Genomic DNA, 115,343 nt, shown 5'->3' with positions numbered 1-115,343 from the left:
TTTCTAGCTAGTAATTTAGAAAAAATTCTTTTCATGCTCAAAAATTTGTAAATGTAGTAGAAAGGCTTGAAAACATTTGATTTACACCGATACTAAAGTCATGATTTCTAAATGAAAATGAGCACAATCATTTTTACTATAGATAAACTATGAAAGGGTGGTTCGATTGAATCGAAAATTGACAGCAGGTGTCTTAACAAGTCTATTATTAGCACCTACAGCTATAGCAAATGCACAAGAAAATGATGCCCAATCTCGCGTTACAACACAATCAGAGCAGGTTGCCTATACGAATGAGGTAGCAGCTGCAACGACAAGAGAACAGCTTATTGCTCAATTTGGTAAGTTGTCGGAGAACTCTACGGGAGATGAGATGTCGTTAGCAAAAGGGGATATAATAGTTGTACAAAAATCAGCTGATTTTTTTCCGGAAGAGAAGGCTATTATACAAGCGAAGTATGATTATGTAGTAGAACAACGTAAGCTATTAACGAGGCTTAAAGAAATTGGTACTAGAATTGGAGAAATATCATATTTAAGTAAAACATTCTTTGAAGATGTTAAAAGTGCAAAAGATGACTATGATCTATTTTTAGGGAATGAAGAAGAACCAAAAGCGCCGTCTTATTTATACGTACAACTTCAATTTAAAAATTCCCTTGAGGAAGCACTTATTAATGCAAATAGTGTAGCTTCTACCATGAGGAGTACAGTTTTACAATATGATTATGAAAAGTCTGACCGTAATGCTTACTTTAAAGGCAAAGGAGCAGATATCGACAAACTGAATAAATTGATTAGTGACTCAAAAGCAGCGAAATCTGCTACAGATCAATTAGACGATTTAGATTTACAAAATCCTACTGCAATAAATAACTTTACAACTACCTATAATTCACTAACAGCAGATCAAAAGAAAGTAGTTGAGGCCTATAATCCGAAAAATGAAGCATTAACACCTTTTAAAAAATATAAAGATGCTTTAACAGGCCTATCAGCAGCGGATAAAGTTTCTTCAAGTATTGCTCAGCTAATAACGAAACAACCTACTGATTTCTCATCAGCAACAAGTTTTATTAGTGCTGTAGCTGCTATTGAAAAATCCTATAATAGCCTAGATGCAACCCAGAAAAATTTAGTGTCAAACTATGATGAATTTAAACCATTTATACAAGCGGCAGATGTTTCCAAGCGAATCTCATCCCTACGAATTTCAAGTGATAAGGCTTATCGTGCTTCTGTCACTACATTGAAAGCATTGTATGATAATTTAGATAAAATAAAAGGGTATGTAAAAAACGGAGTAGACTTAGAAACTGCGGATGCAAATATTAAATCTGCAGAAAAGATTGAGGAACTGATCAATGCTATAAAAGATGCAGAAAATAAAGTTTCTGCTATTAAATCTGCACGTGAAGCCTATAATACGCCTCTGGGAACAGATATTAACCCAGCAAATGTTAAAAAAATCGTCAATAATTTAGCAGAGTTAACAACGTGGGAGAAAAAGTTAAGTGCAACATTAAAGGTAGATAAGTTAATTGATAGCTTAGATCCAGCCGCCAAAACATTTGAAAGTAAAACTTTATCTGCATGGACTGCCTTTAATAAGTTGAGTGTTAATGATCAAATTCTGGTGCAGGGAGCGACAAAGCTAACGCTGTTTCAAAAATACGCAGAAGCATCGAAAACAATTAGTACATTAAAGCCTACAGCTGACTATGGCACACAGCTTAGCAAGTTGAAAGAGACAGTGGAGAAATTAGATACGACATTGCAAGGATATGAAACAGCTCTTACTAATTTGAAAACACAGCTGCAAAACAAAGTAGAGGCTTTGGTTAAAGAGGAAGAAGCGGTACAGGCCGTTATAAAGGAAATTGGTCTGCTAGATAAAAATATAGCGGTTGAAAAAATATTGGCTGCACGAGCAAATTATGATGCGTTATCAGCAACTGCTAAAAAGCGCGTGACAAATATTAAAGTGTTAACAGATTTAGAGAAATCCTATAAATCGGTTGTTAATGTCATCTCTCAATTTGAAAAATTGGATCCTTCCTCTAAAAGCTATATTTCTAAAGCAAAATCAGCTTATACGGCTTACTCCAAACTAGATAATGCTAATCAGGAGTTTGTTTTAAATTATAAGGGCTTGAGTAAAAAAGTACCTGTTATAGATGTTATTGTTCAAATTGATGCTTTAAATACTTCAAAAAAGACCTATAAAGATGATGTGCAAAAGGCAACGGGTGCTTATAACGCATTAAATAATATAGAGCCAAAACTTCAAGACGAGGTCATCAATTATGTACACCTAACAAACGCACAAGGCTATATCAATACGGCCAAAGCATTTGATGACCGTATTATAGCATTAGCAAATGAAGGCCCTGACACATTTGTCAAAAAGGTAGCCGAACTTACATTAGAATATAAAGCAATGGATAAGAACGCGCAGAAGCTAGTGGAGCAAGCCAAAATGTTAAGCTCCTACGAAAAGGATAACAAGGCAGTAATCAAGGTGATTCAAATGATTGATGCCTTAAACCCAACAAATAAGGATTATACAAAAAAGGTTCTTGATGCACGTAAAGCCTATAATGCACTTGATCAAGTTTCCCAAAAGCGAGTGACAAACTATGCTAATCTCACTGCTGTAGAGGATGTTGCTTCCTTGATTGGTCTCATTGCGTCGTTAAAGCCAACAAGTAAAACTTTCTATCAAGATATGAAAACAGCGCGTGAGCTTTATGATTCCTTGCCAGCAGAGAAGCAGCAAGCGATCATAAACTATGATGCACTGGTAGCAGCAGAGAATGAACAGGGATTAGCACAGAGTGTAGTCGAGCTAATTAAATTAACAGAAGTGCAAGATGCTGACTATTTAACGAAGCTGATGAATGCGCGTGTAGCATACGATAAGCTGTCATCGGACCAAAAGAAATTAGTGACGAATATTAAAGATTTAACAACACGTGAAAAAGCAGTGAAACCAATTTTAAGTGTGATGGTTCAAATAAATGAACTAGATCCAGAATCAACAAGCTTTGTTAGTAAGGTAAACTCAGCACGTAAAGCGTATGATAAATTATCGAAAGATCAAAAAAAATACATCGATAATATTAATATTCTCTTAAAATTTGAGCCTGTCTCTAATGTGATGGAATTGATTAGTAAACTTAAATCTTCAAGTAACACATTCCTTCAAGATACATCGCGAGCACGCTCACTTTACGATGCACTACCTGACGATATGAAGCAATATGTGACAAACTACTACTTATTGCAAGCAGCGGAGTCTAGTATTTTAGGGGCTGGTAATGTCATGCAAATGATTGATGACTTACCATCCGTTGATCCAAAGCAATATGTGAAACGTATTCAAGAAATCCGTGCTGCTTACAATGCTTTACCAAAGGATCAGCAACGGGCTGTTCAAAATTATAAAGTGCTACAAGATCAGGAAAAGCTAATAAAGCCTGTAATGAGTATTGTAGAAGATATAGACCGATTGCTAACGGCAAAAGATATGAATAGCCAATACCAAAAGATTTTAAAAGCCTATGATAAGCTCAATGCGGAACAACGTCGCTATGTTTATAACGACCAGCTATTGCTTTCGCTAGATAATGTTATAAAGGTTTATAATAATATTGCTAAATTGAATCCAAAGGATAAATATTACTTTGGCATGGTGGAAGCGGCGCGTAAAGAATATGATAGTTTGAATACGACAGATAAACAACGTATCTCCAATTATGCTCTTTTACTCGAAGCAGAGAAAAGTTTAGCTGATGTGAAGAAGGTTGTGGAGATCATAGCGGGACTGTCTCCAAGCTCTTCAACGTATATTGAAGATGTGGCGAATGCCGTTGCTGCCTATAAGGCATTGGACTCTAAAATTAAAGGACAGGTCATTAATGAGGATGTCTTAAAGCAGGCTGAAAAAGATGTGGCTGCCGTTCTCAAAGTTGTTCAAGCGATCGGAAATATTGATCCAGACAGCTCCTCATTCGAGAAAAAAGTGTTAGCTGCTCAAAAAGATTATAGTAATTTGTCAATTGAGCAACAGGGCTTAGTGTATAATTACCGCATTCTAGAAGACTATCTTAAAATGATTCAATAGTATGATAAAAAAGGAGTTTTCCCAATCAATATAACGGGAAAACTCCTTTTATAAGTAAGAAAAAATGAATCCTAATATTAATTTCCAAAAAAGTGAAACTATATCATCTGAAATTCGTATCTTATAGTATAAATGGTCGCTTTGACTGGGGAGGTACCATTTGATACATTTTCATTTTGCCAACGTGAGGAGGTCGCCCTGTTGAAAAAATTATTGAGTATAATGGTACTTTCAATAGCTGCAACCGTAGGAAGTTTAACTGGTTTTAGTCAAGTAGAAGCAGCGTCTGCTAAGGCAGTAGATGTGACAAATTCATACTGGGCAAATGCCTCGATTCAACATATGCTCACAAAACAATATATGACTACATACAACGACAACACTTTTAAGCCAGAGCAAGCTATTACAAGGGCAGAGGCTGCTGCTGCCATTGCTCGCTCTCTTCAAACAAACATTGACATTGAGAACCCTGTAAAATTCAAGGATGTTCCTACAACTCATCCATATTACAAGGAAATTTGCCAGCTTGTTAAACTGGGAGTTATTCAAAAAAGTGATGCCTTTCATCCAGAAGAGCCTTTAAAGCGTATGCAGGTGGCAAAAATGCTAGCACTAGCTTACCAAATTAAAGTAGATGGCAAAAATAATAGCCAGTTTGCGGATATTACGCGTACGCATTGGGCAAAAGACTATATTGAATCCTTAGCAGATATCGGCATTATTGGTGGAGTGGATGCTAAGCATTTTGCTCCTGACCAATTGGTAACACGTGCACAGTTTGCTGTTTTTGTTGAGCGAAGCATGATTTTTCAACAAAAAATTAAGGCATTGGAAGTAGCCTATGACTATCTAGCAAAGGATTATATCCCAACTGTAAACCTTTCTTCTGAGTGGTCTAAAAAGGTGATTGAATTAATAAATGTTGAAAGACAGAAGAATAAGCTAGAACCTGTTGCTTATGATTCGAAACTGACACAAATTGCAATTATCAAAGCACAGGACATGGTAAATCGCCATTATTTTGAACACGTTTCCCCATATTATGGGGCACCTTGGGATTTAGCGACATTATTTGATTACAACTATACAAGTTTTGGAGAGAATATTGCTAGAAATATTAAAACACCTGAAATTGCTGTTAAGGCATGGATGGCTTCACCTAGCCATCGAGATAATATTTTAAAAGAGCACTATACGAACACAGGTGTTGCAATAGCACAGGATAGCAAAGGAAATTACTATTGGGTCCAAATGTTCTCTAGTCAATAAGTTGTTGTGTAACAAAGAATCGCTAATATTACAGAAATGTTACGAAAGTTCCAAATTACGATAAAAAAATCCCCTTTTTAACGCTGGAAATACCACCAAACGTTGGTATTACAGCGTTTTTTTGCTGTCTAAAACCGTTACACAATTGAAAAATAACATTCGCCTCTTTTGTGATAGTCTATGTATAGGCAAAAAAGTTTTGAGAGGGGTATAACAAAAGTATGAATAAGAAATGGTTATTACCGATTTTTGCATCATTTATGTTATTTTCAACTACTAATATTAATACTGCTGAAGCAGCGTCTAAAGCAGATTTAACTGATACAGCTTCTAAATATTTAGGTGTTCCATATAAATACGGCGGTACAACAACAAGCGGTTTTGATTGCTCTGGCTTTACTTCTAAAGTATTTTCAGACTTAGGCATTCAATTAAACCGTACGTCAGGATCTCAATATCAACAAGGTACTGCAGTTGCCAAGAGTGATCTTCAAGTTGGCGATTTAGTATTTTTCAATACAAGTGGTAGTGGTATTTCACATGTGGGGATATACATAGGTGATGGTAAAATGATCCACTCTCAAACTGGTCAAGGTGTAAGCTACTCAAATGTTAATGACCCATATTATTGGGGCGATCGTTATGTAGGTGCTAAACGTGTAGCAACATTTGATGCTCAACAACAGGCTGAAGTAAAACAAGCAGCTATTGACTTTTCCGTATATGCTTCTCGTGCAGAGGTAGCAGTACAAATTGCAAAAGCTTTAAACTTAGATACATCTGATACTACTACTAGTTTCGTAGATGTAAAACCTACATATGCTCATGCAGGTGCTATTGCAGCTGTAGCAAAATTAGGTATCTTTGAAGGCGATGCAAATGGTAAATTCAACCCGTCTTCACCAATTACGCGTGCACAAATTGCTAAAGTATTAGTGCTAGCATTTGGTCTTGAAAATAATGGTGGAAGTGTAGCTTTTAGTGATGTGCCTCAAAAGAGCTGGGCTAATGAATATGTTTCTACTCTAGCTTCAAATGGCATTACAAATGGTGACGGAGACGGTAGCTTCGGTTCTGATGAATTACTAAAAATCGAACAATTAAAAGTATTTATTGAAAGAATTCAACAATAAGTTCATAAAGTTAACACTTTAATTGTGTCATAGATTGCAAGAAATGATCTTTTGAATAGCGTATAATGGAAGAAGGGTTTGCAATAGCAGACTCTTCTATTTTTATGATAATTTTGTAGGAAAGGATGTGAATTGGAAAATTAAATTTTAACAGTTCTATTGTATGATGCTTTATTTAGCTAATTTTGTTAAAATGGACACGTTAAGAGAACAAGAAGGGAGGAAATAAGACATTGAACATCAAAAAAATTAGTCTTATCTTGTGCGTCTTATTCATTTCGGCTTCTATGTTTACGATACATAGTGCAAGTGTCAGTGCAGCTAACAATTCAAATATAACATTTGAAGATGTTACTAAAAATCACCCAGCCTATGAAGAAATCAATTATTTAGTAAATTTGGGGGTAATTCAAGGTTACTATGTGAATGGTAAGAGAGTCTTTGGCCCAAATAATAGTGTTACAAGAGGACAAGCAGCTAAAATGGTTGTTGTTGCCTCTGGTAATAAACCATTAGTTGTAAATAAATCTAGCTTTTCAGATGTTACAGTCGGCACTGAAATGTCAGGTTATATAGAACGTGCTGTACAGCTAGGATTTTTCGACAAAAATATAAAAGGTCAATTCTTACCAAATAAGCCTCTAACTCGTGGAGAAATGAGTTATGTATTAACAAAGGCTTTTAATTTAAATACTAGTGAGTATGAGGGGATCGACTCACCTTTTACTGATGTAGGAATTACACATGAATATGTGAAATACATCAATACAATCTATTATAATGGCATTACCAACGGAACAGGTAATACGTATTTACCGAATAGCACTGTAACACGTTCTCAATTTTCATTATTCGTTGCACGTGCAAACAGTGAAAAATATCGATTAGAGCTTCCTGTAAAAGGTGTACAAGTTCCAGATACATCACAAGTCATTGGCTTAGTGAAGGTCACTACAGATGGGTTAAACATCCGTAAGACAAAAGATTCTACTTCAAGCACGAACATTGTAGGCAAAGTCAATACAGGCGGTAAATTATCAGTCTACGCTGTTGAAAGTAATTGGCTAAAGGTTACTTATAAAGGCGCATATGCCTACATCTATAAGCAATATGCAGAATTTGTAGATGCAGATGGTAATGCGTTAGGAACAGTCGAAAAAGAAGTAACGACAAAAAATGCTGTCAATTTATATGTGAAGCCTACATCTTCAGCAAAAGTAATTTCATCGATTAAAGCGAACGAAAAGCTTCCCGTTTACAAAACAACTGGTGGCTACTACTTAACACAAGTAAATGGTTTACCAGGTTATATTGTAGCGAATAGCACTACGGATATTGTGGAGGAAGAAAAGCCAAATCCTAATCCAAATCCAGATCCAACACCACCAGCTTCTGGTGATGTGCTAGGAAGAGTAACGGTTGCTAATTTAAATGTTCGCAGTCAAAGTAACTCTACATCAGCCGTGTTATTTAAGCTGAATAAAGGAGAGTATGTCCAAGTTAATAACATCAATGGTTACTGGGCAGAAATCACCTATAATGGCCAATCAGGCTATGTTCACAAGTCTTATTTGAAACTATTAAATCAAACAGCTAAACCTTTACAAAATCGTATTATCATCCTAGACCCAGGTCATGGTGGTAAAGATCCAGGTACAGTAAAGGGCTCTGCTTCTGAAAAGAACATTACATTAAAAGTCAGCACACAAGTGAAACAATTACTAGAGAATGCTGGTGCAAAAGTTTATATGACACGTACTGGTGATACGTATCCATCCTTACAAGATCGCGTAGACTTTACTCAAGCAAACTATGGTGAAATTTTTGTAAGTGTTCATGTCAACTCTGCTGCTAATACGTCAGCGTCTGGTACTGAAACATATTATGCAATATCTACAGGAGATATGTATCAGGAAGACATTGATTTAGCGACATATGTTAATAATCAAATTGTCAACAATTTAAATATGAAAAATCGTGGTGTCAAGCAAGAGCAATACTACGTAATTCGTAATATGGTGATCCCTTCTATTCTAGTAGAACTTGGTTTCTTAACGAATGCAGAGGATAACAGTAAAATGACAAATGATCAATACGTTAAATTATTTGCAGAATCTATTTATAATGGTATTTTGCAATATTATAAAAAACAATAATTGATTAAGAGACGATTCCAAAGATGTACTAGCCTTTGGGATCGTTTTTCTTATTCTCTATATACCCATATAAGAAAAATACAAACTAATTGATAAAATGGCCATAAAATTTTCTCTAATCATACAAATAAAAGCTAATTAGATTGCTTGCTAGCTAGTATGAAAGATAAGGAAAAGACACTTTTGCACATGGGTGATTGGAGAGGAGCCAACATCACTCCTGATTGAGCGTCACAGAGGAGAGCCTAGAGCGAACATAAGTAAGTGAAGTGCTCATCGGACGGCCCCTGGAAAGGTCGCTGGCGGAACGGAAATCAACCTCCTGCCTTATAAAAAGGCCTTTTTGTCAGTGACTTTATCTTTTTTCAACAACAGTAAATGGCTGTCTCATTTATTAAGAGACAGCCATTTACGTTATTTCACGGTATTGATGAATTTAATATAATCCTTACTTATATATCCAGGTTCAGTGTTTAGTTTATCTGAAACAATTTGATACCAACCATTTGAGCTTGTATCTGTAACGATGACAGGCATATTACTTTTACTAAATGTGAAAAGTGGACTTTGACTTGTTGATGCATCTGCACGAACATTTAGTCCAGCAGTTGTTGTGAGAGCGATTTTATAAGGATTATTTGCATCTTTAAAGCCTAAAGCTTTTTCTGCACGATAGTAATGTCCTGCAATTTTTGCCCCCCAGAATGGATCTGAAGCGTATTTTACGTTGAAGCCGATAGCCTTAGAACCAACAACTGCGCCATTTGTATAACGTCCACCTGGCGTAATATAATTTGGCTGAAGGAATTTTTCAACTAGCTCATTAATATTGGCTTCCACACTATCAAACTTCTTGTTTAGTGGATTTGTATCATAGACATATAAGCCAAATAGATTGTTTAGATTTTGAGCGTGATCACTCATACCATAGGCACTCTCATGCTGTGCTAAGGATAAAATAAGCATAGCATTGATATGAGAATTGGCTTCCACTTCTTTTAATACAGAGCCTAAACCAAGTAGTTTACTTTTAGTTGTGGCATTTTTATAAATCGAAGCACCTGAGCTTTCAACTTCTGCTAATTTTCCCACAATATATTGATCTAGCTCATCTGCTGTATATTGAGTTGCTGCACGAGCTGGTAAGAACTGATAGTAGTTATAGGCTTCTCCCTTTGAAGAACCATCAGCATTGGTAAAGTTGATGCCATCCCAGCTAAAGTATTTCTCACCCTGCTTCATAAAGCTAGGTGCCTTGCCATACACGTAACTAGCAGAATATTTATTAGTTTTATAATCATATAAAGTATGTTTTATTTCACCGTACTCATTTGTGTAATAAGAACGGCCTTTCACTAAAGCAGAAGGAATTAAGGTAACGTCAGCCTGCTTTAAATAGCCAGTATGACCAGCTAAGCGTACTTTTACTTGTGTGGCATCACTACCTAGATACTCCATTTCTGTATTACCCGCAACTGCGATTTGATCCTTAATCGTTTCAGAATTTAGAGCAACATAATTATTCGTTACAACATAACCGGAAGTCATTTTAATAATTTTATCATTTTGAGTAATCACTAAGGAACTAGTCGTCATCGCCTTTTCAGCTGCTTCAAAGCTAGTAAAGGTTTGTTTGTCTACCAAGTTACCATTGGAAACTTCTTTGACGATATATGCGGTAGTATTACCGTTATTACCAGTATTATTGTTGTTCCCATTATTAGTATTACCGTTATTTTCGGAGTTACCATTGTTTTCATTTTTACCAGCGTCAAGCTGATCAGCAAGAAGTATTAATCGTAGAATAAATGTCGATGCCTCACCAATTGTGGCATTGTCTCTTGGTAAAAACATGCCATTGGAGCTTCCTTTAATAAGTCCTAATTGTGCACCGATTGCAACATCCTCACGGAAATCTTTAAAAATAGTTGTATTGTCTTTGAAGGTAATAGAAGAAGTACCTTTTGGTATTTTTAAATAATCAACTGCTCTGATTAGCATCACTGCCATATGCTCTCTTGAAATACGGTCATCTGGCTTAAATGAGCCATCCGTATAACCAGTAATAATTCCAGCAGTTGCGGCAAGCTTAATTTCATTTGCAAATAAATATGTGTCTGACACATCTGTAAACGTTATCTCGTTCTTCGTGTCCAAATTTAATGCTTTTGCTATGTATGTGGCGAATTCACCGCGTGTAACCGTAGCATTTGGACGATAGCTTCCATTTGCATCCTTTAGTAATGCATCTTTCTGAATTAAATAGCGTAGACCACTTTCATGCATATGTCCTGATAGCTCGTCTGCATAGACAGATTGAGGCTGCCAAATGACTAGACTAACAAGCATCATGAGCAACATAAAAATTGATAGTTTTTTCATAGTTTTACCCTCCTAAACTGATATCATTTTAACAAAGTTATACAATCAAGATAAGGGTCAAATGTTAGAAATGCCATAAAATATACCAGCGTTTTATAGGCAATAAGTATGCTTTTATAATTTGGTGTGAAAGTTAGTTTTAAATAGGGGAAGGAAAGTGAACCGAAATTCACATGAGTTTCTTCTATTATATATGTCATTTGTGTTACCCCAAAAAAATAATGCCGTACATTGCTTACTAAGAAACAATGTACGGCATTTTATTGAAGTAATTATTAAAGCATTTCTGAAGTTGTTTTTGCTTGCATATGCAGCTGTAGGTAGTCTGGGCCACCTGCTTTTGAATCTGTACCTGACATGTTGAAGCCACCAAATGGTTGGTAACCTACGATTGCACCTGTACAGCCACGGTTGAAGTAAAGGTTTCCTACATGGAATTCTTCACGTGCTTTTTCTAGGTTCATACGATTTGTTGTGATAACAGCGCCTGTTAAACCGTATTCTGTATCGTTTGCAATTTCAATCGCATGGTCGAAATCTTTTGCTTTTGCAATGGCTACCACTGGTCCGAAGATTTCTTCCTTCATAATACGAGCAGAAGGATCTACGTCCGCGAATACAGTTGGTTGTACGAAGTAGCCGACTGAATCGTCTGCTGTACCACCAGCTACTAAACGACCTTCGCCTTTACCGATTTCGATGTACTCTGTAATTTTATTGAATGCTGCTTGGTCAATTACTGTTGCCATGAAGTTGCTGTAATCAGTTGGGTCACCCACTGTTAAAGCGTTTGTTAACTCTTCTACGCGATTTACCACTTGCTCATATACATCTTCTACGATGACAGCACGAGAACATGCTGAACATTTTTGACCTGAGAAACCAAATGCTGATTTTACGATGGATTGTGCAGCTAATTCTAAATCTGCTTCTTTATCCACTACGATTGTATCTTTACCGCCCATTTCAGCGATGACACGTTTAATCCAAATTTGGCCTTCGTTTAATACAGATGCACGTTGGTTGATACGTAAGCCGACATCACGTGAACCTGTGAAGCTGATGAAGCGTGTTTTTGGATGATCCACTAAGTAGTCACCTACTTCAGCGCCAGAACCTGGTACGAAGTTCACCGCACCTGCTGGAAGACCAGCTTCTTCTAATACTTCGATAAATTTATATGCTACAACTGGCGTTGTTGAAGCTGGTTTTAATAACACTGTGTTCCCTGTTACTAAAGCAGCTACTGTTGTACCAGCCATGATTGCAAATGGGAAGTTCCAAGGAGAAATGACAATACCGATTCCTAATGGAATGTAGTCATAACGATTGTATTCACCTGGACGGCTTTCGACTGGCTGACCGTTTTTAATGCGTAGCATTTGGCGACCATAGTATTCCATGAAGTCGATTGCTTCCGCTGTATCTGCATCAGCCTCTGCCCATGGTTTCCCGGCTTCTTTTGTTAATAAAGCTGAGAATTCATGTTTACGACGACGAACGATTGCTGCCGCTTTGAAAAGAACGTCCGCACGAATGGCTGGATCAACTTTTTTCCATGTTTTGAATGTTTCATCTGCCGCTTGCATCGCTTTTTCAGCTAAATCTTTGCTTGCTTTCGAAACGCGACCAATGACTTCTGTTTTCTTTGCAGGATTGTACGAAACGATTTTATCTTCTGTTGTAATGCGCTCGCCACCAATAATTAGTGGGTAGTCTTGACCTAAGTAACCTTCAACTTTATTTAAAGCCTCTACATAAGCATTGTAGTTTGCCTCTTGTGAAAAATCTGTGAATGGTTCGTGTTTGTATGGAATCATGTCAGTTTCCTCCCAGGTATAAGTAGTGCCAAATGATTATGCACCTTTTAAGATTGTGTTAATTATATAATGCAATATAATTTGGCATTAATCAACTCAAATTTTAAAACTTTTTTAATTTTTGCATCTGCTTTTCATATTGGTGTTAGAATAAGCTTAATGGACTACAGGAGGACAAAATGGATAACAATGTACTACTAAGTATTTATAAATACGTCATTGAAAAAGGCGATATGGGAATTTGCGTTGTAGACACAGAGGGCAAATTGCTTATATACAATAAAAAAATGAGAGAATTAGAAGGGGTTAATGAGGATGAATTTGAGGAGAGGCGAGCCTTAGAGATTATTGATTTTGAAATTGAAAAAAGCGATATTTATAAGGTCCTCAGCTCTGAAACGCCAGTGCACAATATAAAAAAAACGTATTGGAATAAAAAAAATCAAGAAGTGACCTACATAAGCAATATTTATCCGTTGCACTATGAAGGCTCTTTAATAGGCGCTGTGGAATTTGCCCGAGATATTACACAGCTTGAATACATGATGTATCAGCCATTGAGAAGGTATGGCGCTCCATTGACATTTGACATCATCACGGCTGTATCACCAGTCATGAAGGATGTCATTGAAAAAGCAAAAATTGTGGCACTAAGTAGAATGCCTGTTGTGTTAATAGGGGAATCAGGTACTGGGATTGATATGGTTGCAGAGGGAATACATCATGATCTAAAGGTACAAAATGATATGTTTATTGCTTTAATTTGCCGTCGAGATGAGAAAACGGTATTAAAGCAATTTGAAAAATATATTGTGGAAAAGGAGAAAATAACCTTCTTTGCTGAGCGCATTGAATATTTATCTTTAGAAGCACAGGAAAAGATTGTTGAACTTTTTAATAATCATCCTAATCATCAGCATGTTTTAATTGCTAGTGTTGGCAAAGATCCAATTGATTTGATTCAAAAGCATGAGCTATCCAAAAAGCTTTACAGACTTTTTTCAGGTATTACGATTTATGTACCTCCTTTACGAGAAAGAAAAGAAGATATTATGCCCTTTATCGATGATTATTTCAAAAGACATCGTGATAGCTTTGGCTCATCTATTCACGGGCTTTCAGAAGAAGTACGAGATACCTTTTTAAAATATGATTGGCCAGGAAATTTAAAGGAATTAGAAGTCCTGCTGGATGAAATAACCTCGTTGATCACCAATGAAACGATAGTTGAATCACATATGCTGCCAGTGCATTTCAAATGGAAAATCCAAAGCTCTTGTGAGGAGACGGAAAAAGAGGTTTCTACGAGTGACTTGTTTGTCATTAAAAATCAACAGGATATTCGACCATTAGATGTCTATATGAAAGAGGTAGAGGAGTACTATATTTCGAAGGCATTGGACTTTCATCAAGGCAATATCTCCAAAACGGCTGCTGCGTTGGGGATTCGTCGACAAAGTTTACAGTATCGAGTTAAAAACTATAAGCTCAATAAAAAAAGCGAAAACATTGATTAACAATGTTTTCGCTTTTTTGGATAGTTTCCCGAAAGTGAAGGATAGAACGATCTAACTGAAGGATAAAAACACGAAACTGATGGATAGCTTCAAGCTTGTATAATTATTTTCCTTTTTTCGAAAGGCGACCAAGTGCAAATGCTGCTGCTCCTAAGCCAATTGCCATGTTCGTTTTTTTGTTAAACACTTGTTTTGTCACAAGTGCAACATTTTGTGGACGCTCAGCTAAACGACGCATAAAGTAACCGTACCAGTCATTACCGAATGGTAGGTATGTGCAGAAATTATAACCTTCACGAGCAAGGTCTAGCTGCATTTCTTTACGGAAACCATATAGCATTTGGAATTCGAATTTTTCATTTGGAATATTATGTTGTTTCACAAATTGTTTTACATGGTTGATCACATTATGATCGTGTGTCGCAATCGAAGTAAATTTACCATGTAGCAAATGATATTCAATTAGTTTTAAGTAATTATGGTCAATATCAGTTTTAGATTGATAAGCCACATTTTCAGGTTCTTTATAAGCACCTTTTACAATACGTAAGCGGAAGTTTTTATATTTCTCAATATTTTCCTCTGATTCGAAGAAGTAAGCTTGAATAACTGTCCCTACGTTATCATACTCTTTGTGTAATTCCTCTAATAATTCAAAAGAGCTATGTAAACGCTCGTAGTTTTCCATATCGAAATTTACGAAAATATTATATTGATGTGCAAGAGCTACGATTTCTTTTAAGTTTTCATAGCAAAATGCGTAATCAATATCTAAACCTAATTGTGAAGGTTTAAGAGAGATGTGTGCATCAAGCTGTTCATCATGAATAGCTTGTACAACAGCTAAAATGTTATTTTTGGCAGCAGTTGCCTCTGATTTTTCGTAGACGAACTCGCCTAGATTATCAACGGTACAAGAAATATTGGCCTTGTTTAATTCTTTAATCGATTGCACAACTTCTGGTAAACTTGTGCCAGCAACAACACTTTGGGCACCCATTTTCAAACCATATTTTTGTGCAGCGCTGTTTAATAATTTGTTCTCTGATAAGTAAATGAAAAAGTCACGTAATACCATTATATGCCTCCAAAAATGAAAATTTTAAATTCTTGGCGATTATAACACTTTTTTTGAAAAGTAAAATGGTTTGATTTTCAGAAAAAATTTTTTCAAAGCCAGTTAGTGAGATAAAACTATTGCAGTCATTGACTTTTTCATGATAAAAATTTAAATTAAAAAATTTTTTCAAAAAAAAAGGACTTTTCAAAATAAAAGATTTGCTTTATGTTAATTAGTATATGTCTAAATTTGCGAATATGTATAATATTGGACTTTTCGAGAGTGATTTACTTGAATGGCATGATAGTATTTCAGAATTATTTATATTTTAATATAATTTATTAGTGGGTATTCTTAGAAGTGATTCTTAGATATCCGCTTTTTCATTTTTCAATTTAAATATCATATTAATAGTAGTTTATAGTAAAAAAAAACAGGGTGTATTATAATAAAATGGTATATAATCAAGATTAAATTATGTACGTTTTGTGAATTTGTAGTTACTTTTGATTTAGAATAGTGTGTCTATATAAGCAATACAAAAGGGAATATGACTACTCTAAACTAAGATAAGGTGGAAAGTATGGCAAGAGGCAGAAAATTTAATTCAAATGGCGAACAAAGTAAACAACTATTACTTGAAAAAGCGATAGAGCTATTTTCTGATAAAGGTTATCATCACACTAAAATTAGTGACATTGTAAAGGCTGCCAATGTAACTCAGCCTACTTTTTATCTCTATTTTAAAAGCAAGGATGCCCTTTATAACGATTTGAATGCGCAATTTCAAAGCGGATTCTTGGCAGTAATGAATAGTAAGTCAACTGACATTATTGAATATGGATTACAGGGTTTTATCACGCTCTTAGAGCAAAAGTTATTGAACTTGTTCGTATACATAATTGAAAATCCTGAATTAACAAAAATTGGTTTTGTTGAATCAAAGCAAGCACATTTGGTGAAAAACCAAATGACACAGCAATTGATCCACCTTATTTATCTGCATGATTGTGACAAAGATCTACAATTGTATAGTGTGGATATAAAAATCATGATAGATAGTTTAGTAGGCTCAATAGAAAGACTCATCATTACGAATTTATTAGAAGAAAAAAGGTTACCTGCAGAACTTGCAAATGATATTGTACAATTATATTTTTGGAAAACCAAAGAAGTTATATAAAAAACTGCCATCGATACTTATTATCGATGACAGTTTTTTTAATTGCTTATTCTTATATGCTGATAGTAGCCTTTTTGATCTTTGCTCTTCGGGTGAATAAGTAGCATATATTCCTGATTTGGTGATAAAGCACTCTTAGGTGTAACAGTTAATGTACGACCTTCAATTTTAACTGCTACGGGTACTTCCTTAGCTCCTAAAGCAGCCAGTTGAATGTTGCTTTTAGCAATTTGAGAAGTAAGCCCAGCAGGAATTTTTACTGTGAATTTTTGTGTATCAGCAATATTTTTTACCGTGGAAAGTTGTTTATATTTAGGATATTTCTCCTTCAAAGCATCATAATGTGCCTGGAAAATAGGTGCTGTTGTGGTTTGAACATTTGGCTTAACGCCTACTTCATGAATAGTATGACCTGCAGGACCTGTAAATTTACCAACTGTAAGCTTTAAATAGCTACCATCCTGTAATGTGTAAAAGCCTTGCATAGCGCCTTTCCCATAGGTTGTTTCTCCGTATAAAATAGCAGCTTTCTGGTCTTTCAATGATGCGGAAAGCATTTCAGAAGCACTGGCACTATAGCGGTTTACAAGAATACGGGTATCTTTAGGAAACTTTGTATCTTGTTGAACTGCTGGGATGGTATAAGAGTTATGTGCTTCTTCTAATAAATACGCAACTTTAGCAGATTGGAATAATCCTGTTAGTTCTTCAGCTGTTGTCACATAACCTCCACCATTATTTTGTAAATCTAAGATGAACGATGTTGCACCACGTTTTTTTAAGTCTATCAGCGCATTTTTAACAAGCTGTGCTCCATCCTCTGAAAAGGAAGCCAACGAAATATAGCCCACATTTCCAAATAGCATGTCAGCTTGTACATTTGGTAATGTGAATTTTTTACGTGTAATAGTTTTGGTAGTTTTTGAACTGTCACTATTCTTTAATGTAACTTCCACCTTAGTCCCTTCATTACCGATTAAAAGGGAAGAGGCCTCTTGAGTAGAACGCCCGATAATGGATTCACCATTAACCCCAATGATGATATCTCCAGCCTGAACACCAGCCTCAAAAGCACCACTGCCTTCGATTACTTGTAAAATATGAATTCCATCTTCGTGTTCTTCAATCACCACACCTATACCTATAGTAGATAGGTTGATGCTATTCATATAATTTTCAAATTCTTGCTTAGTGAAGTAGGTTGAGTAAGGATCAAGCATACTCATGATTTCTGAGATGGATGTAGCCTTCTCTAAATTTCCATTAATTGTTCCAACGTAAGTATCTTTCACAATCTCCTTAATTTCCTTAATAAGCTGTTGATCATTTTCAGCAGCGTGAGTAGTTGTAAAAGGGAGAAGGAAGAAGCCTAGAACAAATACGAATGACCATATTAACTTTTTCATTGGACACCTCTTTTCTAGAACTCAAAATAGAATGTATCATTATTAGGTATTAAATGGATGGTTACATTATGCAATTGAGTATCTGATTTTTATTATACATGAAGCAATCGCTATAGTGGTGGACTTATATGAGGTAGAAAAAGAATCTACTTGTCGCTATGGGCAAGTAGATTCTTGTAAATTATTTTTTTATCAATTTATGAATAATAAAACCAATTGATGCGCCAACAATTGCTGGTAAAAGCCATCCTAAATTTTGCTCATACATTGGCAATGCTTTCAGGATAGTTTCATAAGGTGTAATTTCAACTTTCATTTGTTTTAAGCCATCATATAGACTGACAAGGAAAGTTGGAACGAGCGCTAAAATATAAACAATTTGTCCACCTTTAAAGAAATGATCAGCTAGTGACAAGACCATCAATACCATAGCTAAAGGATAAATGATTAATAGTACAGGTAGTGATGCACTAATTATTGTTGAAAGTCCCACATTTGTAATAGCTGTACTAAAAATAGTGAAGACAACTAAAAACGTTTTATATGAAATTTGAGGGAATAGCTTATGGAAAAATTGTGCATTAGCAGTCAATAAACCAACAGCTGTGGATATACAAGCTAGTAAAATAGTCGCAGACAAAATAATACTTCCAAGGCTTCCAAAGAGCACCTCAGCTGATTTTGCAATAATATTTCCGCCATTATCAGAAATACCGATTGCATTGATACTTGTATTACCAATATGCCCTAGAGAGATATAGACAAAGGATAAACCTATTGCAGCAACGACCCCCGCAAAAATCGTTGTTTTTACTTGTTTTCTTGTATCTTTCATACCCATATCACGCAAGGCTTGTAAAATGACGATACCAAAAACAAGAGCACTTAGAACGTCCATCGTTAAGTAACCTTGTACAAAGCCTTCAGCTAAAGGTGACACTTTATAGTTTCCTACGGCTTCTCCTGGTTCTCCCATAGGAGAGATAAAACTTTTAACAGCAAGCAATAAAATAACAAAAAGCAGGGCAGGTGTTAAAATTTTACCTACTCGATCAACGAGCTTCGAAGGGTTAATAGATAAATATAGAATTAACGTGAAAAACAAGATAGATGTGATAAAAAGTGGCGCCCAATGATCCCTCATCGCTTCAGAGAGAAATGGCGCAATGCCTATTTCATAGGACACAGATCCAGTACGTGGTACAGCAAAGAACGGTCCAATTGCTAAGTAGACAATGGAGGTGAAAATCACCCCAAAAGCAGGACTAACACGGTTAGCAAGCAGTTGTAAATCGCCTCCTGCTTTGGCAACAGCAACAATCGCTAATAGTGGAAGACCAACACCTGTTATAAGGAAACCAATCATGGCTACAGTGATGTTTTCACCTGCTTGTTGGCCTAATAATGGTGGGAAAATAATATTACCAGCACCCAAGAACAAGGCAAATAGTAGTAATCCTACTGCTAAATTTCCTTTGATGAAATGCAAGATGTTTTTCATAAGTATAATAACTCCTTTAAGATTGAAAAGCTAAAACTTTCTAAAAATTTTAAATACAGAAGTGTATGTTATCATAGGAACACTAATCTTGCAATGAAAATAGTATTTCAATATAGTCGGATTTCGTCGTATTCTATAAGTTTCCTATAATGTTTGAAAAATAGTCAGTTTTTCCGATTTTTCATGCGATAGTTATCTAGTATGATAGACACACAAGGGAATATTCTAGCACGAACGGAGGCACTTTGGTATGCAAAAGACAAAAAAATGGAGAATTCTTGTTCTAAGTACTTTAGCAACTTCATTTTTAGCATTACAAACAGCGGAAGCAGCAACATATACTGTACAAAAAGGAGATACTTTAACGAAAATCGCCCAAAATCATCAAGTCACGATTGGGGATATTATGAAGTGGAATAATCTATCGAAAGATACGATTTTTGTAGCTCAAAAGCTTGAGATTCAAAAACAATCAACGAATGAGGGAGTAAAGCCCACAACTCCATCAACTTCTGGAAAACCAGCATTTAGTTCTCATACAGTAGCAAAGGGTGACACCTTATCAAAAATTGCAAAGCTATATAATGTGACAATTAAGGATATAATGGATTGGAATAAGCTTGAAAAAGACATGATTTTTGTTGGACAAGTACTGAAGCTTTCTTCAGCTGCAGTGATACCCGATGGTGATACTATACATAATAATGTGACTTCAGGTACGGGCACTCCATCAAAAGTAATTGCGAAAGATCCTACAGCTAATGGACAAGCGATTTATAACAAAACCGTTGAAGTTGCCAATACATTGGTTGGAACACCCTATCTATACGGTGGAAATACACCTGTAGGGCTTGATTGCAGTGGCTTTATTTTTTATGCCTTTAATCAAGGTGGTTTAAAAATAGGAAGAGCAAGCAGTGAGGGCTATTTTTACGGTAATACTACCCATGTAGAAAATCCAGTACCCGGCGATTTAGTGTTCTTTGAGAATACGTATAAAGAAGGTATTTCTCATATGGGAATTTATCTCGGAGATAATAAATTCATTCATGCGGGTACAGATGGTGTAGAAGTTTCGGATGTTACGTACTCCTACTGGTCTTCTAAATTAGTAGCCTATAAACGTTTTGATAGTGTGAAATAAAAAGTAGCGATTTTTGCCTAGGCAAAAATCGCTTTTTGTTTTAACAAACCCCCCTTTCTACTAAAAGAGAAAGGGGGGTTAGGTTATTGTGTTACACGAGCTGTCCAACGAGAAAGGTCAGCGTTTTTAGCATCAACAAGCTCTGCTGGGAAAATAAATGTCCAAGGCTTTGTGGAGTTTGGTTGGACAGTTAAGATTGGATCCATCTTAAAGGAACCTTTGGCAATTTGTTTACCTGTAGCATCGACAATTTCTAATGGTAATTGTTCTAGATTGATTGCTTTATTATGTCCATTACGAATAAAGATAGATACGTTTAAATTACCATTGTCAGCTAGTTTGGCCTGTAAACCTGTGAAATTCACTTCTGTCTCACCTAGCTTTGGTAATGTTTTAACGATTTTCTCAAGTTCTTCTTTTTGTTCTGCTGGTAACTGTTTTTCCCATGACGGATCTAATTCTAATTGATGACCGCGAAGGGAAACAAGATTAAAGGCAATTTTCCAGCCATCTTCAGGAACTTCATCTACTTTAATTGTAGACTCTTCAAATTCAAATACCCATGGACGAGCACTTTCTGCTGGGATTGTACCAAGTGCTTTAAAATCGAATTTTTTAGATGCAACAAGCTCATCATTTTTATCCATAATGAAAAGCTCAATTTCACCTAGCTCAATAGCTTGAGGTAGAGAGGAACGGAAAAATGCACGAACTAACCATTTTCCACCTCGACCTTCTTCAATACTAATTGAAGAAAGCGATAATTGATTTGGTTTCAACGGCTCTAGCTCATTCGCTAAGAAGTTAAAAATGTATTTTTGCTCTTGTGGGACATCCCATTCAGGATGGAATGATAATTTTGTTTCCACATCGCGATTATCACCTGTATTTTTCGTTGTATTCCCTAGTAAATCTTTTGAGTCAATTGTGTTTTCCTGAACAACTTTATCTGATTTTTTAAAAAATGAAAATAAGCCCATTATTGTTCCTCCTGTTGTGCCTCAACTGTTTTCATGAAGCCTGTAATTTCTATAATAATAGAACGACGTAATTCTTGGAAATTTTTACCGAATAATTCTAGCCCTTCACGTTGGTAAATTCGCATTGGATCTTCTTGCTGATAATGACGTAGACCGATTCCTTCTTTTAAATGCGTCATGGCCTCTAAATGCTTAATCCAGCCGCTATCAATATGGCTAAGCATAATTTGAGGAAGTACTTCTATGACTCTTTCGTTTTCAGCGAATGTCTCCATGCGATCAAGCAGTTCTTGTTCAGAAGGTTGAATTTCAGCAAGAATTTGTTTTGTTTTTCCTATTTCTCGGTTGATTGAAACAGGTGTGATGAATAATGAGTTAAGCGCATTCTCCATTTGTTCGTAATCCCATTCAATTGGAGATACATCTTCTGGCGCGGCGTCATGAACAGCAAAATCAACCGTTTCACGTAGCATTTTCTTCAGTTCACCCATTAAATCTTCGCCAGCTAAAATTTTGTCGCGAAGTCCATAAAGAACGGTACGTTGGTCATTGATAACATCGTCTAATTTTAGGTTATATTCCCGCATGCCATATTGGGAACCTTCAACAATTCGTTGTGTTCGGTCAATAAGCTCTTGAACCTCTTTATTTTGAATAATACCCTGATCATCTACAATCATTTTTGCAGAGAATTTTTCTACTTCTTCTTTTGCGTAACGGCGGAACATATCATCTTCAATAGAGAGAATGAAGCGACTTTCGCCTACATCACCTTGACGGCCTGAACGCCCACGTAGCTGATTGTCTACACGACGGCTTTCATGCTTTTCTGTCCCAATTACATATAAACCACCAAGCTCGTGTACATCCTCACCTAACATGATATCCGTACCACGACCAGCCATGTTTGTCGCTACTGTAATACGACCTTTTTGACCTGCCTGTGAAATAAGTTCAACTTCTTGTTCAACTGTTTTTGCATTAAGTAATTGGAATGTTAATTTTTCCTTTTTCAGATAGTCAGCTACAGTTTCAGACTGTAAAATTGATGTTGTCCCAATTAAAATTGGCTGGCCTTTTTCATGACGTTTTTTAACCTCTGCTGTAACATACTTATATTTTGCTTCCTGTGTGTTAAAAATAAGATCAGGCTGATCAATACGCTGACGCGGACGGTTTGTTGGGATTTGCACAACTTCCATGCCGTACACTTCGCGAATTTCTTTTTCCTGTGTTTTCGCTGTACCCGTCATCCCGGAAAGCTTTGGATACATACGGAAATAGTTTTGAATTGTGACCTGGGCCATTGATTTATTTTCATCTGTAATCGTTACGCCTTCTTTAGCTTCAATCGCTTGATGTAAGCCATCAGAAAGTGAACGACCTTCTAAAATACGACCTGTAAACATATCAACAAGCTCGATTTTGTCTTCTTTGACAATGTAATCAACATCGCGCTTAAACATAACATGTGCACGTACTGCTTGGATTACGTAATGGAAGAGTGTTTGGTGTTCTAAGTCATATAAATTATCGATATTGAAGGCAGCCTCTACCTTTTCAATACCTTTATCCGTTAGAGAAGTAGCCTTTGTTTCATCGTCAAAGTCATAATCTTCATCTTTCTTGAATCGTTTCGCTAACATAGCAGCAATTCGGTGTAATTCTTCGTTGGAAGGCATTTTACCTGCGATAATTAAAGGTGTTTTCGCTTCGTCGATTAATACACTATCCACTTCATCAATAATGGCGAAGTGATAAGGACGTTGCACTTTATCTGCAAGGCTATAAGCCATATTATCGCGTAAATAATCGAAACCAAACTCAGTACCAACACCATATGTAATATCGGCATTATAAGCTTCTTTTTTCGCATCAGCTTCCATCATCGGTACATTTAAACCAACAGTTAAGCCAAGGAAACGATGAATTTGACCGACTAGCTCATAGTCACGCTTTGCTAGGTAATCATTAACTGTGATGACATGAACACCTTTACCTTCTAATGCACGTACATAAGAGGGAAGGGAGGCAACTAGAGTTTTACCTTCACCTGTTGGCATTTCAGCAATATTACCTTCTGTTAATACTAGACCACCGATAAGCTGCACATCAAAATGACGCATTCCTAATACACGCTTTGAGGCTTCGCGTACAACAGCAAATGCGTCTGGGATGATTGATGTAATAGGCTCACCTTGTTCTAATTGATTTTTGAAAATAAAAGTCATTTCTCTTAATTCAGCATCTGACTTATCAACATACTTTTCTTCAAGATTATTAATTTGATCTACTATTTTGTAGTAGCGTTTTAATTGACGAGCACTTGTTTGCTCTTTGTTACTTTTGAAAATTGAGAACATGAAATATACGCTCCTTTAATGTTGTCTACATGCTAGACACACCATTATTCTATCAAATTTTACTTATGGTGACTACAATTGACTGTATAGGAATCTATTAATGCTAAAATGTACAAAATATTTGTGAAATCGTGGAAAATGTTTAGAAAAAGTATATTTCAATGCTTGTTCATGCTATAATCAATTTGGATTTCAATGTAGATTATATATTTGAGGAGGAGAGACATGCTTTACGTGTCTTTAATAGCAGCGTTCGTTGCATCCATTTTGTTAACTCCATTAGTGAAACGTTTAGCGTTTAGAATAGGTGCAGTTGATGCACCAAACTATCGAAAAGTACATGCTCGAATTATGCCAAGACTTGGCGGTTTAGCCATTTTCCTTGCCTTTATTATTGGCGTGACGATTTTATACTCATTCTTAGTTCATACAAAACATGGTAGTAATGAGGCTTTATTAGCTATCATTTTTGGTGCTTGTATAATCGTCATCACGGGTGTTATTGATGATATGCGTGAGATTTCTGCGAAAGCAAAAATGCTTGGTCAGCTAGTTGCTGCACTGATTGTTGTTTTTGTAGGCGGTATTGAAATCGAAATGGTTAATCTACCGTTCTTAGGTACATTAGACTTTGGGTTACTGAGTATTCCATTAACAATTATTTGGATCATCGGTATTACGAATGCCATTAATTTAATTGACGGTCTAGATGGTCTAGCTGCAGGTGTTTCTACGATTGCACTGATTACAATAGCTGTCATGGCGTTTATTTTGAGCAATGTGTTTGTTTTAGCGTTAGCGGCCATTTTAGCTGTAGCTTCACTTGGTTTCTTATTTTATAATTTCCACCCAGCAAAAATCTTTATGGGTGATACAGGGGCATTGTTCCTAGGATTTATGATCTCTGTGTTAGCGTTACTTGGTTTTAAAAATATTACATTCGTAGCTTTAATCATCCCAATTATTATCCTTGGTGTTCCGATTTCTGATACATTCTTTGCCATTGTTCGTCGTGTTCGCATGAAGAAGAAATGGTCTGACCCAGATAAATCACATTTACACCATCGATTACTCGATATGGGCTTTACACATCGACAAACAGTCCTAATTATTTACGGAATTGCAGTAATGTTTGGATTAGCGGCTATCATTTTCTCTATGGCAAAGGTTTGGGGAGCTATATTACTTGTAGCGGTCATCCTAACAGCTATTGAAATCTTTGTAGAGGTCATCGGACTGGCTGGTAAAAACTATAAACCATTATTAAATTTTGTACGGATATTTAGTAAATAAAATATAAGCAATCATACAATTTGTATGATTGCTTTTTTGTTGTTAAATAGGGTTACTATTAAAGTTAGACACTGAGAAACTCTTTTAAACCGATTATATATAGGGAATAGAAGGTAAACTTAAATAAGCTTGTTTATCGATTACTAGGAGGGGTAAATGAAAAGGGTAGTCAATCAATAGAGAAGCCATATAAAAAGACCATAGACAAGTTGTTTGTCTATGGTCTGAAAGCTCTTATTCAGTAACTGAATTGTCATCGCTACTAGCAGCACTATCTGTTCCTGTATTGCCACTTGTTAGACTTGATGATTGTTCATTTAGGCCAAGATGGTTTTTGAAAATCTCCTTTGTTTCTTCAACAGAATCTTGATTTAACTGGTAATAATAAATACCAGTAGATGTATCATCCGTGCCATCTAATGTTAAGGAATCGATACGTGGTGCGCCTTTTGATAAATAAGATAAGAAGGACTTCATTTCAGTGAATGTCATATCTGTTTTCATATTATCACCAAGAGCTTTAATGACATCATCATATTTCGTAACGGACTTAACAGAAGCGACTTTTTTAATAATCGCAGATAGAATTTCCTGTTGACGTTTACCACGCTCAATATCATTATCTTGTTTACGTGTTCTTGCGAGTGCAAGTGCCTCACTACCATTTAAATGTTGTAAGCCTGGCTGTAAGTTAATTGTAAACTTATCAAATTCATCTAATTCATGTAAAGCATAAGGTACTTCAGCTTCAATACCACCTAAAGCATCGACTACATCAATAAAGGCATTGAAATTCATACGTACATAGTAATTGATTGGAATATCAAATAGTTCCTCTACTGTTTCAATAGTAGTAAGTGTTCCACCCATAGCATGTGCATGAGTAATTTTATCTTTATAACCTACTTTAGGAATATAAACGTAAGAATCACGAGGAATGCTTAGCATTTTAATTGTATGAGTTTTGTTATTTAATGTAGCTAAAACGAGTGCATCGGAGCGTGAATGATCCGAACCTTGCCCTCGATTGTCACTATCATCAACACCTACAAATAAAATAGAGACATTGTCTTGTACAGGCTCTACTTTCTCTACACGTTTCGTTGAAACCTCTCGACCTTCTAACTCCTCATATGCTGAGTCTGCAGCATGCTCTACCTGTTTTGTAAGGTAAACAGCATAAGCCGTTACACAAATCACCAAGCTTGCAACAAGGAGTAGTGTAACTTTTATAATTAAGGAAGCTTTAGAAGACCTCTTTTTATTTGGACTAACAGATCTTTTTTTCATAATAGATATATTCTCCTCTAATTATTGGGAATAATAATGCGATAAAGCTAAATTTTATTCAATTTTAACTAAGTAATTGTGTGGACAATAAAATAGCTTAACAAAAAAATTATACTATGCATATTTAGTTTCGACAATTAAAACTATTTAATTGACAATAAATTCTACAAATTGAGCATCTTCGAAAGTGATGGAAGCTTGTCCATTAGTCATTTCTGTTATCCAACTTCGGAACTGTTCCTCATCCTCTTTTAGCACAGAAACAATGATTTCAACACCCTCCAAATAACGTATTTCCTCTAAAGAATATGATGAACTTCTTATTTCATTTTCGACTTTTCCTAGCCATGTATAATCAATAGCTACTTTCATGAAATGATGCAATTTACGTTCAACTATCTGTGCAGCAATTAATCCCTCTGTAGTTGCTTTTCCATAAGCACGAATAAGACCACCACCACCGAGCTTAATGCCTCCAAAATAGCGGGTCACAACAACGACCGTATCTTTTAACCCTTGTTTTTTTAAGACCTCTAACATAGGGACGCCTGCAGTACCACTAGGTTCCCCATCATCATTTGCCTTTTGAATATGATCATGCTCTCCAATAATATAAGCGGAGCAGTTATGTGTTGCATTATGATGCAATTTTTTTATACCATCTATAAAAGAAATTGCATCCTCTTCCGTTTCTGCACGTTCTATATAAGTGAGAAAGCGAGATTTGGAAATGACAATTTCGCTTTCACCATATCCTTTTACTGTTAAATAGTTTTCTCTCATTCGTATCAATCTCCTTTTAACTAGAGTTCTATTCTATAATTTTCATGAAGAAAAAGCATTAAATTTTAGCATGGTAATGCTATAATAGGTGTAGACTATGGAATATGTGATTTTAGTCTATTAAATTAGTAAGTAATCATAAGACATTAGACTGGGGAGTATACTATGTTTTCAAATGATACCTTCGATTTAAAGTCGCTTGATGACATTTTTAATCGAATGTTAGATACAATCATGAGCTCAAAGGATGATATCTTTATTATAAGTGAACAAAGCCGCAGAAGCTTTGAAGATATGCAAAAAGAGCTGGAAATTGTTCGAAAACAAATATCAATCGTAATTGATGATGGCGATGCATTGGAAAAAAGTACGCAGCTTGCTAAGCAACGACTTGTGCTAGTGAGTAAAGCTTTTGATAATTATACCGAAGAACAAGTTAGAGAAGCATATGAAACTGCACATGATTTTCAAGTAAAGCTCTCCGTTATTAGAACACAAGAAAAACAGCTACGGGATAAAAGAGATGATCTAGAGAGAAGATTAAGAGGATTACTCGATACGATTGAACGTGCTGATCATATTGTTAATCAGGTAAATGTCGTTTTGAATTACTTAACTTCAGATTTAAGAAATGTTGGTTTAGCCCTTGAACAAGCAAAAATGAAACAGGATTTTGGGATACGCATTATTGCAGCTCAAGAGGAAGAGCGTAAGCGTTTATCAAGAGAGATTCACGATGGACCTGCTCAAATGCTTGCAAATGTCCTTATGCGCACTGATTTAATAGATAGAACGTATCGTGAAAAAGGTATTGAAAAGGCTTTGGCTGAAATTGCCGATTTAAAGAAAACGGTACGTAATGCTTTATCTGAGGTGCGACGTATTATTTATGATCTACGACCAATGGCACTTGATGATTTGGGAATTATTCCGACATTAAAGAAGTATTTATCGACAGTGACTGAATATAATCCAGGTGTTGAAATTCATTTCCAATCGAGAAGTACAGAAAAACGTATACCTTCAAATTATGAAGTATCCATTTTCCGATTAGTACAAGAATGTGTAACCAACGCCATGAAGCATGGAAAGTGTAAAGACATTTGGGTAAAGCTTGAATGGTTAAAAGATGCCGTCAACATTGTTGTAAAAGATGATGGTATAGGCTTTGACCCACAAGTAGTAAAAGATCATTCCTTTGGGATTTTAGGAATGAAAGAACGTATTGAAATTTTAAATGGTACAATCACCATTACGAGTGAAATCAATCGAGGGACAACGGTGTTATTTAAAATACCGTTAGAAGTAGAATGATGTAACTGTCGCAGAAATCTAGGGGGTAAAGACAAATGACAAAGATTATTATTGTAGACGATCACCAGCTATTCCGCGAAGGAGTAAAACGCATTTTAGATTTTGAAGATACGTTTGATGTAGTAGCAGAAGGTGACGATGGTACAGATGTGGTTACGTTATACGCTGAAAACGAACCAGATGTAGTGCTTATGGATATTAACATGCCAGGTAAAAACGGAGTAGAAGCAACGGCAGAGTTAATTACTGAATTTCCAGATGCAAAAGTGATTATGTTGTCTATACATGACGATGAAACATATGTTACGCATGCATTAAAATCAGGTGCTCTTGGCTATATGTTAAAAGAGATGGATGCAGATGAAATCGTTGAGGCGATTAAAGTTGTTGCCAACGGCGGTTCTTATTTACACCCAAAAGTAACGAAAAACCTAGTAGCAGAATTTAAACGACTTTCAGAACATGAAAATAAAGGAAACTTCCATCAAACTGAAATTCGTCGTCCATTCCATTTGCTAACTAAGCGTGAATGCGAAGTATTACAATTATTAACAGATGGTCAATCAAACCGTACAATCGGTGAGACACTGTTTATCTCTGAAAAAACAGTTAAAAACCACGTATCAAGTATTCTACAAAAAATGAATGTTAATGACCGTACACAAGCAGTTGTAACAGCCATTAAAAATGGCTGGGTTGAAGTACGTTAATTGCTAAAACTGTTTTTAAAAGCTACTTTTTATTGAAGTAGTTTTTAAAACAGTTTTTTATTGTTTTTTGGTAATAATTTGTATTGGGCTTACATGATGAAGAACAGGTCATTCACAATTTTGTAACATTACTAATCATTAGTATGAATATGATAACTAGCAATTCATGCAACATTTTACAACCTAATGCGTCATAAGGAAGATGTAGCACTTAAATGTTGAAAATGCACAACAAAATTCCTACGAAAGCATTTATATGCTACAATATGCGCGGGAGGTTTTTTGATGTTAAAGAAAAGTTTTCTAGCAGTTCTAATCTTATTAGTGTTAACTGCCTGTGGTAATAAAGATGAAAAGATGAGTGATGAAGAACGAGATAAAGTAATAGAGGATGGTACAGTTGGCTTTGAAATGATGGGTGGAAACGTAGAAAAGGCTGATAATGTACCAGCGGAAGATGAAAAGGCGATTTTAGCATCTTTTGATGAGTATATTGCTGCATTAAATGCTGAAGAAATTGATCGTTATATGAATACAATCTCGAAAAATCCAAAGGGTTTTAAATACGATGAAGAAAAAACATATGCATCAGAAGTATTTGATCAATTTGATATTAAGCGTGAAGTAGAAAATGTAACAATTGCAAAGTATGAATCAGAAGAGGCGCAAGTATTTGCCAACATGAAAATGCACTCACTTCAGCTTGAGACAAATGTCGAACATGAAAGTGCAGGACGTCAGGTAACAGTCTTTGTGAAAGAGGACAATGATTGGAAAGTGACGAGTGTCTTTTATATTGGCGATGACTCACAGTCAAGTACAGGAAATTAACAGAAGCTATCTTCATTCAACATATCAATTGAGTGAAGATATGCCTATTTATACATAGACAATGAATGTGAAATGGAAGCTAGCTTACTAGCACGACTCTAGAAGGGCGAGAACGGGAATCCGACGTTCGTCATTCATTTCACATTCATTTCTTTTTGTTTTCCGTCATTTATGCAAAAGCGAAGCGCCAGCAATAACAACACAACAACAACAACAATTGCACCAAGTAGAAATAGATTGTAAACTAAAAATTATAGGAGAGTGGACATGGATGAGGACGGCAATCGTAACAGATAGTACTGCATATATTACAGCTGAGGAACGTGCACGCTTAAACATTCACATGATACCTTTAAGTGTTAATATCTCAGGTCAATTATTTGCAGAAGAAGTAGATATCACAGCATCTGAATTTTATGATAAGGTGCGTGGAGCTAAAGAATTTCCTAAAACAACACAACCTCCAATTGGAGAATTTGTTGCTCTTTTTGATGAGCTAGCAAAGGATTACGATGAGATAATTTCCATCCATTTATCGAGTGGTATTAGTGGAACATACCAAGGTGCAGTGCAGGCCGGTGAAATGGTGGAAGGTATTAATGTTTATGCCTTTGACAGTGAAATATCCTGTGCTGTTCAAGGCTTTTACGTATTAAGAGCAGCGGAAATGGCGAAAGAGGGCCATTCAGCAAAAGACATACTTGCAGCATTAGCGGACATGCAGCAGTTTATTCGTGCTTACTTCATTGTAGACGACTTAGCACATTTACAGCGTGGTGGGCGTTTATCTTCTGCCGCAGCATTAATCGGTGGCTTACTACAAGTAAAGCCTGTTTTACATTTTGTGGATAAGGTAATTGTACCTTTCGAAAAAATCCGAACACGTAAAAAGGCATTAAAGCGTGCGGAAGAATTGCTAGCAGAGGATGCAAAAAAGTATGCAGCGATGGACGCTGTTGTCATTCACGGAAATTGCCCTGCTGAAGCCCAAGAATGGCTAGAGCAATTAGCCGCAACGTACCCAAACGTAAACTTTAAATTGAGCTATTTTGGTCCTGTTATTGGTACTCATTTGGGTGAAGGGTCAATGGGATTAGGATGGACAAAAAAATAACGAATTGTGAGAAGTCTCTACTGCAAAAGTAGAGGCTTTTTTCTATAGAAAGGGGAGGTTTTAATGAGATATAGGGGTTGGTTGTTGCCCCCAGCATTACGTGATTTTCATGAAGGGCGCATTTGGTTAAAAGAACATTCGCCATTTTCATCTGAAGATATTGAGAAAGCAATAAAGCGAAAATACGTCAGTATAATAGAAGGAATTCAAATAAAGCCAGCTATGAAATGCAATCGTTGTCACAATACAGACCCGCACTTATTCACAAAATTCCATTGCTCAAAATGTCAGCAACAATGTGTGTACTGCCGACACTGTATTAAAATGGGGAGAGTAAGTAGCTGTACAAAATTGATGATTTGGACAGGTCCCAAGACGATAAAAATTAACAAGCATTCATTAAAATGGGCAGGGCAATACACCGAACTCCAGCAACAGGCTGCTAATGAAACCTTGGCAAGTGTGAAAGCAAAACGCTCCCATTTAATTCATGCAGTTTGCGGTGCAGGCAAAACAGAGCTACTTTTTCCTACTGTCTATGATGCATTAAAGAGAGGGCTACGTGTTTGTATTGCTACACCACGGACAGATGTAGTGTTAGAACTGTATCCACGCTTTCAAGATGCTTTTCCGGATACAGTTATTCATGCTTTATACGGTGGAGCACCTCACCAAAATTGCTATGCACAGCTTGTTATAGCAACAACCCATCAGCTCTACCGATTTGATAAGGCATTTGATGTCATTATTGTAGATGAGGCAGATGCTTTTCCTTATACATTTGATGAAACTCTACAAAGAGCAGTAGATAAGGCTAAAAAGGAAAATGCTCCTCTGGTATTTGTGACAGCAACCCCATCAGCATCATTACTCCATACTTTCCAGCAAGAAAGCTACTCTTTTATTCCAAAACGCTATCATAATCATCCATTACCAGTCCCACAAGTTCGTTCTTTATGGAGCTATAATAAATGCTTTAAGCGAGGTAAAATCCCTAAAAGGTTAAAAAAGTGGGTGGAGGAGCGCTTACACCAAAAGGAACCCTTTTTACTATTTTTCCCGACAATTGACTTAATGAAACGTGCAACTCCTCTTTTTCAAGGGTTAAATGAAGACATATTGGCTGTGCATGCAGCTGACCCAGAGCGGAAGGTGAAGGTGTTAAAGCTACGAAATAAAGAAGTTCCGGGCTTATTAACCACTACGATATTAGAAAGAGGCATTACAATCAGCAATGTACAGGTGGCTGTTATTGGGGCAGAATCATTGATTTTTACCTCCAATGCCCTCATTCAGATTGCAGGTCGAGTTGGACGAGATGTTCAATTTCCTGATGGGGACGTCCTATTCTTTTATCACGGCATCACAGCAGAGATGGATGAGGCATGCGCAAAAATTCAATTTTATAATAAGAAGGGATTTTCTGAATGAATAAAATAGAATCTCATTGTTTAATATGCACACAGCCATTAAAAATAACTATTTCCTGGAAAATGATTCTAACCAAGCAATTCTCGCCGACTATATGTGAAAGATGTGCCGCTCGTTTTGTACCTTCTCAATCTGCTACATCCCTTTATCAATATAATGAGGCGATGAAGGATTACTTACACCAGTTAAAGTTTCTTCAAGATGTGGCTCTTGCAAAGGTATTTCGGCAGGAGCTCTATGATCGTTTCAATAAAGAAAAAGCGATTATTCTCCCCATTCCGATGCATCCTCTCAAGCAACAGGAGCGTACTTTCTCTCATACTGATGAACTATTAAAAGCGGCTCATATTCCCTTTATTCAATTATTAGAAAAGACAACGACAGAAACACAAAGCTCCAAAAATAGAGAGCAGCGAATACAGGTAGCTCCACTTTTTCGCTTAAAGAAGGATGCACAAATCGAACATAAAAATTATCTTCTTTTTGACGATATAAAAACTACAGGGACAACTCTAGAGCATGCTACAACTGCTTTAATGCAGGCGGGTGCTAAAAATGTCCAATACTTCACATTAATTGAAGGATGAAAATACCAATGCATTATGTATAATAGTTAATGAGACAGCATTCGTAGATAAAATTGCTAGAAAGAGGAGGAAAGGCCAATGGCAGAGGTTCGTAATTGTCCGAAATGTAATGAGTTTTTTAATTATACAGGAGTCCGAGAAGTGTGTCATAAGTGTGCACAATCAGAGGAGGAGCTTTATCAAATCGTTTATCGTTTCTTACGTAAACGTGAAAACCGTGCGGCAACTGTAGAACGTATTGTGGAAGCAACGGGAGCGGCAGAGGAGCTATTGTATAAATGGGTTCGGAAGGGTCGCCTGCAGCCAGCCATGTTCCCTAACCTTGGCTATCCATGTGATAACTGTGGTCATCTGACAACAACTGGTAAACTTTGTGCAAAATGCCAGGATGAATTAAAGGCAGACTTACGTACATTTGAAGCAGCTAAGGAATTCCGCGAAAGTGTAGAGCAGCGTGATCGTGTAACCTATCACTCAGAGCGTAAACGTTAATTACTCCAAGTGTGTTAATTTTAAACAAAATTAGCACACTTTTTTCTATGTGAAAACTTAACATTATGTGAGACAATCCGAAATAATAGTAAGATAGGATTTAGAGATGGGGGGTATTGAAATGAAAATTACATCTTATGGAGTTAATGCAGTAAACGCCTATAAAAACCAAGTACGCAATGTGAAATCAAATACAAACAAGGCATCTTTCGCCGATAAAATTGAAATTTCAAAGGCTGCACAAGAAATGCGAGGTGTTTCAACATACAGTTCGGAGCGAGCAGATCATGTTCAACAGTTGAAAAAGGATATTGCTTCTGGAGAATACAAAGTAGATGCGCGTAAAGTGGCAGAGGATATGCTGAAATATTATCGTTTCTAGGGAATAGCAGAAAGGGTGTATAACGATATGTCTGTAGAAGCAATTAGTTCTACACTAATAATGCTAGAGAGAATGCATAAAAGCTTACTCGAACTAGCCTTTAAAAAAACGGAAATTATTAAAGCTGGCGATATCGAAGCGCTAGACCAATTGCTCAAGGATGAGCAGGCGCATGTAGCAGCCATCGATAAGCTCGAGCAACAGCGTCAGAAACAGGTAACGGACTACCTTGAAGCAAAGGGACTTGCTTCAGCTGACAAAACAACTGTCGCGGATGTCATCGAGGCTGCTGAACAACAAGCTGACAAAGCAACACTATCAGCAGTTCGCGAACGTTTAATGCAAATTATCAATGACCTACGAAAACAAAATGATCTAAATCAAAAACTCGTTTTCCAATCATTACAGATCGTCAACCTAACATTAGATGCAGTAAGACCCCGTACAGAGCAAATGAACTATTCCAGCAACGAAGTACGTGGAACTAATACCATAGCTAAAAAATCATATTTCGATTCACAAGCATAACAAGGGAGGAAGAAAAATGCGCTCAACATTTATGGGCTTAGAAGCTAGTAAACGTGGCCTCTTCACACAGCAAACTGCTTTATATACAACAGGTCACAATATTTCCAACGCCAACACACTAGGCTACTCTCGTCAACGAGTGAACATGCAGGCAACACCTGGATTTCCAACTGCCGGACTAAATTCGCCTTCATATCCTGGTCATCTTGGGACAGGTGTCGAAGCAACATCTATCCAACGTATTCGCGATGAGTTTATTGATCGGCAATATCGTCAGGAAACAAATCGACTAGGTTATTGGGAATCCACAGTAAAATCTATCTCGCAAATAGAAGATGTAATGAATGAACCCTCTCAATATGGAATTAACCAGGCATTCACCAATTTTTGGAAATCAATGGAAGATATCACTAAAGATCCACAATTAATGGCTGGGCGTCAGGTGTTGCTTGCTGAAGGAAGAACTCTTGCAGACTCCTTCAATTATATGGATCGGCAATTAAAGAAGGTTCAAGGGAATATCGGGAATGAAATAAAGGTTACAACAGACGTCGTCAACTCACTTCTTAAACAAATTGCTCATATTAATAAGCAAATTGAAGAGGTTGAACCGAATGGCAATGTGCCGAATGATTTATATGATGCACGGGACTTGTTGGTAGATGAATTAAATAAAAAATTGCCTGTGTCCATCCAACGAGAAAAATCTGGTGGGTTAGCAAACGATGTAGCAGAAGGTACTATTACAATTACCTATGAACCATCAGATGGTAGTCCACCAATCACCTTAGTAAACGGCAGGGAATATGCAACACTTGCTGCTGTGGATAGAAACGGTAATCGTATAGATGGTGAAGAAGACGATCCAGCAACAGGAAGTTTTGCAGAGTTTTTGGAGTTTAGAATTTCTGATATTGGGGAACCACCAACTGATCCGATGGTAGGTCCTTCTACTATTAGCTTTGGTCAACTGCATAAAGAAGGTGGGGGTTTTCGAGCGTTAATCGAAGCTTATGGTCACAGTTATAATAATGGCACAGGACAAGGACTCTATTCCGAAATGATAGCTAATCTGGATAAGTTAGCTAATGAATTTATTACCGAATTTAATGCGATTCATCGAGCAGGTTTTGGACTAAACGACACTGTTGGCAATCGTGATTTTTTCAGTGGTACAACAGCCCGTGATTTTAAAATAGTAATTACAAAACCAGAAGAAGTGGCTGCGTCTGATACAGCAGGTGAATCTGGTAATAATAAAAATATGCTTAAATTAGCAGAGTTACAGTCAAAGACAAATGCCAATTTAGGTCAAGCCACATTCCAGAACTTCTATAGAGGAATAACAGGGGACTTAGCTGTCAAAGGAAAAGAGGCAGAAACTAATTTTAAGAACTCGCAGGCATTACATTTACAAATCGCTAATAATCGAGCTGCGATGAGTTCGGTTTCTTTAGATGAAGAGATGACCAATATGATTACATTTCAACAAGCATACAACGCTAATGCACGTATGATTACCGTAGTGGATGAAACACTAGACAAAATTATTAATGGAATGGGACGAGTAGGACTATAATCGCTACCTGAAAGGAGAGTTATCGATGCGTGTTACACAATCCATGTTATCTAATAACATGTTACGGAATTTAAATAGCAGCTATGGAAAAATGTCCAACTATCAAAATATGTTGACTTCTGGTAGGAAATTCAACAAACCATCTGAGGATCCTGTTGCAGCAGTGGTGGGCATGGGATACCGTGTAGATCTCGGTAAAAACGAACAATACCAACGTAATCTAAGTACAGCGAATTCATGGTTAGATTCAACGGACTCAGCTTTTAATGAAGTTGGTTCTGCATTAACCCGTGTCAAGGAACTGATTGTCCAGGCTGCAAATGATACAAATGGGAAGGAACGTCAAAAAATTAATGCAGAAATGAAACAAATTAAGGAGTCTCTCCGAGATGTTGGTAACACACAAATTGCTGGGAATTATATTTTTTCAGGTACACATGTAGATCAGCCGCTCTATACGGATAAAATAAGTCCACAAAATCCAGCTATTACAACATTGGGAAAAGAGAAAAATATTGAGATTGATGTGTTTGACGGAATTAGAATGTCAGTGAATACACCAGGTGCTGAGTTATTCGGGGAACTCGATGACTTTATGGCTCATGTGATAGCTACTTTAGATGATGATACTAAAACAAGTGATGAAGTGAGCGCAGCACTTGGCTTACAAGTAACAGATGGTGGTGGGGCAACAATCCCGGCACTAGATAGTATTCATGAAAAGACATTGAAACTACAAGCTGATGTTGGAGCACGTCAAAATCGAGTTGAACTGATGGGAAATCGTTTGAAAATTGGTGAAGAACATGCCACAAAGCAAATGTCGCTAAACGAGGATACAGAATATCCTGAAACGATTACCAATATGGTAACACAAGAATCTATTCACCAGGCAGCTCTATCCGTAGGAGCAAAAATTATTCAGCAGACTTTAGTCGATTTTATTAGATAAAATCGACTAAAGCTCTTTTAAAAAGTAATATAGGATGAATTAATCGATTATCCAAATGATGAATTTAGATATTTTAAGAAAGATGTGATGCGTATGAAATTGCCACAAATTCAAATTCGCACAACAGATATTCAAATGGATTGGCAAAAACAGGATCCTATCCAATATATTAAACAACCTTCAGCTGAATTATCTATTTCTCAGCCAGCTGCAATTCTTGAAATGAGTACAACACCAGGTAAATTGACAATTGACTCTTCGGATGCAAGAAGAGATTTAGGTTTTTTTCCAACTGGTGAAATGATAGAGCGCTATGCACAGGAGGGGAAGAACGAAGCTGCAAAAGGTCTTGTGCGCCGAATGCAAGAAGGACGACAAATGAGAGAAAGTGCTGGTAAAGGTCAAGAAGGCACTGTTATTCAACAAATCGCTAAACAAAATCATGGTCCAAAAAGAGCAGGTCCATATAATATTGAATTTGTTCCTTCTGTCGGTTCAGTGAAAACGAATTATCACCCTGGCAAACTAGACCTAAATATTACACGTCGTTATCCACAAATTAATGTACAAGTAAACAAAGTAATACATGCTTACACACCTGGTAAAATAACAGGAACAATGATACAAAGACCACGTGTTGATATCGATGTTCTTCGTTAAAGAGAAAATACACAAAAGAAGGGTTTCTATAATGAAAATAAATTCGATTTTTTTGGGGGAAATAGAAATTGCGGAACAAGATATATTAGTTTTTGAACATGGCTTAATGGGCTTAGAGGAGTATAAGAAATTTGTTCTTCTCCCTCTGGATGTTGATTTACCATTAATCCTATTGCAATCAATAGAGTGTGCAGAAATTAGTTTTATTCTTGCGTTCCCTTATGCTTTTAAAATAGATTATCATTTTGATATAAGTGAAGAGGATAAAAAGCAGCTACAAATTGAAAAAGAAGAGGATGTAGTTGCTTATGTAATCATTACATTCAAAGAACCCTTTGAACAATCTACATTGAATTTATTAGCACCAATCGTTATGAATAATAACAAAAAGCTTGGTAAACAAATAGTACTACACGATAAAGATTATCCGCTGCGCTATCCAATCCCAGTGTTAAAAGGTAGGGATAAATAATGCTCGTATTATCAAGGAAAAAAAATGAATCTATTATGATTGGTGATCAAATTGAAATAAAAATATTAGCTGTTGAAGGAGAACAAATAAAGCTTGGGATTATCGCTCCAAAAGCAGTAACCATCCATCGTAAAGAAATATTCGAAGATATTCAAAGACAAAACAAAGAGGCATTAGTATTAAATGTTGATTTATTAGATCAATTAAAAAAATATAAATAATATGGACAAAGGAAGCCTGAAAGATTTCTTTCGGGTGTTTCTTTGTGTGGTAAATACTAAATGAAAGAGGATTAACAATGAAGAAACAAGTATTGCAGCCTACTTATTTTGAAAAATTCTCTTGTATAGGTCCAGCGTGTGAGGATACTTGCTGTGCGGGATGGAAGTTAAGTGTTGATAAACGCACTTTCCAAATGTATCGAAAAGTAACAAGTGGATCGATTGCTAAAGATTTACGCACGAACGTAACAAGAGAGCGCGCAAACCCATCAGATAGTAACTACGCTAAAATAAAAGTAGACGAACATATGAACTGTTCATTTTTAAATGAAGATAAATTATGTAACATTTTTATTGAGCTCGGAGAAAATTTTTTGTGTGATACATGTACATTTTTTCCAAGACAAATTTCAGCTATCGAGCAGCGTGTAGAAAGAGATTTGAGTGTAGCATGCCCTGAAGCTGCGAGATTAATATTGTTAAATCCAGATGGCATTGACTTTGTGATGATGGAAGATGAATTTGCTAAACATACACTATTTGCATACCCGGATGTGACGAGTCGTTTTTGGGATATGCGTATATTTGTTATTCAAATACTTCAAAATCGCCAAGCTTCCATTGAATCTCGTTTACTAGTATTAGGAATATTCATGAGAAAAATGCAAACTACTGAAGAGAGTGACTGGGAACAGCGGTTACCTCTTTATATAAGCGAATGTAACGATATTTTAAATCGTGCAGCGTCTTTTGGTATACACAAATATTTACCAAGCGATGAAGAAATGATTAATATTATATACCGCCTTCTAGAATTCCAAAAAGAATATGAGCTATTTAATCGCCGTTTCGATGAATGTATCGCACAGTTAGAAGAAGGTTTACAATTAAATGGTGGGGATACAGTAGAGCAGTCAGTTGCTTTGTACAAACAGTCCGTACAAAACTATTACAAACCTTTCTTTGAAGAAAAAGACTATATTTTAGAAAATTATTTAGTGAATTATGTGTTTAAAAATAGCTTACCACAAAGTCAAATGAGCTTTGTGAAGGAATATGAGCAATTGTTTATGTGGTTTTTATTTATTAAAGGTACGTTAATAGGTTTGGGAAGTTATCATCAAGGCTTATCGGAGGAAATCGTATTAAAATTCATCCAATCTTTTACGAAGACATTAGAAAATAATAAGGATTTTAGAAAACTAATGAAAAGTATATTGGAGAGAGAAAATGACTAGCATTCGATCACCATATAAATGAATGTCTATGTTTGACGAAGTAGTGAAGTTTGAAATAAATTAATAAAATAATTTATTAAATATATTAAACATTTTAAAAGCATGTCGATATAGAAATTGTGGGAAATAAAAAGTTGAAAAACGCTTTGTTTCCAAACAACCACAAGGACGTGGAAATAAAAAACATTCAAGGAGGAATTCCAAATGAGAATTCAAAATAACATTGCAGCGTTTAACGCACACCGTAACTTAGCAAACAATACTACAAATACGAGTAAACACCTTGAGAAATTATCTTCAGGTTTCCGTATTAACCGTGCTGGAGACGATGCAGCAGGTTTAGCGATTTCAGAAAAAATGCGTGGACAAATCCGTGGTCTACAAATGGCTTCTAAAAACGCACAAGATGGTATTTCATTAATCAAAACTGCTGAGGGTGCGTTAGAAGAAACACACGCAATTTTACAACGTATGCGTGAGTTAGCTGTTCAAGCATCTACTCAAACGAATGAGCGCGGTGATGATGCTACTAAATCAGCATCAGCAGCAGCAAAAACAGCATCAGCAGCATCAAAAACAGCATCAGCAGCAAGTAAGGGAGCGTCAGCAGCTACTAAATCACAATCTGCTTCGAAAAAAGCAGCATCAGCAGCATCAAAAACAGCATCAGCAACAGTTAAAAAAGCATCAGCTGACGCAATGAAAGCAGCGGGAAGCCTTGCATCAGCAGCAGCTTTAGAAGCATCAGCAGCAACACTTAACGGTTCAGCAGCGACAATTAATGGTTCAGCAGCTGTACTTCAACAGTCAGCAGCAGAACTTAAAGGCTCAGCTGATAACATCAATGCATCAGCAACTGCACTTAAAGCATCAGCAACACTTATTTCAGGTAAAGGTGCTGGGAATAAAGATACTGTAGCAAATAAAGACGTAGGTAAAATTCAAGAAGAATTATCAGCATTACGTAATGAAGTAGATCGTATCGCTGAACAAACTGAGTTCAATAACATGAAGTTATTAGATGGTACGTACCAAGGTAAGAAATTCCACATCGGTGCAAACACAGGTCAAAACATTGAAGTAAATATTGCTGAAATGGGTCTTAAAGGTCTTAATTTAACAGATGATCAAGGTAAAAATTTAATGGAAATTACTTCTCGTGCAGATGCGGATGCAGCAATCAAGAAAATCGATGACGCTGTGACAAAAGTATCTGTTGAGCGTTCTCGCTTAGGGGCAGTACAAAACCGTTTAGAACATACAGTGAAAAACTTAGGTACATCAGCTGAAAACTTACAAGATGCTGAATCTCGTATCCGTGATGCTGATATGGCGAAAGAGATGATGGGCTTCACGAAGAACAACATCTTAATGCAAGCAGCACAATCTATGCTTGCACAAGCAAACCAACAACCTCAAGGTGTTCTTCAATTATTACAATAAGAAATTTAGAAAAAGCCTTCTTTTTGAAGGCTTTTTCTTTATATTTATAAGAAATAACCGATATACATAGGGTAGTAAGGTGAATTTAACTCATTAATACATAAAAAATTAGGAACGTGAAGGAGAAGAGAAAAGGTGGCACATTTAGAATCAATCATTATTCCTGCACACCATACAATATGGAATGGCTATAATAAAAGAGAGTTAAGAATCGAATTTGCGCTACCTGAAAAAGGGACGAACGAGGAAACCGGATTCTTTATTTTTGCTCCTGGTTTTGGTGGACATATCGACTCTAATGTTTATAAAAAAATGCGGAGTCAATTTTCAGATTTATATAATGTAGTGACAATACAATGTGATTATTTTGGGAATCGTTTTATGCAAGGCGTTGACAGATTTACATTTAACGATGAAACTGCTTTTTTAGCTAAAATATTTTTAGATCATGAAATCGCACAAATCCAAAATGATTCATCAAATTTAATACCATTATTGCAAAATAAAGATGCAGAATTTCCTGTCTATGCAAAATTAGACGAAACTTTAGATGAATTTGCGGATATGAGTTATATGCAGGCAATCGACATTATAACCGCTATTGAAGCTGTTAAAGTTGTTTTAACTAAAAATGGTTTTCAATATAATGAACAGCGAATTATCGGATTTGGACAATCGCAAGGGGCCTATTTACTGCATCTTAGCAACCGCTTAGTGCCGCATTTGTTTTCTCATATTGTTGATCTAGCAGCGTGGGTCTCCCCAGTGTATTTAAAGTATGAGAGATGTCTATATACACAAAAATTATGTGTTTACTTCAATTACTTAGCAAAGGATATTATTCAAGATCAAGAGGCATTAACGTTACACCAACTTTATAAAAATTTTGAAAATGGTGCATTTATTTATTCAGCTATAGGCACAACAGATAATTTAGTGAATCCGGCGGATAAGAAAAAAAGTTTAAGCGAGTTACAACACGTTCAATTTGAAATTATTGACAATACAAAAGTAGATAATGTAATTTTTAAATCGACAAATCACGGTATGGATGCTGATTTCCTTGAACTTGTAAAGTATGTATTAAAAAAGAAACCCCAACATCATAATATAAATGAACGCCAACTATGCTATACAGTTACGAGTGCTAATACGAAAATCCATGTAGATTATCGTTATGGGTTACCACTCTTTCAGTTAGAAGATGGACATGTGAATATAGATGTAGCACTAGATGAGTTGGCAAAACAAACGAAGCGAAATACAAAGGCTTTGGAAGACTATACATTGAAATCGAAAAATATTATTGCTGAAATGAAACAACAACAACCAACAATAGAATATATCGATACAAAAATTGGTTCTCCAACGATTGCATTAGGTGGTTATTTATTACATAGTAAATATGACCCTATAAAAGAGGCAGAAAAAATAGCTGAAAAGGAAATCGAAGAAGATTATTTACATGTATTATTCGGCTATGGCTATGGCTATGTTGCACAAGCGTTAAAAGCGAAATTAAAGGATGCCCCATTACTCGTTTACGAGCCTGCCATGAGTGGCATTGAAAAAACAATGACTGTTGAAGGTGTGACAGTCATTTCTAATAAAAAACTGTTCCAAGAGCAGGTTAGAGCTTATCACAATGAATATGATACAAATATGAAATTAATTTGTTCTCCTAACTATGATAAATTGTTTCCGATGGAGCAGCGCAATATCAATTTAATTGTGAAAGAAAGCTACTTAGCAGATCGAATGAGAAGAAATACGATTAGTTTCTTTAGTGATATTTGGCAACAAAATGTTCGCCGTAATCTCCAATACTTGAATGGTGCAGAAAGCTTGAATCGTTTATATAAACGCTATACACAGCCTGTTATTGTCGCTTCAGGTGGACCATCATTAACAAAGCAGCTTCCTTTACTAAAGAAAATTGCAGATCAAGTTGTCATTATCGCAGCAGGTTCTACGACTAAATCCTTACTTGCAGCAGGCATTGAACCAGATTATGTCTTGACAATTGACGGTGCACAAATTAACTATGATTTGCATTTTAAAAACCTAGAAATAGGAAAATCAAAATTAATTACGGCGCTTAGTAGCCATTACAAAATAACTGAGAAGTATCAAAATAATTTGTATTTTTATGGTATGGGGATAGAAGATACAATTTTAGATTATTGCGAGGAAAAGTTAGGGATTAAAATACCGATTATGCTCAATGGGGGGAGCTGTGCACATACAGCGCTCCATGTTGCTACGTTTATCTCAAGTGGTCCTGTCGCATTAATTGGACAAGATTTAGCATTTACAAATAATCAAACACATGCAGCAGACAATGCTGGGTATGTAGAAATTGATGAAAATTGGCTAATTAGAAATCATGCTTATGAAGTAGAAGGGTATAATGGAGATAAAGTTTATACAGATTTAACGTTTAATTCAATGCGCCAGCAATTCGAGGAAATTTATGAAGTGTTAAAAAACAACCATGTCATTTATAACTGTACAGAGGGTGGCAGTAAAATTGAAGGAATGCCGCAAAAAACATTCCAAGATTTTTGTCAGGAGTATGCGGACCTTTTACAAACGAAAGAATTGCAAGATGCCAGCTATGAGAAACAAACAGTCACTTTAACGCAATTAAAAAAATTCTTTGAAGATGAAATGGATGTATATCGTCAATTGGAACACCAACTTCAAAAAGCACTGACGATACTAAGGGAAAAGAAATCTAACATTCAATTTACAAAACCTGTTCTCAAAAAGCTAGATAAAATTGACGAGAAATTAATTGAATTGTATGATCAAGTACTTCTAGATAGTGTCATATACCTTATTATTTTAGAAACGCGTAAAGATTATAAAAAAGGAAAAAATGAAACACTAGAACAGACGTATGAGCGTGTTTATAATCAAAGTAAAGCATTATATGAAAAATTATTAGTGGTATTCCAGAAAGCTAGACGTTATACACAAGAAGTATTATTAGAAATTGAAGAGAGAGGTACACGTTCATGACAGACTTACAAGAAGTGATTGCAAGTTATAATGAGTATATTTACAATATCCCCCATGGTGCACAGTATATTGCAGAACAATTAGCAGATGGCAAGCATGATGATGCACTACTCGCTGTACAAGATTTTTCAGAAGGTATGATTTGGTTGATGGAATTAAAACCATTGCTAAAGGAGCATAATATCGAGCTGAATTTTCCTATAGAGCAAATTCAAATGTTTTTAACGGAAATTAATGAAGGATTAAGTAAGAAAGATTGGGTATTAGTTGCGGATTTATTCGTATATGAAATCAAACCGTTCTTTGAAGAGCAAGTACAAATAATACAATAATAAACAGGGGATTTTCTATGTCAAAAATATTAATCACCGGCGCCGACGGTTTTATCGGCTCACATTTAACAGAGCAGCTCGTACGTGAAGGTCACGACGTACGAGCATTTGTTTACTACAATTCATTTAATTCTTGGGGATGGCTCGACCAGGTATCGCAAGATATTAAATCACAACTTGATGTATTCTCAGGCGATATTCGCGATCCTTACGGTGTAAAAGAAGCGATGAAAGGCTGTACACATGTGCTAAATTTAGCGGCACTTATTGCAATACCTTATTCATATCACTCACCAGCGACGTATGTTGATACTAATGTAACTGGGACGTTGAATATCGTGCAAGCGGCAAAGGAATTAAATGTAGAAAAGGTTGTCCACACATCTACGAGTGAAGTATATGGTACAGCTATGTACGTGCCAATTGACGAGAATCATCCACTACAAGGACAATCGCCGTATTCAGCATCGAAAATTGGGGCAGATCAAATGGCGTTATCATTTTATCGCTCATTTGACACACCTGTTTCTATTATTCGTCCCTTCAATACGTATGGCCCACGTCAATCAGCACGCGCGGTAATACCGACAATTATTAGCCAGCTCGCGAGTGGTCAAACGACAATTAAGCTTGGTGCAGTGAGTCCGACTCGTGATTTTAACTATGTGAAAGATACTGTGCAAGGCTTTATTTCTGTTATGCAATCTGAAAAGTCGATTGGGCAAGTTATTAATATCGGTTCGAACTATGAAGTATCGATTGGTGAGACAGCTGAAATGATTGCTGACATTATGGATGTAGATTTGACGATTGAGACAGATGAACAACGCCTACGTCCTGAAAAGAGCGAGGTTGAGCGTCTTTGGGCCGATAATCAAAAAGCGCGAGAGCTATTAAATTGGACACCACAATACGGCGGGAAAAAAGGCTTCCGACAAGGATTAGAAGAAACGATTGAATGGTTTACGAATCCTAAAAATTTAGCACAATATAAGGCGGATGTGTATAACATATGACGAAACAATGGATAGAATTTGCTCATAACATTAAACAGTTATACGGGAAAGAATTTGTTCCATTACACGAACCAACATTCAATGAAAAAGAAGTCGAATACGTAACAGACTGTATAGAAACTGGCTGGGTGTCGTCTGTCGGGGCATATGTCACACGCTTTGAGGAAGACTTGGCGAAATTTGTCGGTGTGAAGCGTGCGGTAGCTGTCGTGAACGGTACGGCGTCACTGCATATCGCCCTAAAGGCAGTTGGAGTTGAGGCTCAAGATGAAGTACTCATGCCTTCTTTAACATTTATTGCGACAGCGAATGCAGTGAGCTACTTGCAGGCGGTGCCGCACTTTGTGGATGTGAATGAAGAGACACTTGGTGTAGACCCTGTGAAACTTGAGCAGTACTTAGTACAAATTGGTGAAATGCGCGGTGGTGTGCTTTTTAATAAACAGACGAACCGTCGTATAATAGCACTTGTGCCAATGCACACGTTCGGTCACCCTTGTATGATGGACGAGCTCGTCGCTATTTGTGAAAAGTATCATATTGTTCTCGTAGAAGATGCGGCAGAATCACTTGGTAGCTATTATAAAGGGAAGCATACAGGGACATTTGGTAAAGTAAGTGCGATGAGCTTTAATGGCAATAAAATTATGACGACAGGTGGCGGCGGTGCAATTTTGACAGATGACGAGGAGCTCGCTAATTATATGAAGCACCTCACAACAACTGCCAAAGTGCCACACAAGTGGGAATTTGTCCACGATGAAATCGGCTATAACTATCGTATGCCAAATATTAATGCTGCGCTGGGTTGTGCACAGTTAGAAAAGCTCCGAATATTTATTGAGCAAAAGCGTTCGCTCACAAACTTTTATGATAAGCTTGTCGCAACTATAGATGGCGTGCGCTTAATGAAAGAACCGGTTCATACGTCAAGCAATTACTGGTTACAGACGATATTGCTTGATGAAACGTATAAGCGAGATGAAGTTTTACAGCTATTAAATGATGAAGGTATCATGAGTCGACCTATTTGGACACCGATGCATGAGTTAGGGATGTATAAAGGTTGTCCGAGGATGGATTTGATGGTGACGGAGAAATTAAAGAGAAAGGTTATCAATATACCTAGCACAGCAATTGAGGTGAAATTATGAATAAATTTGATGAAAGATACGAAATTCGTTTAGCGAAGTATTCAGATATAGAGATGATTATGGCGTTTTTAAATGAACATTGGCGTGAAGGCCATATTATGGCTATTAATCGAGAATTATTTGAGTATGAATATGTTAACGGAGAAATTGTGAATTTCGTGATAGCAATTGATAAAGTAAGTGGGTTGTTAGAAGGGATTTTTGGATTTTTAAATTGCTCTCATCCAAATAATATTGATAAAAGGGATATTTGGGGAAGTATGTGGAAAGTTGTTGACACGCGAGAAAACATGCCTTTTTTAGGAATAGAACTAGCTAAGCGAGTAGTCGAATTAACAAAATGTAGAACCCAAATTGGAAATGGAGCGAATCCACGAACAACCATTCCTTTAAGAAAAATGTTTTTTAAAGAAACGGTAGGAAAAATGCAACACTTTTATTTTTTAAATGATACTATAGATAATTTTAAGATAGCAAAAATTGAAAGAATAAATCATTCTGAAAATAAAGCAAAGAAGCGAACAAATTTAATTAGATTAAATTCTATAGAAGAGGTTACAAAAAACTTTAATCTAGACAATATAGATTCCATTCCTTATAAAGACTCCTGGTATTTAGAAAAACGTTATTTCAAACACCCAATTTATCAATATGAAGTTTACGGAATCAAAGATAAAAATAAAATAGGGGCTTTATTAGTTTGGAGAGAAGTAATACAAAATGATACTAAAATAATTCGTATTATGGACTTTTTAGGAAACGAAAGCTTATTTGAAGGTTTATATGACGATTTTAAAAAGTTATTTGTAGAAAGAAATATTGAGTATATAGATTTTTATGCTTATGGCTTTAATAATGATTATATATTAAATGCCGGGTTTATATTACGTATAGAAGATGATAGAAATGTGATACCAAATTACTTTGAGCCTTTTTTACAGGCAAATGTAGACATTTGGGTGCATCATAAATTGCCTAATACTAAGTTTTTTAAAGCTGATGGAGATCAAGATCGCCCTAATTCTATGGTGAAAAAAATGTAATATCACTAAAAAATACGCGATATGAACGGTTTGTATAACACTATAACCCAAATGGAGTTATATAGATAGAATAATATACTATCCAATACCAATATATCATCTTATATAAAATGTAAAGGGGATAGAATAATGAAACCCATAGTAATAGGCATGGTAGGTGCAGGGAGAGCAACAGAATTACATATGCAAGCTCTTGAAAGAGTTAGTAAAATCCCATTGAAATTTAAAACAATCGTTGCAAGACGGGAAGAGCAACTAATTCCGGCTAAGAATCTATATGGTTTTGAATATGCTTCTTATAATTTTGAAGATTTAATTAACGATGATGAAATTGATGTAATTGATATATGTACACCTCCATATGTACATGAAGATATGGTAATACGAGCAATGGAAGCAGGGAAGCATGTAATTTGTGAAAAGCCTCTCTCGGGATTTTTTGGACGTGAAAATGATGTATTACCAATTGGTAATAACGTTTCAAAAGCCGAAATGTACAACCAACTTTTGCAATCATTAGATAAACTACAAGCGGTTGTTGAAAAGTCGGGAAGGAAATTTATGTATGCAGAAAATTTTGTCTATGCTCCTGCTGTGGTTAAAGCTGCAGAAGTTATTAAGGCAAAAAAAAGCCGAATATTGTATATGAAAGGCGAAGAAAGTTTAAAAGGATCTAGTTCACCAGTGGCTGGGGAATGGTCAAAAACAGGAGGAGGCACTTTTATTCGGACAGGCTCACATCCTTTATCTGCAGTTTTATGGCTAAAACAACAAGAAGCCAAAGCAAGAGGAATTGAGATTCATATAGAAAGTGTTCTTGGGGATATGGGAAGAATTACACCTACTTTGACTGAGTACGAGCATCGCCATATTATGGCAAGACCTCAAGATGTAGAAGATATGGGTACAGTGATTATTACATTTTCGGATGGTTCCAAGGCAGTAGTTATTGCGACAGATGTTTGTTTAGGGGGTAGTAAAAATTATGTTGAACTCTACTGTAATGATGCTACTATTAATTGTACGATTACCCTGAACGATTTAATGGAGACATACTTCTTGGATGAAGATGGGTTAAATGATATATATTTATCTGAAATGCTTCCAAGTAAACAAGGTTGGAATAAGCCATTTATCGCAGATGAAATAATCAGGGGCTACACTGATGAGATGCAAGATTTCATGGAATGTATCTACTATGACCGAGAGCCGAAGTCAGGCTTTAAATTAGCATATGATACAATTAAAGTCACGTATGCTGCATATATGTCGGCCGAAATAGGTCGTAAAGTAAACTTATAATCGGAGAAAAAATATTATGACGTTAGCAGATTTATTTTATAAGACAGCCCAGTTAAATGGAGATAAAATTGCTATTTGGTGTGAGGGTGAAAGTATTACTTATAAGGAATTAGCAAAATTAACGAGTCAATATGCTAATTTTTTGTTAGAAAACGAAGTAGTATATGGTGAACATATAGGTATACCTATGTATAATAACATAATATCTGTCGCTTTAATGTTGGCGGCTGCGAATAATGGTATTACTTTAGTGCCAATTAATCCAACTTTACCAGAGGCAGCAATAATTCAGGCCTTTGAAGCATCAGATGTAAAACACATTATTGCTAATGCTAGATTTTTTGAAAAAAATAAAAATTTATACTTACAAGGTCGATCTTTTTGTCTGGATGCATATATGGAAGGGAAAACATCATTATTAAATGTAGACCAACAATCTTCTTTGAGACCATATAATGAAAAAGTGAATGGAAAAGAAACCTTTATTATTACACTTACTTCTGGTTCAACAGGGACTCCGAAACCTATTTTATTGACACAAGAAAATAAAAACAAACGTATTGTAGCACATTATGATTTATATAAAGTGACAAAAAAAGATAGAGTATTAGCTGCAACACCTTTATACCATTCTTTAGCTGAGAGGCTAGTTTTAATGCCTTTGTTAATAGGGGGTACGTGTATTCTAATGGCTCGTTTTACTCCAACTAGATGGTTAAAGATTGTCAAGGAACAACAAGTAACGTTTACAATTGCTGTGTCAGCACAGCTAACACAAATTAATCACCACTTGATGGAAGTGCCACAAGACGATATGAATTCTTTAAGGTGCCTTGTTTCCTCATCGGCACTATTGGAGGGAAATGTACGAAAAGAATTAATAGAGAGATTGCAGTGTGATTTTTATGAAATGTATGGAACATCGGAAACTTCTACTATGACAAGTATTAATTTTAAAGAAAGTTTAAGTAAGCAAAATTCTGTTGGAAAACCCTTGAAGGACGCAACTATTAAAATAATAAACGATGATTTTAAAGAAACTAAAACATATGAAATTGGTGAAATCGCCTGTCGTACATTATTAATGTGTGAAGGATATTATAAGAAAATGGACCTATTTGAAGAGAGCGTTGCCGGTGGTTATTTTAAAACGGGCGATTTGGGATATGTAGATGAAGATGGTTATCTGTATTTTGCAGGTCGAAAAAAGGAATTAATTATAACAGGAGGAATTAACGTCTATCCAACAGATGTTGATAAAGTAATAAGTAGTTTACCTGAAATTGAGGAATGTGCATCTTTCTCATATCCTGATGAGAAATTAGGAGAAGTTGTAGCAGTAGCTATTGTATTAAAGAAGGATAACGAACTATCTGCACGTGATATTCAGCGCTATTGTTCAAAAAAGTTAGCTGACTATCAACAACCGCAAAAAATTTTTTTTGTTAAAGATTTACCGAAAAATGCAATGGGAAAATTATTACGAACACAAATTATTAACCATATAACGGAGTGAAGTTTAGATGGATATTAGAGAATATGTATTAACCTCTCTACAAGAAAAACATGAAATTGAAAAACATGAGAATTTAGATGAATTAAATTATGTGGAAGAAGGTTATGTTGATTCTTTTGGTCTTGTGCAGTTTGTATTTGATTTAGAAGAACAGTTTAATATTACTTTTTCTGATGAAGAAATGATGTCTAAGGACTTTCAATTTGTAGGGAAACTTATTCAGTTGATAGAAGATAAATTAAGTAATTTATAAAGTTATTTTCCAATATAGAGGGTGTATGAAATGGAAGATTTAGTTATTATGTATCACTACGTTATGGAGCCGGAAGAGTGGAAGGGGAGTGTCCCAATCTCACCAAGTGATTTTAGAAAACAAGTGGAGTGGGCTAAAGAGCATTATGAAATTATTAAGCCAGAGGACATACATAAGCAAACGCAAAAACCAAAATGTATTATTTCATTTGATGATGCAACAAAAGATCAGTATACCAATGCATTTCGAATTTTAAAAGAATTAAATGTTCCTGGTTATTTTACAATTATGTCAGGTCCACTTATAGAAAGAAAAGTACCAATTTTTCATTTAGTGCATACGGTACTCTCACATTTCAAAGAAGAGCAAATTTGGGAAGAAGTTTTTCAACAAGTCAATGTAACTGAAATTAAAAATAAGAGTGATATTTATTCATATGAGATGAATGAATATAGACGTTATGTCAAATATTTATTTAATTTTTATTGGTCAGAAGAGCAAAGTCGTCCTTATTTAGAGAGGAAAGTAACTTCTATTTATCACACACTTGAAAACTTTATAGAAGAATTTTATTTATCAGAGAGAGAAATTCTTGAGATGGATGCGAGTGGTATGTCTATAGGTGTTCATAGTGTGAATCACTTACCATATGAAAGGAATCCACAGGGTTTTTATGATAAAGAAATACGTGGTTGTAAAAACTACTTAGAAAAATTATTGAATAAAGATGTGAAACTGTATACACCGTCTTTTGGTGGTGGTGAGCAGTCAATTCAAATGCAAGTGGAATTGTTGCCGATTTTAATTGAGAATGGTTTTATTTTAGGATTCACTACAGAAAAGGGTTTTACAGATATGAGAAATGGATTTTGGCATAAGCGAATTGATTGCAATCAATTAATTCTAAATGGAGTTGTTTGATATGAAAATATGCGTTATGACAGGTACAAGAGCAGAGTATGGTTTATTATATCCATTGATTAAGAAGATAAAAGAAGATGATGCATTCCAGTTGCAGTTAGTCGTAACTGGGATGCATTTATCTCCTGAATTTGGCAATACATACGAACAAATTGAACGTGATGGCTTTGTGATTGATGAGAAAGTGGAGATGCTGCTGTCAGGGGATAGTGCGAATAGCGTTGTAAAGTCAATAGGGCTTGCGACAATTGGCTTTGCGGATGCCTTCACTCGATTACGACCAGATTTACTCATCATATTAGGAGATCGCTTTGAAATGTTAGCCGCTGCACAGGCAGCTCTCATTATGCAAATCCCAATTGCACATCTGCATGGGGGAGAGTGTACGTACGGCGCATATGATGATGCGATACGGCATTCAATTACGAAAATGGCGACATGGCACTTTACAAGCACAGCATCTCATCGCAAGCGTGTTATCCAACTTGGTGAGAATCCAGAGCGTGTGTTTAATGTTGGAGCGATTGGCATAGAAAATGTTATGACTATTGACTTATTAACAAAAGCTTCGTTATATGAGCAGCTTTCTGTAGATGAAAATAAACCATTGTTTTTAATTACATATCATCCAGAAACGAACGGGGAAACGGGTGGAATCTTTAAGCTTTTAGCAGCATTAGAAAATTATCCAGAAGTTAACTTATTATTTACAAAATCAAATGCAGATAATGGTGGCAGAGCGATCAATGAAGTGATTCAGCAATTCGTTAATGACCACCCAAATGCGCAATTATATGATTCATTAGGGCAATTGCGCTATTTAAGCGCTGTAAAACATGCACAAGTTGTCATTGGTAATTCTTCAAGCGCATTAATCGAGGTTCCATACTTGGAAACACCGACAGTTAATTGTGGGACAAGACAAAAGGGACGAGAGCGACCAAATTCCGTGTTCGATGTGGCTTTAAGAACGAAAGATATCGTGGATGCGATTGAACAAGCCCTATCATTTAATGAGCCGTATGAACAAATATTTGGAGATGGTCAGGTTTCTAAAAAAATTATAAATATTTTAAAAGAGTTACCGTCATTTACAGTAGTAAAGGAGTTTTATGATCTATGACTAAAACATACATCATCGCAGAAGCCGGTGTAAATCATAATGGTTCGCTAGAGTTAGCAAAGGAGCTCGTCCTTGTCGCAAAAGATGCAGGCGCGGATGCTGTAAAGTTTCAGACATTCAAGGCTGAAACAATAGTGACGAAAGAAGCACAACAAGCAGACTATCAAGTTGAAAATCTAGGTGAAGCTACATCACAATATGCGATGCTCAAAAAACTTGAGCTAACATTTGACGAATTTGTAGAACTTCATGCATTTTGTGGTGAGCAAAACATCGCTTTTTTATCGACACCTTTTGATTTTGAAAGTGTCGATTTTTTATTAGACCAATTAGCGATGCAAACTGTGAAAATTCCATCTGGTGAGCTAACGAATTCGCCCTTCATCCATTACATTGCGACAAAGCAACGTCCAATTATTTTATCTACGGGTATGGCGACGGTGGATGAGATACATGAAGCACTAGCGTTTATTGCGTATGGTCTAGCTTATCCACAGCAGAGTGTTGATACTACTGAAGTTAAAGCGTTTTATAAAACATTGATAGCGAAAGAACTGCTACAAAAATATGTAACAGTGCTACACTGCACAACACAATACCCAGCACCTGTACATTCTATTAACTTAAAGGCTATGGATGCAATACGTACAACATTCCAAGTGCCTATTGGTTTTTCTGATCATTCGGAAGGCATTATTATACCCATCGGAGCTGTAGTTATGGGTGCAACAGTTATTGAAAAACATTTTACTTTAGATAAGAAAATGGAAGGACCTGACCATGTCGCATCATTAAATCCACAAGAATTGAAAACGATGGTACAGGGAATACGTGAAATTGAAGAGGCACTCGGCGATGGTGTAAAAGAGCCGACAGCAGTTGAGCTGCAAAATCGCCAGTCAGCCCGTAAAAGCTTAGTCGCGAAAAAGGCGATACAAGTAGGAGAAGTATTCTCAGAAATGAACTTAACCGTTAAACGTCCCGGTAATGGGATCGCGCCATCAAAGTACTGGGGATATATTGGTAAAACTGCTACTAAAAATTATGCAGAGGATGCGATGATTGATGAATAAACCGCTTATTATTATTGGCAACGGTGGACATGCATCGGTTTTAACAGAAACATTACTAGCGCAAGATGAGAAAATTATTGGCTTTACCGCACTGAATGAAGAAGATAATTTTTTTAACCTTCGTTATTTAGGGCAAGACGATATTGTGCTGCAATATAATCCAAAAGAGATTGATTTAGTGTTAGGAATTGGTATGGTGGGACCTAACAGTTTACGCACTAAAATTTATCAACATTTTACACAGTTAGGTTACAGTTTTAAATCTGTCATCCACCAGACTGCCATTATCGCCCCTTCTGTTACTTTAGGCGAAGGTGTACAAATGATGGCAGGTACAATTGCTCAAACAAACGTCAAAATTGCCGATAATACTATTATTAATACAGGTGCTCAAATTGATCATGATTGCATGATTAGAGAGCACATACATATCGCACCAGGGGCTGTATTATCTGGTGCAGTGACTATAGGTGAAGGGACGCATATCGGTACAGGCGTTACTGTTATTCAAAATATAACGATTGGAAAAGGCTGTTTAATAGGAGCTGGAGCAGTCGTTTTGAAAAACATAGAAGATAATAAGACGGCGTATGGTGTGCCAGCGAAGGAAGTGTAAATAATGAAACAGTGGCAACAAATTATTGTGAAAAAAAATTATACACTACTAGAAACAATGCAAGTTATTGATGCATCTTCACTTCAGTTTGCAGTTGTTGTAGACGACGAACAGCATTTGCTTGGTACTGTGACGGACGGGGATATTCGGCGTGGTATTTTGCGCGGTGAAGGGCTAGATGTATCGATTGATGAAGTGATGAATACAACACCTATTACCGCTCTAGCTGGGCAAAAACCTTATAAGTATAAACAGTTGATGCAAAAAAAGAAGCTGAAGCAGCTACCGATTGTAGATAGTGCAAAACAATTAATCGATATAGTATTTTTTGATAAGTGGCAAAATATTGGTGAAAATAAAAATAGTGTTATTTTAATGTTGGGTGGTTTAGGCACACGTCTACGCCCATTAACGAATGACGTACCGAAACCGATGTTGAAAGTGGGGAATAAGCCAATCGTCGAAACAATCGTTGATAGCTTCAAGCAACATGGCTACACGAACTTTATTTTTTCGGTTAATTATAAAAAAGAGATGATTCAAGAGTATTTCCAAGATGGTGAGCCTTTTGGAATTTCGATTGAATATATAGAAGAACAAAAGAGGATGGGGACAGCCGGGGCATTGTCGTTATTAAAAGAGCGTCCGGTAGCACCTTTTTTTGTCATGAATGGCGATTTGCTGACACAAATTAATTTTGATCAACTCATGCAGTTTCATAAGGAGCATGAAGCGATTGCGACGATGTGTGTGCGGGAGTATGAGTTTCAAATTCCGTACGGTGTGATTGAAACGAACGGCGCGAATCTTGTCAATATAAAAGAGAAACCTATACATCGTAGTTTTATAAACGCAGGTATTTATGTTTTAAGTCCTGAGGTATTAGATTTTATACCACAATCTGAGTTTTATGATATGCCGACATTGTTTGAGCAATTGATGGCAAGAGGTAAAAAAACAGCAGCATTTCCAATTCATGAATACTGGTTGGATATTGGGCAGATGGATGATTTTTATCGGGCGAATGAAGAGTTTGGGAGGTTGGATATATGACTGCAAGATGTTTAGCTGTAATTCCTGCGCGTGGAGGATCAAAAGGAGTACCGGGTAAAAATATAAGACTACTAGCAGGAAAGCCACTCATTGCTTGGACAATTGAAGCAGCTAAAAGATCGAAATATATTACGACAACAATTGTTTCGACGGATGATGAAGAAATTAGTACAGTCGCTATTGAATATGGTGCAGAAGTTCCTTTCATTAGACCCGCCCATTTAGCTGAGGATGATACACCAGGTGTAGCGCCCATTTTGCATGCGTTAGAACAATGTCCAGATTACGATTATGTAGTAGTGCTCCAACCAACTTCACCATTAAGAACAGCTGAAGATATTGATGGGACTATCGAAAAAATGTTTAAAAATGATGGGGATTTTTGTGTTTCTGTTGCAGAGGCGGCACAATCGCCATATTGGATGTACACATTAAATAAAGATGATGTTATGCAACCATTAATAGATTCGCCATTAGTAGTAAGAAGGCAAGAATTACCGAAAGCATATATTTTAAATGGCGCTGTATATGTGGCGAAAGTGGAAGAATTAAAGAAAACGGAAAGCTTTATTACTTCAGAAACAGTTGCATATGAAATGCCAGAAGAGCGATCTTTTGATATTGATGTGGAGAAAGATTTTTTTGTTTGTGAGAATATCATGCAACCGCTCGTTGAATAAAATATAATTCCAGTGGCGCTTCCTGAAAATTGTGGGGAATTTAGCCGTTTCGCAAAAAAACATGAAACTTATAGAAATTACTTCCGATAATAGAAGCAAGTAAAAAAATATTTATGTGAGGTGAATTCAATGCGTATTACATCGCAAGGGCAGCCTACAGAAGGAGGCAACGTAACTCCAACCAAAGCATCAGAGAAAATAACATCTACCGATTATACTCATATAAGTTCAACACCAATTGGAGAAACAGCGTTAGTTACTGTAGAAGAAAAAGAAATTTCAAAAGAAAAACTACAACAAGCAGTTGATACGATGAATAATGTGTTGGAGGCAAACAGCAATACGGCAAAATTTGTTTATCATGAAGGGTTAGATCGCTTTTATGTAACGGTTGTAAATAAGGAAACGGATCAGGTTGTAAAAGAGATTCCACCTAAAAAGTTATTAGATGCCTTTTATGAAATGCAAAAGATGCTTGGGTTGATAGTAGACGAAAAAATCTAAACGTATTCAATATTAAGGAGGAAAATGATTATGGTAAATCGAATTGGCGGTCTGGTCTCGGGAATGGATATTGATGGACTTGTACAAAAAATGATGAGAACACAACGAGCACCATTAGACAGACTATTTCAAAATAAGCAAATAGGGGAATGGCAACGTGATGCTTACCGAGCTGTTAATACAAAAATCAGAGCATTTGATACGTATATGGCTGACAATTTAGTGTTAAAGGAACTTAATAGCAAGACGGCTTCTAGTTCTAACTCTAATTTAGTCGATGCTAAAGCAACTGGAAGTGCGTCAGGTACAATAAGTATTGAAGAAGTAAAACAATTAGCAACTGCAGGTCGTCTAGTAGGAGCAAAAACAGTAAAAACTGAAACAGCAACTGGCTCAACAAAATTAAGCGATTTGGGTGTAACTAGTTCAACGATTGATATTAAAGCGATTCAAAATAATGGGACACTTGCAAAAGAAGCTACAAAAATTAGCATTATAGAAGGTATGACAGTGGATCAGTTTATTAATAAAGTTAATACTAGTAATGCTGGTGTGACAGCCATTTTTGAAAATGGCCGATTCTCCTTTACCGCTAAAAATACAGGTGATGTAACAAATGGGGAGGAAATCGAGCTTGTCGGTGCAGATGCTCTAGGATTTTCAGCAGCTGATTTTGCTAATCCAGATATAAGTAAAAAAGCTAGTGCAACAGCGGGACAAAATGCTGTTTTCACAGTTAATGGTATCGAAACGGAACGTACATCCAACACCTTCTCCATTTCTGGTTATAACATTACATTAAAGGAGAAATTTGACCAAGGTCCTGCTGTTACAATCACTGCGACAAGCAATGTAGATGAGATGGTAGATAAGGTGAAAGATTTTGTGAAAACCTATAACGGGTTTGTCAAAGACTTAATGGATCAAACAAATGAAACAAGATACCGAGATTATCCACCACTAACGGATGAACAAAGGAAAGAGCTGTCTGAGAGTGAAGTAAAACTTTGGGATGAAAAAGCGAAAAGTGGTTTACTAAGTAGAGATAGTATTTTGCGCGATGGTTTATCTAATATGCGTTCTTTACTCTACCAGTCTAATCCCGCAGTCGAGGATACAAACTATAACACCCTTTATAAAATTGGTATTACTACAACTCAAAATTATAACGATGGTGGTATGATTGAGATTAATGAGGAGAAATTGCGTCAAGCCTTAACAGAAAATCCAGATGCTGTTGAGCAACTCCTTACAAGTACTGGAAATAAAAATGGTACTGTGACAAAAGTGAACCCAGATACTGGTGTAGAGGAGACCATTACAACAGATACACGTGGTTTTGTTAAAAAACTACGTGATTCATTGGAAGGTTTTAAACTTGCTATTGAGGATAAAGCTGGACGAGCAAATATGGCCGATGAAAAATTTAGTATTGGTCGAGATTTGAAAGCAACAACTGAGCGAATGGATAATTTAAAAAGAAGATTAGAAACGATTGAGCAAATGTATTGGAAACAATTCACAGCTATGGAGCAAGCAATGAACAAAGCCAGTGAACAATCAAGTATTTTTATGCAAAGGTAAATAAGAGTCGTCATTAAGTGAAATAGAGGTGTACTATGCAACTAGTAGAACAACTATTACAAGTATCGACGAACTTATATAAAGTTTTAGACGATACACTAATTAGTGAAGAACGTGATGAATATATTGCACATATACATGAGCTTCTGGATCAACGTAAAATTATTATAGATATGTTAGTACAAGAAGGTGGTTTTCGCTTTGACAAGCAAAATCGTATTCATTGTAAATTACTAGAATTAGATAATGGAATTAAAGAAAGATTGGAGATTGTAATAAATTCCATTAAGAAGGATTTAACAAATCTACAAAAAGCTAAAAAAAATGAATCTCAATATTATAATCCTTTTGCTAGTGTGCGAGTAATGGATGGGATGTATTATGATAAAAAAAATTAGTAAATTTAAAGATGTGATGTGACTTACTATTGAATAATCACAAATAACATTTAGATAACCAAAATCATATAATCACTGATTCTTTAGATAAGGAAATTGATGTATATAGATAGGTATAAGTGCAAATTGTACAAATCAATGTTTACGAATTTATATATTACGACTTTTCTCAAAAAAGTAGAAATTTGATGGGAGAGCTTTGTGATATATATTATATATGGTAATATTCGAAAAAATAAATGTGAATATATTCTAAAAAAGGGGTTGACCTTTTATGTCAGCTAATTTATCGGCGCAAAATGCCTATAAACAAAATACTGTTTCTACTGCTTCTCCAGGAGAACTAACACTGATGCTCTATAATGGTTGCTTGAAGTTTTTACATCTGGCTAAGATAGCTACTCGAGAAAAAAAGATTCAAGCTAAAAATACCAATATTCAAAAAGCGCAAGCTATTATTCAAGAGTTAATAGTGACATTAAACATGGATTATGCTATTTCTAAAAATATGTTAGCATTATATGAATATATGAACCAACGTTTAATGGAAGCCAATATGCTAGATGATGTAGCCATTATTGAGGAAGTGGAAGGATTTGTGACGGAATTTCGCGATACGTGGAAGGAAGTAATTCGCATTAATCGACAACAGCAATTTGGTCAGGGAAACAGCGGACAAATTTAGACACAATTAGAGACCATCGAAAGAGATGGTCTCTTTTTTGTTAAACCGTTATTATCATGAAATAGTCATAAATTAGGCTATTCAACGGTAAAATATGTTACTTATTCCCTGTGGCTGTTAGTTGGGCATCATGGCATAATCAAAGCAATAAACATGTTTAAAAGAGTACTGGGGTGGGAATATGATCTTTAAGCGTCAAGAAGGTTTCCGATTTAAATTTAAGGAGCCTATTCAAATAACTTTTGCTATTTATGAGAATGGGAAGGTCAATCATGGACAAACGGCTATGGCTGACTTGTTGGATATAAGCCCACGTGGATTAAAGATGTTTACGGAAGTGGATTTAGGTATAAACCCTCCTCCATTAGATATCCATTTTGTGCTTGATACACAAGAAGTTCGCGCTTATGGAGAAGTGATTTGGAGTCGTCCATTTGGGAGCGGCAAGCAATACGGCATCTATTTCAATAATCAAGGACCCGTGGAAGATTTGATTGTTGAAGAACTAAAGCTTCGACGAAAAAAGGAAGCAGCAGAAGCGAAAAAACAAAATAATAATTTATAAAAATTTTTGTAAAAAAAAGAATGATTTTAGAGGAATTTCACACACTTGTGTAGAAATAGATAGTATAGCAGTTATAAAGGAGGAGTTTACATGTTAAACTTTAACATTCGTGGTGAAAATATTGAGGTAACTCCAGCTATTCGAGAGTATGTTGAGAACAAAATCGATAAAGTTGAACGCTATTTTAACGAAGATGTTAATGCCAACGCTAATGTCAATTTAAAGGTTTACAATGACAAACAAACTAAAGTGGAAGTTACTATTCCAATGAAGAATCTAACTCTTCGTGCTGAAGAGCGTCATAATGATATGTATGCTGCTGTTGATCTAATTGTTGATAAATTAGAGCGTCAGATCCGCAAGCATAAAACAAAAGTAAACCGTAAATTCCGCGAGCGTGAAGGTGCAGGCCTTTATTTTGCTACTACTCAAGCAGCCGCTGATGCTGTGTCAGAGGAAGAAGAATACTCAATTGTTCGTACAAAGCAATTTGATTTAAAACCTATGGATCAAGAAGAGGCAGTTCTACAAATGAATATGCTTGGACATGATTTCTATGTCTTTACAGATGCTGAATCGAACGGCACAAATATTGTATATAAACGTAAAGATGGAAAATATGGCTTAATTGAAACTACTTAAAACTTCATGATGACAAAGGCTCTCGCGATGGCGAGGGCCTTTTTTTGGTATGACAATCATATGTAGCCGGGGTGACAGTTTGCATGAAACTGTTACACAATGGTAAAATGAAAGTTGAATCTATATAGGAAGTGAAAAACATTCATGGCAAACCTATTAAATAAATTATTTGATTTCAATAAACGTGAGCTAAAAAAATTAGAAAAAATCGCTGACCAAGTTGAGAGATTCGCTTCTCAAATGGAACAGCTTTCAGATGATCAACTACAAGCGAAAACAGATGAATTTAAAAAGCGCTATGCTGAGGGTGAGCATTTAGAGTCGATTCGTGCCGAAGCGTTTGCTGTTTGTCGAGAAGCGGCAAAACGTGTATTAGAGATGTACCCATTCCGCGTTCAAATCATGGGGGCAGCCGCTCTTGATGAGGGGAATATTGCGGAGATGAAAACCGGGGAAGGTAAAACTTTAACAGCGACAATGGCTGTTTATTTAAATGCCATCACTGGTAAAGGTGTACATGTTGTAACAGTCAACGAATACCTAGCGAGTCGTGATGCTGCTGAAATGGGACAACTTTATAATTTCTTAGGCTTATCTGTTGGGCTTAATTTAAATAGCCTTTCAAAAGATGAAAAACGTACTGCTTATGAGGCAGATATTACGTATAGTACAAACAATGAGCTAGGATTTGACTACTTACGTGATAACATGGTGCTTTACAAAGAGGAACGTGTACAACGTCCATTGCACTATGCTGTCATTGATGAGGTGGACTCGATCTTAATTGATGAAGCTCGTACGCCATTAATTATTTCGGGTCAAGCTGGGAAATCAGCACAGCTTTATAAACAGTCTAATGCGTTTGTGCGTATGTTAAATGCAGAGACAGACTATACGTATGAAGAGTCAACAAAAGGTGTTACGTTAACAGATGCAGGTGTGGAAAAGGCAGAAAAAGCATTTGGCATCGATAATCTATTTGATTTGACACATGTTCGTTTAAATCATGCGATCAATCAATCATTAAAGGCGCATGTTAGTATGCATAATGATGTCGATTATGTTGTGCAGGATGGCGAAATTGTGATCGTTGATGGCTTTACTGGTCGTTTGATGAAGGGTCGTCGTTATTCTGATGGCTTACACCAAGCGATTGAGGCTAAAGAAGGCGTTGAGATTCAAAATGAATCGATGACAATGGCGACAATTACCTTCCAAAACTACTTCCGTATGTATCAAAAGCTTGCAGGGATGACAGGTACAGCGAAAACAGAGGAAGAGGAATTCCGTAATATTTACAATATGAATGTTGTCGCTATTCCGACGAATAAACCGATTGCTCGTGATGATCGTGCTGACTTGATTTTTGCAACGATGGAAGGGAAATATAAAGCAGTTGCTGCTGATATCGCAGAGCGTCATAGAGCTGGTCAACCTGTTCTTGTTGGTACAGTTGCTATTGAAACGTCTGAGATTATTTCTAAACTATTGGATAAACATAAAATTCCTCATAATGTATTAAATGCGAAAAATCATGAACGTGAAGCTGAAATCATTGCGAACGCTGGTACAAAGGGTGCAGTGACAATTGCAACTAACATGGCTGGACGTGGTACAGATATTAAACCTGGCGAAGGAGTACTCGAAATTGGCGGTTTAGCGGTAATCGGTACAGAGCGACATGAATCACGTCGTATTGATAATCAGCTTCGTGGACGTTCTGGTCGTCAAGGGAATCCAGGGGTTACACAATTCTACCTATCCTTAGAGGATGATTTAATGCGTCGTTTTGGCTCTGATAATATGAAGTCGATGATGATGCGCTTAGGTATGGATGATTCCCAGCCATTGCAATCTAAAGTAGTGTCGAGAGCTGTAGAATCAGCGCAGAAACGTGTCGAGGGTAATAACTTTGATGCGCGTAAACGCTTATTACAATATGACGATGTACTACGTCAGCAACGTGAGATTATTTATAAAGAGCGTTATGATGTACTAGAAACAGAAAATATGCGTGTGCTTGTTGAGTCTATGATTCAAGAAACAATTGATAATGTTGTTAGCCTGTATACTCAAGGTGAACAGAAGGATTGGAACCTAAAGGCTATTGAAGACTTTGTAGCGGCTAATCTTTTAGAGGAAGGTCAACTTAAAGTATCTGATTTCCAAGGCAAGTCTGCTGAAGATATTAATCAGCTAATCTCTGATGCTGTTCATGTTCGTTATGATGAAAAAGAGGCAGAACTGACACCAGAGCGTATGCGTGAGTTTGAAAAGGTTATTTTATTACGATCAATCGATACAAAATGGATTGATCATATTGATGCAATGGATCAACTACGTCAAGGTATCCATCTGCGTGCTTATGGTCAAAACGATCCTCTTCGTGAATATCAACAAGAAGGCTTTGCGATGTTTGAGGATATGGTAGCCTCTATTCGCGAGGATGTTGCGAAATATGCGATGAAAGCAGAAATCCGCAATAATCTGGAGCGTGAAGAGGTGGCAAAGGGGCAGGCTGTTAATCCGAAAGAAGAAGGTGGCGCTGCGCCGAAAAAGCAACCAGTACGTAAAGCTGAAAACATTGGCCGTAATGATTTATGTCCATGTGGTAGTGGCAAGAAATTTAAAAACTGTCATGGCACAGCTCAATAATATCTAGGTGAAAAAATCATTTTAACTACGTGTTGAAATGATTTTTTCTTTATAAAATTACTTAAAAATGAAGAAATTTTAGTATAAAAAGTCAGAATTTATAGACAATTGAAAAATATGGGTATACAATAGCTGTAATAATAGGTATATAGTACAAGTTATTTATCCTATTATTATCCTGAATTTTTGATGGTGATACTAAGTCTTAAGGAGGATCGGGATTTTCAAGCAATCTTACTCATTGAAAATAGCGGGAATGTACGCATATTTGTATATTCCTTTTTATTTTGACTGGAAGCAACATAAAATGTATAAAGGGGGACTATAGATGCATAAAAAAGATATTATGAATAGTGAAACAATGATGTATATGCCTGTGTATGATTCCTTTGGAAATTTATGTACGCAGGTGTATGAGAAAAATAATGAGTATATATCTACGTTACCACCAACGAAATTATTGGACTTTAATCTGCGTTATTTTGGTTCTAGTTTAAGAGGAGCGTTCGATGGTTCGAAAATGATCCTAGGCAAGCTTAATAAAAATCCTATCGTCGTGCACGAACGTTGTAATATTTTATGGTTTCCTAGTAGGTCTCCTTTACACCCTGACTGTATCTGGTTCGCTGTTCATCATATAGATGACTATGTCGCTGTGGATAAAAAGAGGACAAAGGTTACTTTTATGAATGGCAAGGAATTTATTGTGGATGTCAGTGTCAATGCGTTAGAGTCTCGGATTCAAAGAGCATTTTTATTAAAATATAGACTAGAGAAACGAACAAAATATTTACTTGTTCAGTATGACCGTGTGAAAGTATTTCAACGTCTTGCCAAGAATATGTTTGAGGACGAGACGCAGGATAGTTGACTTAATTCCACAAAACATCTGCTAGATAGTATGTTTTCGTTTCTAAAAACGTTATAATAAAAAGATACGGAGCTTTATGATTAAAGTGTTAGCTCCATGACTAACGTTCGGAGGATTTAACGATGATTGAATTAGCAGATGTACGCAATGTGTTAGACACTACAGCCAAAAAATTGGCGGACTTTAGGGGGTCTCTTTGACTTAGAGAACAAAGAGGCACGTATTCAGGAGCTAGATGAAATGATGCTAGAGCCAGGCTTTTGGGATGATCAGCAAGGTGCTCAGGTGATTATCAATGAAGGAAATGGCTTAAAAGCTATTGTCAATGAATATAAAGATTTAGTGGAAACACATGAAAATTTAGATATGACACTGGAACTTTTGCGTGAAGAACCAGACGAAGAATTACAAGAAGAACTAGGCAAAGAACTAGCAGAATTCCAACAAAAGATGGCTGATTTTGAGCTTCAATTACTGCTAAGTGGCCCATACGATCAAAACAATGCCATTTTAGAGCTGCATCCTGGTGCTGGTGGTACGGAGTCACAGGACTGGGGTTCAATGCTATTACGTATGTATACACGATGGGCTGAGAAGCGTGGATTTAAAGTGGAAACAGTGGACTATCTACCAGGAGATGAAGCTGGGATTAAATCTGTAACATTGTCGATTAAAGGTCATAATGCTTTCGGTTATTTACAAGCGGAAAAGGGTGTGCATCGTCTAGTACGTATTTCTCCATTTGATTCGTCTGGCCGCCGTCATACGTCCTTCGTTTCCTGTGATGTTATGCCAGAGTTTGACGACAATATAGAAATCGATATTCGTACAGAGGATTTAAAAATTGATACGTATCGTGCAACAGGTGCAGGTGGTCAGCATATTAATACGACAGATTCTGCAGTCCGTATTACGCATATTCCTACTGGTACTATCGTACAATGTCAAGCTGAGCGCTCCCAGATTAAAAACCGTGAAAAAGCGATGACGATGTTAAAAGGGAAGCTATATCAATTAGAACTTGATAAACAGCAGGCACAATTAGATGAAATACGCGGTGAGCAAAAAGAAATAGGCTGGGGCTCCCAAATTCGTTCGTATGTCTTCCACCCATACTCGATGGTGAAAGATCATCGTACAAATGAAGAAACAGGTAATGTGGGTGCTGTGATGGATGGCGACTTAGATCCATTTATTAATGCCTATTTACGTTCAAAAATAAATTAATACCCAGATTCCCCAAGAGTGAGATGCTCTTGGGGAATTTTTGTTAAAAGGGTGGATGATAGGGTGCATCTTGGCTCAGCTGTTTTCGTTCATTCATGTAATATTTATACAGCATAGAAGCGTTAAGAAATTGTTTACTAATGGAAGCATAACGAATAGGTAGTTCGATTTGTTTATCATTTTTTAACGTTACAATACACCCCAATTCACTAGGAGTAATATTAATAATTGCATGAAGCCCTATCCATATATTGTGAATGGAGCTGGGTGAATAAGTTGGCAGAAAAATACAGGGATAACCATAATCAAAGGCCACGACGATTGGTAGCTTATGTTGATTGCCGAAAAAACGTTTAGCCGATTGTTTTGCGGCTTCATAAGTTGATCCTAATGAGAGACAGGATTTTCGAAGGACATGCATCGGTTTGCGTGTAACAATCAGCTCATTATGCTTATCAATCACATGCGTGAAGACTTTGGAGTCATGCTGAATAGGTTGCAGCAAATAAGTATTGAATGAAATTAAGTAGCCGTTTACAAAGTTAGTTGTCATATAGGGAGTGCCTCCTCTTTTCTAGTGATAACGGTAGTGTAAAACAGAATATGACTTTCTTAAATTAAATGAAATAGTTGAAAATCGTTCAGAAAAGCACGAAATGCCTAGAGAATTTGCTCTAAATATAAAATGATTAATAGCTAATCCAAGATATTTTCGAATCGTAAGCATTGCTTTTTAAATTCAATTTTCATATAATTTAGAAAAGGATCGAGGTGGGATCGTTGGATAAATATTATTCGTATACAGATTTTCTGAAAGCCGTTGGTCAGTCGAAAAAAGTTGATGAGGCAGAGAAATTATTAAACGAGATTTATTTAGATTTATTTTTAAATCGTATCCAGCGTATGCATCGGCAAGAGCAGCTCATGGTTCTGATAGATAGAGCACTCGATGAAAAAGATGAAAACGCATTTTATCAATACGCATCCGAACTAACTTCCTTACACCAAACAGAAGATGAATCATATTGACGAACCCGCTCTCCATATCTATTGGAGAGTGGGATTTTTTTGCCTTTGAAAATAGTTGCAGAGGATGTGAAGATTGTATGTTTTGGTTAGAAGAAGTGATCTTGCTTATAGAATGGGGAAAGTCATTTAAAAAGTTTGAGACGCTGTTTATAAAAAAAGTGAGAGACGCTCTAAAAGTACAGACCCCGGCTCCTGAGAGAGTGTGAGCTGCACATAAAGCAAAACAGGAAATCCCATCCATCGATGAAGCTTGAAAACCTAATAAAACGGCTATTATAAGAGTAACAAGTTAAATTGACTGTATTGTTATGTAATAAAAATTTTAGAGATGAAAAAAAAAATTACAAACATTCGTTCGTTAAATGTTCGAAATTTTAATATTGCTATGCTAAAATATATGTACAAATTGGAAGAAAGGACGGGGACATGAGTGCAAACATTTGATTTACAAGCGCCATATCAGCCTAACGGGGATCAGCCACAGGCCATTGCGGAATTAGTGGAGGGTGTGAAAGCAGGCAAACGTCATCAAACATTGCTTGGTGCTACTGGAACAGGTAAGACGTTTACCATTTCGAATGTCATCCAGCAAGTCAAAAAACCAACACTAATTATGGCACACAATAAAACACTAGCTGGCCAGTTGTATAGTGAATTTAAAGAGTTCTTCCCAAATAACGCCGTTGAATATTTTGTCAGCTACTATGATTACTACCAACCAGAAGCTTATGTACCGCAGACAGATACCTATATAGAAAAAGACTCTAGCATTAACGATGAAATTGATAAGCTGCGTCACTCTGCTACTTCTGCATTGTTTGAGCGTGAGGATGTCATTATTATTGCATCTGTGTCCTGTATCTATGGTTTAGGTTCTCCCGAAGAATATCGAGAAATGGTTGTTTCCATTCGTACGGGTATGGAAATTGAACGTAATCAGCTACTGCGCAAGCTTGTAGACGTTCAGTATGAGCGAAATGATGTTAGTTTTACTCGCGGAACATTTCGGGTACGTGGAGATGTAGTGGAAATCTTCCCAGCCTCTCGTGATGAGCATTGTATTCGTGTGGAATTTTTTGGGGATGAAATCGATCGCATTCGTGAGGTAGATGCACTAACGGGAGAGATTTTATCGGATCGAGAGCATGTTGCTATTTTCCCTGCATCTCACTTCGTTACACGAGAAGAGAAAATGCGTAAAGCGATTGAAAACATTGAAAAAGAATTAGAGGAACGACTTGCATTATTACGTGCAGAAGATAAATTACTAGAGGCACAGCGTTTAGAACAGCGTACACGCTATGATTTAGAGATGATGCGTGAAATGGGCTTTTGCTCTGGGATTGAAAACTATTCACGTCATTTAACATTGCGTGAAGCAGGTGCTACTCCATATACTTTGTTAGATTATTTCCCCGAAGACTTTTTACTTGTGGTTGATGAAAGTCACGTAACACTTCCACAGGTTCGAGGAATGTACAATGGTGACCAAGCACGTAAAGGAGTGCTCGTAGAACATGGCTTCCGATTGCCATCTGCTCTAGATAACCGTCCATTACGTTTTGAAGAGTATGAAAACCGCGTACATCAAGCGATTTATGTATCAGCCACACCAGGTCCTTATGAACTGGAGCATACACCAGAAATGGTAGAGCAAATTATCCGTCCAACTGGATTATTAGATCCATTAATTGATGTACGTCCTATTGAAGGTCAAATTGATAATTTAATTGATGAAATACAAGATCGAATTGCGCGTGATGAGCGAGTTTTAGTGACAACGCTAACGAAGAAAATGTCTGAGGATTTAACGGCTTACCTGAAGGAAATGGGCTTAAAAGTAGAATACTTACATTCAGAAATTAAGACACTAGAACGTATTGAAATTATCCGTGAGCTACGCAAAGGAACGTATGATGTGCTAATAGGTATTAATCTATTGCGTGAAGGTCTTGATATCCCTGAGGTGTCCCTTGTGGCAATTTTAGATGCTGATAAAGAAGGATTTTTACGTTCAGAGCGTTCATTGATTCAAACCATTGGTCGTGCTGCTCGTAACGCGAATGGTCATGTCATTATGTATGCGGATCATATAACAGACTCGATGAAAAAGGCGATTGATGAAACGCAACGTCGTCGTGCGTTACAAATGGCTTATAACGAGGAGCATGGCATAACACCTCAAACGATCATTAAGAAAATCCCAGATGTGATTCGTGCAACACAAGTAGCAGAAGAAGAGGAATCGTATGTAACAAAGGCAACAAAAGGCAAAAAGCTGACAAAGGCGGAAAGAGAACAGCTCTTGGCTTCTCTAGAAGTAGAAATGAAGGAAGCAGCAAAAGCGCTTGACTTTGAACGTGCGGCTGAGTTACGAGATACAATATTTGAATTGAAGGTAGAAGGGTGAATGACTTGTGAAAAATACTGAAATCGTCGTGCAAGGTGCACGTGCTCATAATTTAAAAAATATTAATGTCACAATTCCACGTGACCAATTAGTCGTTTTAACAGGATTATCGGGCTCTGGAAAGTCTTCTCTAGCATTTGACACAATTTATGCGGAGGGCCAGCGTCGTTACGTTGAGTCCCTCTCCGCCTATGCCCGTCAATTTCTTGGACAAATGGATAAGCCAGATGTCGATGCCATAGAAGGTTTATCGCCTGCTATTTCCATTGACCAAAAAACGACAAGTCGTAACCCACGATCTACTGTCGGTACGGTAACGGAAATCTATGATTACCTACGTTTACTTTATGCACGTATTGGTAAACCGATTTGTCCAAATCATGGCATAGAAATCACTTCCCAAACGATTGAGCAAATGGTGGATCGTTTATTAACCTATCCTGAGAGAACTAAGATGCAGCTCCTTGCACCAATGGTTTCTGGACGTAAGGGTACCCATGTTAAACTGCTAGAAGATTTAAAAAAGCAGGGGTTTGTTCGTGTACGAATTGATGGGGAATTGCGTGATTTAGATGATGCTATCGAACTTGATAAAAATAAAAAGCATTCCATTGAAGTAGTAGTGGACCGTGTTGTTATGAAGGAAGGGATTGCTGCTCGTCTGAGTGATTCTTTAGAAACGGCTTTACGCCTGGCAGATGGACGTGTGCTTGTCGATGTGATGGAACATGAAGAGTTATTATTTAGTGAGCATCATGCCTGCCCATTATGTGGTTTTTCTATTGGTGAGTTAGAGCCTCGTATGTTTTCATTTAATAGTCCGTTTGGTGCTTGTCCAAGCTGTGATGGCTTAGGTTCAACACAAGAGGTAGATTTAGATTTAGTGGTGCCTGATTGGGATCGTTCCTTGTTAGAGCATGCCATCGCACCATGGGAACCAACAAGTTCGCAGTACTACCCACAATTACTAAAAGCTGTATGTGATCATTACGATATTCCAATGGACGTGCCTGTGAAGGATTTGCCAAAGGAAAAGATGGATAAAGTTTTATATGGCTCTGGAAAAGACAAGATACACTTTCATTATGAAAATGAGTTTGGCAATGTGCGAGATCAAATGATTGAATTTGAAGGGGTGGTGCGCAATGTTGAGCGTCGTTTTAAAGAGACGACATCCGATTATGTTCGTGAGCAGATGGAAAAATACATGGCACAGCAGGCTTGCCCTTCATGTAAAGGGTATCGTTTAAAGCCTGAGACGCTAGCAGTGAAAGTAGCTGATAAACATATCGGTGAGGTCACACAATATTCAATTCAGGAAGCAGACACTTTCTTTAAAGAGCTTGATCTCACTGAAAAGGATATGCAAATTGCTCGATTAGTTTTACGAGAAATCGAAGAACGATTGGGCTTCCTTGTGAATGTTGGTTTAGACTATTTAACATTGAGTCGTGCAGCAGGTACATTATCTGGTGGAGAGGCACAACGTATTCGCCTTGCTACGCAAATTGGTTCACGATTAACAGGAGTCCTCTATATTTTAGATGAGCCTTCGATTGGTTTGCATCAGCGAGATAATGATCGACTGATTAGCACATTACAAAATATGCGTGACATTGGAAATACGCTGATTGTGGTAGAGCATGATGAAGATACGATGCTTGCTGCAGATTATCTCATCGATGTAGGACCTGGAGCAGGCGTCCATGGCGGTCAAATTGTGGCAGCAGGTACACCACAGGAAGTTATGAATAATGAAAAATCCTTAACTGGACAATATTTAAGTGGTAGAAAGTTTATTCCTTTACCAATTGAAAGACGCCAACCAAATGGTCGAAAGCTCTCCATTAAAGGTGCCAAGGAAAATAATTTACGCAATGTTAAAGTAGATGTTCCATTAGGCTTATTTGTAGCAGTGACAGGTGTGTCTGGTTCAGGGAAATCTACACTGATAAATGAAATTTTATATAAATCTTTGGCACAGAAGCTTAATCGTTCAAAGGTTAAGCCTGGCGAGCATAAAGAAGTGACAGGTATCGATGAGCTTGAAAAAGTAATCGATATTGATCAATCGCCAATTGGTCGTACACCTCGTTCAAACCCAGCAACTTATACAGGTGTTTTTGATGATATTCGCGATGTTTTCGCAGCAACAAATGAAGCAAAGGTACGAGGCTATAAAAAAGGACGCTTTAGCTTCAATGTTAAGGGCGGTCGCTGTGAAGCATGTCGTGGTGACGGCATTATTAAAATTGAAATGCATTTCCTTCCAGATGTTTATGTACCATGTGAAGTATGTCTCGGCAAACGTTATAACCGTGAAACACTTGAAGTGAAGTATAAAGATAAGAGTATTGCAGATATTCTCGATATGACAATTGAAAATGCAGTAGTGTTCTTTGAAAATATTCCAAAGATCCAGCGTAAGCTACAAACGATTGTTGATGTGGGGTTGGGTTATATGAAATTAGGGCAACCAGCCACAACCTTATCGGGTGGTGAGGCGCAGCGTGTAAAACTAGCCTCTGAATTACATCGACGCTCAACAGGGAAATCCTTCTATATTTTAGATGAACCAACGACAGGATTACATGCCGATGATATTGCTCGTTTACTTGTCGTTTTACAGCGTCTTGTTGAAAACGGTGATTCGGTATTAGTTATTGAGCATAACTTGGATGTGATTAAAACAGCTGATTATATCATTGACTTAGGTCCAGAAGGCGGAGACAAAGGTGGTACGATTGTTGCAACTGGTACACCTGAAGAGGTAGTAGAAGTAGCAGGCTCCTATACAGGCAAATACTTAAAACCAATTCTGGAACGTGATCGTATGAGAATGGATGCATTGCTAGCAGAAGCTACTAAGTCTTAAGGGTTTTACATTCGAACGGAAATGATTAATCTGGATTGAAAGGTGATCTTAAATTGGGGAAAGTCGCTCAATCCAGATTGAAAATGATTCGAAATGTGAAGAACCCACTAAAACAGAGGTCAGAAGTGATCCAACTAATCTAAAAAACGAGCAATAAAATCTTCAGAGGTAAAAGCCTGTCGATGTTGAAATGAAAAGACCCAATTTATTCAATTTTGCAGTGAAACTTTTCACATGATGAATCGTATAAATAGTATAACGAACTGAGGGAGGCTATTTATTTATGCAAAATGAACGTCAACGAATTTTAGAACTTGTAGAAAAAGGAACAATTTCGGCACAAGAGGCGATTACATTATTAGAAGCATTAGAGCAACCTGGCAAGTCTACTCAACATGTTATGAATGATGTGTCGAAAGAGACGCAATCCTTTTCAAATGAAAAAGAGCCATTATTTGAAGAAAAATCAAAAGATGGTGACAAGAAAAAAGATGATTTTATGAAATACTTCCAAGATGAAATGCAGGATTTTCGTAAGGATTTAACGCAAATCGGTTCTCTTTTTATGGATATGATGAATACGGCTGTTAAAAAGGTAAAGGAATTTGATGTAGCTTCTCCATTTGGAGATAAAATTGAATTTACCCATACAGAAGAAGTGGCTGCTGCCAATGTGGACAATATTATTGTTGAATTACCGAATGGTAACTTCTCATTGGAATCCAGTGAAGGGGAAACTATTCAGGTGATTTGCAAGGTAAAGGCACCTTTGATGAACGAAAGTGAAGAAGAAACTCGTAATCACTTCTTAGAGCAATTTGTTGTGAAAGAGGAAGCGCAATCACTTCGTATTTTGAGCCAATTAAAGCTTGTTCAAGTCAATGTGAAGGTGCTAGTACCAAAGGATAAACTTGAAAAATTATCTGTTCGTCTAATGAATGGTAGTGTTTCATTACAGGATACAGAATTTGAAGAATTAAAAGTGAAAACGTTAAACGGTGCCATTAAAGGTACGAAATTTAATTTTGGAAAAGCTGAAGTGGATTCTTCTAATGGTTCCATTGAATTAACGAATGTTCGAGGTAAGGATTTAGAGGCTGAAACATTGAATGGGCGTGTTTATTTGGATGGTGCATTGGATGAAGTTGAAGCTAAGTCTGTCAATGGACATGTAGTCGTAACAACATGCTCGACAAATTCTTCTAAAATTAAAGCTCAAACAGTTGCTGGAGCAGTGGAATTATATGTCCCAAGAACAATTTCATTGAGCGGTAAAGTCGTAACGAATTTCGGTAAAGTGGATGTGGGGATCCAGGATGTTTCTAAAATGGAGTCACAAGATCAATTCTTATCCAAAGTAGTCCGTTTCGACAAAGAAGTTGAAAATGCGAATCGCCTATTTATCGAGGGTGAATCGAAAACTGGTGCTGTTTTAGTGCGTTACACAACAACAGATGAACAACAAATTTAACAGTAGGAGCATTCAAGTTAAAGCTTGAATGCTTTTCTTTTCAAACAGGATTCGACCTAGCACATAGAGGCGAATCTTGTTTTATTTTTGTCATATTCTTAAGGATAATGGCAAGGAAAGAATGAAATAGAAGGAACTGCCACGGATTGAAATGAAACTGTAATAAAAAAACAGAAATAGAGTGCTATAATAGTAAAAGAAATACCTCTTACATAGATGAGAGTTTTAGGTGGTTTAATCATGATAGAAATGAAAAATGTGACAAAGAAATACCCAAACGGTGTTGTTGCGACAAATGGTATTTCAGTTAATATAAAGCAAGGCGAATTTGTGTATGTAGTTGGCCCAAGTGGAGCAGGGAAATCCACATTTATTAAATTGATGTACCGTGAAGAAAAAGCAACATCAGGACAAATAATTGTAAATGGTATTGATTTAGCAACTTTAAAGAATAAGAAGGTCCCTTTTTTGCGCCGTCAACTTGGTGTAGTTTTCCAAGATTTCAAATTGCTACCTCGTTTGAATGTCTATGAGAATGTAGCGTTTGCGCTTGAAGTAATAGAGGAAAAGCCAGATGAAATCCGACGTCGGGTTATGGAAGTGCTAGAACTAGTTGGATTGAAGCATAAAGCAAGAATGTTTCCAAATGAACTTTCAGGAGGAGAGCAGCAACGAGTATCGATTGCTCGTTCAATCGTCAATGTCCCAAAAGTGGTGATTGCAGATGAACCTACAGGGAATCTTGACCCTGAAACATCATGGGAAATTATGAATTTATTTGAGGAAATTAATGCACGTGGGACAACGATTGTAATGGCAACCCACAACCGTGAAATTGTAAATACGATTCGACGTCGTGTTATTGCAATTGAAGGCGGCTTAATTGTCCGTGATGAACACGGAGGTGAATACGGCTATGAAATTTAGTACAGTAAAGCGCCACTTCCGGGAAAGTATCAAATCACTTGGTCGAAATAGCTGGATGACCATTGCCTCTGTCAGTGCCGTTACCGTTACGCTCATTCTAGTAGGTGTTTTTGCGCTTATTATGATGAATTTAAATAAAGTAGCAACGGATTTAGAAAATGATGTCGAAATTAAAGTGTTAATTGATGAAACAGCAGATGAAGCTGCTGAAAAAGCACTCATCGAAAAAGTCAAAAAATTGCCTGGTGTCTCCGAGATGACGTATTCCACTAAGGAAGATGAGTTAACCAAGCTAGTAAAAGACTTCGGTGATGATTTTAAACTATTTGAACAAAGTAACCCTTTACGTAACGTTATTTATGTAAAAGCTGCTGATCCACAGCAAACAGCAAAAGTTGCGAAAACCATTGATAAATATGAGTATACATATGATGTAATGTATGGCGAAGGAAAAGTTGAAAAACTATTTAACTTCTTAAATATTAGTCGTAATGTAGGAATCGTACTTATTTTAGGGTTATTATTTACGGCAATTTTCTTAATTTCGAACACAATTCGTATAACGATTATAGCTCGACGTGATGAAATAGAAATTATGAAACTTGTAGGGGCTACAAATTCATTCGTGCGTATCCCATTCTTATTAGAAGGTATGTGGCTTGGAATTTTAGGTTCAATTATTCCGATTGCGGTTGTCACGACCCTTTACCACAATATATATAAAATTATTGCACCACGTTTACAAGGAGAGCTTGTTCAATTACTAGATTTTTCTCCACTTGTGTATCAGGTAAGCGGTCTTCTGTTACTCATTGGTGTACTGATCGGTATTTGGGGAAGTTTCATGTCAGTACGTAAGTTTTTAAAAATTTAGTCACAACGGATATTTGTGAAAAAGAAAAGAATAGTCGAAGGGGAGTTCAATCGGTGAAAAGTAAGGCGAAAAACATATTAAAAACACTTGCAGCAGCATCTGCTCTAATTCTTTTTATCCAAACTCCATCAGCATATGCAACAAGTTTATCGGATTTAAAAGAAGAAAAGAAACAAGTTGAAACAAAGAAGAATCAGTTAAATTCATCTATCAGCAATAAATCAAATGCAATTACAGCTAATCAAGAAAAGCAACAACAAATCTTAGATCAAATTCAAGCATTGAACGCTGAAATCGACAAAACTAATAGTAATATTAAAAAAGTACAAGCAGATATTCGGGCAACAAATGAGGAAATTAAAAAGTTAGAAGCTTCTATTGAAGAGCTTTTGCATAAAATTGAAGAGCGCGATTTATTGTTACAAGAACGTGCACGTGCCATTCAAGCTGGGGGCTCTGTAAGTTATTTAGATGTTTTGCTAGGCTCTAATAGTTTTGTAGACTTTATTGATCGTTTCTCTGCAGTTAATGCATTATTGGAAGCGGATCGTCAAATTATTCAAGATCAAAAAGATGATAAACAAAAATTAGAAGAGCAAAAGCAAAGTGTAGAAGAGAAACGTAAAAACTTAGAAGGTAAAAAAGCCGAGCTTGAACGATTAAAAGCATCATTAGACAGTCAAAAAACTGAGAAAAATAAACTAGTAGACCAATTAGAAAAAGAGCAAGAAAAGCTGAAATCAGAAAAGGTATTACTTGAAAAAGAATACTCAGAGGCTTTGGAAGTAAGTCAGGAATTGCAAGATCAAATTATTGCTGAACAAAATCGTTTGGCTGAAATTGCACGTCAGCAAGAGGCAAAACGTAAAGCAGCGGCCGCGGCAGCAGCTGCTGCTGCTAACAATGGTGGCGGATCATCTGGTGGTACAGTCCATGCGCCTCAATCAAACGGAACTTGGATAAAACCAACGAATGGTCGCTTAACATCACCATATGGTTGGCGAAATCTTGGAGCAGGTCCTGAATTCCATTATGGTGTCGATCTTGCAAATGCAACGGGAACACCAATATGGGCAGCAGCAGATGGCGTTGTTTCTTACGCAGCACCACTTAGTTCGTATGGTAATGTTGTCATTGTAACGCACTCTATCGATGGACAAATTTACACAACCGTTTATGCACATTTAAGTGCATTTAATGTTAGTGTAGGACAAGAAGTAACACAAGGTCAGCAAATTGCAGCCATGGGTAGTACAGGTCGCTCTACTGGCCCACACTTACACTTTGAAGTGCATATTGGTCCTTGGAAAGGACAAGCAGTCGGCAGTGTAAATCCACTGAAATATATTCCATTGTAAACATAAAAGCTATACACTAGCGTTTTCTAGTGTATAGCTTTTAATATTTCATCGAATGTTTCACCATTCACCAACTTATAGGTTTGCCCATTAATAGCCAATAAGCCATTTTTGCAGAACAGTATTTTTAATGTATGGTCAAAATAAGTAAGATCCAATTGATAGACAACATCAGCTTTTTTGTTATTTAATAAGGTTCTTTTTAATTCCAAAGTACGTAAGTCTAAACGCAAACATCTAATCGTGGATTTTCACGATTGAGAATGCAAAGCTTTTATTGGTACCATTGTCAACTTCCAAATCGTTATCTTATTTACTATTTCTAGAAGATCTTTATTAAGAAAAAATCTTGTAGTAAATTCTTTGTTCAATACTCTGAGTACAGCATCAGAACACTATTACTAAGACAAATAGCAGCAATCCATAGTATAAGTCGCTTTGAAAGCATAATTCCTCCCCTTTTCTCATTTTACGAAATATTCCATTGAAAGTTTCATCGCTATTATAAGATTCTAAATAATGTTATGATGAATATATACTTAGTGGGGTATTTTTATTGTTGTTATTTCTGAAGATTTTCTTAAAACAGTGTGAAATAGTCTTTTTTTAAAAAGGTTCTATGCTATGCTTTCGGAGGAGGATTCGTTGAATTGATAAATACAGAGTGGTACTCAATCCGAACATTAACTTTACCAGCTACTGCAGTCGCTTTACTTATTACTTTTTTTATTGTGTGGCTTATCTTGCGCTTACAATTTTCTAAAAAGTGGTCTGAGCTATATAGTGATGCCATTTTCACCTTTATTATTGTTTGGAAGTTAAGTTTACTTGTAACAGATTTCAAAACGGTAGTAAACAATCCAATTACATTGCTTTATTTTAATGGCGGAACAATGGGTGTTCTTCTCGGTGTCATTGTAGCATCTTTGCAAATATGGAGAAAGCGACAGAGTCTACAGCTTGAGGAACAGGAGATGATAGCTGGCAGCTGGGCTATTATTCTCACGCAATCCATTTATCAAATGCTTGCTGTGCTATTTAATGACAACAATATATCGAGTGAAGTTATAACATTAGCTGTGCTAAGTGTAGTCACGCTCGTCATATTATGGAGATTAGTAGCGGTGAAACAAGCTCTCATACTCTATACAATTAGCTATTTGATAGTGGCTATCTTCCAGCCGCTTGGTATAGGGCAAACAGCTGTGGCTGTCAGTGTAATACTACTTTGTTTGGGCTTAACTATTCAGCATGAACGAATCAATGTGGGAGGTAAGAAATGAAAAAAAATATTGGACTGCTGATCGTTGTGCTATTAGTGGTTGCGATGATTGGTACATATGTAAAACAACAAATTGACGAAGAACGTGCTATTGATAAATCGGCCCTAGGTAAGGATATGGAGGAGCTAGAAACCGGCTTAAGCAAAGGGGATATACCGCCTGATTTCACCTTAACAAGCTTAGACGGGGAAGATATCACGTTAAGCGATCTTCGTGGAAAAAAAGTCGTTTTAAATTTCTGGGCGACATGGTGCCCACCTTGTAAGGCGGAAATGCCTCATATGCAAAGCTTCTATGATGAGTATGCAAAAGAGAAAAACGTTGAAATTATAGCGGTCAATTTAACAGAAGCCGAACGTGATGTGACCGCTGATGCCAAAGTGGACACAGTGATGACATTTAGAGATAGCTTTGAGCTAACGTTCCCTATTTTATTGGACCCTGACAATGAAGCTGGCTTGAATTATCAAGTCATCACGATTCCAACCACTTATTTTATTGATTCCAAGGGCCTCATTCAACGCGCCATCAGAGGACCAATGGACGTGGATATGTTAAATGATTATGTAGATGCACTAGATTGATTCATAAAAAATCTGCTCGTTTTCTATAGTGGAAACAAGCGGATTTTTTTATTTTTCATGAAATCAAGGTGAATACTCGCGGGAACCAAGGTATATCCGTGCGAATCAACAGCCAACATCCATGTGTAAAGTGAAATATTCTCTCTTAACAAATTTGAAAGGTAATTTTGTATGTTTGAAAAAATAGAGTCATACAGTAAAAGAGACGGAGGAGGGAAGATTTGCGCAAATTAACAGCCGGTGTCGGAGTCCTACTTAGTAGTTTGGTGGTGGGCAGTGGTATTTACTTTGATTGGTTTAATATTGGCGATAAAAAGGAGCCTGTTACGGAGGTTGATACTATTGGTGAGGCTATGACAATCATTGAAGAAAAATCAGTATACAGTACAAAAAAGGATGAATTAGTGGAAGGGGCTCTTCGTGGGATGGCTGATGCCATTAAAGATCCTTATAGTACGTATTACTCCAAGGAAGAGGCTGAGCAACATCGGCAAATGCTAGCTGAGGAACGAGTAGGCATCGGTATTGAACTAACCGAAAATAAAGGGAAGTTTATTGTTGTGTCACCTGTTCGCTCATCACCAGCAGAGAAAGCAGGCATGCGTTCACTCGATGAAATTGTACAAGTTGATGGGGTACGGATTGATGGGAAAACGATGAGTGAATTAATGCATTTAATTCAAGGTGAAAAGGGAACGAAAGTAACCATTGTTGTCTATCGTCCAAGTGAAGATAAGCATATTAAGATGACGATGGAGCGTGCAGCAATTTCCAATAAAACGGTAACTAGTGAGGTAGTGAAGGTAGAAGATACAGCTATTGGCTATGTAGTGATCTCATTATTCGGTGAAAAAACCGCCAATGAATGGGTGGCAGAAACGAGTAAATTACTTCGTAAAGATGTGGAAGGAATTGTGATCGATGTACGGGATAATCCAGGTGGTTATTTACATAGCGTCGCAGCGCTACTGAGCACAGTATTGGACAATGGCAAAGTATTTGCATATATGCAAAATGCGGAAGGTGCTATGGAACCATTAAAAACGCAAACAAAAGGCTTTGATGAAAAATATATAGAAACGATGAATAAAATTCCAATTGTTGTTTTGCAAAATCAAGGTAGTGCATCTGCTAGTGAAGTATTGAGCGGAGCTTTAAAAGGCTGGGGACGCGCTTCACTTGTTGGGGTTAAGAGCTTTGGAAAAGGGACTGTACAAGAATCTTGGGAGCTTTCCAATGGCGGCGAGCTTAAATTATCAACCAATAAATGGCTAACACCAAAACGTGAATGGATTCATGGGCAGGGCATTGAAGCCAGTTTAATGATTGAGCAAAATGAGTTATTTGCTTTTCAACTTCATCCACTAACAGGTAAGTTTAAAGTGGGTGATATGAGTGAAGAGATTTCCTATTCACAAAACGCCTTGCAGAAACTAGGCTATCAAATCGATCGTTTAGATGGCTATATGGATGAAACGACTGCTGAGGCCGTTAATCTTTATCGTAAACAGAAAAAATTAAAGCTAGCAGAAGATGAATTTTATATGGACACGACTTTCTTTAATAGTTTAAACGAAACGTTAAAGGATTTTAAAGCCGATCGTCAAAATGACCAACAATTCCAAATGGCCACTAGTTTTTTACTGCATACGATTGACCAATAAAACTCGCAGACAGAACAAAAATACCATAATACAAAGCTTTCTATGAGTTTGTACTACGCAAGCGTGTAGTCCTTTGATACAATAAATTCATAGTATTCAAGATAGAAATGGCGGGTGTTCGTATGGTTAGTGAGATATTAATAGAAATTGTAACAGCGATTGGCCGCTTTTTACTCAACCCATTACTATATATAGTCATAATATTTGCTATTATTTTAGGTTATCGTCGAGTAAAACAGGAGCGTAAATATTTTAATAGACGTATTATTTGGGGCTGGACGGAGCTAATCGGACAATGGAAAGATGGGTGGCTCTATGCACTAATTATTTCTATCATTAGTATTGGAGCAGGTCTAACTGTCCCAAAGGAATTTTTAATCATTTTAACGGCAGTTTCTATAGTAGCACTTATCTTATTTGTCATGAATGCAATGTCGCCTATTTTGACAATGGGGATTGCCACACTTGCCATATGGGGTATGTCCTATTACAATTGGTCATTTTCCTGGTGGAAAATTTCAGTAGAGGATGTCCATTTAGAGAGTGGCGCAATTGTGACAATTACCATTCTTGCGGGCCTTTGTGTTATTGCAGAAGGGCTATTAATTCGACGTATGGCGATGAAGGTTACAACACCTTGTATTGAGAAAACGAAGCGGGGTATGCAGGCAATTGTCTATCGGTCAAAAAATGTATGGGTATTACCTATTTTCTTTGTTATTCCTGGTGATGCGATCTCGGCTATATTCCCATATTGGCCACAGTTTACGATAGGTCATAATAGCTTTGCACTTGTGTTATTTCCACTTGTCATTGGCTTTACTAAACTGACAAGAAAGGAATTACCAGCTTACATGTATCCAAAAATTGGCCGACCTGTCTTTTTACTAGGACAGCTTATTTTAATAGGAGGATTGGCTGCGTATTTTGAGCCAGTGATTGGCTTCATTACACTTGCTGTTGGTGTAATTATCCGCATTATAATTGCTATCTACTTTGCGCAACAGGAAAAAACAGATCATTATGCAGTTGCGCCAAGTACGAAGGGTGCTATTATTGCAGCTGTTCTTCCTGATTCACCTGCTGAGAAGATGGGCTTACTTGCAGGAGAATGTATCCGCAAAGTAAATGGTGTGTCAATTTTTACAGAAAATGAGTTATATGAAGCACTGCAATTAAATGCAGCTCATTGTCGTCTAGAGGTTTTAGACCGAAACAATGAATTACGTTTAACACAACATGTGATTTATAGCAATGATCATTACCGTATTGGATTATTATTAGCTGAGCCGAGGGAAGTATAATGGACGTTTTTGGGAAAATGATGCTAGCATTATTCATACCAGCTTTATTGGTATTACTATTCACTAGAATTACCTATAACCGCTATGTTGCATTATTATTAGCCATTGCACTTATTGCTGCCTCTGTATATGCAGGCTATACATCCCCACCTATTATTTTCGTTATCGATGCATTTTCATTAACAGTAGGCTTTTGGCTAGCAAGTAAAATGAATAAATAAGGAAAGGTCAGTCCAGGCAATAGGACTGACCTTTTTACATGAAAAATCGCACTGCTGCCATAATGATTACTCCTGCAACTACTGTAATCGATAAGCTTTTTGTGACAAGGGCAATAATAAGAGTAGGAACAAATGTAATAAAGACTGGCCAATCAAGTGTCACTACTTTGCCGCTTTCAGTATCTATTAAATTTTCAATGACAAGAGCACTTAATATACAAACAGGAATAAAACTAAGCCATTTTAGCACAACATCAGGTAGTGTTACACTACGCACAAAAATAAATGGAATGACACGCGGTAGCCATGTTACAAGTGCGCAGCCGATAATAAGCCAGACCATATAAGAAGTTGTTGTCATTTATCTGTCACCACCCCAATTGTTGCGACAATCACGGTTGCCAGTAGCACAGCCACATGTGAAGGGACTACATAAGAAAGACCGTACATAATAACCGCCATATAGCCAATTAACTTGATATAATGCATGATTTTACTTTTACCAACACTGCTCAATTGCAAAACTAAAAGTGCAACAAACATGGCAACCAAGGCAAAATCTAAACCCCATTTTTCAGGATTTGCTACCCACTGTCCTAAAAAGGCACCCGTAACACAGGAAAGAATCCAGAAGATATAGGCTGTTATATTTAACCCATCCATCCATTTACCATATAATTTACCTGTTTGCATTTGCTTTGTGACTGCTACACCAAAGGTTTCATCCGTTAATAATGTACCAAAGCCAACATTTCTAAGCATGGAGTAGCGCGTAAAGTGAGGTGCTAATGTTAAACTCATTAATAAATGACGTAGATTCACTACGAAAATGGTTACAATGATAGCAGAGGCAGGGCTACTTGTTAAAAGAAGTGCACAAAAAATAAATTGTGCAGAACCTGCGTAAATCAGTATTGTTAATAGCGCAATTTCAAGGACAGATAACCCTGAAGCGGAACCTACAACCCCAAATGCAAGTCCTATACTAATATAACCGAGTAATGTAGGCACGCAATCTTTCACGCCTTGTAAAAAACTGTCATTGGAAGAGCTTGTTGTGTCATCATGTTGAAGCTCTGTTGTACTTGTCATAAATAGGTCATCCTTTCTTGATAATTTCCATGTATACTATTGATGGAATTGTTTGATAGTTCTTGATGTTTATTAAAGTATACATATGTCTGATAAAATAAACAATAGAAATTGGTGAGTAAAGATGGAACAAATGAGTCGAAATTTAGCATTTCAATTAAAGAAAATTAGACAGCAACGTCATTTAAGTCTCGATGATGTGGCCAAAGCGACAGGTGTCAGTAAAGCACAGCTTGCACAAATCGAAAAAGGGGAGGCCAATCCGACTGTTTCAACAATTTGGAAAATTGCAGCGGGTATGCGTATGTCATTCTCTTCATTATTACAGCCGCCAACTGCCCATTACATGCGTTATAGCAGTAAAGATGTACCGCATGTAGATGAGGATGAGGGACGCTATCGTGTTTACTCCATAATTCCGTACAATCCAGAGCGAGGCTGGGAGTTTTATAAGGTTGAAATGGAGCCAGGGGCAGTTAGTAGGAGTGAAGCCCATACAGAAGGGGTAGAGGAAACTGTAATGGTTATTAAAGGACAAGCAGTTATTTCTGCTGGAGACATGCATGAATTACTAGATGAAGGGGATACACTAGTATTCTCAGGGCATCAACCCCATGAATATCGCAATACTTCAGAAGGGTTAACAATTTTTCATTTAATTTTACAGTATAAATAGAGGTGTCGATATTGAATGAATGGTTTACTGTAGAAAATATTGAACAGGTTGCGGCACAGTATCGAACGTTCGGCCCAATCATTGGTTTACTGCTCCCGTTTTTAGAGGCGTTTTTACCATTCCTACCATTAGTCGTATTCGTTGTGGCGAATGCCAGTGCATTCGGCTTATGGCTAGGATTTCTATTATCTTGGCTGGGCTCTGTAGCTGGCTCCTATGCGGTTTTCTTACTTGTGCGTCATTTTGGCAAACATCCAAGATTACAATTTTTAACAGGTAGTAAAAAAGTACAGAAGCTTATTAAATGGGTGGATATGAATGGCATCAGCCCTCTTTTTGTCCTCCTCTGCTTCCCTTTTACACCATCTGTGATTGTCAATATTGTAGCGGGATTGTCACATATCCATAAAAAATTTTACTTAATCGTTTTGCTTGCAGGAAAGTTTGTCATGATTTTAGGTATGAGTGTATTGGGCTATGATTTAAAATCGCTCTTGACAAGCCCAGTGAGATTGATAATTGCAGCTGTGGCCATTGTTATTTTATGGTGGGTTGGGAAGTTGATAGAGAAGCGTTTGAATGCCCGTGTAGAAAGAGATTTAAAGCAAGCGCGAAATTTGACGAAAAAGCAGGACCACCATGCCAGTTAAGTAAATAAACTGTAGCCTCTTTCATTATGTGAAGAGGCTGCTTTTTTGTGTAATAAATAAACCTTTTTATAGGTAGGTGAAGGTTGATAGATAGTATTTACTAGTTTTTTTCGATAGAATTTAAGATAGATGATTTATGTTGTTTTTAGTAGGCTGGGAAAACTGCTCCACCATAGATGAGAAGCGATCAATAGTCTGGAGAAGCCGCTCCAAAATAGATGAGAAGTAATCAATTCAGTGAAAGAATCGCTCAAATAAAAGTACAAATTTTTATTTCATTAAAAGAGAGACACCCGCAACAGCAAGTTAATGAGGAGGGGGAAAGTAAATGACATTGCGTATTGTTTCAGGACGTTCGGGAACAGGAAAATCCGCATTTATTCATCAGGAAATTGTTGAGCAATTAAAGACAGATCCATTGGGACATCCAATTTTCATTATAGTGCCTGACCAAATGTCTTATTCTACGGAATATGAGCTGACAAATAAGCATGGTTTACAAGGCTTGATCCGAGCACAGGTGATGACGTTTAAACGTTTAGCATGGTTGGTTTTACAGGAAACAGGAGGTATTGCTCGTAAAGAAGTGAATGGCTATGGGTATCGAATGCTTATACGTAAACTTTTGGAGGAACAAAAAAGCGAGTTTTCCTTATTTCGACAAGCAGCAGGAAAACGTGGCTTTACGGAGGAAATTGAAACCCTTTTAAGAGAATTTAGTCGCTATAGCGTCAATAGCTCAGTCTTGGCAGAGGTAACGGAATCGTTAAAGGCAATAGATGCACCTAATACATTGCAGGCGAAAGCGAATGATTTACATGTCGTTTTGCAGGCATTGGAGGAACGACTTGGTACGACCTATGTTGACAGCGAGGGCTATTATCCGATTTTAACGGAGCAACTGAAGTATGCAGAAACGATGAAGCAAGCGACCATCTATATTGATGGTTTCACCGCCTTCACTGTGCGAGAGTTAGAACTGGTTCGTGAATTGTTAAAGGTAACGAAGCAAGTAACTGTCGTCCTTCCCTTTGATCATATGGATGAAGCCTTTGATGAACAAGCTTTATTCCATGAAGCAGCGTTAACGAATCAACGTCTTCATGATATAGCAAAAGAAGAGGGCATTGATGTTGAATTACCATTACATTTTTATAAGACTCAAAGATTTCATTCTAAAGATTTACAGCATGTGGAGGCAAAGTTTGCTGATTTGGAGCCCCAAACGATAAAAACTTCAGGAGATGTAACCGTGCTTGAAGCATCAAATCGTCGAGCAGAGATACATGCGATTGCCCGGGAAATAACAAAACTGACAAGAGAAGACGGTTTTCGCTATCAGGATATCGTACTTTTGTATAGACAAGCAGATCTCTATGATCCACTTATTACAAGTATTTTCCAACAATATGAAATTCCTATTTTTACAAATACAAAAAAGACAATGCTACATCATCCATTAATAGAGCTAAGTCGTTCAGCCTTGGAGGTTATGACCTCGAATTGGAAATATGAGCCAGTTTTTCGTAGTGTCAAAACCGATTTGTTTTTCCCATTACAAGCGGAGCTAACAATTTGGCGTGAGCGAGCAGATCGATTAGAAAATTATTGCTTGGCACAAGGCATCTATGGTGAACGATGGTTTGAGGAGGCACGTTGGTTTTATAAAAAATATCGAGGTCTAGAATTCCATTCGCGTGTACAAACAGATGAAGAGCGTGCAATGCAGGCAGAAATCGAGGCCATTCGAGATGAAATTCGCCAACCTCTAAAACTTTTACAAGACAAGCTTGATAGCGCCAAGAATGGCAGAGATATTGCGACTGCTTTATTTGAACTTATAGAGTCATTACAGGTATATGATAAACTGCAAGCCATGAAAGATCATGAGCTAGAGCGAGGTGACGCATTAGCTGCAAGTGAACATGAACAAGCTTGGAATGAATGGATTGCTGTTCTTGACCAATTCGTTTATATGTTTGGAGAGCAGGAGATGTCTGTAGAGCAAGCAGCCAAAATTCTTGATGAAGGCTTTGATACATTAGAATTTTCAAGAATTCCGCCAACCCTTGATGAAGTAATGGTGGCTACTGTTGATTTAGCTCGTTTATCCAATATCAAAGTCGCTTTTGTAATAGGAATGAATGATGGTGTTTATCCAACTCGGATGGAGTATGAGGGCTTGTTGTCAGATATCGAACGTGAATGGTTTAGTCAAATTGGCTATGAGCTTGCTCCTACCTCTACTAATCGTTTATTACAGGAAAATTTCTTGTTCTATCGCGCTATTACAACGCCATCTAACAAATTGTATATGACCTATCCTACGGCGGATGAGGAAGGCAAGGCACTTCTAGCCTCACTTTATATTAAGAAAATAATAGGAAATGACAAAAAGGCTGGCTTATTAAGTGGTGTTTCGATAGAACGAGTGGTAGTCGATCCAATTGAATTACTAGATGGGGATGTTTTACCATATTTACGCCATCCAAGGACTGCATTGGCACATCTAATGGTACAGCTACGTCAAGCTGAACATAGCCGTGAACTAGCGCCAGAATGGCTAGCTTTACAAAGATTTTATTCACAAGATCCGTATTGGGCACTCATTTTCGACCGCGTACTTTATCCAATTACCCATAAAAATGAGGCTGAGCCACTTGAAACCTATATTACACAGGAATTATATGGTCAGAAGCTAACATCCAGTGTGTCGCGAATTGAGAAATACTTCAGATGTCCTTTTTCTCATTTCACTACGTATGGTCTACGTCTTGAAGAACGAGCTGAGTATCGGCTAGAAACGTTTGCAATGGGTGACTTATTCCATGAGGCATTAAAGTGGATTACAGAGGAAACACATCGTCAGCAATTATCTTGGATTCGTTTAACAACAAAGCAAATTAAACAATTAGCACGTCAAGCAGTAGAACAAATTGTTCCAGTCTTTTCCCATCAAATCCTATTATCCAGTGCCCGCTATCGCTATATTCAGCGTAAGCTAATTCGAATTGTTGAGCGTACAATGACAGCACTGACACAGCATGCAAATGTATCACACTTCAAACCAATTGCAATTGAGGCATCGTTTGGTCCTGGACAACATGAACAGCTACCACCATTAGAGATTGATTTGACTGGTGGTAAGAAAATGTTTATGCGTGGACGTATTGATAGAGTGGATAGTGCAACGATAGATGACCGCTCTTATTTGCGGATTGTCGACTATAAATCCTCAGCTCGTGACCTTGATTTAAATGAGGTTTATTACGGATTATCCTTACAGGTCCTAACGTATTTAGATGTGGCAATGGAAAATAGTTCATACTGGCTATCAGGTGAAGCAGAGCCAGCAGGGGTACTGTATGTCCATGTCCATAATCCGATGCTGAAGCTGGATAAAGATTTGACGGACAGTGAAATAGAAGAGGATCGTTTAAAGCAGTATAAAATGAAAGGTTTGCTATCTGAAAATGCTGAAGCGATTTTATCGATGGACGAGCAATTGGAAGAAAGTAGCGGACATTCAAAAATCATTCCTGTCTATATGAAAAAAGATGGGACACCGTCTGAGTCACAATCGCGTATAGTTCCTGTCAATGATATGAAAAAGTTGCAGCATTTTGTTCGTCGTAAACATCAGGAGGCAGGGAATGGTATCTTATCTGGTGATACGGCCATTAGCCCCTATAAATTAAAAGCCAAAACGGCATGTGATTATTGTCAATTTGCTGCGGTTTGCCAATTTGATCCATCAGATGGTAAACAAAACTATCGTCAATTAATGCAAGCAAAGCCGAATGATATTGTCGATAAAATTCGGAAGGAGATAGAATAGCATGGTACAAACAATTCCTGTTAAGCCAGTAGATGTCACATGGACAGACGATCAGTGGAAGGCCATTTATGCTAGCGGTCAAGATACACTCGTTTCGGCTGCAGCAGGGTCGGGGAAAACAGCGGTTCTGATCAATCGTATGATTGAAAAAGTCATTGCTACTGAAAACCCGATCAATGTAGATGAACTATTGGTAGTGACCTTTACAAATGCCTCAGCCGCTGAAATGCGCCATCGTATGTCTGAGGCATTAGAAAAGGCGATAGCAGAAAATCCAACATCTAATCATTTAAGACGGCAGCTAAGTCTTGTTAATAAAGCACAAATTTCTACGCTACATTCATTCTGTTTAGCAATTGTGAAGCAATATGCCTACTTACTTGATATAGACCCAGGCTTCCGTATTGCCAATGAAGCAGAAATCGCATTATTGCGAGATGATGTTTTAGCAGAAGTTTTAGAAGATGCCTACGATGCTGAGGATGAGGCTCACGTACAAGCTATCTATCGTCTTGTCGATAGCTTTACCTCAGATCGTGATGATCAAGCCATCGAAACGCTGATTAGTAAACTTTATGATACGTCTCGTGTCCATGCAGAGCCTCAAAAATGGCTTTGGAGCCTGCCGAAAGCATATGAATTAGCTGAGGAAGTGACAATCGATGATTTAGAGCTATCTCAATACGTCAAATTAACCGTACGTCATAGCCTGGAAGAGGCGTTTATGCTAATTTCTGAAATGCGCACAATTACATTACAACCAGATGGACCTGCACCCTATGCAGAAACGGCAGAGGTAGATTTTGCTATGATTCAGGAAGGGATACGCATTAGTCAAAGTGGGACATGGCAGGAGCTATTTGATTATTTTGCAACGGTTAAATGGTCTACCTTAAAGCGGGTATCGAAGGATGCACTGGTTAATGTAGAGCTACAGGAGCTTGCGAAGAAAAAACGAGAAGCAGCCAAAAAAATGATGAATAAAATCAAGGAGACATATTTTGTTCGTACGCCTGCACGGCTACTTGAGGAAATAAGGTTAATGGCACCGACCATTACTACGCTAGTTGAATTGACCACTACATTTAGTGAACAATTTCGACTAGCCAAGTTAGAACGGGGAATCATTGACTTTTCAGATTTAGAGCATTATGCACTTCAAATTTTAACGGTAGAGATAGATGGTGCACTTCATCCATCACCGGTTGCACTAGATATGAAAAAGCGTTTTAAAGAAGTACTTGTGGATGAATATCAGGATACCAATATGCTACAGGAAACCATCTTACAGTTTGTTAAAACGGGTGAAGAACAAGATGGCAACCTTTTTATGGTTGGGGATGTTAAACAAAGTATATACCGTTTCCGATTAGCTGAGCCAAAGCTTTTTATGAAAAAATATAGTGAATATTTGGAGTCACCTGAGGTAACGGGGATGCGAATTGATTTAAACGCTAACTTCCGAAGTCGAAAAGAAGTATTAAATGCTACAAACTATGTTTTTGCACAAATTATGGGTGAGCGTGTCGGTGAGATTTCGTATGATGACAATGCGTCACTTAAGCCTGCTGCGCCCTATGATGATAAAGAAATACCTGTTGAGCTGGTCATATTGCATCCACCACAGGAAGAGGAAACACCAGAAGAACTGGAAGAACTAAGCAATGAGGCAACGGAGCTAGAGGAATTAAAAAAATCACAATACGAGGCACGATTTATTATCGATCGTATACGTCAAATGATGGAAGATGGAACAACCGTATACGATACGAAAACAAAAACAGAGCGACCATTAAAGTATAGTGATATTGTGATTTTAATGCGCTCGATGACATGGTCAACAGACTTAGTAGAGGAATTTAAGCTGGCAGGGATTCCACTCTATGCAAAATCATCTAAAGGTTATTTTGACGCACTCGAAGTAATGATTATGTTAAATGTCCTGAAGGTAGTCGATAATCCCTATCAGGATATCCCCTTAGCCTCTGTACTGCGCGCACCGTTTGTTGGTTTAACGGAAAATGAGCTGGCGAAAATTCGTTTAGCCGATCAAAAGGTACCTTTTTATGATGCTTTACGACAATTTATTCGTAGTGAAGGACATGGTGTGCAAACCACTACATTTGAGAAGTTGCAACGCTTTATGCTAGCCTTTGAAAATTGGCGTGATTTAGCACGTCGTGGATCATTATCAGATTTAATTTGGAAAATTTATTTAGATACACATTATTATGAAATGGTTGGGGCAATGCCGAATGGCAAACAGCGTCAAGCAAATCTACGCGTATTACATGATCGTGCATTAATGTATGAAAAAACAGCATTTCGTGGGCTATTCCGTTTTTTACGCTTTATTGATCGTATGCGTACGCGTGGCGATGATTTAGGTACGGCCAAATCAATTGGCGAAAAGGATGATGTAGTACGTCTGGTGACAATACACTCTTCCAAGGGGTTAGAATATCCAGTCGTCTTTGTGGCAGGAATGGGACGTCCGTTTAATAAAATGGATTTTCATCAACCCTATTTGTTTGATCAAGATTTTGGACTAGCTGTTAAGGCCATTGATCCCGAAAATCGTATCACCTATACATCGTTACCGTTTTTAGCATTGAAGGAGAAAAAAGAACTGGAGATGCGTGCAGAAGAAATGCGTGTCTTATATGTTGCGATGACTCGTGCGAAGGAGCGTTTGATTTTAGTAGGCTCAGTGAAGAACTGGGAGAAAACACGCGACAACTGGCAGGACGCACAAAGTTTACCAATGGATGCACCGCTTCAAGAATATTTACGTGCAAGAGCTAACAGCTATTTGGACTGGGTTGGCCCAGCAGTAGCAAGACATGCAGATTTTGCAGTAGTAGCAAGCACATCTTATAAAGAAGTGGAGGATCAATCACATTGGTGGGTTCAAGCCATCGATACAAAGCATTATTCATATGAGATAGAGGCGATGGGCGATGAAGTACAGCAAGTGCTTGCGATGCAAGAGGATGAGGACTTGCTGGCTGAAATCACTACCCGCTTTCAAGCGCAGTATGTCTATCAAAAATCTACAAGAAAGCGCTCCAAAACATCTGTTAGTGAAATAAAGCGATTAGAAAATTTACAGCGCCAGGAGGAACCTGAATTTTATTTTGCCTCTCCTATCACGCAAAAGGCTTCGTCCATTGCACCTCGACCCGCTTTTTTACAGGAGCAACAGCTAACTGGTGCTGAAATTGGTACAGCTGTGCACACAGTGATGCAGCATGTTCCTCAATATGGCTTTAGTCATATCGATGCTGTAAGGGACTTTGTGGAGGATTTAGTGGCAAGACAGCTTTTAACAGAGGCGGAGGGCAAAGTAGTTCCGCAAGCGAAAATTTATCGTTTTTTTGAGACAGAAATAGGGCAACGCTTTCAACGCGCAAGGCAGATACGTAGAGAAATGCCGTTTACAATTAGTAGAATCGATGAAGATGGTGATGCTCAAATTGTGCAAGGGATCATTGACTGCCTATTTGAGGATGAATACGGTAATTGGGTCTTGTTGGATTATAAAACGGATCGTATACAATCTCATTTTGCGCAGGAGCCAGCCTTGTCAAAGGAAATACTAGGTCGTTATGCCGTACAGCTTCGTGTTTATAGCGAAGCCATTGAATCCATCTTACACATCAAGGTGAACGATAAAGTATTATTTTTATTCGATAATGAACAGACCATACACGCATAAAGAACTTGTTACGGGCAAAGTGGGGCAAAGTTTTTTCTTGCCCTGCTTTCACCATAGCTGCTAGTCAAGAGGAGGCTATTTTGTGGAGTTAAAACCAACAATGTTGCAGGAACGAATAGCGACATTAGATATTTTACGAGGTATTAGTTTAGTAGGTATCTTACTTGTAAATATGTATACCTTTTATTTGCCAATGCCGCATATTGATTTGGCATCATGGTTTACAACCCCATCAGATATTGTTTGGCAGAAAAATATAGATATTTATGTGCAAGGCAGCTTTTACCCGCTTTTTGCCATGCTATTTGGTTATGGGCTAGCCATGCAGTGGCAAAAGGCTCAAAGTCGTCAACAAAACTTTTATACGCTGGGGCTTCGTAGACTGTCCATTCTGTTTGCTTTTGGTTTTATCCATGCTGTGCTAATTTGGTGGGGCGACATATTAATGATGTATGCATTTTGTGGCGTTTTCTTAGTGCTTTTACTACGATTGAGTCCCATCTGGCTATTAGCGAGTGCTTTGATTATTAATGGCTTGATGCAAGCTTTTATGCTCTTTGTAGTAGGGATTGTAAATTTTAATACAAAAGTAGATGATTACTTAGATATCGTTTCAGTAGAGAAGGCCATCACGGCTTATGGGACAGGAAACTGGGTAGATGCCTTTTTGCAACGCTTAACAGATTTATCAACGCAGGCAGGCATCGAGATGTGGTTTGTCGCACTGTTCACGATTTTACCGTATATGTTAATAGGGGCCGCTGCCTCTAAATGGCATTTAGTAGAACGGGCTAAAGAATTGAAGTGGCTCTGGCTGACGTTTGCAATTGCTGGATTGGTCATCGGTATTGGTATAAAAAGCTTATCTATTATGTTTACAAGAACATATTTACTAGATTATTTAAAGGTATACATAGGGGGCCCAGTTCTATCGGTGGGCTATATTGGGGTCATTGTGTTACTTTGCTTAGTGCCAATAATGCCAAAACTACTTAGTCCTTTTGCTAAAATCGGACGCATGTCATTAACGATGTATATTCTTCAATCTATTATAGGTACTTGTTTATTCTACCAATTTGGCTTTGGCTGGTATGGTAAAGTAAGTGTAGAAACAGGGGTATTAATTGCTGTCGGCATTATTGTTGTGCAAATGATCATAGCAGAAATCTGGTTATCTAAGTGGAAACAAGGACCGTTAGAAACAATATGGCGTAAATTAACATATAAGCAAAAAGTAGAAGTGCGTTAATATATTCCTCTTCACATGCATATTTTATGAAGATATAACAACTTATAAAAATGTTGTCGCAAAAATGAGGTAATTTCTATCATATTGTTGTATTATGTAGAAAAAAGAAGGAGCTCTTTCAATCATGAAAATTTTATCATTCAAATTAGGTGGACATGTAAGCTTTGGACCAAAAGTAAAAAAAGAAGAAGCGGTATGGGATGTACTCGCTATTCAAAGTGAACTTCAAGTTCTCCCTTCTTTTTCAAGTTCAATCGTGGATGGCATTGCTTTAGGCTTTGATTTTGTGGAACAGATTCGTAAATTAGTAGAAGCAGCAGAAAAATCAGATAATGCTAATAGTTTTAAACGTGAATTTACAGAGATCGAATGGCTTTCACCAATTCCACGTACACCTAAAAATATTATGTGTATTGGTAAAAACTATGATGAACATGCAAAGGAAATGGGTGCAGAGGCAGCACCAACGGATTTAATGGTATTCACAAAATCACCAACTGCAATTGCTGCAGATGGACAAACAATTTCCATACATGCAGATCTTTCTTCAAAAATGGATTATGAAGGTGAGCTAGCTATCGTTATTGGTAAACGTGGCAAAAACATTCCTAAAAACTTAGCGTTTGATTATGTATTTGGTTATACTATTGCCAATGATGTAACAGCTCGTGATTTACAAGAGAAACATAAACAATTCTTCTTGGGTAAAAGCTTGGACGGTACTTGCCCTCTTGGACCATACCTTGTGACAAAGGATGAGATCCCAAATCCACAAGACTTAACAGTAGTCACAAAGGTCAATGATGAAGTACGTCAAAATGGCTCTACGAAAGATATGATGTTCTCTGTTGAAACGTTAGTATCCATCCTATCTCAGCATGTAACATTAGAGCCAGGAGATGTGATTTTAACAGGTACGCCAGCTGGTGTTGGCAAAGGGATGAACCCGCCACAATTCTTAAAAGCTGGAGATACAGTAAAAGTGTCTATTCAAGGAATTGGTACTTTAGTCAACCATTTTGAATAATGATGATATCAATCCGCGTGAGTCTATACTCCGCGGATTTTTTACTGCTTTAAGGCATAGTAACAGATGTAAAAACTATGAAATGCAAGGATTCCAAGTTTTAAATGATGTAAATTATGTGAACACTATTGTAATATTTGAAACCCTTTCCATCGCATGGTAGGATAGAGTTTGATAGAAAAAGAATGAGGGGGACAAACATGAGTTTTTTAACTAGCCAAACGCATTTGCATATTACTACGTGGGTAGTAGGTATTGTCATCTTTTTAATTGCGGCACTAATGGGCAAGCAATCAAAAGGCTTACATATGACATTACGTCTGTTTTATGTACTAATAATCATCACAGGTGGGGCATTATTTATCGAGGCAATGGACTATGGTAAAGGTATGCTTTACGGATTTAAGTTCTTAGGTGGCATACTTGTAATTGGCATGATGGAAATGGTCTTAGTGCGTCAAAAGAAAAATAAACCAACAGCTATGTTTTGGATTTTATTTGCAGTATTCCTATTAATCACTTTGTTCCTAGGATTTAAACTGCCAATGGGTCAAGATTTCTTAGCATAATGATTTAAAAGTCGTGAAGTAGTTGCTTCACGGCTTTTATTTTATAAACGAAAACGGAAGACGGAATTGACACCTTTTTGTCGTAATTCATTTCGCTTTTACGCAAAATCTTTGGAAAAGATAGCGACGTGACAGAGTTATTTGGTAAAATGACGTTGATTGGTTTGAAAGAGAGGGAATAACAGTGAAATTTAAGAAGTGGATAAGTGCGACGGCTGCATCACTTTTATTAGCAACTTCATTAGTAAGTACTATACCAGTAGCACATGCGGATGAATCAGCGACTAGAACAATAGCAGAAGAAAGCATCTATGATTTACTCGTTGACCGTTTCTTTAATGGCTCGGGCACAAACGATTTTGATACAAATACGCAGGACCCTTCGAAATTTGCAGGGGGCGATTTTACAGGTTTACAGGATAAATTGAAATTTATCGGTGAGATGGGCTATACAATTGTTTCCATTGGGCCTATTTTTTCTACAGAGAAGTATGATGGATCAATGCCCACAAGTTATACTACAATAGAACGTCATTTTGGAACAACGGAAGAATTCCAAAGTACTGTAGAGGCCTACAAAGCTAAAAATATGTCCATTATGGTGGATTTTCCACTTACAAATGTGAGTCCAAATCATGAGTGGGCAAAGGATGCATCGAAAGCGGATTGGATTGCATCTACCAATAATGGACAAGTACAGTGGGATTTATCGAATAAGGATGTGCAAGAAGCACTTATTCAAGCAGTAACTGAATTTGTTTCTACATATGACATCGGTGGCATTCGTTTAACAAATATCGCAGGGGCTGATACAGCGTTTATCAATGCAGTAATAGCTGCATTAAAAGAGACAAAAACATCACTTTATGTGATAGCAAATGAAGAAAGCGATGCTGACTTTGATGCAACTTTCTCACCTGTAACGGCAGATATCTATCGTAATATATTTAAAAATGTGGATATGGATTCTTCTAAATTAATGGAACCCTTCACAGGAGAAAAACCGACACAAATTATGGTGGATTCACTTGAAACCCATCGTTTTACATTTGACTCTGCTAATGAAAATATGTTCCCACCTACCCGCTTAAAAATGGCGATGGGTGCTTTATTTATGCTACCAGGAATTCCTGTCGTACAATACGGAACAGAAATTGCTATGAATGGGGAAGCAAAACCAGATACACACCAGCTTTATAACTTTAAAACAGACGAGGAACTGATAGATTATATTAAAAATGTTCAATCTTTACGTAATCAATCAGCTACTTTACGTAATGGTGATTTTGAAGTCATTACAAATGAAAATGGCCTTCTTGTCTTTACACGTTCTTCTGACGAAGAAAAGTGGGTAATCATGGTTAATAATACTGGTAAAACACAACGCGTCGACTTAACACCTGAACAACTTGGTGAAGGGAAAATGCTGAACGGTATTTTACATGAGGAAAAAGTTCGCATAAATGAAAAAGAAGTCTATCCTGTTATTTTAGACCGAGAAATGGTTGAAATTTATCAAGTTCGCAATGATGAGGGCTTAAACACTCCTTATATGGTGGCTCTTGGCTTAGTATGGTTGATCTTTATTGGCTTTGTTGTCATCATCATTAAACGAGGGAAAGTTCGTCGTCAGGAGCAAGACGTCCAATAATAATAACACGACAAAAAAGCATGCCAGGAGCCATCCTAGCATGCTTTTTATTAGCCTTCAAAGCTTTTGTTTGTGAAGAAAATTGCAATAGTCCCAGGTCCGACATGTGAGCCGATCGCGGAACCTATCATGGTAATTTGCACAGCTTGAGGTGAAAAACGCTCCTGGATAGAGGCTTTTGCTTCATTCGCAAAGGCAGCGTCGTCACTATGGCTAATACCTACGATTTTATTTGTAAAGCTGCCACCACGCTCCTGCATTAAATCTAACATACGATTAAGTGCTTTTTTTCGACCGCGTGACTTTTCAATCGGTACAAGTTTGCCATCTTCTACATTTAAAATAGGCTTAATACTAAGAAGGCCACCTAAAAATGCACTAGCTTTTGATACACGACCACCTTTTGCAAGGTAATCTAAGTCTTCTACAGTAAATAAATGCTCGACCTGAGGTGCAAGGGTGTTTATTTTAGAGGCCATGTCTTCTAAGGATACTCCTATATTTCGCAGTCGTACAGCTTCTTCAACGACAAGGCCATGTCCTAGTGATGCGCATTTAGAGTCGATAATGACTAGTTTTAAGGAAGGATACTGCTCAAGTACCTGATTGCGAATCATTTGAGCAGTGCTATATGTGCCTGATAATTCTGATGAAAACGCGATATAAATACCTTCTTCATCATTTTTAGCTAGCTCCTCAAAATGCTTCAAAAAGAGCTCAGGTGACACTTGTGATGTTTTTGGCTGAGCACCTTGGCGTATTGCATCATAGATCTCTTTGGAATCAATTGAAATCACATCTTCATATTCTTTGTTGTTCAATTGCACTCGTAAAGGGAGTAGCACGACATCATTTTCTTCATAGTAAGATTTTGGTAGATCACATCCACTATCCGTAAAAATCTTCATTCTCTTGTCCCCCTAATTTCAACTTACTTTTGCTTTTTAACTTTATTCAGTAGATACTCACTTTAGATAAATGGAAGGGGTACCACTGAATAAAGTTAAACTGGTAAAAATGGAATGTTAACTTGAACTTACTACTTAACTATGATAATTTCAAGCGTTCAATGAGTATTTTTGCAATTCCATCATCATTATTCGTTGTCGTAATTTCATTGGCAATGTTTTTAAGACTTGAAATACCGTTCCCCATCGCTACACCAAGTCCAGCATATTCGATCATTTCTAAATCATTGTCTTCATCACCAAATGCGATGATGCGCTCACGAGGAATACCTAAATCTTTTGCCACATGTGCAATACCCACAGCTTTATTTAAGCCGCGACGCACAATTTCAATAATATGAAGTGGCGCGCCCCATCGACGATGTTCAATGACTTCTGCGTGCACAGCCTGCAAATGATCACGTATAATAACTGAATTCGCTTCATTTGCCTGAATTAATAAACTTGTGGGATTATCCAGGAGGTGTGTGTATAAATCCCCAAGTGTAATTTTTGGATTACCCATATTAAAAATATTTAAAATACGATCGTCTTCTGTGTGGACATAAATATCATCTTTTACCTCAGCGATAATATTTTCGTATTCATAACTGTTAATAGAATCAACGACATCATGTACGACACTTAAATCAATTGGTGTGTGCATATGTTGCCAAGAGACATTTTTAGGATGATGCACATATGCGCCATTAAAATTAACAATGGGTGTAGTGAGCCCAAGTTCATGATAATAAAGATCGCTTGCACGGTATGGACGTCCCGTCGCAATCATCACTTGATGCCCTTGTTCCTTAGCCTGCAATAATGTTTTTTTCGTTTTTGCAGAAATTTGCTGTTGATCTGTTAATAAAGTTCCATCTAAGTCTAATACGATTAAATGCGGTTTCATAGCTCGTTGCCCCTTTCCTATAGTTTGAATAGTATCTCTTTGTCTTACATTCGTCAAAATTTTGTCACAGTGAAAAAAGTTTGCTAACATAAAGATGAGAGAATAGTTGGGAGTGACAATAATGTTTGTAGAAAAAGAAGTGTGGGGAAATATTCCTTTATTACATATACATACAGACAATATGAATGAAGAAACCCCGGTAGTCATTTTTTTGCATGGTTTTATGAGTGCAAAAGAACATAACTTACACTATGCATACCAATTGGTGCATAAAGGGGTGCGTGTCCTATTGCCAGATGCAAAATTTCATGGTGAGCGTAGCGAAGGCCTAACAGAAATGCAAATGAATTTAAATTTTTGGGACATTGTTTTAAATTCTATTCATGAAGTTCAACAATTATATGATGAATTAAAGAATAAAAATTTATTAGCTAGTCATAAAATTGGCATAGGAGGCACTTCAATGGGTGGCATCGTGACATCAGGCTGTCTGAAACTTTATGATTGGATACAAACAGCTGCAATATGCATGGGTGCACCTGGTTTTATAAAATTGGGTGAATACCAATTGCAACAATTTGCTAAAAGCGGAGTTAACTGGCCGATGTCAGAGGAAGACGTAGAAAAAATTAATGAAGCCCTTGCTAAATATGATGTCAGTTTAACACCAGAAAAATTCGCGGGTCGCCCTGTATTCTTTTGGCATGGAGAATTAGATAAAACAGTTCCTTTTCACGAAACGTATAAATTTTATGAAACATTACGGGAATACTATGAAGCAAACCCTGAATATTTAAAGTTCATGGTTAACAAAAGGGCTGGACATGCTGTACCACGTGACGGTATGCTAGCAGCTACAGCATGGCTTGCACAGCATTTGGCATAACAGGGTGCATCTGCTATGATAAGGTTAACACTATGATGGAAGGAGAAATACGAATGGATCAGGATATGAAAGATAGCATGTTAGGTGCTTTAGAAAACGTAATTGATCCTGAGCTTGGCATTGATATTGTCAACTTAGGTTTAGTATATGATGTGGAATTAGATGATGAAGGTGTTGCAACTGTTACGATGACACTAACATCTATGGGCTGTCCACTTGGTCCAGTCATTGTGGATCAAGTGAATACGGCGTTAGGTGAACTTCCAGAAGTGAAAAGTACAAATGTTAATATTGTATGGAATCCGCCTTGGTCGAAAGATAAAATGTCACGCTATGCCAAAATGGCATTGGGCGTACGTTAAAATGGATTATTTAAAACCCTGCTTATTTTTCAATAAGCAGGGTTTTTGCTTGTAACGAAACTAATCGATACGGCATATTTGTAATGGACAATTTTCACAGGCAATTTCATTTTTTAAAAATTGTAAATCATGAATGGTAATAAATCCTTTATCAAAAGTGATAATCTCATGTTTTTTTAAATCATTCAGCATACGATTAATCATTTCCCGACTTGTCGCACACAGATTTGCAATTTCTGTATTTGTTAGCTGAAAATCAATAAAAATCGAGTCATTTTCTACAGGTTTACCATACGTATTGGACAGCCGAATGAGCGTTGAAAATAGAGCACCTTTTTTACCGTTTAACACTAAATCGCGCAAACGACTCTGATGCTTTAAGTTTTCTGTTTGTAGCCACTTCATGTATTCCACCATAACTGTCGGCTGCTCTTCTAGTAAATGCTCCAAAGATTTACGACTCAAAACATACAACGTAGAGGGTTCTAAAACTTTGGCAGTCATTGAATTATAGACGAGATTACAAAATAACGAACCTTCTCCTATTATGCTGTCAGGGCCACAAATACGAATGGTTAATTCCTTACCCGTCTCGGATTCTTGGCTAATCGAAATAACACCTGATTGGATGTAATAAATTTCTTTTGCCCGTTCACCCTCTAGAAAAATTTTATTTCCTTTATTCACTTTGATAAAAACACCGTGGTTTTGAAAAAGTTCTTTAATTTTTTCAAACATATTATCCATTAAAACCATATCTCCAACACATCGCTTTCTTTTTGTAATAAATGGCGATTATTACAAAAGGATAGTGGATTTCGATACTAAAACATAGAAACATACCATTATTATAACGTAAACTTCCATAATAAGTGAAAAAATTTTAGGACGATTTCTTTGCTAAGCATTGTCGAGTGATGTAAAATAAAGTTAGTCAAAAAAGGTCAAACTTTTTTAATGAATAAGAATGGGTATATAAATAATGAGAAATATGAAAAAAAGGAGTGCTAGCTATGCAATTTCAACAAACAGACAATAAAAAACCATTAGAACAATTTGGGCGCAATTTAATTGAAGAAGTAAAAAACGGCAAGATGGATCCTGTTATCGGGCGTGATGAAGAAATTCGAAATGTAATTCGTATTCTAACACGTAAAACAAAAAATAATCCTGTATTAATCGGTGAACCAGGAGTTGGTAAAACGGCAATTGTGGAAGGTTTAGCACAGCGTATTGTTAAAGGTGATGTACCAGAAGGCTTGAAAGAATGTGTGCTATATGAACTGGATATGAGTGCGTTAATCGCTGGTGCAAGTTATCGTGGACAATTTGAAGAACGCTTAAAAGGTGTGCTAAAAGAAGTAAAAGAATCAGAAGGACAAATCATTCTATTTATTGATGAAATTCATACGATCGTAGGTGCAGGAAAAACAGATGGCGCTATGGATGCAGGAAATATGCTAAAACCTATGCTAGCACGTGGTGAATTACACTGTATTGGTGCTACTACCTTAGACGAATATCGTATGTACATTGAAAAGGATCCTGCCTTAGAACGTCGATTCCAGCAAGTACTAGTGCGTGAGCCATCTATAGAGGATACGGTATCCATTTTACGTGGTTTAAAGGAACGCTTTGAATTACATCACGCAGTACGTATTCATGACAGAGCAATTGTTGCGGCAGCAGAACTATCCAATCGCTATATTACAGAACGATTTTTACCTGATAAGGCCATTGATTTAATTGATGAGGCTTGTGCAATGATTCGTACAGAAATTGATTCAATGCCACAGGAATTAGACGCAGTCACACGTCGTATTATGCAGCTTGAAATTGAGGAACAGGCATTGCGTAAGGAAAAGGACGAGGCAAGTAAAAAACGTCTGGAGCAATTACGCGAAGAATTAACTAAGTTAAAAGAGTCATCTAAGGGCATGCGACAACAATGGGAAGCAGAAAAAGAAAAACTACACGATATTCAGAAAAAACGTGAAACATTGGATAAATATCGTCGTGATCTAGATGAGGCAGAAAGTAAATATGATTTAAATAAAGCTGCTGAATTACGTCATGGTAAAATTCCAACACTTGAAAAAGACATTCAGGTACTTGAAAAGGAATTAGAGAACGGTGCAGAATCTCGTATTTTACGTGAAGAGGTAACAGCAGATGAAATCGCAGCAATTGTTTCACGTTGGACAGGAATCCCTGTAACAAAATTAGTAGAGGGTGAGCGTGAAAAACTATTACGTTTAAAGGATACATTACATGAACGTGTGGTTGGACAAGATACAGCAGTTCAATTAGTGACAGAAGCGGTATGGCGTGCACGTGCAGGTATCAAAGATCCACACCGACCTATTGGTAGCTTTTTATTTTTAGGTCCAACTGGTGTGGGTAAAACAGAACTTGCCAAGGCACTTGCAGCACAGTTATTTGATTCAGAAGATCACTTTATTCGTATTGATATGAGTGAATACATGGAGAAACATAGTGTGTCTCGACTTGTTGGGGCTCCTCCAGGCTATGTGGGCTATGAGGAAGGTGGACAACTAACGGAAGCAGTTCGCCGAAATCCTTATTCTGTGGTGCTACTAGACGAGATTGAAAAAGCTCATCCTGATGTGGCGAACATTTTATTGCAAATTTTAGATGATGGGCGCATTACAGATAGTCAGGGACGAATGGTGAATTTTACAAATACAGTAGTCATTTTAACTTCGAATATCGGATCAAGTTATTTAATGGAGGCAAAGGAAAATGATGCGGCTGTGGAGGACTTAGTCATGTCAGCCCTACGACAACATTTTAAACCTGAGCTATTAAACAGAATGGATGATATCATCTTCTTCCATGCATTATCTACTAAACATTTTACTGCGATTGCCTGGAAGTATGTGGAGCAATTGATTAAACGTGTCGCAGAGCAAGAAATTACTTTATCTGTCGAGCAAGAAGTCATTGATTGGGTAGTAGAGCAAGGGGCAGATGCCCAATTTGGAGCAAGACCACTAAAACGCTTTGTACAGCGACATATCGAAACAGCCGTTGCTAGAGAACTATTACGCGGAGAAGTTTTACCAGGGGAGACGTTGCATGTGAAAATGCATGAGGGTCAATGTGTTGTGGAAAAATAACAGAAAAAACCTGTTCGGCATGAAGCTGAACAGGTTTTTTCTAGCTGAATTAATGATGGTCTGCAGCTTCTGGTGTAGGGTCGTTTGGAATGATTGCTCCAATAATAAAGATAAGGATGGAGAATACAACAGAAACGATTGCTCCAGTTTTGAAATCAAATGGTACACCAAGTACAGAGCTGACTACGTAGTTTAACATAGAAACTAGTAGGAATGACCATATGAACGTTACGATATATTGCATTAATTTCACCTCAACCGAACTTTTTTCATCATAAGGTTTTACTCATATTCATTATCATATCATAACATAAATCAAAAAAAAATGAACCATTTATGTGAAACATGGCGATTTTGTCACAACAAATATGAGATTTAGTATTTTATGTTTGGTAATGTAAAGTATTTAGGAACAGCTCCGAAATAGGGGAATGCGCTCCTAAGCGGGTGAAAAGTGCTCCAAAAGGGAAGAACACCGCTCATACATGATGCAAGGTGCTTTGAAAAATAATGAACAAGCTCAACAAAGTACGATAGATAAAGCTCTAAACAGAATAACCTCATTCCATAAAATTCTTCACTTCTATATTCAAAGAACACTACCCTCAGCCGCATAAATTTTAAATCATCTTGCGTCATTCCTTTTATATGCGTTATAATTATGACCAGTTACTAATAATTGATAGTAAGAAAGCTGAGGGGTTGCTATATGAACGCTGGTATTATAGGAATAGGCAAATATGTTCCTGAGAAGGTCGTTACAAATTTTGATTTGGAAAAAATCATGGATACTTCTGATGAATGGATTCGTACTCGAACAGGCATTGAAGAACGTCATTTTGCGGCAGATGATCAGGAAACTTCAGATTTGGCAGTAGCTGCTGCAAAAGAAGCTATTGCAAATGCGGGTATTACGCCTGAGGAAATTGGTTTAATTCTTGTAGCAACTGTCACACAGGATCAAACTTTTCCAAGTGTAGCTTGTATGATTCAGGAACAAATCGGAGCAGTAAATGCTGCAGCAATGGATCAAGCAGCAGCATGTGCAGGATTTATATATAGTTTAGTGACAGCAAAGCACTTTGTTGAGGCAAATGCTTATAAATATGTCTTAGTAGTAGGTGTTGAAAAGCTGTCTAAAGTCGTTGATTGGGAAGATCGCAATACAGCTGTATTATTTGGCGATGGTGCCAGTGCAGCTATCATTGGGCAAGTCTCTGAAGGTAGAGGTATTCTATCCTTTGAACTTGGTGCAGATGGTACAGGCGGAAAGAATCTTTATTTAACGAAGCAAGATACAATTGCGATGAATGGTCGTGAAGTGTTTAAATTTGCTGTTCGACAAATGGGTGAATCGGCTGTTAATGTATTAGAGAAAGCGGGATTAACAAAAGAAGACGTTGATTTCCTAGTGCCACATCAGGCAAATATACGTATTATGGAATCTGCACGTGAGCGTTTAGAGCTACCACCAGAAAAAATGTCAAAAACGATTCATAAATACGGAAATACTTCAGCAGCATCTATTGGTATTTCCTTGGTAGATGAGCTCGAAGCAGGTAAGATTAAAGAGGATGATTTATTAGTCCTTGTAGGTTTTGGTGGCGGCTTAACATGGGGTGCCGTAGCCATGAGATGGGGAAAATAAGTAGGAAAAATGCTTGAGGGGAGTAAGACAATGAGTAAAAGACGAGTAGTAATTACAGGAATTGGCGCAGTTACACCACTAGGAAATAGCATCGAAGAAACATGGGCAAACATTAAAGCTGGTAAATCTGGCATTGGTGAGCTGACACGTTTAAATAAAGATCTTTTTGCCGCAAAAATCGCCGCAGAAGTAAAGGACTTTGATATTGAAAAATACATTGATCGTAAAGAAGCACGTAAAATGGATCGCTTCACACAATACGCATTAGCGGCTTCTATTATGGCAATGGAAGATGCACAGCTAACAATTGATGAAGAGCTAGCTCCACGTGCAGGTGTATGGATTGGTTCTGGTATCGGTGGGATGGAAACATATGAACAACAATTTTTAACATTCCAAGAGCGTGGCGCAAGACGTGTTAGTCCTTTCTTTATCCCAATGATGATTCCTGATATGGCATCTGGCCAAGTCTCTATTCACTTTGGTGCAAAGGGGATAAATTCTTGTTCTGTAACGGCATGTGCTTCAGGCACAAACTCTATTGGTGATGCCTTTAAAGTAATTGAGCGTGGAGATGCTGATGTTATGATTTCTGGTGGTGCTGAATCACCAATCGTAACAATGGCGGTTGCAGGTTTTTGTGCCAATACAGCACTATCATTAAATCAAGATCCACAAGCTGCATGTCGCCCATTCGATAAAAACCGAGATGGCTTTATTATCGGAGAAGGAGCGGGTATTGTCATTTTAGAAGAATATGAACATGCAAAAGCTCGTGGTGCCAAAATCTATGCTGAAGTTTTAGGTTATGGTGCAACTGGGGATGCGCATCACATTACGGCTCCAGCTCCAGAGGGTGAAGGTGCAGCACGTGCGATGACGCAAGCATTAACAGATGGTGGCGTAGAGCCATCACAAGTTGATTATATTAATGCCCATGGTACAAGTACGCCATATAACGATTTATTCGAAACACAAGCTGTGAAAACTGCTTTTGGTGATCATGCGTATAACCTTGCAATGAGCTCAACAAAATCTATGACGGGTCACTTATTAGGAGCAGCAGGTGGTGTGGAAGCTATTTTCACAGCATTAGCCCTTAAAGAAGGGATTTTACCACCTACAATCAATTTAAAAGATCCTGATCCTGAATGTGATTTAGATTATGTTCCAAACGAAGCAAGAGAAGCAAATATTCAATATGCAATGAGTAATTCTCTTGGTTTTGGTGGTCATAATGCAAGTCTCCTATTCAAAAAATATGAAGCATAATAGATAAACATAAAAAAACGTCAGCCAAATTTAAATGGCTGACGTCTTTTTTTATAGTTTTGTGAATAAATGATAAGTAAGAAGAAATAGAAAGGATGCCATTACTATGTTTCGTCTCTTTTTATTTTTAGTAAGTTATGGCTTAATGATCCTCTCTGTAGGGAATCTCATATTGTATTTAAATTACCGCACACTAGGTTATTCATGGAAGGTTGTTTTCAAATTTATTTTTCAAACAACAGAATTTTATATGGCGGTAGGAGCCTGTATCATCATCTGCGCAGTTGTGCTTGATTTGGGCTTTGATCGATCCTCAGACAAGCCGTAAGTTTAGCGACGTGCGCGACCAAGACCCATAGCATCTTCCATACGTTTTAATGTAGCACTAGCAATCACATTCGCCTTTTCAGCACCTTCATCTAGAATGACATCTAATTCTGATGATTCTACTAGATGATAGAATTTCTCTTGAATAGGTGTTAGGTGTTCAATTACTGCTGTTGCTACACCCTGCTTGAATCCACCATAACCAATTCCCTCATATTTTTTGACTAAATCTTCAACGGCTACCCCTGAAATAGCTGATTCGATTGTCAATAAATTTGAAACACCTGGTTTATTTTCCACATCAAATGCAACGATGCCGTCAGAGTCAGTTACAGCTGATTTAATTTTTTTCTCAATGTCTTTCGCAGTATCTAATAAGCGAATTGTCGCTTTCGTATTTGGATCTGATTTACTCATTTTCTTTGTTGGCTCTTGTAAGGATTTAATGCGTGCGCCAGCTTTAGGTAATTGAATTTCCGGAATTGTTAAAACATCGCCAAAGCGTTTGTTAAAGCGTTCTGCAAGGTCACGAGTTAGCTCAATATGCTGCTTCTGATCATCGCCGACAGGGACAATATTTGTGTTATAAAGTAGAATGTCTGCAGCCATTAGCGGTGGATATGTTAAAAGAGCAGCAGATACGCTTTCCTTACCATGTGATTTATCTTTGAATTGTGTCATACGTTCTAGCTCACCAATAGACGCAACACATTGTAACATCCATCCTGCCTGAGCATGCGCTGGCACCTCTGATTGAATAAATAATGTCGATTTTTTAGGGTCAATGCCAGTAGCAATGTAGGTAGCAGCAAGCTTACGAATACTTTCTCGTAATTCTTTAGGATCTTGTGCAACAGTGATGGCATGTTGATCAACGATACAATAAATAGCGTTTCCTTCATCTTGTAGTGCCGGGAACTGCTTGAATGCTCCTAAATAGTTCCCTAATGTTACGATACCTGTAGGCTGTACGCCAGAAAAAATAGTTGTCATTAAAAAATTCCTCCTCGAATTCAATTGCTGTAACTTGTGTCACAGCGTTGTCTTCACCTTTCAACTTGGTGATGAAGACAAAAAAACATCATGCGTCCTCATTAGATTTTTCTAATGAAGGGACGAATGATGTTTGAATCCGCGGTACCACCCAGCTTGCCTAAAAAGGCCACTCAACTTCGTAACGTGAAGGGACGAGCTTTGCTAATAGCTTCAAGTAGCGTTCACAAAGCTAACTCGGAAGTCCATTCCACATGCATCCACGATCTGTTTACAGCAACCACAGACTCTCTATACGTGAATTAGCATATGTACTACTCTTCGTCAGCGTTTTTCTCAATTTAAATTGTTCAAATTGATTTGATTGCAAAGAATTATAATATAAAGATTCCTTTGTGTAAAGTCAGACTTTTGACGGTGTTTTTTTTCTAGAAAAAATTATATGCTTTTTTTGTTATGTAATTTTGTTATAAATTTATAATTTTTTATTAAAAAATTGTTTGGATGTACACATGGGATTGACAATTTTCTCGATTATTTTTCTTAAATGAGAACAACTGAGATATCTGTTTAGATGTTTAAAATGCTTTAAAAATGGGAATGGTAGTAGTAGCACATAAGTTTGAAGAAAATACATCATATTTGAAAGCTGTATGAATAGACAGAATATTTATGGATAGGTTCAGATTTTTTTATTGGAACTATATTCAAATACAGCTGAGTACTGTATAATGGTACTGTGTATTTTACATTACATTAATTCTAATTTAACACATTGGTTCTGGTTTATAGATAATAATTTTTAAATGAAAGGATGTGTCAGAATGATCGTAACCCTATTTACATCACCAAGTTGTACCTCTTGTCGTAAAGCAAAAGCTTGGTTAGAGGAGCACGAAATTCCATATACAGAACGTAATATATTTTCTGAACCGCTTAGCATAAGTGAAATAAAAAAAATTTTACGAATGACAGAAGATGGAACTGATGAAATCATTTCCACTCGTTCTAAAATATTCCAAAAATTAAATGTGGATGTTGAAAGCTTACCATTACAACGTTTATATGAATTAATTCAGGAATATCCTGGCTTACTACGTAGACCAATCATTTTAGATGAAAAACGTCTGCAGGTTGGCTACAATGAAGATGAAATTCGTCGTTTCTTACCTCGAAAAGTTCGAGCATATCAATTACAAGAAGCGCAACGAATGGTGAATTAAACCTTTCTATTCTGAATAATATATGTAATAGATGTTACAGATGTGGAATACATGTTGTGACATCTTTTTTTTATGTTTTACTTCTGTAAAACCTTCTATATGAAGTATAATAATTAATAGGGAAAAGTCATATATTTCCGTAAAAGTATGTTAAACTTGATTTAAGTTAAATAGTTTACTACAATTTCAATAATTCAAATATCTTCTGTGAAACGGTGTATATCCTTTTCATTTTATGACAGAACAGCATACAATAGAGTTAGAGACAACTGTGAACACAAAAATTCATGTTTACGGTTACTCGATGGTTTTACTGTAGTGTGGTCAAAGGTTGAAAAACAAATGCAGTATGAAGGTTAAAAACAAAGAATAAAAGCATACTAATGAAACAAACTGTTTTTCGACATATGACAGTGAAGGGAGATGAGGTCTAGTGGACATCGAACGTGTAAATGAAAATACACTCAAGCTCTTTATTACGTACAATGATATAGAGGATCGCGGCTATAGTCGTGAAGAAATTTGGTACAATCGAGCAAAGGGTGAACAACTTTTTTGGGATATGATTGATGAAGTAAACACGGAGGATTATTTTGATGTAGAGGGTCCGATTTGGATTCATATCAATGCATCTGAAGTAGGCTTAGAAATCATTGTCACACGTGCACATATTTTAAAAGACGGTGAAACATTAGATGGTCATTCGAATTTTGATGAACACAAAGATATGTTTGCACCATTCGATGAAGTTGGAGAGGATCTTCTTAGCCAACTAACTCAATTTGGTGACATGGATGAGTCAGAATTATTTATGGATACAGACATTTATGTTTATAAATTTAAAGATATTGATGAGTTAATCCCTGTCGCAAAACGAATGACAGACGAATTAGTGGATTCCTCATTATTCAAATATGAAAATTGGTACTATCTAGTTGTTGATTTCGGAAACGCAGATGAGGATTTAAATCGTCATGATAGAAATGCAGTTATCAAGGAATTTTTAACACCATCCAATTTTACAATTCATCGTCTAGAGGAGTACGGTGAAAAGATTATGGAATTCAATTGCTTTGAAACAGTTCGAAAATACTTTGCATAGGCAATGAAATACTAATTATTTTAGACTGTAGTGAAACTCGTAAATGAATCGAGTTTCGCTACAGTCCTTTTTTATGTTTTCAGCATCAAAGAGCTTGAATAAGAGCGCATTTTTAAAATTTCAAGAAAAAGGTGCTTTATTTTTGTTAGTGAAAATCCATTCTATTATAGTTGGCTAAAAAGGAGCTGATACTATGCTGATTGCCTATAACAATCAACAGCAACTATTTCTCCCATATCAATATACGAGGAAAGCTTTACAGCGATATAGGCGGCAAATGAAATTTTATTGTCCTCAATGTTTAGAACAAGTTCAATTGAAAATAGGTAACTATAATATTCCCCACTTTGCTCACTTCACAAAAAATCATTGTTCACAGCTGTTCGCAGAAAATGAATCTAAAATACATTTACAAGGTAAAGTGCAATTATATGAGTGGCTCCAAAAGCATGGACATCAGGTGAAACTAGAACCATATTTAAAGGAGCTTTCTCAGCGCCCAGATTTGCTTGTTACACTCGATAAGGAGCAGTTCGCAGTTGAATTTCAATGTAGTACAATCTCTCATGAAAAATGGCATCAACGAACAATGGGCTATGAAAGAAATGATATACAAGCAATCTGGCTTTTTCAAACTCCACAAGGCAAAGAAGCCGTCAACGGCATCAGAAAAATTAGAATCTCTCCACTGCTGCAAAAAGCGTTTATAACGACAACGGATTTACCATATTTATTGACGTACAACCCGGTGACAGCCCAGTTTGTTTATTGGACGAATCTTCTTCATGTTCATGGGCATACTTTCATAGGTAAAGTACAGAAAATTTCGGTCGATCAACAACATTTCCCTTTTTATAGACCTCAACGTATTACCCAGGAAGAATTTCAACGCTATTGGCAGCTCTATAAACAGACTTGTAGGCAATTTGCGCATAATCGTCTTTTACATAGCAAGAAGGGGGCACAAGATCCATTTTTACGTAATTGCTATGAATTAAATCTTTCTCTTACTGCTCTGCCACCATACATTGGTATTCCAGTGAAAGAAGGAGCAGCTATACCTTTGTTTACGAGCGAGTGGCAAATAATGCTGTTTTATTTTAGTAAACAATTAGGACGTCTTCCATTTGAATTAACAAAGGGGCAGATGGAAAACTTTTTATGTAAGCATCAACTGGAAGTAACCGAACAAGCACTCAGGGCTATTCAAAATTATGGGTATCTTCTTAAGCGTATGCATCATGAGGATGGTTTACTAGATAATTGTGAGCAAGTCTATGTACATTTATTTGCAATTGCCACAATATACTGAGAAAATATGAGAGTAAAAGGAAAAAAGCACATATAAAGGGGGCTGGCATATATGGCTAGTAACAGTAATCAGGTTTTGGTTCGAAAAGAAGTACCAGAAGAATTAACATGGCGCTTAGAAGACATCTTTGCAACAGATGCAGCTTGGGAAGAGGAATTGAAGGAGGTTGCAGAGCTTGCTAAACAAGCACCTAGCTATGCAGGTACTTTAAATAATGGGGCAGAGGCATTATTAGCAGCTTTACAGTATCATGATCATATATATGAACGTGCAATGAAGCTCTACACATATGCTCATATGCGCTATGATCAAGATACTACAAATAGCTTTTATCAAGATATGAACAGCCGTATTCAAAAATTGGCAACGAGTATCTCAGCTGGCCTTTCCTATTTAACGCCAGAAATTCTGTCATTAAGTGAAGAAACGATTGAACGCTACTTAACAGAAAATCAAGACCTAGAACTATATAAGCAATCTTTAAAAGAAATTACAATGGCACGTCCACATGTATTACCAGCCGAACAGGAGGCATTGCTAGCGCAAATGTCTGAGGTGACAGGTACAGCTTCGAATACATTCAGCATGTTAAACAATGCTGATATGGTATTCCCTCATGTGAAAAATGAAGAGGGAGAAGAAGTACAACTTACGCATGGTAATTATATCAAGTTTTTAGAGAGCAAGGATCGCTCTGTACGTGAAGGCGCATTTAAGGCTATGTACGAAACATATGGCAAGTTTAAAAATACGTTCTCGGCTACGCTAACTGGTAATGTAAAGAAGCATAATGTAAGTGCTCGAATTCGTCATTATGAATCTGCACGCCACGCTGCCATGTCTAATAACTTCATTCCTGAAAATGTCTATGATCAGCTGGTGGAAACAATTCATAAGCATTTACCAGCTATGCAACGTTATATTTCGTTGCGTAAGAAATTATTGGGTGTAGACGAATTGCATATGTGGGATTTATTTGCGCCACTAGTTAAAGAGGTGGAAATGAAGGTCTCTTATGATGAAGCGAAAGATATTTTAGTAAAGGCTTTAGCTCCATTAGGGGAGGAATATCAAAGCATCGTTCAAAATGGACTGGATAACCGCTGGGTCGATGTTTTAGAGAATAAAGGGAAGCGTAGTGGAGCCTATTCTTCAGGCGCCTATGGTACGAATCCGTATATTTTAATGAATTGGCAGGATAATGTGAACAATCTATTTACATTAGCACATGAATTTGGCCATAGTGTTCATAGTTATTATTCACGTAACAACCAGCCTTTTGTTTATGGAGACTACTCTATTTTTGTGGCAGAGGTCGCTTCTACTTGCAATGAAGAGTTATTAAATGACTATTTACTGAAAACAATTGATGATCCACAACAAAAAATATACTTATTAAACCATTGGCTAGATGGCTTCAGAAGTACGGTATTCAGACAAACGATGTTTGCAGAGTTCGAACACCTTATTCATCAGATGGATAAGAACGGTGAATCCTTGACAGCAGATCGTTTAACAGAAGTTTACTATGAATTAAACAAAAAGTACTTCGGTGATGATATGGTGGTTGATGAGGAAATAGGCTTAGAATGGGCTCGTATTCCACACTTCTACTATAATTACTATGTTTATCAGTATGCGACTGGTAAATCAGCCGCTACAGCATTGAGTAAACAAATTTTAGAGGAGGGTGCACCAGCTGTAGAACGTTATATTAATAACTTCTTAAAAGCGGGATGCTCTGATTTCCCTATTGAGGTATTAAAGGCAGCAGGCGTTGATATGAACGTAGCTAAGCCAATTGAAGATGCATGTAAAGTATTTGAAGAACGTTTAAATGAATTAGAAAAATTATTGTTAAATAACTAATTAATTAGGCTATAGGAATGTTCCTATAGCCTAATTCTTTTTATTAACAGCATAAATTAAAAGGAAAGAATAATGTTTTTTTTTGATTTCTAAATAGTTTAAAAGTGTGCATCTTGGAAAAATACTGTTTGTAATCGCTTTCTATTTGACAAATTTGTGAATCTAGTATTGGTTTCATTGCTAAATATATTATTCCATGATAGAGTAATTCTTGTGAAATAAATCACAAAACAAACATACACCCCTTTGTTTGAACGTGAACATTTCTCCCATCCCCTTTGTGAAAAAGAAGCGTCTCTATCGGTCGAGGATAGAGGCGCTTCTTTGTATTTTGCGTTATCTTGAAAAAGGGACTCCATCATGATGATTGGAGTCCCTTTTGTTTATTTTATTATTTAAGACGCCATAACGTAGCGTGAGTAGTCTGGATTCGTTCGATCTTTTGTTGCAGCATGCGTTTCTTTAGTTCACGCTCTGCTGCTTGCTCTGTTAATGAATAGATAAAAGCTATTTCATTTGTAGAAAGAGTATGGAATTTAGAAAATAAGTCCTCTATTGATGGTAAAGGCTGACGGACAAGCTGTTCGTTCAGCATTTCTTGTAAAATATGTTCATAAACTTCATAGGAATAGCTACCACTAACTTTTAGTCCCTCATCTTCAATACATTCATTGAAAAATACGATACTTGGTACTTCATCTACTTCCATTTCGCGTTTAATATATAAATCGCATTGGAAAGCACGTGCTGCCTCTTTTGAACCAAAGTCAACAGTAAACTCATTCATATCGAGTTGAACATCCTCAGCTATTTTTAAAAGCGTTGCATAGGAGTTTACATCTTGATGACTTAATAATACGTATTCTTGTAGTTTCGACAAATAACGCGCACCTGCACGTTTCCCCTGTAATTCAGCTGCTTTAATAGCGATAGAAGGTAAAACAGGGTGATTAATATCAAGTTCGATTCCTGAAATACAGCCTTTGACACGTTTACTTAAGCAATTTAAAGAAGTAAGTTCTGTACTTAAAACAAAGCGCCATGTGAAGTAATGGTTGTATTCAAGCTGTAATTTACGAAGAGTTGCTTGCATACTGAAAGCTTCAGGGCAAAGTGGATCTACGAAAATATACAATTCAATTGGCTTGTTTGCAGTAGAAATCGTTGGCGTTGGCTCTTGCAACATTTGAATATTATTCACGTAACAATTCCCCCTCATCGTCATTTGGCGTATTAACCATGTGATGAGCTGTTAATACTAAACGTTGATAATAAGTCTCACGGAACTTCCCTTCCAAACCTACCTCATCCATTGCTTCTGACATACACTCTAGCCAAGCTTGAGCGCGGTCAGGTGTAATAGGAAAATTCATGTGACGTGCACGCATCATCGGATGACCATGCTCCTCAGTAAAAAGATTTGGCCCTCCTAAATACTGTGTTTGAAATTGAATTTGTTTACGGGCTGTTTCTGTTAAATCCTTTGGAAAGATTGGAATAAGATCAGGATGCTGAGCAACTCTTTTATAGAACGCATGAATGAGTTCTGACAGTCTTTCAGCTCCCAGCTCCTCATAAGGAACAGTGTATTTTCGACTCATAAGTTATATGCTCCTTTAATTCTTTATATCGTAAAGTACCATATTGTATACTTCATCCTCATCAAATTGTGAAATTCTTGTGACTACCTTCATTCTATCAACGTCTTTTCGTTAACACAAACAAAGAGCTCTTTCGAATTGCTGTTCGCTACAAAAGCACAAATTTCACCACTATGGGTGAAATTTGTTGGAAATGACATAGATAACAGGAAAGATGCGATTACACTGTAAAGTAATTCATCACTTTTTTGACATAATTCTGTGTTTCTTTGAAAGGAGGGATTCCTCCATATTTCGTAACACGAGATGCGCCAGCATTATAAGCTGCTAATGCTAGTGAAGGGTCATTATTAAACTTATCTAGCATTTGACGCAAATATTTTGCACCAGCCATAATATTCTGCTCTGGATCAAAAGCGTTAGTCACACCCAAATATTGTGCTGTTTTGGGCATGAGTTGCATTAAACCTTGCGCACCCGCATGGCTTACTACAGTTGGATTAAAATTAGATTCTTGTTTAATAACCGCTGCAATAAGCTTCGCGGGTATCTGATAAGTAGCGGCTGCTTTTTCAATAATGGCAGTATACTCATTTGATCCTGCTAGTGAATTAGCATATGCTGTAGAGCCTATTACATCGTCTGAAACATAGGAATCAAGTTTGTTATTAGCATATGTGTTTGCTAAAGCTTGTTTGACTGATTCAGGTATAAACACAGCATTAGACCCTTTGTAAAGTAATGATTCTAATGGACTTTGCTCCAAAGTAGCTAATTCTTTGACGAAATTTGAATTATTTGCTGTTCCTGTAGCAAGCAAGCTTGATAATTTAGCATTACTTGCTGTCGAAGTTTCTCCTAATAATTCGTTAATCATATCAGAAAAAATAGACTCATTGTCTGTGGGTGAACTTTCGCTTGATCCAAGTGTTTGCAAAGCCCGAATTTCTAGTAAAGATTTGAATGATTGAATATCCAAGGAGTCAGACACCTTCCTTTTTTCTACTTTTATAAATTTTGTGCTTTTAGTGCCTTCATAAAACGAGCAATTTTTTTATCAGTTGGTTGCTTATCAATACCATATTGTTGTAAAAATTCGTCGAAAATTATATTTCCTTTTATTGCATCTTTTGCTTCATATTCTACCTCATAATCGTCACGCTGCAAATAGAAAGAATGATCAAAAACGAGAAGTCCCTCTTTGTAGGGAATTTCGACACGATCTGTAGTGAGAGAACCAAATACATGCAATTGTTCTAAAGGAATGTGATGAAGAGCTAATCTTTTAGCTACCTCTTGAGCATAAAATCCTTTGCCATCTAACATTTGTTGCGCCTCTATTGCTGTTATTTCATCCGTCGTTTCAAGGTGAGCATGCTCGGCGTTTTTTTCTTTGAGCGTACATTCGAAATAATCACCAATTTGTCTAATACGAAGACCACTTTGTAGGTTGCGAATTGCTTGATTAGGTGTGTCAAAATAATGATTTGTTTGACGATGAATAGCATTTTGGCTAATGTGGAACTCTTGTAATAATTGTTCGTATTGTTGTTTTGTTAATAGATTTTTAAATTCAATTTCAATTTCTTGTGTCATTTATAGTCACCTATTTATTTTTTATTTTTCATCCGTTGTTTCGCTCGAATTAATATTTACACACTGCAACTATTTACCCTGTGTGCTA

Annotated in this window: 98 protein-coding genes and 1 other annotated feature; of the genes, 77 read left to right on the top strand and 21 right to left on the bottom strand. The window is 37.0% G+C overall.

Annotated elements, in window-relative coordinates:
• Positions 1-166: 166 nt before the first annotated feature.
• From AAJG31_RS10450 to AAJG31_RS10435, 4 genes are all read left to right on the top strand, one after another.
• Entirely contained in the window at positions 167-4,126 is a 3,960-nt protein-coding gene (locus tag AAJG31_RS10450; protein WP_345803577.1) for a cell wall-binding protein, read from the top strand.
• Positions 4,127-4,327: 201 nt separating this feature from the next.
• Positions 4,328-5,395 carry an S-layer homology domain-containing protein gene (locus AAJG31_RS10445; protein ID WP_279493923.1) on the top strand — a complete coding sequence of 356 codons (1,068 nt, stop codon included), beginning with the start codon at positions 4,328-4,330 and terminating at the stop codon, positions 5,393-5,395.
• A 221-nt stretch (positions 5,396-5,616) separates the two neighbouring features.
• Positions 5,617-6,528, top strand: a complete 912-nt coding sequence (locus AAJG31_RS10440; protein ID WP_009371892.1) for a C40 family peptidase — start codon at positions 5,617-5,619, stop codon at positions 6,526-6,528.
• 233 nt (positions 6,529-6,761) lie between these two features.
• Positions 6,762-8,684 carry an N-acetylmuramoyl-L-alanine amidase gene (locus AAJG31_RS10435; RefSeq protein ID WP_279493928.1) on the top strand — a complete coding sequence of 641 codons (1,923 nt, stop codon included), beginning with the start codon at positions 6,762-6,764 and terminating at the stop codon, positions 8,682-8,684.
• Positions 8,685-9,098: 414 nt separating this feature from the next.
• Here the strand turns inward: AAJG31_RS10435 and AAJG31_RS10430 are convergent, their stop codons facing one another.
• Complete coding sequence (locus AAJG31_RS10430; RefSeq protein ID WP_279493930.1) at positions 9,099-11,066, bottom strand: S-layer homology domain-containing protein; 1,968 nt, start codon at positions 11,064-11,066, stop codon at positions 9,099-9,101.
• 275 nt (positions 11,067-11,341) lie between these two features.
• A complete protein-coding gene (gene pruA / locus AAJG31_RS10425; RefSeq protein ID WP_066036915.1) occupies positions 11,342-12,886 on the bottom strand; it encodes an L-glutamate gamma-semialdehyde dehydrogenase in 1,545 nt (514 codons plus the stop codon).
• A 179-nt stretch (positions 12,887-13,065) separates the two neighbouring features.
• Between pruA and AAJG31_RS10420 the strand changes: the two genes are divergently transcribed.
• Entirely contained in the window at positions 13,066-14,403 is a 1,338-nt protein-coding gene (locus AAJG31_RS10420; protein WP_048395890.1) for a helix-turn-helix domain-containing protein, read from the top strand.
• Positions 14,404-14,506: 103 nt separating this feature from the next.
• On the opposite strand, the gene AAJG31_RS10415 is transcribed toward AAJG31_RS10420, so the two are convergent.
• Positions 14,507-15,481: a proline dehydrogenase family protein gene (locus AAJG31_RS10415; protein WP_036074906.1), complete on the bottom strand. Its 975-nt coding sequence runs from the start codon at positions 15,479-15,481 to the stop codon at positions 14,507-14,509.
• Positions 15,482-16,046: 565 nt separating this feature from the next.
• Here AAJG31_RS10415 and AAJG31_RS10410 point away from each other — a divergent pair.
• Positions 16,047-16,646 (top strand): helix-turn-helix domain containing protein, encoded by a 600-nt coding sequence (locus AAJG31_RS10410; protein WP_279493936.1) that lies wholly within the window; start codon positions 16,047-16,049, stop codon positions 16,644-16,646.
• A gap of 38 nt (positions 16,647-16,684) precedes the next feature.
• Here AAJG31_RS10410 and AAJG31_RS10405 read toward each other — a convergent pair whose 3' ends face one another.
• Together AAJG31_RS10405 and brnQ are read right to left on the bottom strand one after the other, a co-directional pair.
• Positions 16,685-18,052, bottom strand: coding sequence for a S41 family peptidase (locus tag AAJG31_RS10405; protein ID WP_054549745.1), 1,368 nt, complete (start codon positions 18,050-18,052; stop codon positions 16,685-16,687).
• A 181-nt stretch (positions 18,053-18,233) separates the two neighbouring features.
• Positions 18,234-19,553: a branched-chain amino acid transport system II carrier protein gene (gene brnQ, locus AAJG31_RS10400; RefSeq protein ID WP_048392094.1), complete on the bottom strand. Its 1,320-nt coding sequence runs from the start codon at positions 19,551-19,553 to the stop codon at positions 18,234-18,236.
• 250 nt (positions 19,554-19,803) lie between these two features.
• On the opposite strand from brnQ, the gene AAJG31_RS10395 reads away from it, so the two are divergent.
• Positions 19,804-20,697, top strand: a complete 894-nt coding sequence (locus AAJG31_RS10395; RefSeq protein ID WP_269897334.1) for a C40 family peptidase — start codon at positions 19,804-19,806, stop codon at positions 20,695-20,697.
• Positions 20,698-20,780: 83 nt separating this feature from the next.
• Here AAJG31_RS10395 and AAJG31_RS10390 read toward each other — a convergent pair whose 3' ends face one another.
• Both AAJG31_RS10390 and secA2 read right to left on the bottom strand, forming a co-directional pair.
• Positions 20,781-21,677 carry an accessory Sec system S-layer assembly protein gene (locus tag AAJG31_RS10390; RefSeq protein WP_269897333.1) on the bottom strand — a complete coding sequence of 299 codons (897 nt, stop codon included), beginning with the start codon at positions 21,675-21,677 and terminating at the stop codon, positions 20,781-20,783.
• Positions 21,677-24,040 carry an accessory Sec system translocase SecA2 gene (gene secA2, locus AAJG31_RS10385; RefSeq protein ID WP_269897332.1) on the bottom strand — a complete coding sequence of 788 codons (2,364 nt, stop codon included), beginning with the start codon at positions 24,038-24,040 and terminating at the stop codon, positions 21,677-21,679. The genes AAJG31_RS10390 and secA2 overlap by 1 nt, the downstream gene beginning before the upstream one ends.
• A gap of 225 nt (positions 24,041-24,265) precedes the next feature.
• On the opposite strand from secA2, the gene AAJG31_RS10380 reads away from it, so the two are divergent.
• Positions 24,266-25,333: an MraY family glycosyltransferase gene (locus AAJG31_RS10380; RefSeq protein ID WP_269897331.1), complete on the top strand. Its 1,068-nt coding sequence runs from the start codon at positions 24,266-24,268 to the stop codon at positions 25,331-25,333.
• Between the two features lie 234 nt (positions 25,334-25,567).
• On the opposite strand, the gene AAJG31_RS10375 is transcribed toward AAJG31_RS10380, so the two are convergent.
• Together AAJG31_RS10375 and AAJG31_RS10370 are read right to left on the bottom strand one after the other, a co-directional pair.
• Positions 25,568-26,623, bottom strand: a complete 1,056-nt coding sequence (locus AAJG31_RS10375) for an LCP family protein (protein WP_279493942.1) — start codon at positions 26,621-26,623, stop codon at positions 25,568-25,570.
• Positions 26,624-26,770: 147 nt separating this feature from the next.
• Complete coding sequence (locus AAJG31_RS10370) at positions 26,771-27,406, bottom strand: YigZ family protein (RefSeq protein WP_131520838.1); 636 nt, start codon at positions 27,404-27,406, stop codon at positions 26,771-26,773.
• A 165-nt stretch (positions 27,407-27,571) separates the two neighbouring features.
• Between AAJG31_RS10370 and AAJG31_RS10365 the strand changes: the two genes are divergently transcribed.
• The 39 genes from AAJG31_RS10365 (at position 27,572) to prfB (ending at position 65,597) form a co-directional block, all read left to right on the top strand.
• On the top strand, positions 27,572-28,720 hold the full coding sequence (locus tag AAJG31_RS10365; protein WP_048392088.1) for a sensor histidine kinase: 1,149 nt from the start codon (positions 27,572-27,574) through the stop codon (positions 28,718-28,720).
• Between the two features lie 35 nt (positions 28,721-28,755).
• Positions 28,756-29,430 (top strand): response regulator transcription factor, encoded by a 675-nt coding sequence (locus AAJG31_RS10360; RefSeq protein WP_004227590.1) that lies wholly within the window; start codon positions 28,756-28,758, stop codon positions 29,428-29,430.
• A 285-nt stretch (positions 29,431-29,715) separates the two neighbouring features.
• A complete protein-coding gene (locus tag AAJG31_RS10355) occupies positions 29,716-30,261 on the top strand; it encodes a DUF3225 domain-containing protein (protein WP_004227588.1) in 546 nt (181 codons plus the stop codon).
• Between the two features lie 271 nt (positions 30,262-30,532).
• Positions 30,533-31,375 (top strand): DegV family protein, encoded by an 843-nt coding sequence (locus AAJG31_RS10350; protein WP_054549752.1) that lies wholly within the window; start codon positions 30,533-30,535, stop codon positions 31,373-31,375.
• A gap of 63 nt (positions 31,376-31,438) precedes the next feature.
• Positions 31,439-32,806, top strand: a complete 1,368-nt coding sequence (locus AAJG31_RS10345) for a DEAD/DEAH box helicase family protein (protein ID WP_279493945.1) — start codon at positions 31,439-31,441, stop codon at positions 32,804-32,806.
• Positions 32,803-33,393 carry a ComF family protein gene (locus tag AAJG31_RS10340; RefSeq protein ID WP_279493946.1) on the top strand — a complete coding sequence of 197 codons (591 nt, stop codon included), beginning with the start codon at positions 32,803-32,805 and terminating at the stop codon, positions 33,391-33,393. Before AAJG31_RS10345 ends, AAJG31_RS10340 begins: the two co-directional genes overlap by 4 nt.
• Positions 33,394-33,471: 78 nt before the next feature.
• Positions 33,472-33,885: a TIGR03826 family flagellar region protein gene (locus AAJG31_RS10335; RefSeq protein ID WP_054549754.1), complete on the top strand. Its 414-nt coding sequence runs from the start codon at positions 33,472-33,474 to the stop codon at positions 33,883-33,885.
• A 121-nt stretch (positions 33,886-34,006) separates the two neighbouring features.
• Positions 34,007-34,267 carry a flagellar biosynthesis anti-sigma factor FlgM gene (gene flgM / locus AAJG31_RS10330; RefSeq protein ID WP_054549755.1) on the top strand — a complete coding sequence of 87 codons (261 nt, stop codon included), beginning with the start codon at positions 34,007-34,009 and terminating at the stop codon, positions 34,265-34,267.
• Positions 34,268-34,294: 27 nt separating this feature from the next.
• Positions 34,295-34,795, top strand: coding sequence for a flagellar protein FlgN (locus tag AAJG31_RS10325; RefSeq protein ID WP_054549756.1), 501 nt, complete (start codon positions 34,295-34,297; stop codon positions 34,793-34,795).
• A gap of 16 nt (positions 34,796-34,811) precedes the next feature.
• On the top strand, positions 34,812-36,374 hold the full coding sequence (flgK, locus tag AAJG31_RS10320; protein ID WP_279493949.1) for a flagellar hook-associated protein FlgK: 1,563 nt from the start codon (positions 34,812-34,814) through the stop codon (positions 36,372-36,374).
• Between the two features lie 25 nt (positions 36,375-36,399).
• On the top strand, positions 36,400-37,326 hold the full coding sequence (gene flgL, locus AAJG31_RS10315; protein WP_279493950.1) for a flagellar hook-associated protein FlgL: 927 nt from the start codon (positions 36,400-36,402) through the stop codon (positions 37,324-37,326).
• Positions 37,327-37,419: 93 nt separating this feature from the next.
• Positions 37,420-37,986 carry a DUF6470 family protein gene (locus tag AAJG31_RS10310; RefSeq protein WP_279493951.1) on the top strand — a complete coding sequence of 189 codons (567 nt, stop codon included), beginning with the start codon at positions 37,420-37,422 and terminating at the stop codon, positions 37,984-37,986.
• 31 nt (positions 37,987-38,017) lie between these two features.
• Positions 38,018-38,458, top strand: coding sequence for a flagellar assembly protein FliW (fliW, locus tag AAJG31_RS10305; protein WP_216486562.1), 441 nt, complete (start codon positions 38,018-38,020; stop codon positions 38,456-38,458).
• Positions 38,458-38,679: a carbon storage regulator CsrA gene (gene csrA / locus AAJG31_RS10300; protein WP_279493953.1), complete on the top strand. Its 222-nt coding sequence runs from the start codon at positions 38,458-38,460 to the stop codon at positions 38,677-38,679. The genes fliW and csrA overlap by 1 nt, the downstream gene beginning before the upstream one ends.
• A gap of 77 nt (positions 38,680-38,756) precedes the next feature.
• Positions 38,757-39,917, top strand: coding sequence for a flagellin lysine-N-methylase (gene fliB, locus AAJG31_RS10295; RefSeq protein WP_257961506.1), 1,161 nt, complete (start codon positions 38,757-38,759; stop codon positions 39,915-39,917).
• A 204-nt stretch (positions 39,918-40,121) separates the two neighbouring features.
• Positions 40,122-41,360, top strand: coding sequence for a flagellin (locus AAJG31_RS10290; protein WP_279493955.1), 1,239 nt, complete (start codon positions 40,122-40,124; stop codon positions 41,358-41,360).
• A gap of 135 nt (positions 41,361-41,495) precedes the next feature.
• Positions 41,496-44,384 (top strand): 6-hydroxymethylpterin diphosphokinase MptE-like protein, encoded by a 2,889-nt coding sequence (locus AAJG31_RS10285; RefSeq protein ID WP_279493956.1) that lies wholly within the window; start codon positions 41,496-41,498, stop codon positions 44,382-44,384.
• Positions 44,381-44,716: a hypothetical protein gene (locus AAJG31_RS10280; protein WP_257961508.1), complete on the top strand. Its 336-nt coding sequence runs from the start codon at positions 44,381-44,383 to the stop codon at positions 44,714-44,716. The genes AAJG31_RS10285 and AAJG31_RS10280 overlap by 4 nt, the downstream gene beginning before the upstream one ends.
• A gap of 17 nt (positions 44,717-44,733) precedes the next feature.
• The gene (locus AAJG31_RS10275; RefSeq protein WP_216486552.1) at positions 44,734-45,732 is read left to right on the top strand and encodes an NAD-dependent 4,6-dehydratase LegB; all 999 of its coding nucleotides are present in this window, start codon (positions 44,734-44,736) and stop codon (positions 45,730-45,732) included.
• Positions 45,729-46,886 (top strand): LegC family aminotransferase, encoded by a 1,158-nt coding sequence (locus AAJG31_RS10270; RefSeq protein ID WP_279493959.1) that lies wholly within the window; start codon positions 45,729-45,731, stop codon positions 46,884-46,886. Before AAJG31_RS10275 ends, AAJG31_RS10270 begins: the two co-directional genes overlap by 4 nt.
• Entirely contained in the window at positions 46,883-47,929 is a 1,047-nt protein-coding gene (locus AAJG31_RS10265; protein WP_279493960.1) for a hypothetical protein, read from the top strand. The genes AAJG31_RS10270 and AAJG31_RS10265 overlap by 4 nt, the downstream gene beginning before the upstream one ends.
• A 129-nt stretch (positions 47,930-48,058) precedes the next feature.
• Positions 48,059-49,231 (top strand): Gfo/Idh/MocA family oxidoreductase, encoded by a 1,173-nt coding sequence (locus AAJG31_RS10260; RefSeq protein WP_279493961.1) that lies wholly within the window; start codon positions 48,059-48,061, stop codon positions 49,229-49,231.
• A 16-nt stretch (positions 49,232-49,247) separates the two neighbouring features.
• Positions 49,248-50,747 carry a class I adenylate-forming enzyme family protein gene (locus AAJG31_RS10255; RefSeq protein WP_279493962.1) on the top strand — a complete coding sequence of 500 codons (1,500 nt, stop codon included), beginning with the start codon at positions 49,248-49,250 and terminating at the stop codon, positions 50,745-50,747.
• 7 nt (positions 50,748-50,754) lie between these two features.
• The gene (locus tag AAJG31_RS10250) at positions 50,755-51,000 is read left to right on the top strand and encodes an acyl carrier protein (protein ID WP_279493964.1); all 246 of its coding nucleotides are present in this window, start codon (positions 50,755-50,757) and stop codon (positions 50,998-51,000) included.
• 30 nt (positions 51,001-51,030) lie between these two features.
• Positions 51,031-51,921, top strand: a complete 891-nt coding sequence (locus AAJG31_RS10245; protein WP_279493966.1) for a polysaccharide deacetylase family protein — start codon at positions 51,031-51,033, stop codon at positions 51,919-51,921.
• Between the two features lies 1 nt (position 51,922).
• Positions 51,923-53,044: a UDP-N-acetylglucosamine 2-epimerase gene (gene neuC, locus AAJG31_RS10240; protein ID WP_279493967.1), complete on the top strand. Its 1,122-nt coding sequence runs from the start codon at positions 51,923-51,925 to the stop codon at positions 53,042-53,044.
• A complete protein-coding gene (gene neuB, locus AAJG31_RS10235) occupies positions 53,041-54,117 on the top strand; it encodes an N-acetylneuraminate synthase (RefSeq protein ID WP_279493968.1) in 1,077 nt (358 codons plus the stop codon). The genes neuC and neuB overlap by 4 nt, the downstream gene beginning before the upstream one ends.
• Positions 54,110-54,733 carry an acetyltransferase gene (locus tag AAJG31_RS10230; protein ID WP_279493969.1) on the top strand — a complete coding sequence of 208 codons (624 nt, stop codon included), beginning with the start codon at positions 54,110-54,112 and terminating at the stop codon, positions 54,731-54,733. The genes neuB and AAJG31_RS10230 overlap by 8 nt, the downstream gene beginning before the upstream one ends.
• Positions 54,734-54,736: 3 nt before the next feature.
• The gene (locus AAJG31_RS10225; RefSeq protein ID WP_257961516.1) at positions 54,737-55,786 is read left to right on the top strand and encodes a nucleotidyltransferase family protein; all 1,050 of its coding nucleotides are present in this window, start codon (positions 54,737-54,739) and stop codon (positions 55,784-55,786) included.
• Positions 55,783-56,466: an acylneuraminate cytidylyltransferase family protein gene (locus AAJG31_RS10220; RefSeq protein ID WP_279493970.1), complete on the top strand. Its 684-nt coding sequence runs from the start codon at positions 55,783-55,785 to the stop codon at positions 56,464-56,466. Before AAJG31_RS10225 ends, AAJG31_RS10220 begins: the two co-directional genes overlap by 4 nt.
• A gap of 129 nt (positions 56,467-56,595) precedes the next feature.
• Positions 56,596-56,970, top strand: a complete 375-nt coding sequence (locus AAJG31_RS10215; RefSeq protein WP_279493972.1) for a flagellar protein FlaG — start codon at positions 56,596-56,598, stop codon at positions 56,968-56,970.
• A 30-nt stretch (positions 56,971-57,000) separates the two neighbouring features.
• The gene (fliD, locus tag AAJG31_RS10210) at positions 57,001-58,554 is read left to right on the top strand and encodes a flagellar filament capping protein FliD (protein WP_279493973.1); all 1,554 of its coding nucleotides are present in this window, start codon (positions 57,001-57,003) and stop codon (positions 58,552-58,554) included.
• 35 nt (positions 58,555-58,589) lie between these two features.
• Positions 58,590-58,952: a flagellar protein FliT gene (locus tag AAJG31_RS10205; protein WP_216486501.1), complete on the top strand. Its 363-nt coding sequence runs from the start codon at positions 58,590-58,592 to the stop codon at positions 58,950-58,952.
• Positions 58,953-59,226: 274 nt separating this feature from the next.
• On the top strand, positions 59,227-59,637 hold the full coding sequence (fliS, locus tag AAJG31_RS10200; protein WP_279493975.1) for a flagellar export chaperone FliS: 411 nt from the start codon (positions 59,227-59,229) through the stop codon (positions 59,635-59,637).
• Between the two features lie 181 nt (positions 59,638-59,818).
• The gene (locus AAJG31_RS10195) at positions 59,819-60,202 is read left to right on the top strand and encodes a PilZ domain-containing protein (protein WP_048392058.1); all 384 of its coding nucleotides are present in this window, start codon (positions 59,819-59,821) and stop codon (positions 60,200-60,202) included.
• A 90-nt stretch (positions 60,203-60,292) separates the two neighbouring features.
• Entirely contained in the window at positions 60,293-60,844 is a 552-nt protein-coding gene (gene raiA / locus AAJG31_RS10190; protein WP_004227537.1) for a ribosome-associated translation inhibitor RaiA, read from the top strand.
• A 144-nt stretch (positions 60,845-60,988) separates the two neighbouring features.
• Positions 60,989-63,499 (top strand): preprotein translocase subunit SecA, encoded by a 2,511-nt coding sequence (gene secA / locus AAJG31_RS10185; RefSeq protein ID WP_054549768.1) that lies wholly within the window; start codon positions 60,989-60,991, stop codon positions 63,497-63,499.
• Between the two features lie 328 nt (positions 63,500-63,827).
• A complete protein-coding gene (locus AAJG31_RS10180; protein WP_048392056.1) occupies positions 63,828-64,370 on the top strand; it encodes a competence protein ComK in 543 nt (180 codons plus the stop codon).
• A gap of 125 nt (positions 64,371-64,495) precedes the next feature.
• A protein-coding gene (gene prfB, locus AAJG31_RS10175; RefSeq protein ID WP_100069623.1) for a peptide chain release factor 2 occupies positions 64,496-65,597 on the top strand; the annotation gives its coding sequence in 2 pieces (ribosomal slippage) (positions 64,496-64,567 and positions 64,569-65,597; 1,101 coding nt in all).
• Positions 65,598-65,640: 43 nt separating this feature from the next.
• Here the strand turns inward: prfB and AAJG31_RS10170 are convergent.
• Complete coding sequence (locus tag AAJG31_RS10170; RefSeq protein WP_048392055.1) at positions 65,641-66,150, bottom strand: competence protein ComK; 510 nt, start codon at positions 66,148-66,150, stop codon at positions 65,641-65,643.
• 227 nt (positions 66,151-66,377) lie between these two features.
• Here AAJG31_RS10170 and AAJG31_RS10165 point away from each other — a divergent pair, with 227 nt between their 5' ends.
• From AAJG31_RS10165 to AAJG31_RS10110, 12 genes are all read left to right on the top strand, one after another.
• Positions 66,378-66,626 (top strand): IDEAL domain-containing protein, encoded by a 249-nt coding sequence (locus tag AAJG31_RS10165; RefSeq protein WP_054549770.1) that lies wholly within the window; start codon positions 66,378-66,380, stop codon positions 66,624-66,626.
• 430 nt (positions 66,627-67,056) lie between these two features.
• Positions 67,057-69,036: an excinuclease ABC subunit UvrB gene (uvrB, locus tag AAJG31_RS10160; RefSeq protein ID WP_115674275.1), complete on the top strand. Its 1,980-nt coding sequence runs from the start codon at positions 67,057-67,059 to the stop codon at positions 69,034-69,036.
• Positions 69,037-69,043: 7 nt separating this feature from the next.
• Complete coding sequence (gene uvrA / locus AAJG31_RS10155; protein ID WP_279493977.1) at positions 69,044-71,911, top strand: excinuclease ABC subunit UvrA; 2,868 nt, start codon at positions 69,044-69,046, stop codon at positions 71,909-71,911.
• Positions 71,912-72,194: 283 nt separating this feature from the next.
• Positions 72,195-73,382 carry a DUF4097 family beta strand repeat-containing protein gene (locus tag AAJG31_RS10150; RefSeq protein ID WP_066036284.1) on the top strand — a complete coding sequence of 396 codons (1,188 nt, stop codon included), beginning with the start codon at positions 72,195-72,197 and terminating at the stop codon, positions 73,380-73,382.
• A gap of 240 nt (positions 73,383-73,622) precedes the next feature.
• A complete protein-coding gene (ftsE, locus tag AAJG31_RS10145) occupies positions 73,623-74,309 on the top strand; it encodes a cell division ATP-binding protein FtsE (protein WP_016991524.1) in 687 nt (228 codons plus the stop codon).
• On the top strand, positions 74,299-75,183 hold the full coding sequence (ftsX, locus tag AAJG31_RS10140; protein WP_004227513.1) for a permease-like cell division protein FtsX: 885 nt from the start codon (positions 74,299-74,301) through the stop codon (positions 75,181-75,183). Before ftsE ends, ftsX begins: the two co-directional genes overlap by 11 nt.
• A gap of 53 nt (positions 75,184-75,236) precedes the next feature.
• A complete protein-coding gene (locus AAJG31_RS10135; protein ID WP_279493980.1) occupies positions 75,237-76,541 on the top strand; it encodes a M23 family metallopeptidase in 1,305 nt (434 codons plus the stop codon).
• A gap of 650 nt (positions 76,542-77,191) precedes the next feature.
• A complete protein-coding gene (locus tag AAJG31_RS10130; RefSeq protein WP_054549775.1) occupies positions 77,192-77,824 on the top strand; it encodes a hypothetical protein in 633 nt (210 codons plus the stop codon).
• The gene (locus AAJG31_RS10125; RefSeq protein ID WP_048392048.1) at positions 77,821-78,408 is read left to right on the top strand and encodes a redoxin domain-containing protein; all 588 of its coding nucleotides are present in this window, start codon (positions 77,821-77,823) and stop codon (positions 78,406-78,408) included. The genes AAJG31_RS10130 and AAJG31_RS10125 overlap by 4 nt, the downstream gene beginning before the upstream one ends.
• A 221-nt stretch (positions 78,409-78,629) precedes the next feature.
• On the top strand, positions 78,630-80,072 hold the full coding sequence (locus AAJG31_RS10120) for a S41 family peptidase (RefSeq protein ID WP_048392047.1): 1,443 nt from the start codon (positions 78,630-78,632) through the stop codon (positions 80,070-80,072).
• Between the two features lie 122 nt (positions 80,073-80,194).
• Positions 80,195-81,376: a PDZ domain-containing protein gene (locus tag AAJG31_RS10115; protein ID WP_066036282.1), complete on the top strand. Its 1,182-nt coding sequence runs from the start codon at positions 80,195-80,197 to the stop codon at positions 81,374-81,376.
• Positions 81,376-81,597 (top strand): DUF2198 family protein, encoded by a 222-nt coding sequence (locus AAJG31_RS10110; protein ID WP_004227503.1) that lies wholly within the window; start codon positions 81,376-81,378, stop codon positions 81,595-81,597. Before AAJG31_RS10115 ends, AAJG31_RS10110 begins: the two co-directional genes overlap by 1 nt.
• Positions 81,598-81,631: 34 nt before the next feature.
• On the opposite strand, the gene AAJG31_RS10105 is transcribed toward AAJG31_RS10110, so the two are convergent.
• Both AAJG31_RS10105 and AAJG31_RS10100 read right to left on the bottom strand, forming a co-directional pair.
• Positions 81,632-81,958, bottom strand: coding sequence for an AzlD domain-containing protein (locus AAJG31_RS10105; protein WP_048392045.1), 327 nt, complete (start codon positions 81,956-81,958; stop codon positions 81,632-81,634).
• Complete coding sequence (locus tag AAJG31_RS10100; protein WP_048392044.1) at positions 81,955-82,689, bottom strand: AzlC family ABC transporter permease; 735 nt, start codon at positions 82,687-82,689, stop codon at positions 81,955-81,957. The genes AAJG31_RS10105 and AAJG31_RS10100 overlap by 4 nt, the downstream gene beginning before the upstream one ends.
• 124 nt (positions 82,690-82,813) lie before the next feature.
• Between AAJG31_RS10100 and AAJG31_RS10095 the strand changes: the two genes are divergently transcribed.
• The 8 genes from AAJG31_RS10095 (at position 82,814) to AAJG31_RS10060 (ending at position 96,067) form a co-directional block, all read left to right on the top strand.
• Complete coding sequence (locus tag AAJG31_RS10095; protein WP_048392043.1) at positions 82,814-83,365, top strand: XRE family transcriptional regulator; 552 nt, start codon at positions 82,814-82,816, stop codon at positions 83,363-83,365.
• 11 nt (positions 83,366-83,376) lie between these two features.
• Positions 83,377-84,015: a TVP38/TMEM64 family protein gene (locus tag AAJG31_RS10090; RefSeq protein ID WP_004227497.1), complete on the top strand. Its 639-nt coding sequence runs from the start codon at positions 83,377-83,379 to the stop codon at positions 84,013-84,015.
• A gap of 328 nt (positions 84,016-84,343) precedes the next feature.
• Complete coding sequence (addB, locus tag AAJG31_RS10085; RefSeq protein ID WP_279493986.1) at positions 84,344-87,853, top strand: helicase-exonuclease AddAB subunit AddB; 3,510 nt, start codon at positions 84,344-84,346, stop codon at positions 87,851-87,853.
• Position 87,854: 1 nt separating this feature from the next.
• A complete protein-coding gene (addA, locus tag AAJG31_RS10080) occupies positions 87,855-91,571 on the top strand; it encodes a helicase-exonuclease AddAB subunit AddA (protein WP_279493988.1) in 3,717 nt (1,238 codons plus the stop codon).
• Positions 91,572-91,653: 82 nt separating this feature from the next.
• Positions 91,654-92,820 carry a DUF418 domain-containing protein gene (locus AAJG31_RS10075; protein ID WP_048392039.1) on the top strand — a complete coding sequence of 389 codons (1,167 nt, stop codon included), beginning with the start codon at positions 91,654-91,656 and terminating at the stop codon, positions 92,818-92,820.
• A gap of 124 nt (positions 92,821-92,944) precedes the next feature.
• On the top strand, positions 92,945-93,847 hold the full coding sequence (locus AAJG31_RS10070) for a fumarylacetoacetate hydrolase family protein (RefSeq protein WP_048392038.1): 903 nt from the start codon (positions 92,945-92,947) through the stop codon (positions 93,845-93,847).
• Positions 93,848-94,047: 200 nt separating this feature from the next.
• Positions 94,048-94,416, top strand: coding sequence for a YisL family protein (locus AAJG31_RS10065; protein WP_004227486.1), 369 nt, complete (start codon positions 94,048-94,050; stop codon positions 94,414-94,416).
• A 184-nt stretch (positions 94,417-94,600) separates the two neighbouring features.
• Complete coding sequence (locus AAJG31_RS10060) at positions 94,601-96,067, top strand: alpha-amylase family glycosyl hydrolase (protein ID WP_279493989.1); 1,467 nt, start codon at positions 94,601-94,603, stop codon at positions 96,065-96,067.
• Positions 96,068-96,117: 50 nt separating this feature from the next.
• Here AAJG31_RS10060 and AAJG31_RS10055 read toward each other — a convergent pair whose 3' ends face one another.
• Together AAJG31_RS10055 and AAJG31_RS10050 are read right to left on the bottom strand one after the other, a co-directional pair.
• Positions 96,118-96,975: a DegV family protein gene (locus tag AAJG31_RS10055; protein WP_036076685.1), complete on the bottom strand. Its 858-nt coding sequence runs from the start codon at positions 96,973-96,975 to the stop codon at positions 96,118-96,120.
• Between the two features lie 139 nt (positions 96,976-97,114).
• The gene (locus AAJG31_RS10050; RefSeq protein WP_066036276.1) at positions 97,115-97,924 is read right to left on the bottom strand and encodes a Cof-type HAD-IIB family hydrolase; all 810 of its coding nucleotides are present in this window, start codon (positions 97,922-97,924) and stop codon (positions 97,115-97,117) included.
• Positions 97,925-98,045: 121 nt separating this feature from the next.
• Between AAJG31_RS10050 and AAJG31_RS10045 the strand changes: the two genes are divergently transcribed.
• Both AAJG31_RS10045 and AAJG31_RS10040 read left to right on the top strand, forming a co-directional pair.
• Entirely contained in the window at positions 98,046-98,810 is a 765-nt protein-coding gene (locus AAJG31_RS10045) for a prolyl oligopeptidase family serine peptidase (RefSeq protein WP_066036275.1), read from the top strand.
• Positions 98,811-98,863: 53 nt separating this feature from the next.
• Positions 98,864-99,172 carry a metal-sulfur cluster assembly factor gene (locus AAJG31_RS10040; RefSeq protein ID WP_004227477.1) on the top strand — a complete coding sequence of 103 codons (309 nt, stop codon included), beginning with the start codon at positions 98,864-98,866 and terminating at the stop codon, positions 99,170-99,172.
• A 60-nt stretch (positions 99,173-99,232) separates the two neighbouring features.
• Here AAJG31_RS10040 and AAJG31_RS10035 read toward each other — a convergent pair whose 3' ends face one another.
• On the bottom strand, positions 99,233-99,919 hold the full coding sequence (locus tag AAJG31_RS10035; RefSeq protein WP_048392033.1) for a Crp/Fnr family transcriptional regulator: 687 nt from the start codon (positions 99,917-99,919) through the stop codon (positions 99,233-99,235).
• A 266-nt stretch (positions 99,920-100,185) separates the two neighbouring features.
• On the opposite strand from AAJG31_RS10035, the gene AAJG31_RS10030 reads away from it, so the two are divergent.
• Positions 100,186-102,312, top strand: a complete 2,127-nt coding sequence (locus AAJG31_RS10030; RefSeq protein ID WP_259951052.1) for an AAA family ATPase — start codon at positions 100,186-100,188, stop codon at positions 102,310-102,312.
• 49 nt (positions 102,313-102,361) lie between these two features.
• Here AAJG31_RS10030 and AAJG31_RS10025 read toward each other — a convergent pair whose 3' ends face one another.
• Positions 102,362-102,556 (bottom strand): YjzD family protein, encoded by a 195-nt coding sequence (locus AAJG31_RS10025; protein WP_004227469.1) that lies wholly within the window; start codon positions 102,554-102,556, stop codon positions 102,362-102,364.
• Positions 102,557-103,021: 465 nt separating this feature from the next.
• On the opposite strand from AAJG31_RS10025, the gene AAJG31_RS10020 reads away from it, so the two are divergent.
• From AAJG31_RS10020 to AAJG31_RS10010, 3 genes are all read left to right on the top strand, one after another.
• A complete protein-coding gene (locus tag AAJG31_RS10020; RefSeq protein ID WP_048392032.1) occupies positions 103,022-103,960 on the top strand; it encodes a beta-ketoacyl-ACP synthase III in 939 nt (312 codons plus the stop codon).
• Between the two features lie 30 nt (positions 103,961-103,990).
• Entirely contained in the window at positions 103,991-105,232 is a 1,242-nt protein-coding gene (fabF, locus tag AAJG31_RS10015; RefSeq protein ID WP_048392031.1) for a beta-ketoacyl-ACP synthase II, read from the top strand.
• A gap of 106 nt (positions 105,233-105,338) precedes the next feature.
• Positions 105,339-105,560 carry a hypothetical protein gene (locus AAJG31_RS10010; protein WP_016994330.1) on the top strand — a complete coding sequence of 74 codons (222 nt, stop codon included), beginning with the start codon at positions 105,339-105,341 and terminating at the stop codon, positions 105,558-105,560.
• A 2-nt stretch (positions 105,561-105,562) separates the two neighbouring features.
• Here AAJG31_RS10010 and trpS read toward each other — a convergent pair whose 3' ends face one another.
• Positions 105,563-106,552, bottom strand: a complete 990-nt coding sequence (trpS, locus tag AAJG31_RS10005) for a tryptophan--tRNA ligase (RefSeq protein ID WP_259951051.1) — start codon at positions 106,550-106,552, stop codon at positions 105,563-105,565.
• 115 nt (positions 106,553-106,667) lie between these two features.
• Positions 106,668-106,889 (bottom strand) — a binding site (T-box leader).
• Positions 106,890-107,379: 490 nt separating this feature from the next.
• On the opposite strand from trpS, the gene spxA reads away from it, so the two are divergent.
• The 4 genes from spxA (at position 107,380) to pepF (ending at position 112,058) form a co-directional block, all read left to right on the top strand.
• A complete protein-coding gene (gene spxA / locus AAJG31_RS10000; RefSeq protein ID WP_025116803.1) occupies positions 107,380-107,775 on the top strand; it encodes a transcriptional regulator SpxA in 396 nt (131 codons plus the stop codon).
• Positions 107,776-108,208: 433 nt separating this feature from the next.
• A complete protein-coding gene (mecA, locus tag AAJG31_RS09995; protein ID WP_004227456.1) occupies positions 108,209-108,877 on the top strand; it encodes an adaptor protein MecA in 669 nt (222 codons plus the stop codon).
• A 193-nt stretch (positions 108,878-109,070) separates the two neighbouring features.
• Entirely contained in the window at positions 109,071-110,189 is a 1,119-nt protein-coding gene (locus AAJG31_RS09990) for a competence protein CoiA family protein (protein ID WP_279493994.1), read from the top strand.
• Positions 110,190-110,240: 51 nt separating this feature from the next.
• Positions 110,241-112,058, top strand: a complete 1,818-nt coding sequence (gene pepF / locus AAJG31_RS09985) for an oligoendopeptidase F (protein WP_279493996.1) — start codon at positions 110,241-110,243, stop codon at positions 112,056-112,058.
• A 391-nt stretch (positions 112,059-112,449) separates the two neighbouring features.
• Here the strand turns inward: pepF and AAJG31_RS09980 are convergent, their stop codons facing one another.
• From AAJG31_RS09980 to AAJG31_RS09965, 4 genes are all read right to left on the bottom strand, one after another.
• Positions 112,450-113,259, bottom strand: coding sequence for a DsbA family protein (locus AAJG31_RS09980; RefSeq protein ID WP_004227450.1), 810 nt, complete (start codon positions 113,257-113,259; stop codon positions 112,450-112,452).
• Complete coding sequence (locus AAJG31_RS09975) at positions 113,252-113,659, bottom strand: globin (RefSeq protein ID WP_066036270.1); 408 nt, start codon at positions 113,657-113,659, stop codon at positions 113,252-113,254. Before AAJG31_RS09975 ends, AAJG31_RS09980 begins: the two co-directional genes overlap by 8 nt.
• A gap of 220 nt (positions 113,660-113,879) precedes the next feature.
• Positions 113,880-114,638 carry a lytic transglycosylase domain-containing protein gene (locus AAJG31_RS09970; protein ID WP_048392027.1) on the bottom strand — a complete coding sequence of 253 codons (759 nt, stop codon included), beginning with the start codon at positions 114,636-114,638 and terminating at the stop codon, positions 113,880-113,882.
• 29 nt (positions 114,639-114,667) lie between these two features.
• Positions 114,668-115,255: a CYTH domain-containing protein gene (locus AAJG31_RS09965; RefSeq protein ID WP_066036269.1), complete on the bottom strand. Its 588-nt coding sequence runs from the start codon at positions 115,253-115,255 to the stop codon at positions 114,668-114,670.
• Positions 115,256-115,343 lie beyond the last annotated feature (88 nt).

Source organism: Lysinibacillus sp. BS3 (genome assembly GCF_039614735.1).
GTDB lineage: Bacteria > Bacillota > Bacilli > Bacillales_A > Planococcaceae > Lysinibacillus > Lysinibacillus capsici.
This window is presented reverse-complemented; position numbering and strand designations above follow the sequence as displayed.

What these genes read in the sequence shown, in the direction of transcription:
- AAJG31_RS10335 (WP_054549754.1), top strand. Translation starts at nt 33,472, where the DNA reads ATGGCAGAGGTTCGTAATTGTCCGAAATGTAATGAGTTTTTTAATTAT.
- AAJG31_RS09990 (WP_279493994.1), top strand. Translation starts at nt 109,071, where the DNA reads ATGCTGATTGCCTATAACAATCAACAGCAACTATTTCTCCCATATCAA.
- secA (WP_054549768.1), top strand. Translation starts at nt 60,989, where the DNA reads ATGGCAAACCTATTAAATAAATTATTTGATTTCAATAAACGTGAGCTA.
- AAJG31_RS10395 (WP_269897334.1), top strand. Translation starts at nt 19,804, where the DNA reads ATGCAAAAGACAAAAAAATGGAGAATTCTTGTTCTAAGTACTTTAGCA.
- AAJG31_RS10070 (WP_048392038.1), top strand. Translation starts at nt 92,945, where the DNA reads ATGAAAATTTTATCATTCAAATTAGGTGGACATGTAAGCTTTGGACCA.
- flgK (WP_279493949.1), top strand. Translation starts at nt 34,812, where the DNA reads ATGCGCTCAACATTTATGGGCTTAGAAGCTAGTAAACGTGGCCTCTTC.
- AAJG31_RS10110 (WP_004227503.1), top strand. Translation starts at nt 81,376, where the DNA reads ATGGACGTTTTTGGGAAAATGATGCTAGCATTATTCATACCAGCTTTA.
- AAJG31_RS10290 (WP_279493955.1), top strand. Translation starts at nt 40,122, where the DNA reads ATGAGAATTCAAAATAACATTGCAGCGTTTAACGCACACCGTAACTTA.
- neuC (WP_279493967.1), top strand. Translation starts at nt 51,923, where the DNA reads ATGAAAATATGCGTTATGACAGGTACAAGAGCAGAGTATGGTTTATTA.
- AAJG31_RS10355 (WP_004227588.1), top strand. Translation starts at nt 29,716, where the DNA reads ATGTTAAAGAAAAGTTTTCTAGCAGTTCTAATCTTATTAGTGTTAACT.
- pepF (WP_279493996.1), top strand. Translation starts at nt 110,241, where the DNA reads ATGGCTAGTAACAGTAATCAGGTTTTGGTTCGAAAAGAAGTACCAGAA.
- AAJG31_RS10430 (WP_279493930.1), bottom strand. Translation starts at nt 11,066, where the DNA reads ATGAAAAAACTATCAATTTTTATGTTGCTCATGATGCTTGTTAGTCTA.
- AAJG31_RS10035 (WP_048392033.1), bottom strand. Translation starts at nt 99,919, where the DNA reads ATGGATAATATGTTTGAAAAAATTAAAGAACTTTTTCAAAACCACGGT.
- fliB (WP_257961506.1), top strand. Translation starts at nt 38,757, where the DNA reads ATGAAGAAACAAGTATTGCAGCCTACTTATTTTGAAAAATTCTCTTGT.
- pruA (WP_066036915.1), bottom strand. Translation starts at nt 12,886, where the DNA reads ATGATTCCATACAAACACGAACCATTCACAGATTTTTCACAAGAGGCA.
- AAJG31_RS10045 (WP_066036275.1), top strand. Translation starts at nt 98,046, where the DNA reads ATGTTTGTAGAAAAAGAAGTGTGGGGAAATATTCCTTTATTACATATA.
- AAJG31_RS10010 (WP_016994330.1), top strand. Translation starts at nt 105,339, where the DNA reads ATGTTTCGTCTCTTTTTATTTTTAGTAAGTTATGGCTTAATGATCCTC.
- fliW (WP_216486562.1), top strand. Translation starts at nt 38,018, where the DNA reads ATGAAAATAAATTCGATTTTTTTGGGGGAAATAGAAATTGCGGAACAA.
- trpS (WP_259951051.1), bottom strand. Translation starts at nt 106,552, where the DNA reads ATGACAACTATTTTTTCTGGCGTACAGCCTACAGGTATCGTAACATTA.
- addB (WP_279493986.1), top strand. Translation starts at nt 84,344, where the DNA reads ATGACATTGCGTATTGTTTCAGGACGTTCGGGAACAGGAAAATCCGCA.
- flgL (WP_279493950.1), top strand. Translation starts at nt 36,400, where the DNA reads ATGCGTGTTACACAATCCATGTTATCTAATAACATGTTACGGAATTTA.
- AAJG31_RS10170 (WP_048392055.1), bottom strand. Translation starts at nt 66,150, where the DNA reads ATGACAACTAACTTTGTAAACGGCTACTTAATTTCATTCAATACTTAT.
- AAJG31_RS10205 (WP_216486501.1), top strand. Translation starts at nt 58,590, where the DNA reads ATGCAACTAGTAGAACAACTATTACAAGTATCGACGAACTTATATAAA.
- AAJG31_RS10050 (WP_066036276.1), bottom strand. Translation starts at nt 97,924, where the DNA reads ATGAAACCGCATTTAATCGTATTAGACTTAGATGGAACTTTATTAACA.
- AAJG31_RS10245 (WP_279493966.1), top strand. Translation starts at nt 51,031, where the DNA reads ATGGAAGATTTAGTTATTATGTATCACTACGTTATGGAGCCGGAAGAG.
- AAJG31_RS10040 (WP_004227477.1), top strand. Translation starts at nt 98,864, where the DNA reads ATGGATCAGGATATGAAAGATAGCATGTTAGGTGCTTTAGAAAACGTA.
- AAJG31_RS10340 (WP_279493946.1), top strand. Translation starts at nt 32,803, where the DNA reads ATGAATAAAATAGAATCTCATTGTTTAATATGCACACAGCCATTAAAA.
- AAJG31_RS10020 (WP_048392032.1), top strand. Translation starts at nt 103,022, where the DNA reads ATGAACGCTGGTATTATAGGAATAGGCAAATATGTTCCTGAGAAGGTC.
- raiA (WP_004227537.1), top strand. Translation starts at nt 60,293, where the DNA reads ATGTTAAACTTTAACATTCGTGGTGAAAATATTGAGGTAACTCCAGCT.
- AAJG31_RS09965 (WP_066036269.1), bottom strand. Translation starts at nt 115,255, where the DNA reads ATGACACAAGAAATTGAAATTGAATTTAAAAATCTATTAACAAAACAA.
- AAJG31_RS09975 (WP_066036270.1), bottom strand. Translation starts at nt 113,659, where the DNA reads ATGAGTCGAAAATACACTGTTCCTTATGAGGAGCTGGGAGCTGAAAGA.
- AAJG31_RS10150 (WP_066036284.1), top strand. Translation starts at nt 72,195, where the DNA reads ATGCAAAATGAACGTCAACGAATTTTAGAACTTGTAGAAAAAGGAACA.
- AAJG31_RS10375 (WP_279493942.1), bottom strand. Translation starts at nt 26,623, where the DNA reads ATGAAAAAAAGATCTGTTAGTCCAAATAAAAAGAGGTCTTCTAAAGCT.
- AAJG31_RS10420 (WP_048395890.1), top strand. Translation starts at nt 13,066, where the DNA reads ATGGATAACAATGTACTACTAAGTATTTATAAATACGTCATTGAAAAA.
- addA (WP_279493988.1), top strand. Translation starts at nt 87,855, where the DNA reads ATGGTACAAACAATTCCTGTTAAGCCAGTAGATGTCACATGGACAGAC.
- fabF (WP_048392031.1), top strand. Translation starts at nt 103,991, where the DNA reads ATGAGTAAAAGACGAGTAGTAATTACAGGAATTGGCGCAGTTACACCA.
- AAJG31_RS10250 (WP_279493964.1), top strand. Translation starts at nt 50,755, where the DNA reads ATGGATATTAGAGAATATGTATTAACCTCTCTACAAGAAAAACATGAA.
- AAJG31_RS10180 (WP_048392056.1), top strand. Translation starts at nt 63,828, where the DNA reads ATGCATAAAAAAGATATTATGAATAGTGAAACAATGATGTATATGCCT.
- AAJG31_RS10115 (WP_066036282.1), top strand. Translation starts at nt 80,195, where the DNA reads ATGGTTAGTGAGATATTAATAGAAATTGTAACAGCGATTGGCCGCTTT.
- AAJG31_RS10275 (WP_216486552.1), top strand. Translation starts at nt 44,734, where the DNA reads ATGTCAAAAATATTAATCACCGGCGCCGACGGTTTTATCGGCTCACAT.
- AAJG31_RS10365 (WP_048392088.1), top strand. Translation starts at nt 27,572, where the DNA reads ATGTTTTCAAATGATACCTTCGATTTAAAGTCGCTTGATGACATTTTT.
- AAJG31_RS10350 (WP_054549752.1), top strand. Translation starts at nt 30,533, where the DNA reads ATGAGGACGGCAATCGTAACAGATAGTACTGCATATATTACAGCTGAG.
- fliS (WP_279493975.1), top strand. Translation starts at nt 59,227, where the DNA reads ATGTCAGCTAATTTATCGGCGCAAAATGCCTATAAACAAAATACTGTT.
- ftsX (WP_004227513.1), top strand. Translation starts at nt 74,299, where the DNA reads ATGAAATTTAGTACAGTAAAGCGCCACTTCCGGGAAAGTATCAAATCA.
- AAJG31_RS10230 (WP_279493969.1), top strand. Translation starts at nt 54,110, where the DNA reads ATGAATAAACCGCTTATTATTATTGGCAACGGTGGACATGCATCGGTT.
- fliD (WP_279493973.1), top strand. Translation starts at nt 57,001, where the DNA reads ATGGTAAATCGAATTGGCGGTCTGGTCTCGGGAATGGATATTGATGGA.
- AAJG31_RS10310 (WP_279493951.1), top strand. Translation starts at nt 37,420, where the DNA reads ATGAAATTGCCACAAATTCAAATTCGCACAACAGATATTCAAATGGAT.
- AAJG31_RS10265 (WP_279493960.1), top strand. Translation starts at nt 46,883, where the DNA reads ATGAATAAATTTGATGAAAGATACGAAATTCGTTTAGCGAAGTATTCA.
- csrA (WP_279493953.1), top strand. Translation starts at nt 38,458, where the DNA reads ATGCTCGTATTATCAAGGAAAAAAAATGAATCTATTATGATTGGTGAT.
- AAJG31_RS10105 (WP_048392045.1), bottom strand. Translation starts at nt 81,958, where the DNA reads ATGACAACAACTTCTTATATGGTCTGGCTTATTATCGGCTGCGCACTT.
- secA2 (WP_269897332.1), bottom strand. Translation starts at nt 24,040, where the DNA reads ATGTTCTCAATTTTCAAAAGTAACAAAGAGCAAACAAGTGCTCGTCAA.
- AAJG31_RS10440 (WP_009371892.1), top strand. Translation starts at nt 5,617, where the DNA reads ATGAATAAGAAATGGTTATTACCGATTTTTGCATCATTTATGTTATTT.
- AAJG31_RS10095 (WP_048392043.1), top strand. Translation starts at nt 82,814, where the DNA reads ATGGAACAAATGAGTCGAAATTTAGCATTTCAATTAAAGAAAATTAGA.
- AAJG31_RS10225 (WP_257961516.1), top strand. Translation starts at nt 54,737, where the DNA reads ATGAAACAGTGGCAACAAATTATTGTGAAAAAAAATTATACACTACTA.
- ftsE (WP_016991524.1), top strand. Translation starts at nt 73,623, where the DNA reads ATGATAGAAATGAAAAATGTGACAAAGAAATACCCAAACGGTGTTGTT.
- AAJG31_RS10270 (WP_279493959.1), top strand. Translation starts at nt 45,729, where the DNA reads ATGACGAAACAATGGATAGAATTTGCTCATAACATTAAACAGTTATAC.
- AAJG31_RS10215 (WP_279493972.1), top strand. Translation starts at nt 56,596, where the DNA reads ATGCGTATTACATCGCAAGGGCAGCCTACAGAAGGAGGCAACGTAACT.
- neuB (WP_279493968.1), top strand. Translation starts at nt 53,041, where the DNA reads ATGACTAAAACATACATCATCGCAGAAGCCGGTGTAAATCATAATGGT.
- AAJG31_RS10195 (WP_048392058.1), top strand. Translation starts at nt 59,819, where the DNA reads ATGATCTTTAAGCGTCAAGAAGGTTTCCGATTTAAATTTAAGGAGCCT.
- AAJG31_RS10260 (WP_279493961.1), top strand. Translation starts at nt 48,059, where the DNA reads ATGAAACCCATAGTAATAGGCATGGTAGGTGCAGGGAGAGCAACAGAA.
- AAJG31_RS10065 (WP_004227486.1), top strand. Translation starts at nt 94,048, where the DNA reads ATGAGTTTTTTAACTAGCCAAACGCATTTGCATATTACTACGTGGGTA.
- AAJG31_RS10125 (WP_048392048.1), top strand. Translation starts at nt 77,821, where the DNA reads ATGAAAAAAAATATTGGACTGCTGATCGTTGTGCTATTAGTGGTTGCG.
- AAJG31_RS10325 (WP_054549756.1), top strand. Translation starts at nt 34,295, where the DNA reads ATGTCTGTAGAAGCAATTAGTTCTACACTAATAATGCTAGAGAGAATG.
- AAJG31_RS10360 (WP_004227590.1), top strand. Translation starts at nt 28,756, where the DNA reads ATGACAAAGATTATTATTGTAGACGATCACCAGCTATTCCGCGAAGGA.
- AAJG31_RS10025 (WP_004227469.1), bottom strand. Translation starts at nt 102,556, where the DNA reads ATGCAATATATCGTAACGTTCATATGGTCATTCCTACTAGTTTCTATG.
- AAJG31_RS10370 (WP_131520838.1), bottom strand. Translation starts at nt 27,406, where the DNA reads ATGAGAGAAAACTATTTAACAGTAAAAGGATATGGTGAAAGCGAAATT.
- brnQ (WP_048392094.1), bottom strand. Translation starts at nt 19,553, where the DNA reads ATGAAAAACATCTTGCATTTCATCAAAGGAAATTTAGCAGTAGGATTA.
- AAJG31_RS10055 (WP_036076685.1), bottom strand. Translation starts at nt 96,975, where the DNA reads ATGAAGATTTTTACGGATAGTGGATGTGATCTACCAAAATCTTACTAT.
- AAJG31_RS10410 (WP_279493936.1), top strand. Translation starts at nt 16,047, where the DNA reads ATGGCAAGAGGCAGAAAATTTAATTCAAATGGCGAACAAAGTAAACAA.
- AAJG31_RS10220 (WP_279493970.1), top strand. Translation starts at nt 55,783, where the DNA reads ATGACTGCAAGATGTTTAGCTGTAATTCCTGCGCGTGGAGGATCAAAA.
- AAJG31_RS10280 (WP_257961508.1), top strand. Translation starts at nt 44,381, where the DNA reads ATGACAGACTTACAAGAAGTGATTGCAAGTTATAATGAGTATATTTAC.
- AAJG31_RS10100 (WP_048392044.1), bottom strand. Translation starts at nt 82,689, where the DNA reads ATGACAAGTACAACAGAGCTTCAACATGATGACACAACAAGCTCTTCC.
- AAJG31_RS10345 (WP_279493945.1), top strand. Translation starts at nt 31,439, where the DNA reads ATGAGATATAGGGGTTGGTTGTTGCCCCCAGCATTACGTGATTTTCAT.
- AAJG31_RS10380 (WP_269897331.1), top strand. Translation starts at nt 24,266, where the DNA reads ATGCTTTACGTGTCTTTAATAGCAGCGTTCGTTGCATCCATTTTGTTA.
- AAJG31_RS10255 (WP_279493962.1), top strand. Translation starts at nt 49,248, where the DNA reads ATGACGTTAGCAGATTTATTTTATAAGACAGCCCAGTTAAATGGAGAT.
- AAJG31_RS10030 (WP_259951052.1), top strand. Translation starts at nt 100,186, where the DNA reads ATGCAATTTCAACAAACAGACAATAAAAAACCATTAGAACAATTTGGG.
- AAJG31_RS10390 (WP_269897333.1), bottom strand. Translation starts at nt 21,677, where the DNA reads ATGGGCTTATTTTCATTTTTTAAAAAATCAGATAAAGTTGTTCAGGAA.
- flgM (WP_054549755.1), top strand. Translation starts at nt 34,007, where the DNA reads ATGAAAATTACATCTTATGGAGTTAATGCAGTAAACGCCTATAAAAAC.
- AAJG31_RS10405 (WP_054549745.1), bottom strand. Translation starts at nt 18,052, where the DNA reads ATGAAAAAGTTAATATGGTCATTCGTATTTGTTCTAGGCTTCTTCCTT.
- AAJG31_RS10415 (WP_036074906.1), bottom strand. Translation starts at nt 15,481, where the DNA reads ATGGTATTACGTGACTTTTTCATTTACTTATCAGAGAACAAATTATTA.